The following is a 96353-nucleotide window of genomic DNA, read 5'->3' on the forward strand; positions in this document are numbered from 1 at the left end:
GAAATCAGGGTTAACTGGATTCAGCGTGACTATCGTCCTAGAGATGTGGACGGCTATGAGCTAATTTTTGCCTGTACCAATAATAAGGCTACTAATCAATTAATTGTCAGCGACTGTCATTCCGGGCAATGGGTTAATAATACAAGCCAAAAGGACGCATCAAGTTTCTATAACATGGCTACCGTTGAAGATAAAGGAATTCTCTATGGCATTTCGACCTTTGGAGAGAGCCCGAGTCGTGCCAAAAAGATCAAGGAAGACTTAACGTACTGGCTTAAGTCTAAATGAAAGAGAGGTGTTTTAGAGTGAAAAAAGCCTATATTGTTGGCACACGTAAAAGGGATGTCGCAATGCGTCTAACACAACAGACAGTGAGACTGCTAGAGCAGAGATTTCTCGAGAATGAAGGTATCAGTACAAAAGTCAATCGGTTTTATCAACAAAAAACAGCTGAGTTAATGAACGAACTCGGATTTTATGATTAGGTCATTATTGTTTACAAGAGAGCAGCCAATTGAGAAGTCCATTCAAAAGCAAATTGAGAGTCAAGGTCTTAAATGGCAACAGATTCCTCTGATTTCATTGTGTTTATCGCCGGAGATACCTAAACTATCGCTGTCCAGTAAGTATGACTGGGTATTTTTTACAAGCAGTGCCTCAGTTCGCTTTTTTTACCAAGCGTATGGTGAAGTTCCCAGTGAGTCTTCTTTGGCTGTGATTGGCTCAAAAACCTTCGAGGCCCTTAGAGAAGAAGATCGCTTGCGTGGAGAATACCCCACTGTATTTACCTCTGAGATATTTCTTGAACAGTGGTTAGCGAAGCAAAAAACAATTCAGAGAGTTCTTTTTCCTCAAAGTGACTTATCTCGTAAGCTTATTCAAGGAAAGCTAAGAGAAGCGGGACATCTTGTTGATGATTTTGTGCTGTATCACAATGGTTTTCTACAAGAGCGGCAGTGTCAGCTAAAAAAATGGATGCTGACAGAGCCTGCTGAGACGATGGTGATTTTTGCCAGCCCGTCAGCTTGGCAACATTTTTATCGGTATTATCAGCATAATCCTTTTGAAGTAGCCTTTGCCTCGATTGGACCAGTTACGACAAAGGCCATAAAAAAAGACGGGTATCAAGTTAGGTATGAAGCACCGGAGTGTACCATGGTGTCCTTAGTGAAGGAACTTTTAAAAGGTGAGCGATATTCCACAAGGGAGTTCTAACGTTATGGCAGATGGCGCGTTACGGGCAGTAAAAAGAAAGCATCTGTAGGACAAGGTTCTATGATAGTTCAAGGAGTAGGAGAGTGTGAAGATGGCAGATGACAAACAAGTCTCACTTTCACAGTTAAAATTAGTCTTAATGATTACCACAACGGTCTATTCATTTTCGAGCATGTCAAATGCCTTTTATTTAATGGGGTATGGGGCAATTCCTTGGTATGTGATTGCAGCCATTGTCTTTTTTATTCCCTATACCTTTATTGTTTCAGAGTTGTCTTCAGCTTATAAAGATCAAGGAGGTGGTATCTACAGTTGGTTAAAGTCGTCTCAATCGGAAAAATCGGCCTTTATTGCGACTTTTTTATGGTACAGTAGCTACATTCTGTGGATGACGAGTGTTTTTATGAAATTGTGGATCCCTTTTTCCATCTTTATGTTTGGGCAAGATCAGACTCAGCTGCAAACCACAGTTTTGGGATTATCGATTCGTCAGTTTATCGGGATTTTAGCGGTTTTAGCGGTGATTATCATGACTAAATTAGTTAACTTAGGTTTTCGGCAAGTGTCGCGAATGATGTTATTAGGGGGGACCTTAGTCTTATCGTTGTTTGCTATTGCACTGATTGGTAACAGTTATTTACTGATTCATAATGGGGGAGAAATGGCCCAGCCACTGAAAAAGGGGCTTGCTTTAGTTTCCTCGCCCAATCCGAATTACGGTGGGATTTTAGGAAATTTAGCTTTTTTCACTTTTGGCATCACAGCTTTTGGTGGACTTGATACAGTGGCTAGTATGGTGGATCAAGTCAAAAACGCTAAACGGCGCTTTCCAATTGCGATTTTGATTGGAACAGTCTTGATTGTTTTTAATTACTTAGTGGGGATTATGTTATGGGGGAGCAGTGTCCAATGGGAGGCTGTTTTATCGGGTGATCGGATTCATTTGGGAAATGCCATGTATGTTTTAATGGAGAACTTAGGTTACCAAGTAGCCCTAGCTTTAGGATGCAGTGGCACTAAAGCCACATTAATCGCCAACTTAGTGCTACGCTATACAGGATTTGCCCTATTTTTTACTTATTTAGGTTTATTGTCATCGATTATTTATGTGCCTCTAAAGAGTTTGTTAAGAGGGACGCCAAAGGAGTATTGGTCACCACAGATTCGCTATCAAAATCAGTCGGGAATTCACGTTAATGCCATGTGGATTCAATGCTTGTTTGTTTCTGGTTTTATTTTGTTAGTATCATTTGGTGGGAAATACGTCCATGATTTATACACGCAGCTAACCTTGATGACCAATATTTCCCGATCCATCCCTTACTTTTTAGTGGCTTATTCCTTTCCTTTTTTTAAGAAAAATAAGCAAGATGACAGTGCTTTTTGTGTCTTAAAAACCAAAAGGAGCTATTATTGGGCAACTTGGAGTGTGGGTAGCAGTATTGTTGTAAGTATCTTTTTTACGATTCTGCAACCCTGGGTTAAAAGGGACTATGCCACTGTGTTCTTTTTAATGATAGGCCCGATTTTCTTTACGATTATGGCGTGGTTATTACAAAAGTATTTGAGCAAAAAGCAACTGGCTTTTTTGAAGAGATGAGAATTTTTAAGGGATTAGAGAACAATTGACTACCACTATTTTGACCACTTGATTAATCAGAATTGGAAGTTGATTTAACGGCAATTAATGACTCAACATCAGCGGTTATCAAAATTGGTTATTAGTTATCCTGTTACTGGTGCGGAGGTCACAGGAACCTAGACGCTGGTTAGCTAAATAAGTACCGGAGACTGATTTAAATCAGCTTCCGGTACTTATTTGAGTGATTGTTACGTCATTTGTGGGTCGTATTTATCCAGCAACTTTTTGAAGAGTGGCCCTAGAATAAGATAAAAACCAGCATTGCCTATAGCATGAAGAAAATCAAAGGAGAGACCTTGAAGATAGTAAGGTAAAAAGGCCGTCATCCCATACATTTTGTAGCTGACAACACTAATAATAAAGCCGTATAAAAAGCCTGCTAGGAAACTGAAGCCTGTTTGAAGCATTAAACTTTTCTTAAAAAGAGGCCACTTAGCTAAAAAGGTCACTAAAGATATAACAAGAGCGTAGCTGAATAATTGAGCGAACGTCCAGACCCCCATGCCTAAGTATAAATTAGTAATAACTACAGAAAGTAAGCTGACAATTAGACCTTGTCGAAACCCTCGATGGACGGTCATTATTAATAAGATTGTTGTCATGGGTTGGACATTGGGGATAAATTGGAACAATAACCGTCCCACAACACAAGCCGCAACCATTAGAGATAAGTTAGCGATTTCCTTAACAGAGAAAGCAGAGGCTCCTTCAGTGTGTTTATTAGAATTTCGCATAGGTAAACACTACCTTGTCTCCATCAGTTAATTTCGTCTCTTTTGCGCCAGTATTGACCATTTCATCGTTAATAGTATATGTCCAAAAAGTATTGTCTTTTGTACTTTGCTCCACACCGTCGATTGAGGTAATCATACCACCATCTTCGACAACATCAAAATTAGCTTGGAGAGCGTCCATTAAATTGGTATCCTTAGGAACCGTAACTGTTTTCTGACTAAGTTCCTTGTCATCCTTGATTAAGGTCAAACTGATGTCGATATCAGTTTTTTTTTCTTGAGAGCTGACTGTAGAACTGGATTTTGTTGTAGGTTCTGCTCCTTTTTCTTTGGTAGAGCAACCGGCGATCATTATTAGACAAATTAACGCCATACTAATAAAAAGATTGCGTTTTAGTTTATTCATTTTTTTCCTCCTAAAGTGTCATCGGCCTAAATAAATTTGAATTATTATAGCCTATGTTATTTTATACTAATATAACTAGTTTGTGAAGCCTATGGGCATAAATTAAAAAACAACGATTCAGAACAATTTTAACCAAACATCCAATTGAACCACTTTACGTAGTGGGTGGTGCCAGTTTTTTTGAGGAATTTGCCGCTGCTTTTTCCAAGTATCTTGGGGCCACCGTTATTCGCCCAGATTACCCGCAGTTTGTGACACCATTAGGTATCGCAAAGGCTAGTAGTATCTAAGGGGTTCAAAGGGATAAGAACAACTGGCTAAGTGAAACTTTAGATCACTTAGCCAGTTGTCCTTATTTGGTTAATAAATAACTATCGTCAAGTAATGAACAGATTTCTTTGGCAGGGACTGTCCCGTCTAAAGTGATTGAGATCCAATGTTCTTTATTCATATGGTAAGCCGGAAAATAGCCAGTTTTCGCTCTAAGAATAGCCACTAAATCAGGCTGAAGTTTGATGAGAATTAAATCCATCCTTTCATCTGAATCAATGCCAAGTGTCCTTTTTGATAAGGTCATAAAAACACCGTACCATTTCCTGTTTGTTTGATGTCTTAAAACAGCTGTTGTGGGCGATGATTTAAACGGATGTTCTGGTATGCTATTGTAGTGTTCATGGGCATAAGTAAGGATAGTCGATTTAATCATAAAAGCCTGCCTTTCGAAATGTAACGTTAGGATGCTATTGAGAGCCGTCATTGTTAGCTTATTTCGTTATTACAAATTGGTACTATCATTATACCAGACTATCCGTAGCCATTGTTGCTCCAGTTGAACATTGTCGAAAAAAGATTAGGGAATGACTTGTAGGATTTCTGACATTTTTTGACGTTTTTTCTGGGGCCGTTCTGTAGCACCATATCCAAAACTAACCATATAAGAAACGCCAAATTGTTTGTCATCCATCAGTGACTGGCTTGTTAAATAATTCTCCACTTGCTGTTGATTAAAGCCTTCAATCGGACAACTGTCAATTCCTAAAAATTGAGCAGCTGTCATCATATTTGCCAATGGGATATAACTTTGTTTTGAGGACCAATCAAATAGAGTGCGGTGATTATCTAAAAGTTTAAAATCATTCGCTTGAAATTGTTGAAAAAAGGCCAGTTGTTTCTGGGCTTGCTCTAAGGGAATACCTTTGACATCTTCTATGATGTGCTTGGCATAGTCGCTTTCAGCAGTCAGTGCTTTTCTGGATAAGGCAATCACAAAATGACTTGCCCCATCGAGACTGTTTAATGCCCCCCAAGCAAAAGGTCGAAGATTTTTTTTAATTTGTTCGTTTTCGATTAGTAAAAATTTCCAGGGTTCAAAACCGAAGGAGCTAGGAGAAAGACGGGCCGCTTCCATAATGGTCATAAAGTCCTCTGAGTTTATTTTTTTAGTGGCGTCAAAGTGCTTGCAAGCATATCTGTTAATAAATACATCCATAAAATTTGTTAGTGTCATAAATACACCTTCCTTTCTTCTATCATCATAACAAATAAAAGAAAGATTGGAAGTACGGTAATACATTATATTAAATAGACCTATGGTATACTTAGTATCTAAAATATACTTAAAGAATGAGGTGATCAAATTGTCAAGTTTAGACTGCCCAGTAAAAACCACCGTTAATTTAATTAGTGGCAAATGGAAGCCGGTTATTCTATTCAGATTGTTAAATGGCAAAATGCGATTTAGCGAAATCCAACGACATCTTGAAAGCATTACCCATAAGTCTTTGGCTAATCAGCTTCAAGGTCTGGAAAAGGATGGCCTGATTACTCGTACAGTTTATCCAGTAGTGCCGCCAAAAGTAGAGTATGAACTTACAGATCTGGGGATGTCAATGAAGGCTATTTTGTTAGCGATGTATGTTTGGGGGGCTGAGTATGATAGGAGAGACCAGTCAGAGAATGATGGTGACATTAAGGGTTAAAAATTAGAAAACGGAGTGTATGAAAATGAAATTAAAGGAATATCTCACAGTTGTGGCGATGGAAGAATGTGCTGAAATTCAACAAGTCTTATCTAAAGCACTGCGATTTGGGTTTGATGATACCCATCCAAATAAACCAAGTGACAGTAATGAAGCTGAAATTTTGACCGAATATTATCAGTTGGCAGCAATGATTGAGGAGTTGCAAAAGCAAGAAATCCTTGGCACTTACTCACAAGATACAATTGATCGAATAAAAGTCGATAAAATCGATAAAGTGTACCATTACATGGAGTATTCGAAACAAAAAGGTTTGTTGGACTAATTTGAAGCGAAATACTGAAAATGCTCTACCTATCTTAGCGGGTTGACCATCCGTTTGATAGGTGGGTTTTTATGTTTAAAATCAGATTAAATGCTTAAAATAGAGTTTATTGTTAATATAGTAATAAACGCTCATTAAGTGAGGAGACTTTTAATGAAAAGACTATTGTCAAAGCAAAGTGCACGAGCTCTTGGAATAATTGAGCATTTATACGGTAAGGATTGGGTGATTAGTGAGACGATTGCCTCAGCTATAAATTGCAGTGAACGGACCTTGCGTTCAGATATTAAATACATCAACCATCTGATTTTTCCTGTGGTTATTCGAACCTCATTGAAAACTGGCTTGAAATTAGTAATTCCAGCTAGTCACTCAATTAAATATGTTTATTCACTGTTAATTCAAGATAGTCAAAATTTCATTATTTTGGAAACGCTCTTTTTCAATTCCTTTGAAAACTTAGATCGGTTGGCTGAGGCTGTTTTTCAGAGTCATGCCACCCTCTATCGTTCAATTAACTATATCAATACGATTATTATCGAAAAAGGTTTTACTATTTCAATGGCTCAGCCAATTCAGATTATTGGTGAGGAACATGCTATTTTAGCTTTCTTTAGAAGCTATTTTTTTGAGAAATATAATGACGAAATGCCTGTTAACCGACACGTTTTTGAGGACATTCTAAATAAGATAAACGCGTTCTATCAGCTTGGAAACCCACGCTTATTTTCATTTAACTTAAATGTGGTGACCTTATATGTATTAATTAGAGCGATACGTCTTAAACAATCGCCAACTAACTTATTTTCCAAAAGGCTTGCTGAAGTGCCAGCGACTGAGGCTGTGAGAAAATTAAACTGCGACCTTTCTAAGTCTGTTGGATTAACTTTTTACCATGATTTCTATTCGGATATTTGGTGCTATACTGATGGCCAACAATTTTTCTTGTCTTACGAAGCGTTTCTTGAAGGGCTTCGACAGCCAACGGTTCAGGCTGAATACGATCGATTATGGGAATTAGTCACTGCTATTGATAGTGTTTTGACGGTCCCACTAGCTAGGAAAGAACAATTTGTTTTTTCTTTGTACACAATCAACTTGAGAGAACAATTAATCAGTTCCATCATTGTCGATCAATCACAGGTCATGCTTGAAAATGTCAAAAGGCAATCGCCCTATTTATATACTAAGTTTAACCATGTCTTAAAGGGATTTGTAAAAAAATACCCTGATTTTAATCAGGAAAATCTATTTTATAACGTGATAAGTGCTTTTGAGAACTTTTGGGAATTGAGTTATTTGAATCAACCTCGTGTCAGAATCGCCTTGTATTCAAAATACAATGACTTGACCTTTAAAAATAATTTCAGACTGATTCAAAGTAGTTTGGATAAGCTTGTATCAGTTTCCTTGTTCTTTTCTTATGAGGATATGACCAGTTTAACTGATGGTTATGATCTGATTATCACTGATATTAGCGGGCTAGTAGTGGAAGGCACTGAGATTATCTGTATTCCTTATGACATCAAACTGGATGAATTGGCTAAAGTAGAAGCTTTTTGTTATGATTTTTTACAAAAATCAGCCGAATAGGTCTTTGGTTATTAATAAGGATTCATGGATTTTTTTTAATCTTCCATAAGGAAAAAGGTTGTTGATTGGATTATGACAGAATTAATGATAAACTTTAACTACCCTAGAGGAAACAGAGTGACAGAGGAGTTTTAAATGATGAGTGGCAAACTAAAAAAAATAAGTTTAAATTTAATTCATACGACTCCTTTCGTATTGAGTAACACCGTCATTCTCGTTCCGTATTTGTTGTTTATTGGATTAAGTGATGGAGAAAGCTGGCTTAAAATATTGCCATTTGTCCTTTTTTATACGTTTAGAATGACAGGGATTTTTTTAATTAGAGGTCTGAATGTTGGCTTGGATAGTTTTAGGTTGTTAATGGTTTCGTTTTTTTTAGGTGGAGCTGGCTCGCTTTTTGGTATATTGGGAAGTGCCTATTTTCCTTTGTATATATTATCTGGCATTTTAATGGGGTTAAGTGCTGCTTGGTTGCAACCTGCAAACCTCACTGTCAATTTTCATGAAAAGCAACAAGGATTTGTTAATATGAAACAGGCCAATTATTTGTTTGCTTTAGTTCTGTTAGTCTTGCTTTTTTGGGGAATGTCTTTTCCACGAGAGGTACAAATTAATGTGATGTTTAGTTTATATGCTTGTTTTTATGTGATGGCGGTGGTCACAGTAAAAGGTTATCCGGATTATCCTATAAAAAACGATCAAGACAATACCCATTTGATATCAAGGAAAGAGTTAATTGTTTTTAGTATTTTTTTTGTCTTATTATTGCTTCTCCGCAGTGGGCGGTTGTTGTTTAGTCTGAATGACTTAGATATTGCGATTGTTGGATTTTCAGTGATTTTTATCATCTCGATTATCTTATTAGGAGGGGCCCATAAGAAGTGGCGTTTACCGATTTGGTTGAATTTACTCACCTTTATAAATGGCATGATTGGGAATTTTTTATTTTTATTTGGTTCACTTTATGTTGGGGCAGTCTATGGCTTCAGTCAGGTTGCGACCCATCTTTACATGCCTTATGCCCTAGGTGTGATTTTGGCGATGTTTGGGACACAAAAAGTGACGGGGCTATTTCCAAAACAGCAAGAACTACCTGTTTTAATGGGTGGACTAAGTATAGGATTTATGCTCTTAATGATTCCTGAGATGGCCGTAGTGGCGTGGTTAGTCATTAGTTTCTTTAGAAGTGGCACAAGCTCGTGGTTAAACAATTATTATTATAAAAAAGTAAATGTCCCAGTTGATCAGCGCCTGTTAGTTAAATTTACGACTCAAAATAAAGGAAGCTTAACTCATCAATTTTTATTGATGACATTGATGTTACTCTTAGCAAAAATAATGGGAGAATCTGGTAATGTATTGCTTGAACTTACAGGTGAAAAAATGGTTACGCCCATTCAACTAGTTATTTTAGATGTGACTAAGTGGCTAAGTGCCGGTCTAATGTTACTAGCACTTGGATGTGTGTACCTCTTATGGCGAGGACGAAAAAAATGACATGACAGGAGACCTACCATGGAAAAAAAGACTCATATGAAATTTATTTTGATTCTCATCAGCATATTTTTACTATCGACCCTTTTATTAATGCTCATCGGTGAGCCACCTAAGTCCATTTTAGTTATTATTCTCAGTGGAATGGCTTTTGCTCCCTTGGAAATTTATGCCACTGTTTTCTTTTTAGAAAGCTTCTTAAAGAGACGGGAAGAGAAGGAAAATGAGTTCCGAGAAGACGCCGAGTATTTTTCGATTGCAGAAGAAGAGCAAAAGCAATTGATTTGGTTAATTAAACATAATTTAGGTGATGTTTTTAATAAAAATAGTCAAAAAAAGACTGGGGAGAATTTTTCGTATGTTTGCGCTAATGAGAACCATGTGATTGATCATAAATTGATTAATGAGTCGACGGTGGAAAAGCACTTGTTTGAAGAGTTTGAAACTGTCGGAGTGGTCATCAAAAAAGAAATTTTAGATTTTTATTCCGTATACTTGAAGTTTATTCCTTTGGATATTTTTAAAGAATTACACGGCATTTATCAAATAATCGAGATTAGTCTCTTGTTTAGCGATAATCCCTATCTTTTTCAGGAAAAAGAGACCATTGTGTTAAAATACCGCAATAATCAGTTTACCCAAGAAGATTATCAGCGATTGATTGAGTTAAGCATAAAACAATTAAAAGAAATTAATCATCACATTAGTAATATCGAGAAAATGACAATTGAACATTATAACCGGACTCTGTAAAGAAAAAATAGTGAAAAAGCCTGTTCTCAAAATATGAACAGGCTTTTTTTGTCGCTAATTTAGACGTTTTAGGGTCACATGATAAGAATAATTAGCTTCTTCAGCCATTTTTTGAAGGATTTGCAACAATAGCAAGATCCAAACAAAGGCTAGCATAAAGGCCAGAAGTTCAAAAACAGTTAAAGATAAGTAACCAACACCGAGAAATAGATAGAGGGCAGCGATTAGGGTTCCACCAATTAAATAGGAGATGATTAAAAACTCCCTGGTGACAGTTGGCAATAGCCAGCGAATGCTGATAATTAAGATAATGATTAAATAAACTAAGATACCGGCTACTTGATTATGAAAACCAACGAATGGGCCAGTTGTTGTATAGGGAAATAGACCAACAGCGCCTAAATCAAGGGCAGTAGCTGTTAATAAGAACCGTAAAATAGTTAGTCGTTTATTTTTTAAGTTGGCATGTTGCAAATCAACAAATAAATAATCAATTAAGGCTACCATTAAAAGAGCAGAGTACATCAGTGTTAAATTGAATTCCCATCGATGTTTGGCATCTGAGGTACCGAGGAAACTAAAGTTAAATTGCCACCATTGGTTATCTCTATTAGTAATCATCGCAAGCAAAACACCGCCAATAATAACAAAAATTAACAGATTGGTTAATTTAGATGGGGTGATTGACAGTGCAGAATAGATCATAAAATAATTAACAATCGCAATAAATAAAAAGAACAGTAAGGTGGCAGTAAATAGATCAAACGTGGCGCCTTTAAAGACTAGACCTAGTATTTTGAAGAATACAAGCAATGATAGAGAGAGAATGATAATAAAAGAGACCAAAATCGTTGGGAAATTCCGCCAATAGACATCCTTCGACTTGATTTGAAGCTGCTTACGTTTCCCTTGAATAAAAAAGAAACTGAAACTGAGACTGCCACTTAATAGGCCTAAAACAATCACCAAGTTGGCAATTGAAAACTTACCGACTAAAGGGATCGTGTTGTATCCCGAAAAAAACAAATAACAAAAGAAGCCGAGACTGACAATTATAGTAGGAATCAAAAACCAGCGTAAGGAGATGGTTTGATTTCCCGGTTTATTGATAGTAGGTTCAATCATAATTTTTTGATCAGCTACTTTTAAAATCACATTCGTTTCATCCTCTAATTTAAAGGTCTCTGTGATGGTTTCTGGTAATGAGACACTGTATTCGTTATCTTTCATTTTAACCCCTCCAACTAGGATAATTTTTAACTCACTCTCATTTTATATAAGATTAATTATAAATTATTTAATTGGATTAGCAAGCTAAAGGCTCTTTAGCAGGAGTATTCTATAAGGGTTACTTAAAGATTGATGGTATTGTTTGTCTGACCTATGGTATAATTTTTGGAAGTACCAAACGATGAAAGATGAAGGGAGTATTTTTATGGCGATTTATCAACACACACGACTTGCAAGTAACCAATCTCTTTATATTTCAGGGCAAACGCCAATGAAAGCTAATCAAACACCGAAAGATATTGAGACTCAACTGGATAATGTGTTAGAAAAAATAGGTTTTTTGCTTGAAGAAAATAGGTTAACGGTCAACGAATTGGTGAAACTAACCATTTACATCACGGATGTCTCGTATCTTGGCGCCGTGAGAGCCAAATTAGCGGCATTTATTGGCGAACCTAAACCAACCGCTACGTTAGTGGTAGTGGCTGGTTTGATTGATCCTGATTTTAAAGTTGAGATTGATGGGATTGCGTCATTGTAGTAAAAAAAGACTGGATTAGTGGCCGTTAGACGACCGTTAATCCCGTCTTTTTCTTTGTTTTAGGGAATTCAAAGGGTGGTTTTTGATAATGCGTTACTTTTTGCATTTTAAAAATGAAAAACAGCTATTTTTAAAACGGTTTCATATTAGGTATACTTTAATAGAAAGGAGCAGTCATATGAGAATTAAGCTAATAATGACACAATTATTATCTAGCGATTATCCTGTTTCGATTGAACGGCTGGCCCAAGCTTGCGATGTGTCTAAGCGAACGATCCAAAGTGAACTTAAGTATTTATCGGGTATTGCCACTAAACATGGGTTTATCTTAGAGACCATTAGAGGGAAAGGCTATCTATTAGGGATTACAGATGACCTTGCGCTCAATCGTTTTTTAGATCTTGATTTAGTAGGGAATACGGCTAGTCATCCGGAAGTTAGATTATTACAGATGATGTTTTTATTGCTTGACACCCCAGGCTATCTTACCTCAACTAAATTAGCGACTGAATGTCAAATCAGTCCGTCAACGGTCAGGAAAGATTTAAAAAAAATTGAAGACATCATTGGTTCCTATGAATTGGAAATTGAAAACAAACCATATTTTGGTACCTTGATAAAAGGTAAAGAGCATCAAAAGCGGAAACTGTTAATTGATTTACTTTATCAGGAACGAGAACAAATGACCAGTCAAACCGTTTATGAAGACGTGATAAAAAAAGGAACGTTTTCATTTAATTACGCGATTATCCAAAAGGAATCTTTAGCAGACAATAGATTGTTTAATGAGGACTCATTGGATCGATTAGCGTTGTATTTGGCCATTGGCAAGCATCGTCATCAAGTGAGCAATGGTGAGCTGGACGTTATTGAGGAGGCGCAACTTAAGCCTTTATGTGAAAAGATTCTCATAAGTGCCTGGCCAAGCTGTGCAAACAAAGAGGAAGAAATTCATTTATTAATGAACGAAATGCGAGATGTTGGATCTTTCGAAAAGAATCAAGAGAGCCAGGAGAAGCAAATTATTGGTCGAATTAAACGCTCATTAGCTCAAGTTGATCAAAAATTTTCTACGACTTTTAACGAGGATCAAGAGTTGGTTATGTCATTAAAAAACCATCTTTTGCCTCTAATTGAGAGAGTCATTAGTGAAAATCAACTAGAGAACCCCTTAATAGATGATGTTTACGCCCGTTATGCCGATGCGTTTAGTGTCAGCCTCTATTTTATTGAGGTGTTTAATGCCATGACGAATCATCAAATCACCGCTGATGAGGTGGCCTATCTTTCACTTTATTTTGCGGGAAGTATTGAGAAACAAAAGAACCAGAATTTGAAGCGTTACCGACGAGTTTTGATTGTGTGTACAAGTGGAGGTGGAGCGGCTTACTTATTAAAGATGAAGCTGGAAAGTATTTTCATTGGAGCGGAAATCGAAACCACATCGGTTGTTAATTTAGAACAAATAGATCAAAGGGATTACGACATTATTTTATCAACGATGATGTTTGACTTAGAACATGCAGCTATTCCTGTGATTAAATTGACTAATTTTTTGGATGATGTCGAGCAGGAGCAACTGAAGCGCTATATTAAAACAGGGACTTTTGATAAAGGCTTTACGAGTATGAATGATTTCAGTTTATTGGATCTTTTTAAACCGGATTGTTTTGAGATTGTTGAAGCAGATGATTACTTAGGCTTACTGGAAAGTCGAGCAAAACGGCTAAGTGTCCTTGGCTATGCCAATGCCGATTATCCAGCCAATGTTTTAAAGCGCGAACTCAGTATGACGACCATCTATGGGCAAGGCATTGCCGGTCCTCACGGGATTGAGATGGGCGCCATTAAAGAATGTTTGGATGTTATTATTTTGAAACAGTCTTTGATCTATCAAGATAAAAAAGTTAAGCTAATTTTTCTTATTAATCTTGATAAAGGACATCTTCATTTACATAAGCAAATCAGCCGATTAATTATGACCTTAATGTCAGATTCGACTGCTCGCAAACGAGTGGAAGCGGCCACAGACTTCGATGATTTTATAAAAAAAATAAAAAACACACTTTAGGAGAATGATATGGAGACACAGGAAAAAGATATATTTCAACTTATTGCCATTTCAGGGGACAGTCGAGGGGCGGCATTTGCGGCTTTGCGACTTGCTCGTAAAAAAAAATATGATGAAGCGACGCAAAAATTAGAAGAGGCCCGTCTGAAAGCAACGGAAGCACACAATATTCAAACAGCCCTAATTACAAAAGAAATCAATGGGGACAGTGATCCAGTAACTCTTTTAGGCGTCCATGCTCAAGATCATTTGATGACGACACTGTTGGCACGAGATTTAATTGAAGAACTAATTATGTATATGGAAGAACGAGACTAACCAAAGGAGGAAATAACATGAACATTTTATTAGTATGTGCAGGTGGTTTTTCAACCACAATGATGATGGAAGAAATGAAGAAAGTAATCAATGGGTCGAAAAAATTGGATATTGCTGATTTTCCAATGGAAGCAGTAGGTGTAGATCGACTGCCAAACGTGATTGATGATTATGACGTGATTTTAGTTGGTCCCCAGTTAAGTCATAAATTTGATTATGTCAAAGGGGAAGGGGATCAACGAAACATCCCAACGGTCTTATTAACATCGGAAATATATGGGGCAATGGATGGGGCAACAGTCGTGAAACAAGCGATTTTAGCTTACCGTAAAAATCAAGCTTAGGAGGTAACAAGATGGAAAATGGTAAAGGGTTTTTTGGTAAAATTGAAGGATTAATCGGCAAAACATTAGTTCCAATTGCCAATAAAGTTGACAATCAACCGCATTTAACGGCGGTGAAGAAAGGGATGGTTGTGCTAACGCCAGTACTACTTTTAGGGTCAATGGCAGCAATCTTTCCATCCATTCCAGAATTTATTCAAACGAGTGGCGTTCAGAATTGGTTTGAGACATACGGTTATATTTTTGATTTGATTACGAAAGCCACACTTGGTTTAGTTGGTCTCTATGCCGTAATGGGCATTAGTTATTTTCTGAGTGAGCAATATCAATTGTATACGATTGGTTCGGTTTGTCTCTCATTGATCGGTTTTCTTCTCGTCTCTTTAAATGTGGATGAAAATGGCAATATCGTTTCGACTTATTTGGATTCAAAAGGTCTTTTTACAGGGATTTTTATCGCTTTAATCTCTGTTGAAATTTATCGCTTTTTTACAAAACATAAGTTAGTGATTAAAATGCCGGAAGGGGTGCCGGATTTTGTTTCCAGCTCCTTTGAATTGATTACTCCAACGGCTGCAATTGGTGTGCTCTTTATTATTATTAGAATGATTACTGATTCTTTAACAGGAGGTGTCTTACTTCCACAAGTAATCATGAACGTTTTAGCGCCTGCAATTGGAGGCATGGATTCCCTTTGGGTGATCTATTTAGTCTTAGTCTTACGGTTAACTTTTTGGTTTTTTGGGATTCACTCTGCGGTGTTATCAACCATTATATCGCCAATTATTGTGCAATACTTATCAGAAAATATTTCAGCAAAAGCTGCTGGTGAAGTATTACCTCACGTATTAACTGGTGGTGGGATGTCAGCATACGCAAATTTCACAGGTTCTGGTGTAACGATTGGTCTGGTGATTGCGATGATTCTAAGCAAGTCCAAACGCTATAAAAAAGTTGGTGCAGTTGCTTTACTGCCATCTTTATTCGGTATAAATGAACCGGTTCTTTTCGGGGTACCGATCATCTTAAATCCAATTTTAATGATTCCGTTTATCTTTGGTGGTTCTTTAGTGGGCCTCTTGCCATTTGTTTTTATGAAGTTAGGTTTCCTCAATTATCCAATATTCGATCCTCCGTATGTTCCGGTCTTTCTTGAAGGTTTTTTAGTCGGATTTGATTGGCGTTCAATTATTGCCAATGGGTTACAAATTATTTTGTCAGTCGGCCTATACTGGCCTTTCTTTAAAGTGTTAGAGAAGCAGGAATTAATCCGTGAACAACATGTTGAAGCGTCTAAACAATCGATTATTTCAGATGAAGATGAAGGCTTATTAGGAGATTTGGATTTTTAATGATAACTAACCAAATAAATCCTAGAGTAGAAAAACTTCAACATTATTTATCAACCCAATCGATTGAGGGGCTGTTAGTAACCGATAAGCCTAATAAATTTTATTTATCAGGCTTTAATGGAACAGATGTCGCTCTTTTAATCACCAAAGACCTTTCGTGGATTATTGCTGATGGTCGTTATTTGGAAGAAATAAAAAAAGAAGTAACAGGTTTTAGTGTGATTGATAATAAGGGAGATATGATTAAGACGCTTGTCTCCCTTGTTAAAGACCAACAGTTAACTTGTTTAGCTGTTGAGGCAGATAATCTAACCCTTAAGTGGTTTTTGGAGATGCAACATGGATTAAAGGGGCAATGTGACCTCTTTCCGACACAACATATTATTGAGCAGTTACGAATGATTAAAGAGCCAGCTGAATTAGCTATTTTAAAAAAGGCAGCTGAACTAACTGATTTGGTCTATGATCATTGTTTGAAAATTACTAAACCAGGAATGACAGAAGCCATGCTTGCGGTTGAACTTGAACATTATATGAGACAGCAAGGGGCAGATGGTTGTTCATTCGAAACAATCGTTGCTTCTGGTAACCGTAGTGCGATGCCTCATGGTCATGCCAGTCATAAGTTGTTGGCTAAAGGTGAGCTAGTGACCGTCGATTTCGGCGTAAGGTATCAGGGGTATTATACTGATATGACGCGAACTTTTGCAATAGGCCAGGTTATGCCTGAATTGAAACATATCTACAAAATTGTCAATCTGGCTGGCTTAAAAGCTTTTGGGGAATTAAAGGCAGGCATGACAACAGGTGATTTGGATCAGATTTGCCGCGATTATATATATCAGGCGGGTTATGGTGATTATTATAATCATGGTACCGGTCATGGGATTGGCTTAAGTTGCCATGAATATCCCTATATTAAAACTGGCTTAACAGAGGTGTTGCAGAAAGAAATGACGTTTACGATTGAACCGGGTATTTATTTGCCCGATTATGGTGGTGTTAGAATTGAAGATGATATTTATTTGAATAGTCAAGGATATGGAGAAAGTTTGACTAAATCAACGAGAGATTGGATTGAATTGTAGTGAAAAAACAATTAATAGACCTCATGAAAGCTGATGCTATTGCCGGTAGAGAGCAGGAAGTACGAAGAGTCATTATCGATTATTTGACCCCTTTTGATATCAAGTTAGAAAGAGATGGTTATGGCAATCAATATGCTTCATTAACTAATGGCAGCCAAAAACCTAAACTAATGATCATCGCCCATATGGATGAAGTCGGATTTATGGTCAAGCATATAACCGCAGATGGGTTTATTTATACTCAACCTTTTGGCGGCTGGAATTCCCAAGTTGTTTTGGGCCAACGGGTGACGGTGACGAGTAGACAAAAGGGAAGCAAGTATCGAGGTGTTTTTGGAACGACAGCAAAGAAAGGGCAGAACCCTCAAGAACCAGTGACATTAGGAGAAATGTACGTAGACATTGGCGCCAAAAATCAGAGTGAAGTCGAAGCTTTGGGCATTCAAGTAGGTGACATGATTACGCCTTCTGGTGAGATCGAGGAGTTACCTAATAATTTGATTTTAGGCAAAGCTTTGGATGATCGGTCAGGTTGTGTAATTTTACTGGAAGTTTTAAATCGTTTATCAAAAGAAGCACATTTAAATGTGGAAGTTGTTGGAGTCTTTTCTGCTCAAGAGGAAGTCGGTACCCGAGGTAGTTTTGTTGCCGCTGCTAAAATCAACCCTTATGAAGCCTTAATTTTAGATGTGGCCACAGCCAAAGACACACCAGGAGCCGATCAATATCAAAATCGTTGCTTAGGACATGGCCCTGGCATTGTTTGGTTTGATAAGACGGCAGTCTCAGATGTCAAGCTAAGTGATAGAGTGATAGCCATTGCAAAAAAAGAGGGGATTCCCTTCCAGCACGACGTCTTTGCTGGTGGTGGAACAGATGCAGGTTCGGTACAATTAGCAGGTGGTGGCGTGCCAACTGTCGGATTAAGTCTCGGTGTTCGCTATTGTCATAGCGGCTCTTCTATCGCTAGTTTAGTTGATATGGAGGCATCAGTCAATCTAATCGTGGCTTATGTAAAATCAATTAATAGATAAGGGAGCGATTATTCCGATTTCTCCCATGATTTGGCAACAAAAAGAAGGTTCCAAGGTGAACCTTCTTTTTGTTGTGGTTTGACATGGTTCTATTTCTTGAAGACAGCATAATATAAGCCACCAACCATCACGGCGCCGCCAACAATATTTCCCAGATAGACTGGAATAAAGTTAAGGATAAACTCAGTCCACGTGGCACCATTTTCAAAAATAGCTGCGGCAATGATAAACATATTAGCGACACTATGCTGAAAACCTATGGCCACAAAGGTTGTGACAGGAAACCAAATTCCTAAGTACTTGCCAACCGTATCTTTTGTTCCGTAGCATAACCAAACCGATAGCCCAACGAACCAATTGCAACCAATTCCTGAGACAAAAGCTTGTAGAAAATTGACATTAATTTTTGCAGATGCAACTCTTAAGGTTTCATGCAAATAGTCGCCTGTGGCTGTTAAACCAACAATATGGCCAAAAAAATAGGCAACAAATAACGCACCAACACTATTAGCCAGAGTAATGATCAAGAAATTCAAGCTTAATTCTTTGGTGGAGACCTTTTTATCAAACCAAGCAGTCGCCACTACAAACATATTGCCCGTAATTAATTCGCCGCCGCCTAGTAAAATAACGATTAAACCAATTGGGAAAATAGCAGCACCAATCAGACTGGCAAAGCTACCCCATTGTTCCGCAATGGAAGAAATAACGCGAATATACGCCAAATAGCCCAAGGAAATCATGGCGCCTCCAATAAACCCTAAGATTAATTTTGCTTTTAGGGGTTTGTTGACTTTAGCAACCCCTTTTTTGATAGTGATGGCTAGTGTCTCTTCAAGTGAGTACATAAAGACGCCTCCAGATATTTTTTTGATTAGAAAGAAGGAGGTCTGTCATCCAGCCTCCTTCAAGCTGATTAGTTGAATAAGTCAGCCACTGCTTTATGGACTTTTTCTTCATCTGTTAGATAAGGAATCGTGATGTGATCCGTGCCCGCTCTCATCTCATTGTATTCAATCGATGTTTCAATGGCGTGCTCGTTTCGTGCCCAGCTTCTACGGGCGACACCGCCCATTGTATCCCAAGCAATCGCTGATTTTATAATCTCATCACACAACTCGCTACCATCTAAGACCATTCCAAAGCCACCGTTTACTGACTTGCCGATGCCAACACCGCCACCATTATGAAGGGCAATTAAGCTCATACCTCTTGCAGCATTACCAGCGAAACATTGAGTGGCCATATCAGCGGTGACATTGCTTCCGTCTTTAATATTAGAGGTTTCTCTAAATGGTGAATCCGTGCCTGAGACATCGTGGTGATCCCGACCTAACATGACGGGCCCGATTTTTCCATCACGAATCAATTCATTAAACTTCAAGGCAATGTTAATGCGACCCATAGCGTCCTGATAAAGGATACGTGCTTCGGTACCAACTACTAGCTGATTTTTTTCAGCGTCGCGAATCCAATTATAATTATCTCGGTCCTGATAACGGCGGTTTGGATCAATGGCTTCCATGGCTGCTTTGTCAGTCGCCATTAAATCTTCATGCTTGCCGCTTAGACAGACCCAACGGAACGGACCGTATCCATAATCGAAGAGCATTGGTCCCATGATATCTTCCACATAAGAAGGCCAGATAAAGCCGTCTTTATCATCGACACCATTTTTTGAGATTTCTTTGATACCTGAGTCGTAGATTGCTTTCATAAAGGAATTACCGTAGTCAAAGAAATAGGTTCCTTTGGCTGTTAATGATTTAATGACATTAAAATGACGTTCCAATGTCTTATCAACCAAAAATCTAAATTGTGCCTGATTATCTGCTAATAACTGAGTTCGCTTATCGAAGGTGATGCCGATAGGGCAGTAACCGCCTTCATGGACATTATGGCAAGAGGTTTGATCCGATAACAAATCGATGTGAACATCGTGCTGATCCATGTATTCTAGCAACTCAACAATATTACCATGGTAAGCGATCGACGTTGCTTCCTTTTTATCTAGATAGGTTTTGGCAATGGCCACAGCTTCTTCAGGCGTTTTGGCTAAATTGCTAATCCAACCTTGCTCGAGGCGGGTATCGATCCGGGACATGTCCACTTCAGCGACGATGGTTACAGAGTTGGCAATTTCACCAGCTTTTCCTTGAGCACCACTCATGCCCCCTAAGCCAGAAGTAACAAACAGTTTGCCAGCCAAGTCACCTTCATCTGGAATACCTAATTTTAAACGACCGGCGTTAAGCAAGGTGTTGAACGTACCATGGACGATGCCTTGGGGGCCAATGTACATCCAACCACCAGCTGTCATTTGACCGTAATTAGTCACGCCCATTTGTTCTGCAATTTCCCAATCCTCAATATTATCGTATTCTCCTATTAGAAGGCCGTTAGTAATGATGACACGTGGCGCATCTTTTTTTGATTGGAACAAGCCTAAAGGATGACCAGATTCCACTACTAAGGTTTGCTCATCAGTCATTTCTTCTAAATAGCGTTTGATTAGGTGGTATTGCATCCAGTTAGAGCAAACTTGGCCGGTTTCGCCGTAAGTAACCAGTTCATAAGGATAGAGCGCCACGTCAAAGTCCAGGTTATTATCAATCATGACTTGCATAGCTTTGGCTGCCACACAATTTCCTTTGTATTCATCGATGGGTTTACCTTGGATACGTTCAGTTGGGTACCAACGATAGCCGTAAATCCGTCCTCGAGTGTTTAATTCGTTTAAAAATTCTGGAATCATTTGTTCATGGTATTTTTCTGGAATATACCGCAAGGCATTTTTTAACGCCAAGGTAGCTTGAGCTTGCGATAAACGAAAGCCCCTATCAGGTGCTCGACGGATACCTTCTTGAAATTTAGGCATATCGGGTAAGACATCCTCAAGTTTAATCGTCATGGATTTACTGATTTCTACATTGTTGATCATCGTTATTTCCTCCTGTTATTTGTATTGGAAAAGTTAAGTTGAAAGTTATACCTCTATTGTAATACGAGTGAGTCAATAAAATGACTAATAATCCTTTTCGGCTTGAATAATTAAAAAAATAAATTTCTTTGCAAAATTAGACGGAAATTAGACTGTCTAGCCTTATAATGAAGTTAATAAAAAAGAAAAAGGTGATAGTATGTTTGCAGATAAAATTTTAGTTAATTTTAGTCAGATTTTTAGCCCAATTGATAAGGGAAGACCCTTGAGAGGGAAGGAGATGGCTGAGGCGGTCATTCTTGAAAATGGTTATATCGCCATTAAGGACGGAAAGATACTCGCAATCGGCAGTGGGGAGCCAGAGGATCAATTAAAAGGTGATTCAACAGTGATTATCGATTATTCTGGCAAACTGGCGTCTCCAGGATTAATTGATTGTCACACTCATTTAGTTTATGGCGGTAGTCGAGAAGGAGAGTTTGCAAAAAAATTAAACGGGGTAAGTTACTTGGATATTCTGAAGGAAGGGGGCGGAATTTTAAGTACAGTCAAGGCCACTAGAAGTGCCAGTTTTGAGACGCTATATCATAAAACGAATCGACTTTTGGATAAAATGCTGATTCATGGTGTCACAACGGTCGAAGCAAAAAGTGGTTATGGCCTGAACTGGGAAACGGAAAAGCGGCAACTAGAAGTAACTAAAACATTAACTAAAGACCATCCAATAGACTTAATTTCAACTTTTATGGCCGCTCACGCCATACCAGAACAGTATAAAAATAATCCCGATGAGTTTATTCAATTAATCATTGATGACATGTTGCCAATGGTTAAAGCAGAGAACTTAGCAGAGTTTTGTGATGTTTTTTGCGAGACGGGAGTTTTTACAGCGGATCAATCGAGAAAACTGTTGACTGCTGCCAAAGAAATGGGCTTTAAACTGAGAATCCATGCAGATGAAATTGATTCAATTGGTGGGGTTGACGTTGCTGCTGATCTACATGCCTTAAGTGCGGAGCATTTAATGGCTGCAACAGACGAGGGCATTCGCAAAATGAGTGAGGCCCATGTCATTGGAAATGTTTTGCCAGGAACTACCTTTAGTTTGATGGCAGACACCTATGCGCCTGTCAAGAAAATGCTGGAGGCTGGAATGGCCATTACGCTGTCAACGGACAGCAATCCCGGGAGTTGTCCCACAGCCAACCTACAATTTATCATGCAGTTAGGCTGTTTCAACATGAAGTTAACGCCTGTTCAGGTGTTTAATGCTGTGACGATTAATGCTGCCTATTCGGTAGCGAGAGGTCAATCAATTGGGAGTTTTGATCAAGGGAAACAAGCTGATATCGCTATTTTTGATGCACCAAATGTGGACTACCCATTGTACTTTTTTGCCACTAATTTAGTAACGGATGTCTATAAAAATGGGGAACACGTTGTGAAAAATGAGGTTCGCCACTAGTAAAAGTAAAACGAAAGCTCCATTTAAACTGTAAATGGAGCTTTTTCCCATAACTTCTCCTTTGCCCCTATATTTCGAAAGCGTTTTATCGTAAAATAGGGGGATAGACCGTTAATGATTTTCGGTCGATGTATTTGAGCTTAGGATATGGATGAAAGAAGGTGAGACCTTGAGTAAAGTTGTATACGGTCAATTATTTGGAAACCCTGAGATTTTTGTCGATGGGAAATTGATGCTGTTTTCATTTACTAAAATTAACGCCCTACTTTATTATATGCTTGTTAACAGGAAAGTTAGTCGTGACGAATTATCAGGTTTATTATGGCCGGATATGGATGAAAAAAATGCTAAAAAGAATTTACGCAATACGATCTATCAGGCCAATAAAAAATTAGGAGGAGACTATATTTGTTCGCCAAACAAATTCGTCTTGAGTTTAAACGATGAGTTAACTATTACAAGTGATGTGGAACAGTTTAAAGACAATCCCAGCGATAATTTATCCCTCTATGATGATAGTTTTTTAAAAGGCTTCTATTTAAAAGATTGCGAAGAATTCGATGCATGGACAGAGAAAATGCGAAGCTTTTTTGAGAAAAAATTTCTAAATGAGTGTTTCCGCAATGTCACTCAAGACATTGAGGAAAAACGTTTTGAAATGGTTGAAAAAAAATTACAAAAGTTAATTAGTCTGGATGAGTACGATGAGCGGCACTATCAATTGCTGATGCGTTATTATTATGAGGTAGATAGACATGAAAAAGTCATCGAAGTCTTTTATCATTTGGCAGATGTCTTAAATTCGGAACTAGGAATTGCTCCAAGCCAAGAAACTCGCGATATTTTCGAATGTTCAGTGACGATGGTTAATAAAAATTTAGTGATTAATCGGCGCTTTACCACTAAATTTTTTGGTCGCATTGAGGAAATTCAATTGTTGGAGGCAAATTTCATCAAATTTAATCACAATGAAATGTGTCAATCTGTTTTTGTGAAAGGCGATATGGGCGTCGGTAAAACTAGTTTAGTAAACCGAGTCCTAGATAACGCGCCATATTTTCATATACTGGAAACCCAATGCTACGAAGTGGAAAAGTCTTATGATTTACGAGCTTGGCGTAAAATAGTCAATCAGTTATCTCAGTTAAGTGAGCATTATGGGGTAAGGCCAATACATTGGCAGGGAACCCTTGATCGTTTTTTTCCTAATATTGAAGATCCGTCGTTGGACAGGACATTTGCAGACGACAAGCATATTGACTTAAATGCATTGTCACAATTATTAATAGAAGCCATAAGAAAAATCAGTCACTTTAAGAAACTCGTCTTGGTTTTTGAAAATATTCAATGGTTAGATGATATGAGCTTTCAACTGTTGGTCAGTGTTATGCTGCATCTGAAAAATAAAGAAGGGATCTTTATTTTTACCTCGCGGAACGACATGAATTTAAGGCTTGTGAATTTTTTAACGACAATCAATTGTTATGAGTTATTAATCAGCCTTACTCTGGAGCCTTTAACATTGGCCGAAACTCAGGAATTTTCAAGAAATGAACTTCTCAATCAAACACCTTCCCCTGATACCTTAGGGGAGTTATACCAATTAACGGAAGGGAATTTTTTCTTTTTAACTGAGTATATTAACATGATACGAAATAACGATCAGATTGATATTATGACCGTACGAATGCAAGATGCTTTGAGAAATCGATTTAGTAGTCTAACAGATGTTGAAATGAAAGTGGTTGAAGTGGTGGCTTACTTTTATGATTATGTTCCTGTGGAGCTATTGGCGGAAATTGTTAATTTACCTGCGTTTGAATTGGCACAGGCAGTTGAACATTTAGTAAAAGAAAACATTTTATTGGAACTTTTTGTTAGTGACGAAGTCATGATTTGTTTTAGTCACAATCGTTTGAGGGAATTTATTTACATGAATCAGATGGTTTCAAAGAAACTCCTTTTGCATAAGGAGATTGCTTGTTTAATGGAAAAATCTCGAATGAGCAATATTAACGATCATTTGATTTTCGCAAAAATTGCCTATCATTATGAGCAGGCAAAAGAGTGGTTAAAATCGTTGGATTTTCAGTTACGATATTTGCAAGGTTACTTTAAATTCTATCACGAATTATTTCCGATCAATGCCATTCCAAATGATAGGTTGATGACAAACCCTGATCTTTGGAAAAAAGGAACCATCAAAGAGTTTGATAAAATTCGGCAAAAATTAGAGGAATTAGCACCTGTTTATCAAGATGATCACAGGTACTTATTATTGGCAATTCGCTTTTATAATATGGAGGGGCGCTATTTCATTCGTCAGGGAAAATACGAAAAAGGTCTTGAAGACATTCATTACGTCATTCGTGTTTCAAAAGAATTAAATGACAGTCACTTTTTATTAGAAGGTTATAAACAAATGATTTATTATTGCATTCAAATTGATAATAGTCGTGAAATGCATGACTACCTTGAATTAGGACTGAATGAGGCAATACGCAGCAATAATCATGAGTCTATTGGGATATTATTACGTTTAAAGGGCTTGAACTATTTAATGACAGGTGACTTATACATGGCGGAGCGTCAATTAACCGAATCAATCAATACCTTCTCTATCACGGATACGATTAAGGATAAATACAGCATTAATATTGCAGCAGCCTATGACTATTTAGCTGAGATTAGAAGTATTGAAGAAAATTACCCAGAAGCAATTAGACTACAGCAATTAGCGATCGATCTCTGCGAAAACAAAGGGGCATATTCAAGTCTATCTGTCTTTTATATTAATATGGGTGTTATTCTTTTTGGGAATGAGCAGTACTCGGAAGCAAAAATATATTTTGACAAAGCCTATAAGATTTACGAGGAGTTTTCTTCATTGTGGAAGAGACCCCAGTTAGACGCCTATATGTCTTTAATCAACCTTTATCAAGGGAACTATCAAGCTGTTTTTGTCTATTTAATCAGCTCGAAAAAATACATGGAACGATTCGCTAATCCACGAGATATTGGGACTATTTATTTCGCTGAAGCGATGATTAAACGGCAGTTAGTTAAAGAAAACCATCAAGATAATAAGCTTTGGGAAATGCTTGATCAAGATGAATTATTTTATTTCAGAAAAGCCTTGGAGTATTTAAGCCCCAACCGAAATAAACTAGAGACAAATTTATTAAAAAGAACCTTTAAACCTGAAGAATTAATAAATGGACTTAGATGAAATAAGGAACACCTCGTTTTTTACACAAGGTGTTCCTTATTTAGTTTACAAGGGAATCAAATATTTAGTGAGCATCCTAAGAGCTACTTGGGGGTGATGCTCTGCCAATAGTCCTAAAGATGAGACGATATATGATGAATCCAAATAAAAAGCTGGTTTTAGTGGTTTTAGGTGTTGGGTGTCGGTTTGAAGAGCTGCTTTCAAAATGTTTTTTGGTTGGGAACTATTAATAATGATACCACCAGTTCCGATTAACAGATCAATTTGGCGTAAATCCTTTCCTTGCTGATAATACGTATCATGACGAGGGTGGCGTTCTCTTCTTGTAACACCGGCATGACGATCCATCCCAATTGACACGGCGATTTTAGCCATTAAGTTATCAAAGTCAGACTGGTCTGGAGTACTTGGAATAAAATCGGGATGCTGTTCCCTAAGTAAGCAGTTACGCCTTAATTCAGTCTCATCGTAGTGATGGTTGCCATAGATATTAAAGTAGTCTGGCCCCGCGGTCTCAAACAAGCTAACGGCAGAATAACGCATCCCTAAATCACCTTCGACCGTCCTTTTTAGAAATGGTTCAGGTAATCCCTCGTACAGTAGTTGCTGATCGCTAATACTTTCACATGCTGAATGAACATCAGTAGTGGCTCCACCAACGTCCACAAGAGTTATCTTTCCAAAGCCTGGGATCTTCCCACTGCCTTGAGATAAAAGCTTGACAGCATGGAGAACGGCCATTGGTGTGGGGATAATTGGCGAATTACTTAGCTTAGCAATCTGATCAAAGCCTTTCCCATAGATGATTTTTTCAAAAAAAATTCGCCTTAACCTTTCTCTAGTATCTGTGGCTTGTATTAAATTGACTTTTGGAAGCACATTTTCTGTCAAATAATAGGTTCTATTCATTAGAATACGTTTTATTTCAGGGGCTGCTAGACGGTTACCTGCCACAATAAGGGGAATATCTTTGTTTAGGTGCGTCAGCTTTTGAGCACAATCAAGAATAAAAGCAGTATTGCCTCCATCTGTGCCCCCAGTTAGAAGAATAACATCGGGATTTAATTGATTTATTTTCTGAATGTCTGCTGAAGAAAGGCTGTAGGAGAAGGTTTTTAGTATTCTTGTACCTGCTCCTAAAGCAACTTTTTTTGCAGCAGCAGTTGTTAAGCTATGGGTAAGACCGATAGCAACCATGTTAAAGCCGCCAAAAGCAGATGAGCAGATTAGGGTTTGATGATTAGGCAGCTGTTCTATCTTTAAATCTTCAGCCATTTTAGTGATTAGTTCTTGATAGCTATCGAATAAATTAGTCTTACTTTGAGTGTTTACCGTAATATGAGACATGATTAATTCACTTTCAAGATCAAGTAAAATAGCTTTCGTGTAAGTACTGCCAAAATCGATGGTTAAAACATTGTTTGTCATTGTAAATCTCCTTTCGTTAAATGAAAATTAAATGAGAAAATAATTAGTTTTTAATAAGATTTTAGAGTCTAATAATAAATAAAAGAATCTAAAAAACGTCAAATAACCGGTTAGACTTAAAAAAAATTAGGCAATGGTATCTAAACTAAAAATAGGCCCGTCCTTTAAATAGAGAAAACCATCGGATTTGTTCTGGTAATTCGTTTGTCAGTTTTTTTATGGAATCTATATGTCTAAGGGACGCTTCAAAGAGATTAAGTTCATTTGTTTTTGACGTTTTTTATTGATTGCAAAACAGATTGATGTTTATTATATACCAGGTGCGTCTAAAAAATGTCTAATTTTTATAAGAGCTAAAAAGAGGGATAGTTTTTTTAAGAAAAGTAGCGTCTAAAAACAATGAAATTGGCTTTTTAGTCGCCGTTTATCAGGGTTTGACACGAGTTTGCCTGAGTGGTAATTTGAGAGTGTAGTAGGAAAATAGAAGATTGAAACTAAAAAGAAAGTCACTGTTTGTTCGTGAATAAAGTGTTCCATGAGTTAGGTGAATTTCTTGAAAAGGAGAGAGTATGTAAGTTGAAACGTACAGTTGGTTCAAAAATAAGTGCTAAAGACATTGCCTTATTAGGATTATTAGTGGCGATTGAGGTCATTCTAACTCGATTTTTTGCAATCGAAAATTCATTTGTTAGGATTAGTTTCGCTTTTTTACCCTTAATGTTAATGGGGCATTTATTTGGACCATGGCTGGCAGGCCTTGGCGGTATCGTTGGTGATATTGTTGGCATGCTAATTTTCCCAAAAGCCATGTTTTTTCCGGGATTTACATTTAACGCTTTTCTTATTCCCTTTCTATACGGCGTGATGTTTTACCGAAAAGATATCAATTTGAAACGAATTGTGATGGCCCAATTACTTATTATGGGAATGGTTAGTCTAGTTTTAACGCCAATCTGGCTGAATATTCTATTCAAGATTCCTATCTTTGAGTTATTGCCTGTCAGACTATTGAAAGAGGGCATTCTTTTTCCAATAAATGTCTTCGTCAGTTATTGTCTGTTTAATAAGACCTCCCTTGTGACCGTGATGGAGATGGGAAAGTAAACAATGTATTTTGTAGGTATACCGGGTAAAGGTTTCGACTTTTCCCTAGTTAGATAAATGAAAGGAAGAAGTTAAATGGCAAAGTTAGTAGAATGTATTCCGAATTTTAGTGAAGGTAGAGATGAAAGCGTTATAAAGGGGTTAGTTGAGGTCGCTAAAAGTGTCAGTGGCGTTACCTTATTGGATCATTCATCAGATCCCAGTCATAATCGCAGTGTGTTCACTTTAGTCGGCGATGTTGAAGGGATTCAGGAAGTTGCCTTCAAATTAGTCAGTTATGCCACGCAACACATTGATATGACTAAACAAACAGGTGAACATCCACGGATGGGAGCAACCGACGTGGTTCCTTTTGTCCCAATTAAAGATATTACCACAGAAGAATGCGTGGAAATATCTAAAAAGGTAGCGAAACGAATTAACGATGAGTTAGATATTCCGATTTTCCTTTATGAAGAATCTGCGTCTTCACCTGATCGAGTCAACTTGGCACGTGTGAGAAAAGGACAATTTGAAGGAATGCCTGAAAAACTAATTCAAGACGAATGGGCCCCTGATTTCGGTAGCAGAAACATTCATCCAACTGCTGGCGTGACGGCCGTAGGCGCAAGAATGCCCCTAGTAGCCTTTAATGTCAACTTAGACACATCTGATATTACCATTGCCAACAAGATTGCTAAAATTGTTCGCGGTTCTGGTGGCGGGTTTAAGTATTGTAAAGGAATCGGCGTTATGTTAGAAGACCGCAATATTGCGCAAGTTTCCATGAATATGGTGAATTTTGAAGGAACCCCATTGTATCGTGCGTTTGAGACGATTCGTTTCGAAGCGAAACGTTATGGCGTTTCAATCATTGGGAGTGAGGTGATTGGTTTAACTCCTGCTAAAGCATTAATTGATACAGCTGAGTATTATTTGCAAATTGAAGATTTCGATTATGGAAAACAAGTATTAGAAAATCACTTATTGAATTAGGAAGAGGAGTGTCAAAACAATGGAATTAGTTGAGTTGAAAGTTAACGAATTTATGCATGTTTTAGGCTCTGATGAACCGGCACCCGGTGGTGGCTCTGCCTCTGCATTAGCCGCAGCTATGGGAATTTCATTAGTTAAAATGGTAGCAGAACTAACTACTGGCAAGAAAAAATACGCTGAGCATGAAACGATGATTCAAGAAGTGTTAGTTGAAGCGACTGACCTACAAGCGATCCTGTTAGATGCCATTGATAAAGATACCCAAGCATTTAATGTTGTTTCAGCGGTTTTTTCAATGCCTAAAGAAACAGATGAAGAAAAAACTGCAAGGCGAGAAGCAATGCAGTTGGCTTTAAAAGGGGCAGCTATCTCACCATATGAAATGATGGAAACAATTGTCAGAGGGCTTAAAGTAGTAAAAAAAGCCGTTGGAAAATCGAATGTTAATGCAGCCAGTGATTTAGGTGTAGCAGCGTTAAACTTGAAGTCTGGCCTACAAGGGGCTTGGTTAAATGTGTTAATTAACCTATCAGGAATTAAAGAAGAGGCGTTTGTTGACGGCTATCGCGGTAATGGTCAGGCATTGTTAGAAGAAGGATGTCTGTTAGCCGATGAGATTTATGAAGAAATAGTGACCTTAGTTTAGACAGAAAGGAAGTTAATGAGATATTATGACTTATTTATCAGATATTGAAATTGCCAATCAAGTAAAAATGAAACCGATCAAAAACGTGGCTGATAGCTTAAATTTAGAGGAAGAGGACTATCAGTTATATGGAAAATACAAAGCTAAATTAGATGCCCTAGAGTTAGAAAAAATGAAGGATCAAAAAGATGGCAAATTGATTTTAGTAACAGCAATCACACCAACACCAGCCGGTGAAGGAAAAACAACCACATCAGTTGGGTTGGCAGACGGTTTTACTAAGATTGGCAAAAAAGCGATGTTGGCTCTGAGAGAACCCTCATTAGGCCCAGTTTTTGGTGTTAAAGGTGGCGCGGCAGGTGGTGGTTATGCCCAAGTTGTGCCGATGGAAGATATTAACCTTCACTTCACTGGCGACTTCCATGCGATTGGTGCAGCCAATAATTTATTAGCTGCTTTGTTGGATAATCACATCCATCATGGTAATAGTTTGCAGATTGACAGCCGACGTATTACCTGGAAACGTGTGGTTGACATGAACGACCGACAATTACGTTATATTGTGGATGGCCTCCAAGGGAAAGTGAATGGTGTTCCCCGGGAAGATGGGTATGATATTACCGTTGCTTCGGAAATAATGGCCATCTTATGTTTGGCTAACAATATTGTTGAATTAAAGGAAAAATTACGTAAAATCATTGTTGCTTACAATTTTTCTGGCGAGCCTGTCACAGCTGGCGATTTAAAAGCTGAAGGAGCTCTTACAGCTCTGTTGAAAGAGGCCATTAATCCTAATTTGGTACAGACTTTAGAGCATACACCTGCCTTGATACACGGAGGTCCATTTGCTAATATCGCCCATGGTTGTAACAGTGTCTTAGCCACAAAAATGGCTTTAAAATATGCTGACTATACGGTAACAGAAGCTGGCTTTGGCGCAGATTTAGGGGCTGAGAAGTTTATTGATATTAAATGCCGCTTGGCTGATATTCGACCTGATGCAGTTGTCTTAGTGGCTACTATCCGAGCCTTGAAGATGCATGGAGGTGTTCCTAAAAATGAGCTTGGTGAAGAAAACATTGATGCAGTGATCAAAGGTTTGCCAAACTTGGAAAAACACTTGGCTAATATTCAGGATGTATACGGTTTGCCAGTGGTAGTTGCTATTAATAAGTTTCCAACAGATACTCAAGCTGAATTGACAGCCGTTGAGGAAGCTTGCAAAGAACGTGGGGTGGAAGTCGTCTTATCCGAAGTCTGGGAAAAAGGTGGTAATGGTGGCGTAGCCTTGGCTGAGAAAGTCGTTGAATTAGCTGACCGCGATAACACCTTTAGTTACGTTTATGATTTGGAAGACAGTATTGAAGAAAAACTGAACAAGATTGTCCGCAAAGTATATGGTGGGACAGGTGTTGAATTAACCAAAGTAGCCCGTCGTGAAATGGCTGAATTGGAGCGTTTAGGTTTTGGGAATTTACCAATCTGTATGGCCAAAACTCAATATTCATTCTCCGATGATCCAACTTTAATCGGTGCGCCCCAGGATTTCACAGTGACCATTAAAAATATGAAAGTGTCGGCTGGAGCAGGTTTTATTGTCGCTTTAACTGGTGCGATTATGACGATGCCTGGTCTGCCTAAATCACCAGCCTCTGAACGAATCGATGTGGATGAAAATGGTGTAATCTCTGGCTTATTTTAGGGGTGATAGATGAAAATAAGGACTATTAGCAAAAAGGACTATCGTGTTTCAACTTGGAGTGGGGGAGAGACTCAGGAATTGTTTCTCTTCCCAGTCCAGGGAACTTATCAAATTGGTCAGTTTGATGTTAGACTATCCAGTGCCACTGTTGAATTGGCAGAAAGTCTTTTCACAAGTCTGCCTGGCTATCAAAGAGTCATTATGTCCTTGGATAACCCTTTAAGTTTGAGTCATCAAGGGAATGATAGTAAAAGGATGGTAGATTTAATGCCTTTTATCTCCCACCATTTTTCAGGAGAGGATCAAACAACGTCAATTGGTAAGTGCAGAGATTTTAATTTGATTTATCGTGATGGTTTAGCTGGCGAATTAGTGGCTTGCTATCAAAAGGAGTCAGTCGTGATTAAGTCCGACGAGTTTGTCTTAGTTTATGCCCTTGAAGAAATTAGAGTCGAAATTTTTCAAGGACATCAGGTGACACATGCTCATTTAAAGAGAGGTAACAGTGTGGTTATTGAAGAGGTTACTGAGAATTGTTGGTTAGTGTTAACAGCCAAGAACAGAACAGAGAAACCAATAGCAGTCGTGGCAAGTATTAGCGAAAGTTAAGAGTGTTTTATTTGTAACCGATTTCAATAAAGCGAATCATTTCTGTTTTTTTGAAGGGAGAAAACTTATGGAAACAAGTGTAGATGTAACAGAACTAAACGAAATGGAAGAAAAATCGAAATTTAGTCTAAGCGGTGCCACGCTTTATGGAATAAATGCAGTCATTGGGTCTGGAATCTTTCTGTTGCCACAAACTATCTATCGGGATTTAGGTCCAGCCTCGTTATTTGCGATGGTTTTTGACGCAGTTCTCGTGTTGTTACTGGCGGTCTGTTTTGCAGAAGTAGCTTGTTATTTTAATAAAAATGGAGGCGCCTTTCAGTATTCGAAAGCAGCTTTCGGTGACTTTATCGGCTTTATTGTGGGCTTATTAGGGTGGTTTGTGACAATTATCGCATGGTCGGCTATGGCATCTGGGTTTGCCAAGCTGTTAATAGTGACATTTCCAGTTTTGACTGGTAAAAACACCTTAATAAGTATTTTACTGGTCATAGCCTTATCGATTATTAATAGTACGGGGTTAAAAACCTCAAAGATGTTTACCATTGCTATTACAGTGGCTAAACTAATTCCAATTGTGGCTTTTGTCCTGATCAGTATTTTCTTTATTAAGGGAGGCATTTCAGCTGGAAACTTTACACCATTTTTACAACTTAAAGGCGGCTTAACCCTTTCAGATGCGATGGCTTCTACTTCTTTAACTATTTTCTATGCATTTATTGGATTCGAAGCGTTACCTGTAGTTGCTGGTGAAATGAGAAATGCCAAAAAGAACGTGCCAAAGGCAATTGTTGGTTCTATCAGTATTGTCTCTATTTTATACTTTATCATCATTGCTGGAACCATCGCCATGTTAGGTGCTGGTATTTTGGAAACACAAGCACCTGTCCAAGATGCTTTTGCAATGATGATTGGACCTGCAGGTAAGTGGATTATTTCAATCGGCGCCTTGATTTCAATTCTTGGATTAAATGTTGGGGATTCGATGATGATCCCTCGTTACGGCGCTTCGATTTCAGATGAAGGTTTATTGCCAAAGGTTATTGCCAAGAAGAATGGTAAAGGGGCACCAGTCATCGCGATTATTATTTCCTGCGTATTGACAAGCTTGTTGTTATTAAGTGGTAGTTTTGAACAGCTGGCCGAACTAAGTGTTGTTTTCCGTTTCATTCAGTATATTCCAACGGCTCTAGCTGTTATTTGGATGAGGAAAAAGAATCCAGATACTGTCCCAGCCTTTAGATTGCCTTTCGGTCCATTTATTCCTATTTTAGCTATTGCTGTTAGTATCTGGATGTTATGGAGTGGCGCTAATACTGTCAGTTTATTAGCAGGTGGAGCTGGCATCGTGATTGCGGGTATCTTGTATTTTGTTCTAAATGGTAATAAAAAAGTAACGAGTTAATTAGATATTTATAGGGAGGGTTTTATTAAATGACTAAACATATTACGCTAGATGGAAAAAGTTTGACTTTATCACAAGTCATTGAAGTTGCACGTCATCAGGCATCGGTTTCGATTTCAGAGGATGCAATCGAGGCGGTTAATGCTTCGAGAAAAATAATTGATAACATTGTTGCCAGTAAAAAGGTCACTTACGGTGTCAATACGGGCTTTGGTTCATTAGTTAAAGTCAGCATTCCTCAGGAAGAAACTAGACAGTTACAAGAAAATCTAATTCGCACCCATTCAAGCGGTTTTGGGGATCCTTTAAAGGAAGATGAAGTTCGTGCAATTATGTTGATACGAATTAACTCACTTTTGAAAGGTTATTCGGGAATTCGTTTAGTAACGATTGAAACCCTCCTGAGCATGCTCAATAAAGGCGTAATACCGTTTATTCCAGAAAAGGGGTCTTTGGGCGCGTCAGGAGATTTAGCGCCACTTTCTCATATGGTTCTGCCGATGTTAGGCTTAGGTAAAGCCTATGTTGAAGGAGAACTACTGGAAGGCCGAGATGCTATGAAGCGGGCAGGTATTTCTGTGATTCATTTAGAGGCAAAAGAAGGGTTAGCATTGATTAATGGCACGACTGTGTTAACTGGGATTGGTGCTTTAGCGACTCATGATGCCATTGAGCTGCTAAAATTATCGGATATTGTAGGCGCATTGTCGCTCGAAGTTCACAATGGCATTATCAATGCCTTCGATGAGGAATTACACCTCATTCGACCACAGAGTGGCCAACTGGCAACGGCTCGCAATATCAGACGATTGTTAAAAGGTAGTAGTCTAACAACACCGGCAACGGCTGATCGCGTACAAGATCCTTATACCTTAAGATGCATGCCACAAATTCATGGAGCTAGCAAAGATACAGTTGCTTATGTGAAAGAAAAAGTAGACATTGAATTGAATTCGGTAACTGACAATCCAATCATCACGCGGAGTGGCGACGTGATTTCAGGTGGGAATTTTCATGGCGAGCCTTTAGCTCAACCATTTGATTTCTTGGGAATTGGTGCGGCAGAAATAGGCAATGTCTCCGAGCGGCGAGTGGAGCGATTAGTCAACACGAATCTAAGTGGCTTACCTTCTTTCTTAGTGAAACATCCTGGCGTCAACTCTGGTTTCATGATTACGCAGTATGCCGCTGCTTCATTAGCATCTGAAAATAAAATCTTAGCACACCCAGCCAGTGTTGATTCGATTACTTCCTGTGAGAACCAAGAAGATTTTGTTAGTATGGGAACGACAGCGGCACGGACGGCGAGAGATATCGTTAATAATTCCCGCAGGATTGTGGCAACGGAAATGATGGCAGCTTGTCAAGCCATTAATTTCGTTTTAGATCGTGGTGAATTAGGAGTGGGAACGCAAATTGCCTATGATTTCTTTAGACAGCATGTGAATTTCCTTGAACACGACAAAGATATTGAGATGTATGACGAGCTTGAAAAAGCAACAGATGTTCTGATTAAAGGCGATTTACTGCGAGCCGTTGAGCAGGAAGTTGTTTTAGATATTCAATTTTAAGTCAGATAGTTACGTAAATGTCTCTGAATAATTCATTCAGAGGCATTTGTTGGTATAACCATTTTTTGCTGTATATCGTTAGAACTTTTAGGAGGGATTTGTAATGAAATACCAAAGACCAAAAGGGACTATGGATATCTTGCCTGCTGAAGCTGTCAAATGGCAATTTCTTGAAAATACTGCCAGAAAAACATTTGGCCGTTACGATTTTCATGAGATTCGGACGCCTATTTTTGAACATTTTGATGTCATCTCGCGAGGCGTCGGGGAATCTACGGATATTGTTTCAAAGGAGATGTATGACTTTTATGATAAAGGAAAGCGTCACATCACCCTTAGGCCAGAAGGAACAGCGCCAGTTGTTCGTAGTTACGTTGAAAACAAGTTGTTTGCCGCTGAATATCAGCATCCCTTTAAGACTTATTACATCGGTCCTATGTTCAGGTATGAACGTCCTCAATCAGGCAGATTGCGACAGTTTCACCAAATTGGAGTGGAGGTTCTAGGAAGTCAACGAGCTCTCAGTGATGTAGAAACAATCGCCATGGCTTTGAATTTTTTTGACAAATTAGGGATCAAACAAACTAAGGTTGTGATTAATTCTTTAGGAAGCCGCGACAATAGACAACTTTACCGACAAGCTCTAATCGATTATCTAGGGCCTTTGGTGGGTCAGTTAAGTGAAAATTCTCAGAGACGATTACAGCAGAATCCTTTGAGAGTATTGGATAGTAAAGATCAACAAGATCAGGAAATAATTAAGCAAGCTCCCTCAATTCTTGATTATTTAGACAGTGAAAGCAAGCTTTTTTTCGAGGAAGTTCAGGGGCATTTAAGGGAATTAGGCATTACATTTGAAGTAGATCCTTTGATGGTCCGTGGTTTGGATTATTACAATCACACTGTCTTTGAAATCATGAGTGAGGCACCAGGCTTTGAGGGGGTCTTAACAACTATTTGTGCAGGCGGCCGTTATGGTGGGCTAATTCATGAATTTGGCGGTCCGAGGGAATTTGATACTAGTTTTGGTTTTGCAATGGGAATTGAGCGAGTGATGATTGCCATGGAAGCAGAGAATGATCAGCCGAAGCAACCAGAAAACCCAGATATATATATCGCTGACTTAACAGCAGAAGCTGGTATCCTTGGATTAAAAATGGCAGAGCTAATCCGTAAGAACACCTTAATTGTTAAGTGTGACTATTTAATAAGAGGTCTACGATCTCATATGAGGTTGGCCAATAAATTAAATGCAACATTGGTCATGATGATAGGCGCTGAGGAATTGGCTGGAAATAAGGTTAAAATCAGAAATATGCGAACAGGTAATGAGCAGTATTTCTCACTAGGGGATATTGAATCAGATTTTTTAAGTGCTTATTATCGAATGATTAACTTATAGAACGAGTTGATGAAATGATGGAACTATTAAGGCAACATCGAAAAGATATTCAAGATTATGGTACAAAGTTATTTATTTTAGTGATTTATGCTTTTCTATATTCCGTTGCTCTCAATATTTTTTGGCGGAATGGGAATATATATGCTGGTGGAATAACAGGGATTTCTCAAATTATCACGACAGCTCTAGAAGCCGCCACGGCGCAAAAAGTGCCGATTTCCTTGGTTTATTATGGACTGAATTTGCCACTATTTATCCTAGGTTGGTTTGTTGTTGACCGAAAGTTTGTGGTGTTCACGATTATTGGCGTCACATTTGCTTCATTTGCCATTGAAATTACTCCGATGATTGAATTGACAAAAGACCCGATTATTTGCGCTATTTTTGGTGGTGCTCTCAGCGGATATTCCTTAGGTTTTGCATTAAAACACGGCTTATCTACGGGTGGAATGGACATTGTTTTGCTGAGTTTGCGAAAGATAACAGGCAAAAGCGTCGGTAGCCTGTCCTTAATAATTAATGGACTAATCGTTCTAACTGCCGGCTTTATTTTTGGTTGGCCCCACGCTTTTTACAGTGTGTTGTCGATCTTTGTTGGAGCCAAGGCGACGGATCTTGTTTATGTGAAACATAAGAAAGTACAAGTAATGATTATCACTCAAGATCCAGAACAGGTGATTGAAAAACTACAGGAACAATTAACCCGGGGAATGACGGTCGTCTATAATGCTAAGGGCGCCTACAAACAAAAAGATCAAGCGATTCTAATTACAGTCATCACCTATCGAGAAATGGAAATTTTGAAGGAAATTATGAAAAAAATTGACCCTAAAGCCTTTGTTAGTGTGTCTCAAGACGTGGAGATTCTCAGTGACTTCGAAGAAATGGATATCATATAACTAGGTTGTTCAATTCATATAGCTAGCTCATCCGCTGATTACTAACAAAACAGTTCCCACTACTACGAGGGAACTGTTTTTTTGTGCGCCCTGAATAGGCATGCAAGAGTACACGCCTGATAGAAGAAGGTCTGAAGCAAAACTCTGCACTTCTGAATAGAAACTTGATAGGAGGTTAGGCACATGGATGAGGTTGCCAAAGAAACCAAAGTCCAATAATTGTCAAAAATATGTGGTGAATAAATCAAGAAGTGAGATGGTGTGAAAGTTGTGAGGCTATACCAGGGGAGGTCTTGTGGGAGTGATGGGAAGTCGTTGGACGGCTCATGACAATCCTAATGATGACATTAAAGTGAATGGCAAGACGTTAACAGAAGTCATAGTAGCGAGGATAAGTTGTGAAATCAACAAAAAGCGAAGGGATCAACGCTAAATGAACGTCTGAAATGGTAGCCAAACAACTGTTTTTACCGAAGTACCGTATACCGAACGGTACGTACAATGCTGTGAGAGGTCGGCTTATCAATTAAAGATTAGCCCCCTCGATTGCCTATGACGATGAAATAACAAATGTAACAAAGTCGTTACTCTTGATTAAAACGGGTTAGTTAAGAGGTGGAACGCTTGCATTAAATAACTAAATAATATAGGGTGGAGATAAGAAGTAGATTAAGTCAGTTGAATTTCTCTGATAGTAAGCCGTATAGGTCAGAGACAAACCCTTGAGGCGAAAACCAGTTGTGACTAGGAAGGATAATGTATATGACTGTAGAAGATAAAAATGAAGAGAAGCACTTGAAAACTGAAAAAGAGCTGCCAACTGAAGTGCCAGAGACACCTCTAAAATATCCTGACAAGGAAGTTCCGAGCTTTCCATCTGAAAATATTCCTGTCGAGGTACCAGATCCATCTGTAAAAGAATATCCAACAGATGTTCCCAATTCTTTACCTAGTAGCAAACCCAAGGAAGTCATCAATCCTCCATTAGAAGAACCTTTGGAGATTTCCCCTGATTTCAAGGTTGAACCTCCTTTGGAGTATCGTACGAGTGATGTCGTTGATCCGAAAAATGAACCGTAAAGAAGGAGATGAGCTAAATGAGAAGTAAGTATAAATTAGTAAATATTCTATTAGTAGCAACTGCTACCTACTTTTTGAAAAAATGGCTAATTGATGAGCAACCTCCAAAAAAAGCTAAGGCCCACTAATGAAAGTCATCAATCTACTTGTTTCACGACAAATAATTAACAAAAAGTCTGTTTCTATCGAACAGACTTTTTGTTATGAAGTGGTTATTTTAAGTGCTTCCTTTTTTTCTTTCGATCGGCTTGATGGTCTTCTTTTAAACTGCTTTTAAAGCTGATAATTAACGTAAAAAAGCAATAGAGAATCAGAGGAAGTGCAACAATTCCAATTATTCCAACAATGAGGGCATAGGGCAATAGATTATTATGGTGGCGGAATAAGACCATGATTAGCCAGAAAATGGCTGATAAAGAAGCTAAAACATTAAGCAAGAACAAGATATACAAACAAGGTAACATTTTTTTTATCGTTGATACTTGGGCACGAGTCATATGAACCTCCAAGGGGCTTTTTCCTAATAATAACATTAATCACTGAAAGTTGCTGAGGTATTTTCTTAATAACTACTATTTACTTGAGGTGCCCTTAAATAAATCATATACAGATTCATGGCTTTGACGCGACTGGAACTTATAAATATGATGAGTTTTTTGAAGCAAGGTGAGACACCTTCTTTAGACAATAATTTAAAATAATGACTAAATTCAGCCAATAAATGGGATGATTATTCATATAGTATAGAGATGAGAAAGTGGATCATCTGTTTGAGGCATACAAGCACATGATTTATCAGCTATACACGATTAGCTCCAGGCAAATTTATAACCAAGATAAAGGTCAATCCTTTGTTGTGAAACACTGTTTAAGCGATGAAATCCATGTGTTTTAATTAGAAAAGATTATAGCGACAGACACTGTTGGAGAGACTTTTAGCAAAAGAACGACAACTATAGGTACGAGAAGCCATTAGTCGCTTGAATGAGCTATATCGGTTGCCAACTATTATGACCTATTTTGACAACCGAACTTACAAAGAAATCAGTGACCTCCTTGATATTCCATTGACGACATTAAAGTATCGGCTATATCGAGAGAAAAATAATCCAATCAGACATGGAAATTTATCTAAATGAAAAGACATAATAAGAAAGTCATTCAGATATTGATGAATTATTGGCAGACTTTTCAGTAGAATTTGAAACAGATTTAGTTAATCTTAGAAATGACATAACCCTACCTTGAGAAGACCTAGTAACCGAAACACGTCAAAAAATGATTCAAGTTAATATTCTACAGCAGTTTGAGCAACAAAGTAATCAGGAAACAAAAAAGAGAAGGAAAGGTGTCGGAAAAAATGACAGAATTGACCCGTGTTTTAATTTTTTTAGTAGTAGTATTAGTATTTAGAATAGCCACTCCACTTTCTTTGAGTTTGAGCTGGTTTTTTCAGGGCGGAACTGAGCAAGGTTATGTGAGTAGTGACTTTATCAAAGTATCTGATTTTTATGTTAAAACTAATAGCAAAGGCCCTCATTATGACTTACAGGCAGAAGAAGGTGAAATTGAGTTAAAAAAATACTTAATCCAAATAGTGAAGAGATTTATGGCGTTACAAGTCCCATGGAAAGGAGGTTAGCACCAGTTATCAAGTTGTAGAAAGAGATGATACGGCTAAAATCGCGAAATTTGCTTTTGATTGGCTTTGATAGATTTATAACAAGTGATGAGACATGAGTAACAAATTAACATTATTTTAGTCGCTTTTCTTGACTAACGCACTAGTTAAGCTTGATAATCTAACTAGCACTACGTTTATGCAACCGATATGAAATGACTAAGAGGAGTGATGTTATGACCACTTTTTTAGATAAAAATGAAAAACGAGATTTAGATATATTGTATTATTTGTACTCAGAAGATAAACTGTGGTCGGCAGAAGAATTAAGCAAGGTGGCTAATTGCTCAGTAAAAAGCGTCACTAGTTCAGTTTCAAAACTTAATGAATTGATTTTAGATCATGATTTGGATTGCTGGATTCAAACGGAACGACATTTAGGTATTAGATTGTGTACTAATTCTTATGCCAGTATTTATCATCTTGAGAGTTTATACATTCAAAATACGATTACTTATCAATTGATGGATAAAGTGTTTCATGGTAAAGACTTGTCGATTACTAAGCTACAACATATTTTTTTTCTTTCACGAAGTTCAATTTATCGAAAATTGTCAATTATTGAAAATTTTATTGTGAGTAATGGTTTTGAGTTTTCTAAAACTGAATTAACTATTTCTGGTCCAGAGTCGAGTATCCGAGAATTTTTTTATCTTTTTTATATTTCGCTGGCAGATGATTTTTTCTGGCCTTTTCAGACTGTTTCTCAAGTTTATTTGGAAGACAAACTGGCAAAAATTGAAGAGTTATCAAACTTCAAATTATCTTATGCAGAAAAATTAAGGATCTTATATCGAATGGCAATTAATTCCGTTCGCTATCAACAAAAACATTATATAGTAGACTTACCCGCCATTGTTGAAGTTTCCCCTAACCTTGACTTTGAACTGAAAGCATCGGCCGAGATTTTTTTAGAAGGCATTCCAATAAAGCATCACGAATTAGAGTATAAATACCTGTCATTAGTTTATCTGACCTATGCAAATACAATTGAGGTCAACGACACCCTGGGAATTAAAGAGGCTGTTGCTTGGAATAAAGAAACCCATACAAAAGCCTATGATCTGGTTGCGGAATTATTAAGGAGAATGGAAAAACTGTACCCTCAACTGGATCTAAAAGAACGATTTTCATCTACCAACTTTATCTACAAGTTAATCTCCGTTGCCAATTATGCCTTGATGTATCCAAAACTTGATGTTGATTTGGATTTGAATGACAGATGGAATAAACGATTTCGATCTTTGACTTTTTCTTCTTTGGATCGACCAAAGTTTACCCAGGTATTATGGGAACTAATTGTTGAGATGCATAAAGAAAATCAGAAAGAATTGATCAATCCGCATCATGTTTTCTATTTTATTTATTCCGTTTTTAGTCAGACGATTGATTTACATCTGTTTGAGAATTCTCTTAAAATTAAATTAATCATGGAAGCAGGTTACTTGAGTGAAAGCGAGCTAAAAGAAAAGTTAGGTCGTTTTTTAGGAAATGATGTTAAGATAATGACCAGTGAAGTCCGCCATGATGAAACGATTCCTTATGATTTAGTTATCTCAGATTTGCCCTTTTTGACCATCGATTATGTGGCAGTAAAACAGCAGTATATTTGGGCATTTCCACCGATGACAAGAGATTGGCAGAATATTAAGATGATTGCTGAGATGTTGCAGTTGTCGTCAGAAGCGCATCCAGAAAAAGGCTGAAGATATCAGCCTTTTTTTGCGCCAATCAACATAACCTAAGGGCTACCGCCTTATTCCAAGTAGCTAATGCTGGAAAAGGAAATAGTGGTATTAAATCTCCTGTGACGGTCAGAGCTGGACGAGTATGAAAAGCATCGCCAGCTACTAATACTTTTGATCGCTCGTCATAAAAAGCCATTGAACCAGGAACGTTTATCGCTCTTAAAGAGCCAACATAATCATTTTCGTCCAGTAAGGTGTCTGCTGATTCACTCGTCTTAAGAAAGCTGTCATTGATAGGTGATTGTGGTTCATCCTCTCTCAATGACATATCTCCTGACATCAACAATCTCGCTTAGATATATAGATCAAGGCCTGAGGTAATGCTACGTTTAGTTTAGAGAGTCTACCAATATGGTCTCCATGAGGATGAATCAGGATAATTTTGGTAATTGGCTTATCAATCGATTGAGCAGCTCTCAGAATAGACTTAGTAGCAAAATCAATTCTTGTACCTATCAAGTTTAGGCTTTCATTTTCTTCAATCAAGTAACAGTTTATTGGAAATAGCCTGGCTAAAAAAGTTAGTTGATCTGTTTTTTCTATTTGTTTGATGATCATCAACACGCCTCCTAATATGATTAACAGTTAACTATTTTAATTAGTTTTGTTACCTCACTATCTTATAAAGATAGTGAGGTGCCCACTCGTTTTTTACTGATTGAAATCTTTCTAGTCGGTTCATTTATCTGAGTTTGTATGTGATTGTTTTAGTTGGTCGGGTAAAAAATAAAGTGTGGCAAAAAAAGCAGTCGCTTCTTGTGGCGGCTCGTAAAAAACTTCTGTTAAACAGAAGTTGAATGAGTTATAATCTTGAATGAGACGGCGAACCACCAGTATTACGGTACTAGTGTTTTTTTAATGAGCTAAAATCGTCGGTCTTTCAGATAGGAGATACCATCAGTTAATAAAGTATGGGGTGAATGACATGATACAAATAATTCAGGAAAGTCTAGTTAGTGTTTGGAAAAACCGTTGGATATACATCAAAAGCTTATTGTTTTTAACAGTGCTTCAAGGGGTTGTATTTTTACCTGTGTTAGGATTATTATTTAATCAGATGTTACGAGTAGCGGATCTTCAAAGTATTACGGAAACAACGGTCAAGTCTGTCTTGATGAACCCTTTGGCCATAGGTTTGCTGATAGTTTTGGTCTTTCTAGTAATCGTTGCGATTTATATTGAAATGGGCTTTTTCTTTTTACTGGCTAGGTCCTTGGCGAAAAAAGAACAAATAACGGCGAAAGGAATCATCATTCAATTGGCTAAGAGAGTTAGGCACTTTATTAGCTTTCAATTAGTTCTTTTTATCGTTTACTTGTTATTATTGCTCCCTTTAGCTTCAATAGGGCTACAGTCAATGTTAACAGATTCGTTAAGATTGCCTTATTTTATTGCAGATGAATTGTTTAAATCAAGGTCGGGGACACTCTTGTATTTTGCCCTTTTACTGATAGTTTTTTATATAAGTATGCGGTTGTTATTTACTTTGCCGCTCTTTATTTTGGATAAGAAAAAAAATGTATTAGGTGGAATGAAAGATAGTTGGTTTGTTTCCAAGAGAAATACGGGGAAAAATATATTTGTTCTGGGCAGTCTGTTAATTGGGTATCATTTTCTTTTGGGCTTAGTTGGTCTGTTTCTAGTCAGTCCAGTTTTTATCGTGGAAGCGTTTAGCCCATCTTGGGCCCCTTGGGTAGCTGGTATTATGCTAACGTTTATCCAAATCCTGTTTGTCTTAAGTTTTGGATTGCTTCAAGCAATCATGGCAGAGGCGATCATTCGTTTAGGCAGTTTGAACCAATCGGTAAGTAACCTTCCCTATAAAAGTCAGGAAAGGCCTTTCTTTTCTAAGCCCTTATCCTTATTTATTAAACTTGGCCTTGCATTAGTGATTTTAGCAACAGCTATTGGTAATTTGGTGACAATGAAAGAAGGCCTTTATGCGCCATCAACCATGGTAATTGCACATCGAGGCGAAACCTCTCAAGCGATAGAGAATACCTTAACTGCTTTAGTAGCAGCAGCCAAGATTGAGTCGGACTATGTTGAATTAGATGTAATGGAAACGAAAGATAAACAACTGATCGTTTTTCATGATGAGACACTTCGTCGTTTAGCTAATAAATCCTCTGCCATAAAAGATTTGACTTTAGCAGAAATTAAGGATGTGTCACTTGTCAGTAATGGTTTGACCGATAGAATTCCAACCTTTGCTGAATTTATTGACGTGGCCAAAGAACATCAGATAAAGTTATTAGTTGAGATAAAACTACACGGAAATGAATCTCCAGAGATGGTCCAGAATATTGTCAATCTTTTGGCTGAAAAAAACGTTACCCGTGATTATTTAGTTCAGAGTTTGGATGGAGACATTGTCAAAAAAGTAAAAGAGTTAAACCCAGAGATTAAAACAGGGTATTTAGTGGCTTTTAATGTTGGAAACATTCCTTCGATTCCAGCAGATTTTTTAGTCTTAGAAGATTTTTCTGTCAATCAGCGCTTATTGAATCAGGCGAGGGAGTTAAATAAGACTGTTTTTGTCTGGACTGTTAACAGAGAAACCCTCATGCGTCAGTATTTACGGATGGATATTGATGGCATGATTACGAATCAACCAAAAAGAGCTATTGAACTGAGACAGTCTTTTGAGGAAGAAAAAGGCTTTGGTCAAAGGGTAAGAGATTTAATTAACTAAGACTAATGTTTGCTTTCATTCTTCTACATCAGTTTAATAGGCAAAACCATTAGCCAAACTGCTAATGGTTTTTTGATGTTTCAGAATCAATCAATTTAAAGGTTAAAGTTCTCAAGAATTTTTACTTCCAAAATGTAAGTAACATCTCTTGCATTCTTATAAAAAAAGGGGTATAACTATAACAAGAGGTTGGTCAGTAAAAGTCAAACTCTTGCTTCTCATAAAAAAATTGGGGAGAACCAAAACAAGGAGGTTAAAATATCATGGCAAAAAATCATTACGAACGGACAAAAGAAAATGTTAATATTGGAACAATTGGACATGTGGATCATGGCAAGACAACATTAACTGCTGCAATAACGTCTGTTTTATCAAAAAAAGGGTTAGCCGATGCTCAGGATTATAAAAGTATCGATGCAGCTCCAGAAGAAAGAGAACGGGGCATAACAATCACTGCCTCACATGTGGAGTACGAAACAGAAAAACGACATTATTCCCACATTGATGCCCCTGGTCACGCTGATTATGTCAAAAATATGATAACCGGTGCCGCTCAAATGGACGGTGCTATCTTGGTTGTTTCAGCAACAGATGGGCCAATGCCTCAAACTCGTGAACATATTATTTTAGCTAGACAAGTCGGGGTCGACCATTTGGTCATTTTTATGAATAAAACTGATTTAGTTGATGATGAAGAATTACTGGACTTAGTCGAAATGGAAATTAGAGAATTGCTTAATGAATATAATTTTGCAGGTGAGGATATACCAGTTATTAGAGGCTCTGCTCTACAAGCATTGGAAGGCAATTCTGATGCTGAAGAGCAAATTATGGTGTTAATGCGTGTTATCGATGAGTCAATTCCATCCCCATTAAGAGAGACTCAGCAACCATTTATGATGCCAATCGAAGATGTCTTTACGATTACTGGGAGAGGGACAGTGGCAACAGGTCGTGTTGAACGCGGAATTGTCCGTTCAGGAGACGAAGTGGAAATCGTCGGACTTGTAGCAAAACCAGTTAAAACAACTGTCACCAGTGTAGAAATTTTTCATAAAGTATTGGATTACGCTGAAGCAGGTGATAATATCGGGTCTATGCTTCGTGGACTTACTTTTGAGGACGTTGAACAGGTTTCTGAATTGACCCTAACTGAAACTGAAGCATTGAAAAGCTTAATAACTGATTATCAACAAGACCATCAGCAAAAAGAACCGCTAATAGTCAGTTAACTCGAGGTCAATTGCTAATATTAGCTAAAAGGTCAGCTTTTGTAAAAGAAAGCTGACTTTTTTATGAGAATGTCATGAGTAAAAATGTTTAGTCAGCTTCGTTGGTTTAGAGAAGCGATATTATGACAGTATAATAAGGCTAACTATTGAGTAACCTCTGAAACATTTTAACAGATTGCTAGCAAAAAAGGCACGCCTCATTAAATATAAATGAGGGAGAAAAAAATAATAAAAAAAGAAGATTTATTATTACTTGGGCATTAGTGGGAAGTTTAATAAGGTGATTACGTCGGTCATTTATTATTTCAAGTCTCATTCCTATCATTTGATTTATACTGATGTTAAATATCGGCATAATAAGATGACGGCACAAAATAGCCTGTGACATGTAAGAAATCACTTATCCAAAGCCCACCACTTTATAATCATAAAGTGGTGGGCGATATTCGAATGCGTTGAAATTACGCTACTTTATGCAGTGGCAATTGAGTTCAAATTCAAATGATAAATAACATCCTACGATGTAAATAGTAGGTGACAATACGTACATTGTGAGTTTTATGTCGCAGTAAAACGTGAATCTAAACTAATTAGTTACTGTAACAGTCCTATCGTAGTCAACAGTAACGGCCATTGATGCGATCTAAATTCAAAAACTAGTGTTATTGGGCAAGGAAAATGAATTGAAATCGCTCATAATAAACTGTAAAGTAACTAACTGTTGAGATGAAATTCAGACACTTATCCGGAAAGTCGGTCTCAATAAGTAACTGCAGTTACCAGTAACGCAAATTAGAGGAGTTGAATGAACATGAAAAAGACAATTATCAAGACTATGACATTATCAGCTATCTGTTTAGTAGGAAGTTTTGCTCAAGAGACAACAACATTAGCAGCCAGCCATCCCTTATTTAAAGTAACGACTGAAAAGGAGAATATTTCAGTTTCATCCGTCCAATTGGTACCTGAAAAGTCGTTATTAGTTGGCGAAACCTACCAATATGAGGCCATGATTAGTCCGACAAACGCATCAGATCAGTCTTTAAAATGGTATTCTCAAAATGATAAAATTCTCAAAGTAGATCAGAATGGTTTAGTGACAGCTACAGGAATCGGAACAGCAGATGTCTATGCGTTTGCGAGTGATGGTGATATTCGTGGTTGGTCTGAAGTGACAGTTAACAAAGGAACTTTACCAGTTTCCAGTGTCACTCTTTCACCTAAAAGTGGTATCGTCGAAGTAGGGACACCATTTATGATTAAAGAAACAATCTTACCCACTGCAACTCGTTTTCAGTCAGTCACTTGGAGTAGTTCTGACTCGAGTGTCGCTACTGTTAAAAATGGTGTAGTATCTGGTATTAAACCAGGAAATGTAACAATCACAGCAGTTTCAGGAGATGGTAAAAAAACTGACACGAGTACATTAACAATTAAATATGGTAGTACAATCCCAGTAACCTCGATTAGTCTACCTCCAAGTAAATCATTGTTAGTTGGCGAGACCTCCCAGTACATGGCTACCGTATTACCAGCAGTCGCCACAGATAAACAAGTCATTTGGCAAAGCGCCAATGAAAAAATTGTAAAAGTTGATACTGATGGCCTCGTTACAGCCACAGGTGTCGGCACAGCTGATATTTATGCCTTATCAAAAGATGGGAAAAGTAAAGGCTGGTCAGAAGTCACTGTTAAAGAAGGCAACCTTCCAGTAACGAGTGTTAGTTTGTCTCCAGAGTCAGGAATTGTTGAAATTGGTAGTCCGTTTAAACTTAAAGAGACTGTTTTACCAGAAGCGACTAAATACAAAGTGGTTGGCTGGACGAGTTCCAATAAAGCCATCGCAACTGTATCCGGTGGCGTTGTGACTGGAATAAAACCAGGGATTGTTACTATAACTGCCACTTCTATAGATGGGAAGATTAAAGGCAGTAGCACCCTTACAGTTAAATATGGTGATAAAATTCCAATGACGTCTCTTTCGTTATCAACTAAAAGCAAAACATTATCAGTTGGTCAGTCATTTCAATATAAGTCAGTTATCACCCCTAGTTTTGCTACAGAAACTTCACTTATCTGGTTTACATCAGATGCATCAATTGCGTCAATTGATGATAAGGGGTTAGTCAAAGGAGTGAAAAAAGGGAAAACAACTGTTTTTGCCTTTTCAGTTGATGGCTCAATTAGTGATTCAGCTACTCTGACAATCAAATAGCAATAGTTAGTAGAAAATAGGATACAATAAATAATCAAACAACTCACCTTTATTACATCTAAGGTGAGTTGTTTGATTATTTCGTTCTTTGTCAAAATGAATTGATTGGCCTTAATTTTGTAAAATACAATTCGATTAAGTCGTGAGAATTCAAATAAATTGACAGTAACTAATGTCAAAAAAGTCATTAATTGTTTTAAATGATAGACGACTTGTCCTTGATTTTTGTTTGTCGCCTTAACAAAGGCTTTAATTACTGTTACAATAATAATAACAAGCAAGATAATGACGAGGCATAAAAGTGAGTGAACCCCAGGTATCAACAAAATTGTCAGTTTTAAAGAAGGGGATGATATAACCTTGCATATGCGCTAGCCAGTGAGCGGAAAGTTAGGAGAGATAAGATGCGCGATGAACAAACAATGATGGACTTAATTATCACCTTTGCAATGCAGAATGAGAGGATTCTTGGTGTTTACTTAAATGGTTCTCGAGCCAATCAGAATGCATCTCGCGATCAGTATCAGGATTACGATATTGTGTATGTCGTCAATGATGTGGCGTCCTTTGTCGAGGACAAGTCGTGGATTGCCTTTTTTGGTGAGCTAGCGATTAAGGAAGAACCAGATGAGCTAGATCGATTGGCTGGTCGAGAAGTCAACCACAGTGATTTTTATATGTTTTTGCTGTTGTTTGAAGATGGTAATCGAATTGATTTAAAAATCTGTCATCAGTCAATTGTGGAGGAAGAAATTGGGAAAGATGATTTAATCGTTAAACTATTGGATAAGGAGGATTGTTTAACAAGCATCCCCAGTGAGTCTAGTGACCAACAATTCTGGGTCCAATGGCCGACTGAAGGTCAGTTTATTTTGGCTTGTAATGATTTTTGGTGGTGTTTACAAAATGTTGGCAAGGGTATAACACGTCACGAATACACTTATGCCATTGACATGTTGGAAACAGTAGTTCGACCTTGGCTGTTTCAAGTAATTGGCTGGCAGGTTGGTATTGAGCATGACTTCCAAGTAAGCATTGGTAAAGCTGGCAAATTTCTCCCTCATTTCATCAGTTCTGAAAAATGGCAGCAGCTATTAGGAACTTATGCCAGTGCCAAGGAGCAGGAGATGTGGCAAAGTCTAGAAATCTTAATGGATTTGTTTAGTCAGGAAGCCAAGTCAGTCGCTAAGCACTTTGGTTGGACCTACAAGAGCAGTGATGAAGAGGCTATGAGAAAGTATTTATTGAAACTAAAAATGAAATAAGTTATGATAGGGTCATTCAACGAAGTCAATTCAACTAATCTGAGAGTCATAAAGGTGTATTATCCGATTGTTGGAGTGTTTTCAAGAAGGAGGAAAAAAATGACACAAAAGAGTCAAATATTAGGGCAATTAGCAAGTAATTATTTGTTTGCCGTTGTGCGAGGTAAGGATAGTCAGGATGGTTTTAAGATTTCCCAGGCCTGCTGTGAGGGTGGTATTAAAAATATTGAAGTGACTTACACCACTCCAGAAGCGGGGAAAGTAATTCGCGATTTGCGAAGCTCAGTGACTGATAGAGAAGTGGTGATTGGTGCGGGAACAGTTTTAGACGATATTACTGCCAGAGATGCTATTTTGGCTGGGGCCCAGTTTGTGGTTAGTCCTCATTTTGATTCCAAAATTGCCACAGTTTGCAATCGGTACGCGATCCCGTATTTACCAGGGTGCGGATCTGTTACTGAAATCTTACAAGCACTAGAGTTAGGTGTTGACGTGGTTAAATTATTTCCTGGAGGTTTATTAGGAGCCAGTTTTATCAAAGATGTCCATGGTCCCATTCCTCATGTTGAAATGATGCCTTCTGGGGGTGTAAGTTTAGATAATTTAGACCAGTGGCTTGCTAATGGTGCTTGGGGTGTTGGTGTTGGTAGTGCTTTGACGAAGGGTGTTGCAGCCACTGGTTATCAAAGTGTTGTAAGTGAAGCTGAAAAATTTGTAAAGCGTTTGGCAGATCTCCAAAAATAGTTGACAGCTCAATGCTAGTCGCTTATAGTTAGCTTTGTAAAGGTTTTACGAAACCGATAAACTAAATCGATTTCTAAAATAGCTTGGGAGGTAGTTGTTAATGGAAAAAAGTGTCACAATTAAAGATATTGCTAAGACTGCAGGGGTTAGTGAGACAACTATTTCTCGCTATTTAAATAAAAAATATGAATTTATGTCAGAAAAGACCCGCCGCAAAATTGAAGAAGTGGTTCGCACATTAGACTATCGCCCAAGCAATGTCGCTCGCTCATTAAAATCTCAAAAAAGTAAATTAATCGGTGCAGTTATAGCAGATATTGGCAATCAGTTTTCTTCGGAAATCATCAAAGGCTTAAGTGATACCTGTGAGGAACTGGGTTATACCTTAATGATTGCTATTTCTGATGAAACCGCAGAAAATGAGCAAAATCAAATTGAAAAGTTTGTTGACAATCAAGTTGAGGGGTTAATTATTAATACAACGGGTGATAACCAAGATTATTTAACTCAATTAAGTAAAGAGTCGATCCCAGTGGTTTTATTAGATCGTGGTGTTCCTGAAAGTCAGTTGGAGGTGATTACCAATGATAATTACACCGTGGGTTTAAGGGCAATGAATTATTTGATAGCGAGTGGTTTTCAGTCAATTGGTTTTTTTGTTAACCCTGTAACGAATACGGTGAGAGCTGAACGATTAAGAGCGTTTAAAGACGGGCTAATCAATCAAACTGTGAAAGGGGCCGTCTACGTTGTAGCACCAGATAATCAGCAGTCACTAGTAGACTCGATGATGGCGTTTAAAGAATTCCCTGAACCGAGAGTAATCTTTTCTGCTAATGGATTAACGGCCTTAGGTCTTCTGGAAGTGATGAAAGAGAATCAGTTAGAAGTTATTAAGGATTTTGGTTTATTGACTTTTGATGAGTCAGCTTGGGCAAAAGTAGTTAGTCCAGGGATTACAACTATTGATCAGTCATCGTATCATTTAGGGGTAGAGGCTTGCCGTTCATTAGTTAATGAAATCGAGGAAACAACTGAAGAGGCTCTTTTAAGGTCAGGGCGATCATTGCCAAGTAAACTAATTATTCGCGAGTCGACTTCTTATCTTCATTAGCTAAGGTGTCTTAAGCCACATATGTGTATCAATCACACTGAATTCATATTACTTTGATTAAAAGAGGAGGAGATCAAATGGCAGAAGTTATGCTAATTGGAGAGCCAATGGTCATTTTTTATGCCAATGATGAAGGGTCTTTAACTGAAGCGAGTTCTTATACCAAAGGACTGGCAGGTGCAGAAGTTAATGTGGGGATTGGGTTGACTCGTTTGGGCCACTCAGTTGCTTATATGACAAAGTTAAGTCGAGACGAATTAGGTAGTTATATATTTGAGTCATTAAAAGAGGAAAAATTAGCATCTGAGATGATCAGCTTTGATGAAACAAAGCAAGTAGGCATCATGTTTAAAAATAAAGTGAGTAGCGGCGATCCTCAAACTTTGTATTATCGTAAGGGCAGTGCTGCTTCGACCTTATCAGTAGCAGATGTCAAGCGGATTGATTTTTCTAAAGTGAAGGTGCTCCATGTTACGGGGATTCCGCCTGCATTGAGCCAAGAATGTCGAGAAGCTTGTTTTTATATGATGAAAGCTGCGAGAGAGGCTGGTTGCTTTATCACGTTTGATCCTAATTTACGACTAGCTTTGTGGGAGAGCCAAAGAGTGATGATTGAGACCTTAAATAGCTTAGCCCAATTTGCCCATTTAGTTCTACCAGGGGTCGAAGAAGGGCAATTATTAACAGGGAAAAAGTCTGTGGAAGAGATAGCAGATTTTTATCTGAACTCAGGTGCCGACGGGGTTGTCATGAAATTAGGCGGTCAGGGGGCTTTTGTGAAAGAAAAAGGAGAAAAAGGCTACACCGTATCGGGTTTTAAGGTAAAAATGATTGTTGATACAGTTGGGGCTGGTGATGGCTTTGCAGTGGGGATTATTAGTGGTTATCTTGATGGCTTAAACCTTGCAGATTCGGTTAAGCAAGCCAATGCAATCGGAGCCATTCAAATTCAAGACGCCAGTGACAATCAGGCTTTGCCGTCTCGAAAAGAACTAAGTCATTTTATGAATACTGATAAATAGAAAGTGAAACCGTGGATGACCTACTCTGCGGTTTTTTTGTTGTAATGGTTTTGTCGAGAGCTAAGATAGGGCATCCAAGTCGTTTAAATTAGTTTGCTTTTAACTGTCGTTACGACACTGTTAAAAGAGGTGAGGGCGATATATACTGAGGAGATTTGTTTTTTGTAACAAATTTTCGACTAAAAGTAGACCTCATTTTACTTTGTCTTCAAAAAATGGTAAATTCTTTAAGATAGAGTAGTTTGATTGCAATCATTCAAACTCGTAAATTGAGGTGAACTATGGAAATTTTTGAAACAGTGTTATTGATGTTAGCGATGGTTTTAGCATCGAATATTTTGAATCGATTTTTACCCAATATTGCCATTCCTTTAATTCAGGTGGCTCTTGGAATGTTATTAGCCATTCCATCTTCGCTCCATTCATTTGAATTGAGTTCGGAGCTGTTTATGTTGTTATTTTTAGCGCCTTTATTATTTAACGATGGAGCTAATGTTGATAAACGTGCTTTGTGGCAAGAACGAAAAGCAGTCTTGACCTTGTCGATTGGCTTGGTATTTGTAACGGTAGCGGTCTTAGGAAGCTTTATTCACTGGTTAATACCAAGTATGCCTTGGGCTGGGAGTTTCGCTCTGGCGGCGGCTTTAGCACCGACTGACGCGGTGGCTGTTTCAGCCCTAGCTGAGAAAGTGAAGATACCACACAAGATGCTCCATACATTGGAAGGAGAGTCTTTAATTAATGATGCGTCGGGATTAGTTTCCTTTCAATTTGCTGTAGCGGCTTTGCTGACGGGAGCCTTCTCTTTTGCTAATGCCAGCTTAAGCTTTGTGTTGATTTCTCTTGGTGGTGTCATCGTGGGAATGATTGTCAGCTTAATTGCCATGCGTTTTGTCCGTTGGTTAAGAAGCTTAGGGATTGAGAATACGGTATCTTTTATGCTCTTAGAGTTATTATTGCCATTCGGTATCTTTCTTTTAGCTGAAAAGTTGGAAGTTAATGGGATTTTAGCTGTTGTAAGTGGCGGGTTAGTTTATTCCTTTAGTTATCAAAAAGTTAACCCAGAAGTGGCTCAATTGAATATGTTATCAAAAAATACATGGTCGATTTTTACTTTTAGTTTGAATGGATTGGTTTTTGTGCTTTTGGGCTCTCAATTACCAAGTGTTATTCAAGTAGTTTGGAAAAATAATAATATTAATAATTTAACGTTGATCTTGTATGTTCTAGGAACAACAGCGATTTTATTAGGGATTCGCTTGATTTGCTTCTTATTGTTTAAAAACTTTGAAAAATCCAGCGAGTTAGCGCGAAGAGAGCGAATGGAGCAGGCGCTTTTGTATACTATTTCTGGGGTACGTGGAACCATTACCCTAGTCAGTGCGCTAAGTTTACCTGTGTTGTTAGGGGACGGTAACGTCTTCATTGAGCGTGAGTTGATGATTAGCATTGCCGGTGGAGTTATTTTAACAACCTTATTATTAGCTAATTTCGCTATGCCGTTATTTGCTGAAAAGCGTGAAATGAATCCAGAAGAAGTCGATCACGATCAGGAAATTGCTATCCTACGAGAAGTGACCTTGCAGTTAAAGGCTCAGGAAACACCTGAAAATCAGCGAGCAATAGCTAGAGTGATTAAGATGTATAATGAACGAATCATGACATTGATTAATGCTAATGAACTGGATGATAGTCAAGCAAAATTAATGGAACTAGTATTGAAATGGCAATTTAAAGATACGTTGCAACAGGTCAGCAATCGAAAAATCAGCTTACAAACGGCTTTTATGCATCTTCGTCGGATAAACCGACGTCTTTTCCGTTTAACACGGGAGCAAACCTATCGTAATAACATGTTTTATGCAAAAGTAATGCGTCAAAAATTGCGCTACCTGCAATTACGCCCCGTGAGCTTTGATGAACGGCAAGCTCAGCGAAATTACTTAGCTGAAAGTAATCGGGAATACGTGGTGGCCCATTTACAAGACTTGGAGCCCGGAGCTTTCCCTCAAGAGTTGGTTGATTTTTATTTAACCCGCTACTTACAGCGTCGCAATATCAAAGGGGTAGTGTCCACAGGAACTGTGGATGAATGGTTGGAATACGCAATTCAATTGGAACGAGATGGTATTCAACAAGCCTTTGAATTAGGCGAGATTAATCGAGCGGAATTGAAAGTCTATCGGGAAAATTTATTAGCGATTGAAAATACGGTCCAATTTATTGATTGATGAAACGTTTGAACGTTCAGATTAGCTGAACATTCAAACGTTTTTGCATTAAAAATGATTGAATTCGAAGCCTTCATCACGTATGATTAAAAACGTGAGTGAGGTCTGTTCATACGAGGTTCACATTAATCAGGTATAGTGGGTCAGGTAACAGGGATGGATTTTGAGGAAAGTTAAGGTGAATTGAGATGGAAACTAGTAAAAAAAAGCAAAAGACCACTGAAAAAAAACAACCGGGGTTAAGAGAGCTATTCAGGTTAACCAAACCGAAAAAGAGCTGGTTAATTATCGCCTTTGGAGCCAGCATTTTTTCTTCCTTGGCAGGTTTGGCAGTCCCATTATTCACTCAAAAATTGATTGATAAAAGTTTTGCAGGTATTAGTTTAGCTCAAGGAGTCGCTGTGATTGGGATGTTCATTTTGCAAGCATTTCTCAGCGCTATCACGATTTATTTATTGTCCTATATTGGGCATCAGATGGTCAAGGAAATTCGAGAAAAACTGACGACTCAAAGTATTCATTTTCCATTGAACTATTTTCAAATAGAACGACCTGGGGAACTGGTCAGTCGTACTTTAAACGACACTCTACTGGTTAAATCATTTGTTAGTGACAGCCTACCGTCTTTTGTTTCTGGTGTGGTGACGTTAATTGTGGCAATCGTCATCTTATTGTACATGGACTGGAAAATGACTTTGCTGATTTTTTTAGCAATTCCGATTGGTGCATCCATCATGATACCTGTTGGGAAAAAGATTTTTGAGATTTCTAAAAAAACTCAAGATGAGACGGCTAACTTTTCTGCTGAATTCGGTCAAGTGTTGTCATCTTCGGCACTTGTGAAGGCCTCTAATGCTGAGGCCCATGCCGTCAAAGAAATCAATGGCGGCGTAAACCGCTTGTTTACTTACGGGAAACGGGAAGCCAAGGTTCAAGCGGTGATTCAACCGATTGTCTCCCTAGTTATTATGGGGTTAATTATGGGAATTATTGCGTATGGCGGTTATCGTGTGTCAAATGGCTCCTTGTCGGCGGGGACCTTGATTGCGTTTATTATGTATCTGTTTCAGGTAATGGGTCCGATTATTTCGTTCGGTACCTTCTTTACGTCTATGCAAAAAGTAAAAGGGGCTACGGAACGAATTATGTTATTATTGAAAGAACCTATTGAAGATTTGGACAAAGGAGAACAGATTGTTGTTGATGGTGAATCTTTAACATTTTCTAATGTCAATTTTAGTTACAGTGACGAGAAAATTGTCTTGAAAAACATTAACTTCACGGCAAAAGCCAACCAAACTACAGCATTTGTGGGACCTAGCGGCAGTGGTAAAAGCACCTTGTTTACGTTGATTGAAGAATTTTATCGGCCTGAAAGTGGGCAAATATTGATTGGCGAAAGACCGATTAGCGATTATGCTTTAAGTTCTTGGCGCAATCAAATCGGCTATGTTCAGCAAGAAAGTATTTTATTGTCAGGTACGATTCGCGATAATTTAACCTATGGCTTAAATCGCCAAGTAAACGATGAAGAATTAGATCGGGTCATGGCCTTAGCTTGTGGCACAGAAATTTTGAATAAGTTGCCTAATGGCTATTTTTCAGAAGTGGGGGAGCGTGGCTCTATGTTATCCGGTGGAGAACGTCAACGAGTCGCTATTGCGCGAGCTTTTCTACGAGACCCGAAAATTCTTTTATTGGATGAAGCGACGGCTAGCTTGGATAGTCAGTCAGAAGGTGTCGTTCAGGAAGCCTTAAGTAATTTAATGAAAGGGCGGACAACCCTTGTTATTGCTCACCGGCTGTCAACAGTAGTCGATGCAGATCAGATTATTTTTGTAGAGAACGGCAACATAACAGGTAAGGGCACTCATCAAGAATTGATTGCTAACCATACCTTATATTGTGAGTTTGCGACTCATCAGTTAACGACATAAAGTGTCAGGAGGGATAGTATGAATTGACTTTGATTAGTAGGTGATGATGAACAGTTTATTGAGTTTATCAGCATTGCTTTGAGAAATAAGTATTTCGACGTATTAACAGCTGGAAAGAGGGACAGAGGATTGGTGTTATAATAACTGGATTATGAGGGGTTAAATATTCACTTTGAAAAGCTCAATCTTTCCTATATTCTAAACAAGAAGGATGGTTTATATAAATCATTCTTTTTTGTTGAAGAAATGAAATAATAGAGGGAGGGTCTGGTATTTTTCTATGACGGAGATGAGTTTTTTCTTGCCATTCTCTCATAAAAGTAAGCGCTCACTATCTATTGTGATATAATAAACAAGTGATTAATAAACAGAAAGGATGATGGAGTATGAAAGTATCAGAAGGCTACATGCCTTATCTAGGGAACAAGACTTATTATCGGACTGTTGGTGAGTGTCAGGAAGGAAAAAAACCACTAATATTGATTCATGGTGGGCCAGGGTCCGCTCATAATTATTTTGAGCTACTAGATGACTATCGGGAGGATGGTCGGATGATTGTGATGTATGATCAAATTGGCTGTGGTAATTCTGCCGTAGCCAATCGACCGGATTTATGGCATGCTAGAACGTGGGTTGATGAATTAATAGCACTTAGGAATCATTTGGAATTGGATGAGGTTCATCTGTTGGGTCAATCGTGGGGCGGAATGCTCGTGATTGCTTATTTATGTGATGACCAGCCAAAAGGGGTTTCTAGTGCTATTTTTTCGAGCACCTTACCCTCAGCACTGCTATGGAAACAGGAACAACGTCGTATGATTAAGTTCATGACTGAGCAAGAGCAAGCAATTATTCAAGAAACGGAAGTGACAGGAGCATATGATAATCCGGCCTATTTAGCGGTTAACGCCAAATACATGGCCTTACACGCAGCTGATGCCATAAGTGATGAGTCACCAGAACCTTTGCGACGTCCAAAAGGATCTGGGGCGGAAGCCTATCTAACAGCTTGGGGGCCGAACGAATACTCGCCAACTGGGACACTAAAGGATTTTAATTATGTGGATCGGTTAAGTCAAATTGAGATTCCCGTTTTATTGACTAGTGGGACAGACGATCTATCGACTCCCTTAATAAATAAAACGATGGTCGACCGCCTGCCAAAAGCTCGCTGGGAATTGTTTGCTCACAGTAGACATATGCCCTTTCTGGATGAAAAAGAACGCTATAAAAGGATCCTGCTGGATTGGTTAAATCAACATGACTAATAAATGGTCAGATTGGAGGAAGTACAGATGAACGAAACAGTTGAAAAAACAAAATTCCCAATAGGTTTTTATTTTTGTTCCATTACATTTACCTTTGAACGTGCAGCGTATTATGCTTCAAAATGGCTGATTTATGCCTTTTTGACCACAGCTCTCGTGTCCGGTGGTTTGGAAATTGGCAAAGGTGAAGCGGCTATTATGCAATCGTACTTAGTGGCATTTACTTATGCAGGACCAGTTTTATTTGGTGTGATTGCCGACCGATGGATTGGAGCCAGATATTTGATTCCCGTTGGTATGTTTTTAATGGGGGGAGGCTATTATCTGGCGTCGATTGCCACATCCAAGTCACTAATCTGGGCGATGATTATTTTAGTTTCAATCGGTACAGGGCTTTTTAAAGGCAACGTCTCAGCGATTACTGGCGAGCTTTTTAGTAATCAAAAAGAGTTGGATTCTGCTTATTCTGTCCAATATTCCTTTATCAACATAGGTTCATTTATCGGCACGACGGCAGTCGGTGTTTTAGTGGCCACAACCTTTATGAAAAATGGGATAGAAGGGTTTTCACAATGTTTCTTTTTAGCTGCTATGCTCTGTATAGTAGGTGGTATCTGGTTTATCTTTGCTTGGCGATTTTTAGGTGACGCCGGTAAAGAACCTTTTGCAAAAGGGCATGATACCGACTCGGCTCACGTGAGGTCGGAAAAACAACCTTTAACAACTATTGAGAAAAAGCGCGTCTTCGCTATTATTTTGGTGTCCTTCTTTTCGATCATTTTTTGGCTCTTTTGGTATATGTCATACTTATCTGTCTACGACTATATGGCAGAGTTCGTTAAACTGGATATCGGTAAACTTGTCGTGCCTACGTCATGGTTTGATTCCCTTAACGGATTAACTTGCATCATTTTAGGGCCTGTTCTTGCAGCTCTTTGGTTGAAATTAGCTAGACGACCTCAAGGTGACATGAGTTTATTCAAGAAAACAGGCATTGGTTTAGCACTTCTAGGCGCTTCTTTTCTAATGTTGGTTGGGGCGGAATTATCACGAGGAGTTGGGGCCAGTAGTGACCATAAAGCCAGTTTGATTTGGATTATTTTGTTTGGACTTTTATTAAGTTTAGGCGAGATGTTCTTTTCACCACTAGGAAATTCTTTTGTCAGTAAATACGCTCCGCGGAAAATCCTCAGCATCTTAATGGGAGTCTGGACCTTCGCTACCTTTATTGCTGGGTTTAGCTATGGACGTTTATATGCGATAGTCCTTCAATTTGATATGATGATTGTTTATACGATCATCCCGATTATCACTTTTATTGCAGCTATTTTGTTATTTATGTTTGATAAAAAGCTAAAAACCCTTATTATAGAAGATGACGAGTAAAGGTATGCGACAGCTAATTATCATGAATGAAGGAGGAATCATAATGACTGTACCAGAAAGACTGAAAGCCTTACGACAATCAATGTTGGAAGGGGGGATTGATTGTTACATCGTGCCAACGGCTGATTTTCATCAAAGCGAGTATGTGGGCGAACATTTTAAAGCTAGAGAGTGGCTGACTGGTTTTACAGGATCCGCAGGAACAGCTGTTGTGACTCAAGACCAAGCCGGTCTGTGGACCGATGGACGTTACTTTTTAGCAGCAGAGAACCAGCTAGCTGACAGTACGGTTGAGCTATTTAAAATGGCCGAACCGGGTGTCCCTACGATTGAACAGTTTATTGAATCGACGTTACCACAAGGTGGCACCTTGGGATTTGATGGACGTTCTGTTTCAATGGGGGAAGGGCAGCTTTATGAAGCAGTCGTTCGCAAAAAGAAGGGGTCGATTGTCTATCAGCATGATTTGATTGATCCTATTTGGCATGATCGGCCAACCCTTTCAGAGGAACCGGCTTTTATGTTGGATATCAAATACGCTGGGGAAAGTATCGAGTCAAAATTGGCCCGAATCAGAGAGAAAATGGCCGAAGTAGGAGCTAACACACACCTTATCACATCTCTGGATGACAGCTGTTGGTTATTAAATATTCGAGGCAATGACATCGATTTTTTCCCTTTGGTCTTGTGTTACTCCATGGTCACCATGGATCGGGTAGAGCTGTTTATCAATCAAGATAAATTAACTGAGAATGTCCAGAACTCTTTAAAAGCTGTTGGGATTGTCTTACGTCCATATAACGAGATCTATGAGGTTGTTAAGAGCTTGTCAGAGAGAGACGTGGTTCTGGTTGACCCAGATCGAATGAATTATAGATTGTTGCAAAGTCTTCCAGAAAGTATTTCAGTTGTTGCAAAAATGAACCCTTCAGTCCTGTTTAAAGCTATGAAAAACCCTATAGAAATTGAAAATATCAAAGTAGCTCAACTAAAAGATGGCATTGCTCACACTAAATACATGTATTGGTTAAAACAACGTGTTGGCAAAGAACAGATAACGGAAATCAGTGCGGCTGCTAAACTGGAGGAACTGCGAGTAGCCCAAGGTGATTTTATCCGTCAGAGTTTTGCACCGATTACAGCTTTTGGGGAGCACGGTGCTATAGTCCACTACAGTCCAACAGTTGACACTAATCTTGAGTTGACAGAGGGAAGTTTATTTTTAAGTGATACGGGAGCTGGTTTCCTGGAAGGATCCACTGACATAACTAGAACCATTGCTTTAGGTGATATTCCGGAATACATGAAAGAACACTTCACCTTAACCCTAAAAAGTAATTTACAATTAAGCCAGGCCATTTTTTTATATGGTACCAATGGGGTCAATTTAGATATTTTAGCTCGGGCACCTTTTTGGAATCACCAGTTAAATTATAACCACGGCACCGGTCACGGGGTTGGCTATTTACTTAACATTCACGAGGCACCTACGGGGATTCGCTGGCAGTATCGGCCAAGCGATTCCCATCCTTTTGAAGATGGCATGGTGATTACCAATGAGCCAGGAGTTTACATTGAAGGCTCTCATGGTGTTCGTCTGGAGAACGAGTTGTTGGTCCGCAAAGGAATTGAAAATGACTACGGCCAGTTTATGTATTTTGAAACCATCACTTTTGTTCCCTTTGATTTAGACGGAATCAAGCCTGAGATGCTGACAGCTGAGGAGAAAAACTGGCTGAATGACTATCACCAGCAAGTATATACCTTGATAGCACCTAGTCTTACGGTGGAAGAAAGAGACTGGTTAAAAGAGTATACGAAGGGAATTTTATAGGGGCCATAAAAACGTTTGGTCTAATTATTAGACTAAACACTAGGAGGACGTTGATGAGTCAAAACATCCAAGATTACTACCAACAGGCAACTGAAACCCCTTGGGGAAGGTTATTTTATGAACTAGTCTTTCATCAACTTTCAATTCCCCCCACGTCTAACGTATTGGATTTTGGTAGTGGCTTTGGCATTACTGCCTCGCACTACGGAAATGATACTCAATTAACGGCTATTGAACCAAATCAGGACATGCTGAAATTGCGAATGACTGGGAACTATCAGCAATTAACTGGCGGTGAAACACTACTGAAACAACTTCCTGAGGAATCTTTTGATTGGATTATCTGTCACAATGTATTGGAATACACCCATCATCAAGAAGAATTATTGTCATCGTTACTCTCTTTGCTAAAACCAGGAGGTAGGTTGTCTTTAGTTAAGCATCACCTATCGGGTGGGGTTATTCAACAAGCTGTTTTGATGGATCAACCTCAGGAGGCTTTGGCTTTCCTTTCACACACTGACCATTCAAAAGAAAGTTATTTCGGGGTTATTCATTTTTATGAAGAAAAACAATTGGCAAACTGGTGTCTGTCAAATAAAGCTAAAATAGTCGAACGTTTTGGCATCCGAAGTCTGTTTGGACTGAGCCAGAATCATGACATTAAACACAGCCCAAAATGGTATCAGGGGATGCTAGCGTTAGAAAAGGCAATTGCTCAAAAGGAACCATTCCTTGAGATGGCTTTTTATCACCACATAATAATTGAAAAACATGATAATCGTTAAGTGGTCAACTAAAAGAGCATGATAAAAAGGAGAAGAAAGAAGATGACGAGAGACTTAAAGGACCTTTCTGGAAATAGTTCTCAAGTGTTTACTGATGGCGAAAGTGTTTACCGTGATCTAAAGGCCCATAATAAAAGCGTTCATCGACTATTAAAACATTTGAAAAAAATGCTTATTTGTTCCTCATCTCCTTGAAAGAAAGGGTCAGAGAGAACGTTTATCTTTTGTAAAAGGTCAGACAATAAGTGACTATCCTGAAACGAATTCAATCGAATATCAGGTCAAAACGGTTCAATCGGCAGTGAGAATATTGGACCGTTACCGCGATGCTACCATAGACGTTGTTGTTTCTGATCAAGATGACTATTTTTTAACTTATTCTGGAGAATTTAAAAAAGTCTGTTATGTGTCACAATGATTTTGCTCCCTATAATGTCACTTTTGAAAACAACAAAGCCATTGGTATTATCGATTTTGATACAAGTTGTCCAGGGCCGAGAATTTGGGATGTTGCTTACGCTGTTTACCGTTTTGTTCCTCTCAGCCATCAGGTTTATGAGGTATCAACTAGCTGTTACCGAACTTATACTAAGTTGGATGGGGTAGTCCGCAAACGGTTATTAGGGGCGTTTCTAAGAAGTTATGGCGAATTGGAGGAGGTTGATCTTTTCCCAATTATGATTGCTCGTTTAATTTCATTGGTGACGTTGTTTGACTCTGAGTCTCAAAAAGGGAATCAGGCATTTATCAAAATGAAAGCAGAAGGGCATCAATCGTTTTATTTGAAGGAAACTGAGTTTATTAAAAAAAGCTGCCATGACTGGCATTAGAAGAATGAACAAATTACTGTTGGGGGAGATACGCATGACACCTGAAAAAATGTTATACGATGAAATTAAAAAATTGGCAGAAGATCATTATCCAACGGGATGGGCTGGTGCCGGCGGGGTTATACTTGAAGATGGCCAGATTTTAACTAGCGTCGCACCTGATGTGAAAAATGAAGGAGCAAGCCTTTGCATGGAAACTGGTGCCTATTTAGAAGCGTTTAAATTGAAGAAAAATGTCACTCATACACTTTGCCTTGCTCGGGAAAACGAAGAGGCAGAATTTGTTATCTTAACCCCTTGTGGCATTTGTCAGGAGCGTTTGCATTCTTGGGGTGGTGATGTTTTTTGTGGGATTACCAATCCTAAAAATGAGCTGAAATTTGTTAAATTAAGCCATTTGCAACCCCATCACTGGCATTGTGCATATGAAGATTGAGCTAATGGCGTGTCGTAACATTAAAATGAAAGAAGAGGGATTATTAATCGTTCCTCTTCTTTCATTTGTTTAACATTTTAATTAAGTGACTGATACCGGTTAGTTTTAGCTAACTCATAGACCTTAGCTTCACTGCCAGTCAGGTTTGGATCAAATTGAAGTGTTTGAATGTCTAGATTGTCATACAGCTTGATGGCCACCTGTCTCTCTTGTTGATGATAAAAGACGGTATATTGTGTGTATTGATAGGAGTCGTTAACTTTGATAATTCCTTTGGGAATATCGGAGGTTGCCAGTAGATGAAAACCAAAATTAAAGCCTTGATCACTGGCGATTGGTTGACTAAAATGTAACAGCATAGCCGCGCGAATAAAGCGGGAAGATGCCGTGAAATCTCCTGGTAAACCGTTTAAACCTGAGCCTTTACCAAAAGACGAGATTTCCCTGCCATTTAGCGTTAAGCTAGGCTGGTTAACTGAAGAAAGTCCTGTGAACTGTCTTAAGTGTGTTAAATGCCAATCAAATGATGGGGCATTAGTCATGACTCCTACAGCGTTTTCAAAAATGACAAAACCTAGTTTTTTTGACGGCTCAATCACAATGGTTCGCCCAGTTAAATCTTTGACTAAAAAATGTTGTGGCAATCCTTCTGATTGGAGCAGAGAAGTGTCAGGAATGGCCAGGTCATTTAACTGATTTAGGACATCCTCAATGTCACGGCACATGGACAATAGATAAAAAAAAAATTGCTCCGCATAAACTGCCTTTTTGCCAACCGCCTCAATTTCTGCTAATGATGCGTACCTATTTTCATCAAAATATTGAGTTGAGGCTGTTAATCCGTGCTCATTGATGCCGTCGAGAACCATCGAAGCCAACTGGTTATCCTGAAGTACACTTACACCCATTACAGAATAAGCAGTTTGCCAAGAAGAGGCAGCAGTCTGAATTTGGTAATGAGCTGGGAATTGGGCTAAGACGTAATCATAATCGATGGCATACTCTTGAGTACGACCTAAAAACTCCTGTTGATCAATAGTGGTGAAGCTGATACCTGTACACATAAAATAATCCTCCTTGTGAATTAAGATACATTGATTCTTTTATTATAACCTATCTTTTATAAAAATTCTGTTCCAATTTAGATGAGTTGTCTAAATTGTTGACTGACCACTAAAGTGTCTTATTAGGCACTCTGAGGTTAAAATGGGCAGCACCACATCCTAAAACTTGTGATGTGAATGTTTGTCACAATATGCAGAAATAGTTTTTGATGGAGAGAGCTTGTGTCTAGTCAGTATCGAAGCATTGGATTTACAGAGGAACCTTGATATCATGTGTGAACGAACCGCTTTTCTGAACTGTCAAGGTGGGAAGATCATCGCCTTAGGAAGTGGAAATCCAGCTGATTTGAGCACTACTAGTTGTGAGAAGATCACTTTATTCTCTGGAAAAGCTCTGGCGATTATTAAAAAAAATCACTCAGATGACATTGAGCTGCAAGATACTTTCTAACACCAAATAAAAGGGCTCTTTTATTTGGTGTTTACCAGTTGATTGTATAGTCGCTATACAGATTATACTGAAGAGGAGAGGAGTTGTTGTATAATGGAAGGTCTTTCGAATGGTGGCCAGCCTGTTATATTCCCCCAAGAATCAGATTTCTTGATAGCAGAGTTAGTCAATTTAGCTCATGACGTTTATTTGTTGAGAAAGAGTGAGCATTTAAAGCAAGTCCTAACGAATTATGTATTAGAGGATAATTCTCGATCTGAGTATTTCTTAAATTCAAAGGACAAAAATATGGTAATCCTTGTGTTCAAAGACGAATATTTATTTGCCAAAGAGGCGACGGCCAGAGTTAATTGTCTTAGGAAGAGGTTGAATAAAAGTGAGACAGAGGGGCTATTTGGTTTAATAATCGAAGTTAATTACCACTTATTAGGAAATTACGAAAAAACTGACAAATTTATCCAATTAATTAAGGATCTATTCCTTAAAATCAGTACTCTTTTAGCCAAAAGGCTGGATGAATTATTAAAGAATCAGCCTTTGATCACCCATCTGAAGTTTTTAGCAGTCCGCATTTTAAAAAAAGAAAGAGATCCGGCGGCCCATGAACCAGCAATCTACGAACATATAAAAAAGACTTACAGAAAGTCTTTTGAAAGTGCTGAAAATATTCGACTGTTTATTAGTGAAACCTACTCATTTCAGTTATCGAAGAATGAAATGAGTTATTTGGCACTCCACTTAAATAAACTGATTGAAATTATTTAATGGAAACCCTCGATCAAATTAGTTATTTTTTTTCTGCTTGAATCATCATTTTCAAGCGGAAATCATCAAAAATTTTTGAGACTAGCTCGTTTGAAATAAAATCAATGTAGATGTCCCCTGTTAATTTTAGCTGGTGGTCTTTTCCATAGTTGACTAGCCGTCGATACGTTGACTCAAAGTTAAGTGAGGTAGGGGTGTAGGCAGTTAGATAAGTTCCTTTTTCTCGGTAGCGTTTAGATTGGGGGACTTTAGCATAAAGTTTAAAAGCAGTCCGTTGATCAAAGGAAAAGGAGTCATTTTTTTCTAGCTTTATTGCGACCCCTGAAGGATAAGGGAATTCATAGCCCTGGCTGAGACAATACTTATAAAAAGCTGCGATTGATAAGGAAAAACGAAAGGTACTTGAGGCGTAAGGCGCTTCATCATAAAACAATGGGACTTCTTCCATTTCAACTAGCTCAATTAAATCTGTATTATCTGTTAGATTTAATTCGAGTGACTGAATTTGCATGTCTAACATGGTCTCCATTTTAGCGAAGTAGTCTCTTCTCTGGTGAGCCATTTCTTTTTGCTGACGTAGCATTGGTAAGATTGTTTCCGGACCTTGGGCTTCCATATAATCTTTGATTTCTTTTAAGGGAATGCGAATCTCCTTTAGAGCTATGATCATATTAATAGTGTAAAGTTGATGGTAATGATAAAAACGATAGCCATTAGATTGAATCCATTCTGGTTTGAGCAGGTCAATACTGTCATAATAAATCAGGTTTTTGCGGGAGACCCCTGATAATTTAGCGAACTCTCCGATTGATAAATAGTCAGTTTGTTTCATCGTAATCACCTCACTTAAAAGTTTATGGCTTCAGATGGCTGATGTCAAGAGCCATCACTCCTTTGTGGATGACTAAAGTCAATGTTATGGTGACATCGGAAATTTAAATAAAAAAGAGGTTGAAAAAAATCTGAAGTTAATCGATCACAGATAAGAGTATTAGAAGATGAAGTTGTTGACATCGATCAAAATTTGCAATAACGGGTCGGAAAGACTCATCCCCAATTGGCAATCAAGAAGGGAAACGCCAAGAGGTCAAAGGGATCACAAAAAACTCTGCCAGTTACCACTAATCGTGTTAGATCACCCTTTGAACGAAATGGAATCAAATATCTTAGTTAAGAGGGTAAAAAGGCATGACCATAAAGTTCATACTATGATAGACTAGCAGTGAGAGACTTAAAAGGAGCATCGGAATGAAAGAGGAGAAGATTAAACTACTGGCTCAAGTAGCCTACATGCATTTTGTTGAGGGGAAAAGCCAAAGTGAAATTGGGAAAGAGCTTGGTATTTATCGCACGACTATTAGCCGTATGGTTAAGCAAGCACGCGATGAGGGGATTGTGGAAATTAAAATCAACCACTTTGACACGATTCTTTATTCATTAGAAAGGCATCTTAAAGAGGTTTATGGATTGAAATACATTAAGATTGTCGCTAATAATGAAAGCGATACAGAAGAAATGAAAGATGAGGCCTTAACTACTGAAGCGGCTCAGTTTTTGAAATCGAAGATTGAACCTAAAAATATCATAGGTCTCGCTTGGGGTTCCACTCTTGGAAAAACAATTGCCAAGATGGATACTCGCAAAAATAGCCAAGCCATTTTTGTCCCAATAGTTGGTGGACCCAGTCATATTAATTCCCATTACCATGTGAATACCCTTGTTTATGAATTGGCACGGAAATTTGAAGGAACTAGCTTATTTGTTAATGCCACTGTTGTTCAAGAGAGCAAAGAACTGCAAGAAGGGATTAGTCGGTCCCATTATTTTTCAGATTTACATGATTATTGGCAGCGATTGGATGTTGCAATCGTAGGCATTGGTGGTTCTTTGTACGCCAAAGAAAGTCAATGGCGCGATTTATTAGGACCGGCTGATTACGAAGATTTAAAGCTCAGAGAAGCTGTTGGGGATTGTTGTTGTCGTTTTTTTGATGGGGAAGGGAAAGTCCTAAAAGGTCACTTATATGATCGAACAATTGGCATGAATTTGGATCAGTTGAAAAAAGTTCCAATCGGAATCGGAATTGCTCGATCCAAGAAAAAAGCACGTGGGATTCTCGCTATGTTGAAAAAGGGCTTTATTAATACCTTGGTCACAGATGAAGAAACAGCATTGGAAGTTTTGAAATTGGCGAAAGACCCTTTTTACAGTAAGTACTTCAACCTAAATAATGATTAATGTCAAAAAAGGCGACAAGATCTAAAATCTTGTCGCCTTTTTTATATATTTGCACAATTGTGCATCCAGAGAGAATATCATCTGGATTAGTCACTGATGATGGGATTCGAGGAGGAAGGCCTAACTGGTCGATTGTTTTAACAAAAGTAATTGCTAGAATAAAGCTATGTAACAAATCATATGAAGGAAGGGTCTCTGACTCTTCGGAAAAGAGGTTAATCATGGAATTTATGTTAGATACAGCAAATTTAGCAGCAATTGAACAATTTATGGCGGTTGTGCCTGTAGCAGGTGTGACTTCAAATCCGTCTATTATCAAGAGTGAGGGGAAAATTGATTTTTTTGAGCACATGAAGCAAATTCGGAAACTAATCGGGATGGAGTGCTCTCTTCATGCCCAAGTAGTGTCCCAAACCTATGAGGGGATGTTAGCAGACGCTCATGCTATTTTATCTCAAATTGATGATCAGGTTTATATTAAAGTGCCCGTTAGTGCAGTGGGGTTACAAGTGATTAAAGCGTTGAAAAAACAAGGTGTAAATGTAACGGCTACCGCAATTTATACCAAATTTCAAGGGTATCTGGCGATTGCTGCTAAAGCGGACTATATTGCCCCATATTTCAATCGAATGGAGAACTTAAACAGTGATGCAGCTGAAGCCATTGAAGAAATGAGCCGGGAAATTAGGCGGAGTAATAGTCAGACTAAAATACTTGCTGCAAGCTTTAAGAATGTCAAACAGGTCAATACAGCCCTTGAGTGTGGAGCTCATTCGGCAACAATGGGAGTTAATATTATCAGTCAAGCTTTTGCAGATCCATCTATTCAAAAGGCAGTGGATGATTTTACAAGTGATTGGCAAGCAGTATACGGTGAGACAACGATTTCAACATTAAACTAAGTATAAGTAGAGAGAATATGGAAAAATATTTTCGAATCTATTAACTCATGTTCAAGGCAAAGGAGCCTTAAAAACGCAAGCTGTGACGATAACTAGATTGTGCGCCTTTCATTACTTTAATAAAAAGAAGATCAATAGGTAGTTTTTTCAGTAAAAAGATGATGAATAGTAGGAATAAATAACCACTAAGAATTATTGCGCTTATCAGTTTGATTATGGTTAAAATCACGTTCTTCTTTCCAATCTTGATAGACTTATTTGATATTATTCTATCAATTCAATGTAAATCTAGGGTAAGGCAATATATAACTACAGAAAAAAACTGCTTCAGATTGTTGAATTAACTGTAAAAAGGTACAATTAATCTGAAAGTAGGTGATTTTTTGAAAAAATATATGATCGTTCCAGTTACACCAGATTATAAATTGTCAAAAGCAGAACTGACTGACCACAGAGAAGCGATTTTTCATTACGCTTCCTTAGGATATCGATTTGTTGCGGCTATTCCAACTGAAAGTTTCGGTGGTAATTTGTCGTTAAAAATGGATCTGATTTTTGAAAAAGATGAAAGATTAAGTGACGATGAGTAAATTGTTTGCTTAGTCTTAGAAGAAGTGATATTCAATGAGTTACGTTACCGTTTAATGTCTATTCTAACAGCCCCTTTACAGTTTAATAAAAGAAATCAATACGAGAAGGTATGGTTTGCATATTTTTCCAAACTGTTATAGGGTGAAATTAAGGCTAAGGAATTTGTTGTTATATAATTGTAGTTATTCTAATGCTGATTGATTTCTGACTCTTGAAAGGATGATTGAAAATGCCAAAAGAAGAAAGACTAGAACAATTAAAACAGGACAAAGAACTAAAGCAAATTTTGACTGGTGAAATTAACGAGTACACTTCTCAAGAGGAGAGGGTTGATTTAAATCACTCACAAAATGAGAGCTATCAAGAAAATAAAAAAGAGTCTCAGAAAAATTCCAAGTCCCCATTAGTAGACCCAGAAGAGCAAGAGCCAGCAATGCCTTTGGTAAACTCTGAGGAAGGTCAACCGTTAACTCCTTTGACTGAACCTCATCAATTTCATGAAGAAAAAAAGAGTTAAAAAGAAAAGCTTAATCACTACGATTAAGCTTTTTTATTTTCAAAGCCAATTGATTCTATTTTTTTAAGAATGGGCCTACTTATCTCAGTTGAATAAGATTGTTATTTATTTCATTTGAAGTTGACAGCGTTTACATTCGAATGTACAATAACTCTATCTTTATTGTGAAAACAGTTTTATCGTTGAACATTAATTTTAAATCATGGAGGAGATTGAGTATGGAGAGAATAGAGTCACACATTAAGCGGTGGTTGTTGCCTGTTGCGACTAGCCTCAATAATATTAAAGCCTTTTCGGCTATTCGTGATGCCTTTTTACAAATTTTACCCTTTACCTTAGTTGGATCATTTGCTGTCTGTATCAATAATGTATTTGTATCACCAAAGGGGATTATTGGCCATTTTTTAGTTAAGTTGATTCCTAATGTCGCGGTGGTAGAATCATTATTTGAATCTATTTTAGTGGGAACTATTACAATAATGTCCCTTTTGGTAGTCTTTTTAGTAGGTCGTAACCTGACAAAAGAATATGGTTGTGATGAGTTAAAAGGCGGTTTGACATCGGTGGTTGTGTTTTTCATTTTATATCCACCAATCCTTAGTATTAAAGAAGGAGCCGCCTTTACCACAACTTATTTTGGTGCTCAAGGTTTATTTGTAGCGATTGTTGTTGGTTTAGTAGTTGGATGGTCCTTTAGCCGATTGTCGAAATTTGAAAAGCTAAAAATTAACATGATAGATCAAGTACCACCAGAAGTATTGAACTCTTTTAAGGTGATGATTCCAGTAACGTTTATTTTAGTAGCCGCGGCCACACTAAATTTTTTGTTAACCCTAATCGTACCTGAAGGTCTTAATGGGCTAATCTATGAATTCATACAGGCACCTTTCAGCCGCTTGGGAGCCTCTCCAGTCTCTTTACTACTTGTTGCATTTACTGCTCAACTATTGTGGGCCCTTGGGATTCATGGGACATCTGCAGTATCACCAATCTCTGGAGTGCTGTATGCAGAAGCTAATATGGTTAATATGAATTATGCTTTGGCTAATGGGACAACAGTTGGTAGCCCTTATCCTTATACATGGCTGTCGATTTGGGAACATTATGGATCAGTAGGAGGAAGTGGCAATACCTTGGGGTTGCTGCTAGCTATTTTAATAGTTGCTTCTCGACACTGGTGGCAACGTGAAGACTTTTCACAGGTGGCAAAGCTGTCTTTATTTCCAGGCATCTTCGGCATTAATGAACCCTTACTCTTTGGTTTACCTGTAGTCTTAAATCCGATTTTAATTGTGCCTTTTATTTTAGCACCGCTGGTTAATATGTCCGTCGGGATCTTATCCATTTACCTTAGACTTGTGCCACCAGCCGTTTTAGATGCAGGGTGGACAACCCCTCAACCGATTAAGCAATTTGTGGCGTCAGGTGGCGCATGGCAGGCAATACTTGCACAAATTATTTGTCTGGCTATTTCCACTTTGATATACTTACCTTTTGTGTTGGCTTCAAATAATGCAAATGGTAATGAGCAATCAAGAACAAGATTTGAGAATAGCTAACTACGATTTTTAAGGAGATATTAGTGACTCCAATCATTCGAAGGTAAGTTTGCAACAACTGTTTTCACTTTCGCCCTGTTAACAAAAGTCCCACTACAATAAAATCCTTTACTATTCTTCTAAAAATCCTTCTGAATGATTATCTCCAAAAGGAGGGATTCAGTTTTTGACTTTGATCATTTTACTCAAATAGATTAATTCGCCATTTCTTTTTCTTTTGATAGGTCTTTTGTTTCTTCTTATATTTACCCTTCATTATTAATATAAAAAAAGAGAGGGATTCTTACAGGGGTGAAACATCTTAAACTTAATTTTTAGAAATAAATTACGACGTATACTTTTTTGCTGATAATTGTCGGAATAAACTCTTCCTCCCAAAAAAAATTTTGCTTGGAAAGGAGGAAAAAGGTCTCTCCATGATATCCTATCTGTCCATTAGAAGACCTTTTTTCGCCTTGAGTAAGTCGTTCAAAGCATAGAATAATGGTTTCTAAGAGGTAATCATTTTTGTAGACTTTTGAAATCTACTAATAAACGCAGTTGACTAGTCTAAGGCAGAATACGATTGTTTTTTTATCCCATAATAAAATTAAAATAATGATAATTCAATCAATACACCTTTACAAAAAGAACGTACGTTCGTATAATAGTGATAAGAAGTGGAGGTGAGCAAGGTAATGGCTCAATATTTTAATTATGATATCGAACCTGTTAATGAGACCCTATGCATTGATATGAAGTCTTTTATGCATCGGTTGAGTGTGTAGAGCGTGAACTTGACCCCTTAACAACAATGCTCGTAGTCATGAGTAATGCAGAACAGGTCGGAGGTTTAGTTTTGGCTGCTTCTCCTATGGCGAAAAAAGCACTGGGAATTAGTAATGTCTCGCGTCAATATGAATTACCAGATCATCCAGATTTATATATTGTTCCTCCGAGAATGAATCTCTACATTGAACGTAATATGCAAATCAATAATATTTTTCGCGAATATGTTTCTGACGACGATTTATACATTTATTCGATTGATGAGACTTTTGTTAGAATACAGGCTTCAAAGCGTCTTTTTAGAAAAACGGCCTATGAATTTGCCACGATGTTTAAAGAACGAATTTTAAAGGAGACTGGTTTACATTGCACGATTGGAATTGGATCCAATATGTTACTAAGCAAACTTGCTTTGGATAACGAAGCGAAATACAATACAGATATGATTGCTAACTGGCAATACAAAGATGTTCCTCAAACCGTTTGGAAAATTAAGCAATTGACAGATTTTTGGGGAATCAACACAAAAACAGAAGCGAAACTTTGGAAAATAGGAGTTCAAACCATTGAGGAGTTGGCACACTTTGATTATTTTTCCATGAAAGAGCGAATGGGGGTCATTGGGCAACAATTGATTGCCCACGCTTGGGGAATTGATCGTACGAGACTGGCAGAAAATTACGTGCCCCAAGCGAAAAGTATCGGCAATAGTCAAGTCCTGATGAAAGACTATGTCTACCCTCATGAAATTGAAATTGTCTTAAGAGAAATAATTGAGCAGGTAGCTAGTCGATTGCGTCGCAAACATTATCAAACAACTTGTATCAGTATTTCAATGGGATATTCTCATAACGAGCCGTCTGCTGGTTTTTCGCGGCAACTGACAATTCCTCCAACTAATAATTCCCGTATTCTTTATGAATATGCTCTGGGCCTTTTTAAAAAGCACTATAATGGATGTGCTGTGAGAAATATAGCAGTCAATTTTTCTAAATTAATTGGCGATGGTTTTATTCAGTTGGATTTATTTGATGATCCTGAAGAACAAATAAATAACACTAATCTAGGGTATTTATTGGACGAGATTCGCAATAAGTATGGCTTTGAAGCGATTGTTCATGCAAGTAGTTTAATGGAAGGAGGCACGGCTATTAGACGCAGCAATCTGGTTGGTGGTCATGCTGGCGGGAATGACGGCTTATGATAGAACTCAATCGATATTATCATGATCGCGGTTTAAAAAAATACAGTGGGTTTTACTTGTCCGAGCATTCTTCTGAAATTGAGAGTAGTAAAAAGGTCAGAAGGGCAGTCAATTTAGCTAAGCCACAAATGACCTCTTTAGCCATCCAACAAGTACTTAATCAAGGGATTTTAAAATCCTCACAGGTTTCGATTCAAATTGAAGCTGTTAACGAAGAGGGCTATTACTATGATGATGTCGTTGGTAGAATTGTCGGTTACGATGAATTAGGTATTTATATCAGCAACGAAAAAGTTGGCTACGATGAAATTCGCCACGTGAAAGAGTATCAATTACCAAAATGGAGTGATTTAAGCAAGCTTCAATAAATTCAAATAGAGAGGACGGCCGATTATCTAAAAGGGCTTCCTCTCTATTTGAATTTATTCTATTAAACAATTTTCGCTCTCTAGACATTCCTGAATAAACTGGTAGAGCTGCTGAATGGATGTCATTGTCTTGATGTTTTTATCTTTTAATTCACAAATTTCCATCAGAAGAAAGGCCCCGAACTTATGGATGAGGATCTGGTGACTTAATTCTATTATAAAGGCTTCATTTTGATAGTCTCCAAAGTAGTTATACATCAATTGAGGGTGACAGCCAAAAAGGCCAAAGACCATGTAGGGCCATTCATACGCAACGGGGGCCAAGTGGCTGTCTGCAAAGTCAACTACATATAACTGTTGGTGACTATTAAGAATTAAATTAGCTACTTTAAAGTCACCGTGAACATAAACAGGGTTCTCAAAAGAGAGGCTCTTTAAGAGTTGTCTCCGCTCTTCTTGAAATGAGTCGCTAAAATACTGCCAGCGGTGATTTGCCAAACAATCTTCCATTGTGACTATTGGGATACCAACTGTTCTTAAAGGTTGGTTTAGACTAGTGGTTAGCTTTTTGATAAGTGGTATATAAGTTATCCTTTGCTCCAGTGGTATATCAAAGAGATCTACCCCTTCAACTTGTTCCATGATAATGTAATTAAATTGATAGGCATCTTGAATAACACCTGAGGCAACTAGTTTAGGTGAAAGGATGACGGAATTAGCCTGTGCTAAAGCCGTTTTTTCTATTTCGAAAGCGTTAGTATTTTGAAAGCCAGCTTCTGTTGGTCCGAATAGTTTAATAACTAAGTCATCTACGCGAAAAACTGCATTTGATCCAGGTCTCAGATTTTGAAGGGAAAAAAAAGGCAGTTGATGTCTCTTAAATAGTTCTCTGACTAAGGGCTCAAAGGCTTCTGTATTCTGATAAATAGCTTCCCATGAGTCTATGCCATCAATGATTTTAGTGAAATACACGTATCTGTTTCCTCCTAAAGCGTAATTTTCTTTATATTATATCATGTTTTAGCTGCTATTCTGATAATGATTTGAGAATAACTTGCCATGGAGTACACTTCATGGTTTATACTTAAGGTAGACCCACTTTATGTTGTGTTTAACCATAATCGTTGAAATCGGGTCGATACAAGGAGGAATAAGGTGAACAGTAAAGAAGTCTCTGAGCTATTCGGCATTTCGAAAGATACTATTCGTTATTATGAACGAGTTGGTGTGATTCCGCCGATTAGCCGTGATCACAATGGTTATCGGGTATTCAAAACCAAGGATTTAAATTGGATTTTTTTAGTTAAAAGCCTTCGCAACGCGGGGTTATCTATTGACTCTTTGATTGAATTTGCTGCCTTATCTCAGATGGAGGGGGATGTCAGAAGCCACCAGAAGCAAATTTTGAAAAATCAACTGGAAGAGGTTGAAGCTAAGTTAGCTCAGATGAATAAAGTGCGTGAACTGTTAGTTTATAAAATTGAAACGTATGACGAACATATTGCTCAATTTCAGTCTGGTGAGTTGACAGATAATAAGGTTGAAGAATTATGGAAAAAGATATTTATAGAAAAAAAATAAAGGTTTCCCTTGCTATGGAGTTAACTCTATAGTTTATAGTAAGGGCAGTCATAAGAAATGGAGGCAATAGACATGCAAACAATTAAAATGAATAATGAAATTGAAATTCCTATCCTAGGGTTTGGCACTTTTCAGATAACTGACCCTCAAGAAGCCGAAGAAGCTGTTTACCAAGCAATTAAGGCCGGTTATCGTCACATTGATACAGCGCAATCTTACCTGAATGAAGAAGCTGTTGGGAAAGGGATTAAGAAATCCCAGATTCCTCGTAAAGACCTTTTTTTAACTACTAAGATTTGGGTAGAAAATGTGTCTTATGAGGGCGTAAAAAGATCTTTTGAAGAGTCATTAGAGCGGTTAGGTGTTGATTATGTCGACATGTTGCTTATCCACCAACCTTATAATGACGTTTATGGCGCTTGGAGAGGGATGGAAGAGCTTCAAAGAGAAGGTAAAGCCCGTTCCATCGGAATTTCCAATTTTGCTGTTGATCGAGCCGTAGATTTAGCTGAATTTAACCAAACAACCCCGCAAATTAATCAAATTGAGATTAATCCCTTTAATCAACAAGTTGAAAATATTAAAGCACTGAAAGAGGAAGGCATTGTTCCAGAAGCATGGGCGCCTTTTGCAGAAGGAAAAAATAATATTTTTAAGAATGAGGTGTTATTGGCAATTGGGAAAAAATATCAAAAATCAGTTGCCCAAATCATTAGTCGCTGGTTGATTGAACAAGAGGTGGTGGTTCTTGCCAAATCCGTCAAACCAGAGAGAATGGCAGAAAATTTAGCTGTTTTCGATTTTTCGTTAACGGCTGAAGACAAAGAAGCCATTGCAGGCTTAAATGAAGGTGAAAGTCAATTTTTCTCTCACGCTGATCCAGCTATGATTAAGTGGATGGCCAGTCGTAAGATTGACCTATAAACGACTATACAATAATCAAACACGTCCTTACCTATATATTAGGAAAGGACGTGTTTTTGTGACATTATGGAACCATTCGTAATAATTATTTCCCTAGTCATCCAATCGAACATAAAGAGACTGGCCAGGCACCAACTGGGTAATTGTTTTTTGATTGATACGCAAATAATTATTGACGTGATAGGCAACCGATTGAATAGTCTCATTTTCTCCAACCTAAACCACCCATCTAGTGTCGTTTAGGTTGAAGGAATTATGGCGCAGCCAATTGGCATATTAGAACGTTTGAACTGCCAACAATGATAAGCAACATCTCTATTAAACTTATTTTCGGTGAACAACCGACTGAATTTTGTGGTATGTGTCGCTAAGTATCAGGGCGCAAAAACCTCTTTTTATAAGATTCATGCACCATCACCTAAGCTTTCATCGCAAATGTCGTAATATAAGAAGTCTGATTACGGATGGTCATTTTTCGAATGAATAATTGATTGTTATGGGTTATAGAGCCAAAGTAGACAATATCCGTTTGACCATCATCAAAAAAGAAAAACTGTTGTACTAACTCAATTTTTGAGACCTAACACTTAAGGTCTTCTCCATTTGTAATCAGAGGAAAGGTTTTTAGTGTGTCTGGAAGAATCTTAATTACTTTAATTCTATCGATAGTTCCAACATAATTTGCCAAAGCTTCAAATAAGGGAAGTGTGAACCAGTATCTGATACAACGTTAATTGAGAGGAAGAGGAAAGGGGGGGAGGATGAATCACTGGCTTATTACAAGAGATTTACATCGGAAAGACAGACTAGCTAAAAGGAGAATTGTTAGTTAATCAGAATCATAGTGAATCAATGACATTACGAAGCAAACCAAAGAGGTAAGTAAGGATAAAATAATATAAATCATGCCGTTTTTTTGACACATGGTAAAGGCATAGATGAGGAAAGAAATACCCACGACGAAGAAAAAAACTCTGACAAAATCTATTTTTTTCATAAACTCAGCTCCTGCTGTTAAGTTAGTTTAATTATAACATGATTTATTATTTTGTTTTATTGAAATTTAAGACACAAATTACACTTTTATCTCTTGTTTTCACTGTTATCATTTGTAAAAAATGTTTATAAGCGTTATAGTGAGTATAAATTAAGTTTTAGTTAACAAATAAATGGAAACGCTAACTAAAAATTGCGATTAAGGTCACATTGCGATTAATTTGTTTTTTTTCCGATGAAGCGACACTATTCTAATATTTATTTACTACTTCTGATTGTATACTTAAGTCATGAAGTTGAGACTCACCATCATGCAAGTTTAAAGGGGGGTGAAATTATTGGAACATGAGACAAATGATAAACAAGCAGAGGCATTACTACAAATTGCATCGACAGTTGATAAATTGGAAGACACTCTTGAAAAAATAAAAGAGACTGACAATAAGATGTTGATCTGGTATGAGCAAAAAAAGCCGTCCATGAAATAAAAAAAATCTTGAGTGAGACAATTACTTACAATGACTACGATGAATCTGAATACTTACTTTTTATGAGTGAGTACAATGGCTTTATGAAAACAGGTAGTTATGATCAATTTAGATTGTAATAATATTTTAATTGAGAACAGGTAAAATAAAACAAAAAGAGGAGCTATCATTATGACAAATTATGAAAAAAAAGAAGAAAAAGCATTAGAAAAGATCGTAGATACGATTGTTAAATTAAATGAGACCTTAACCAAACTTGATGAAACTGACAGTAAAGTAAAGAGCTTTATTGAACAAGAAAAAGCTGTTCATGAAATCAAGAAAATAGTTCGTGAAGCTAAAAAAGTCGATAAATTAGAAGAAAAAGAAGTTAAGGGAGATGTCAAAACCCTTGAAAGCATTGAAAAAGAATTTGGTAAATTAGACGAAAGTCTTGCTAAGATGGATGCTTCCGATAATAAAGTAAAAGAATTTATCGAACAAGAAAAAGCACTACATGAAGTAAAAAAATTAGCTCATAATACCAAAAAACTATAACACATTTTTATACAGAATAGACGCATACTATAAGGCCAGCCATCTAAGTCGCTAGAATGTTAAGGGGTGTTGTATAACCACCTGACATTCTGGAAGTTAGATGGCTGTTTTCATATGTTACCAAGGGTAGTAACAAGTAAAATTCTACGAATTTTGCTAGACTTGTTTTTGTGACTAAGACTATAAGGAGTGTGTTGAATAATGAAGCGAAAAGGGTTTTTGGTTATGTTATTTATAGCCTCTTTTTTAAGTGGCTGCCAGACTCAGAATAGAACATCTGTTAAGGAGGTATTGGACAGAGGGACAAATATTGAACCAACACTCTATACGTTGGAAGAACAACGAGACGTCTTAAAAAAATATTCTGAATTTTATTCTTACACCTATTTAGAAAAGGAAGTAGAAAAAGAGTGGGGGACTTATGTTGTACCTGGGCTGATATCGACTGAAACACTGGCATTAGATAAAATCGGGAAAGGCAGTATTAGTAAGACCATGGACCCTCAAGGGGTAACCGTTACAGAAAAATATGTGTTAATCAGTGCTTACAGCCATGATAAAAAAAATAATTCTGTGATTTACGTTTTGGATAAATTTAGTCATAAGTACATAAAAACCGTTGTATTACGTGGGAAACCCCATGTAGGTGGCATTACGTATGATACAAAAGCACAAAATATTTGGGTTTGTTCCATTACGCCAGAGGGGAAGGCAGAAATTGTCTCTATTAGCTTGGAAGACTTAGAAAATTATCAGTTGAGTCCAGATTATGAGCCTGTTTCTTATAATCAAGCAATCACCTTAAAAGAAATCAAACGTGCCTCCTATATTACTTATGCGGAGAACGCCTTATTTGTTGGCTATTTTTCTGATAAACATGAAGGTATCATCGAAAAATTTTTAATGGATGAGACTGGTAAGTTTATTGAAGAAGTCAATCACCGATCAGTTCTAACGACTCAAAAAGCCACAGCTACACCAGATGATATTAATAAAGTGACTCATGGAATTCAAGGAATTACCTTTTATAAAGAATATATGTTGTTATCCCAATCCTATGGACCAAAAAGCTCAAAAATATTTATTTACGAAGATATAGGTGGCGAAGAAATTTTACTTGACAAAGATGCTCTAAAAGTAATTGAAGTTCCAGCATATCTCGAGCAGATTACAGCGGATCAAGGACAGCTTTATAGTATTTTCGAATCTGGAACGAAACGTTATCGAGACGAGGAGGGGATTACTAAAGTAGACCGAGTGCTAAAATTAGATTTGGAGCGTCTCATTAATGTAAAGATGGAATAAAAGAATGGAGTGAATCGAATGACAGAAATACCTAATTTCAGAGACATAGGTAGCAAAAAAATAGGGGATACGGACAAATTAAAAAAACATGTCCTCTTTAGAAGCGGTAGTCTTAGTAAGCTATCTGAAAAAGATCAATTATTTTTAACGGATGACTGCCAATTAAAAACAATAGTTGATTTTCGCAGCGATCAGGAAAAAAACGCAGAGCCTGATGTGGTGCTAACGGGTGTTAACTATGTTCCGATAAACATTTTAGAAAGTGTAACAGAGAATGCTAGTTTAGAAAGCATGATGACAACGACAAGTTCGGCTCAAGAGATGATGGAATCCGTTTATGAAAATTTGGTGACCGCAAAATCGGCTAAAAAAGGCTACCAACTTTTTTTAGAGTTATTACTTGAGGGTCAGGGGCAACCGCTTCTTTTTCACTGTTCAGCCGGTAAAGATCGAACTGGCTTTGCAGCGGCTTTATTATTAACACTTCTTGGAGCATCTAAAACGGATATTTATGCTGACTATTTGCTAACGAATCAACAACGGAGTGCAGTGAATCAGCAAATGATTGACCAAATTAAAGCTACCTACCACTTGTCAGAGACTCAGCTTAAGCAACTAAACTTGATGTTGCAAGTAGATCAGGCTTATCTAGATAAAGCATTCGAAACAATCGATCAGGAATTTGGTAATTTTGATCATTACGTTACCGAAGGATTGAATTTCTCTCATGAAAAAATCACTGATTTACGAAATTTTTACCTCATTTCCGATTAGTGAATAACAGTCTGACACGACTAATAAAGCACTGACAGATGTTTCATTCCTAGGGAAAACATCTGTCAGTGCCCTATTGGTATTAGTCTCTTAGTGAACCAGAGCAAAGTAAATCACATAAAACCAACTTAAAATACCATGAAAGATCGCCCAGGGAATACTGTGCCAGGCCGTATAAGATAAAATCATGGCTAAGGCACAACCAAAACTAATCCCCGTTGAAGCGGCTGTTTTTGAATTTGATTTATTCATCTCGAGTTCCTCCTTCGTATTAAGCTTATTATACAACTATCACGTTAAGGTGCAAAGAAATAACGATTTATTTGATAGTTACTAAACAAAAAAGAGGGATTGGCTTAACTAATTATTAGTCGGTAATTTTTTTGTTAAAATATAATCTGTTTGTTCATCATCTCCCATAAAGAAAGAATGAGAACCCGTTTGAACAAATCCCATTTTGGTGTAAAAAATTTTTGCAGGTCCATTGTGTTCCCAAACACCTAACCAGATAGCCGTTTTCTTTTTTTCTTTTGCCAGTTGAATGGCTTTGGTGATTAAAGATTGGCCTAAGCCACGACGTTTAAATGCTAATCGCACATAGATCCGTTCTACTTCAAGGAAACCCACTGGCATTTCCTCTGTTTGAGCCTCTCCGGTATTAACCTTGAGGTAACCAGCAAGTTGCCGATGATCATATATAAAATAAAATTCTGAATCGTCTCTCGAAAGTTCCGCAGACAATTTTTTTTGATTATAAGCCTCATCTAAGTAAATAGCCATATTTTCAACGGTATTATAGGCGTCAAACGTCTCTTTATATGTTTCGATACTGAGTTTTTGTAGTGGAATTAAATCAGTTAACGTGCAGCGTGTGATGGTAATGGTCATGTCTCTTGCTCCTAACGTGATGTTTAATAGTTTCTCTTGTTTCCCTTTTTTACTGAGTACCAGTCAGATTCAATATTGGTTTGAACTCTCTGCAACATTGATAATAATTGAGTCACTTCGTCGGTTGCAAAACCGCTTAAGGCCACCGATTCCGAATAAAGATGTTCCTTAATGATGAATTGGCATACTTGTTTTCCTTTATCAGTGGGAAATAGTTCTTTATTTTTTTTATTATCCAGAGGTTGGACTTTTTTTATAAATCCATTTTTTTCTAACTTTTTTATGGCGCGAGCAGCTGTTGATGAATCAACTTTCAAGTTGTCAGCTAGTTTATCTTGAATAATACCAGGATTTTCACAAATGCGTACTAAATACAAGTATTGCCCTTTGGTTAAACTATATTCCTTAAACTCAATATTACTAATGGCATCCAAGGTTCTGGCAATGGTTCCGATCTCTCGTAAAACGTCTATTTGAGTCACCACCTTTATCTTTAATTTTATATTACTGTATTTTTATTGCAAGTGCAACAAAAATAAATTGCCTTTCTTTCATAAACATCGTCTTATTTGTTAGCATTCTGTCAATCGTGTTATAATAAAGAAAAAGGGAGGCGGTCACAATGGAAAAGAGATATAAACATATTCTTGTTGCAGTTGACGGCTCAGAACAGTCTGAAAAAGCGTTTGTAGAAGCTCTGAATATCGCAAAAGAACATCAGGCTCACCTCTTTGTTGCTTGTATTATCAATGACGTGGAAATAGCATACAGTGTTTACGATTTCCCTTACAGTTACCACGAAATCATTGAAAAGCAAAAAGAAGAGGTTGAAAAAGAAATCTTGAAAAAGATTTATGACGCTCGAGAATTTGGCGTTGATGATATTACCCCGATTGTAGAACTAGGAAGTGTTAAGGAATATTTGACGAAGACGATTCCAGATGATCATAAAATAGACTTGATTATCGTGGGAGCTACTGGAAAAGGGGCTCTTACCCGGGTCTTGGTGGGGTCAACTGCTGCTTATGTTGTTAATCACGCCCCTTGTACTGTTGTAGTTGTCAAATAGTTAAAGAAAAACGTGTTGCCTCATGGGTAACACGTTTTTCTTTATTTCCTTTTAGGCTGTGACAATTATAAAATAGGAGTACACTATGGATCAATAAAAGTTATTTTGACTTTTAAAGGCGTTGGCTAACATTGATAAAAGATGCTAAAAAGTACATGGAACAAGAACTATCTGAAGAAACCTTTCTAAAGTGATATCAGGAGACCAACTCAAAAAATTTATCAGACCCCTGCGTGACCATCGAAAATATGATCTTTTGTTTTGGTAAAGAAGGCAATCAGTTAAAGCTTTTGTTTATTAAGCGAAAAGCACATCCTTTTATCGATAGTTTAGCCTTAGTTGGGGGCTTCATAGATGGAGCAGAATCGTCTGATAAGGCGTCTGTTCGTGAAACGACAGAAGAGACAGGTATTCAGTTAAGGCTCGATTATATTGAACAATTACAAACGATTAAGATAGCTAACAGAGACCCACCTCAACGAGTGATTGCCATCGCCTAAATGGTTTTTCTTCCAGTGGAGCTCAATTTTTAGGATTATACACCTGGATTAAAAATAGCCACGTTGACACAAAAGAAGGATCGGTAGACATTACTGAGATATTAACTTTTAAATAGTGGACGCAACCATCGGTTGTTTTAATATTATCCAAAGTGCATCAGCCAATATACTGACTCAATTGTCAAGTCAAGCGCCCAGTGACAATTGCTATTTACGAATAATTTAAAAATTATCGGAACTATCTTGATGGCGAAATGTTTTAGAGAACAGTGGTTAAATTTGGTATTGGTGAATTTTTTCAACATTTATTTTGTGGATACAGTTGGGAAACATACTGATGATTGACATGAATATTGCGTTACTAATTAACAGTATTTAAGGGGATCTGGAATGGACCTTATCGTTGAAGAAAAGAGCAGCTATTTAATCATTATTGGGAGTTTACGACCAGTAAAACTAATAAAAAAGAAGTGAAGCTGAAAAATTGTCAGGTTATTTAATCATCTATAAACCTTTACATTTGTGCAATATTTCCGAATCATTCGTTATTAAATTAACAAAAAAAGAATATTAGTTGTGGATGATGCCAATATTTAGTACAATTTAAGTATACTAACCTAGTAAATAGTTAAACAGGAGGTCAAATTGTTATGAGCAGTAAGTACATGAATTACGTAGGAGACATTATTAACGACGTGGAATATCATGGTATGGGCGATCCAGAGGGATTTTTGGAGATTCATATGGAGAAACCGTTACCATTCAGGCTGTATTGTAAAATGGCCGACGAAAATTGGGAAGAAGTTAGCGAAGAAGAACGATTAGAATTGATTCGTCAACTAAAAGAAAAAAAATCAATGCATTCCAGAAGTGATTACCGATACTATACCATTGACTTCCATTTGGCAAGTTTAGGTGGCTTGTAATTGGAAACGCTTAAAAATCGGTTGTGAATATCCGTACTATTCGTAAGAAGAGCAATAAAAACACCTCCTTTTTACTGTCTGGCAGGTTGGTGTTTTTATTGCTTCTTAACGATTGGTAAACGAGTAAAAAAGGAACTTTATGATACGATAGGTCGATTTCAGTAAGAAAAAGGATAGACATGAGAAATTTTCTAATTGGTGAGTCAGCAAGCGAAATAATCAAACATGTTAAGTTGTCTAACGATGATTTGTTACTGGATTGATGTATTTAATACAAAAAATAATCAAAGCAATACTACCGGCTTTAATCGTCATTACGGTGATATTTGACAGGGTTAACTGATGACAGTAAAAAAGAAGTTAAAGCGCAAGGTTTAGCAATCGTCGTAACTATTTATTTTGGTGGTCCTACGGGATGTGCGATGATTGGCAGGCAGTCATGGTTCAGGTTCCTACAGCCGCTCTAATAGGCATTATGGTTACCGTCGATGTTGAAACTTTTAATTGGGCAAGCTTTAAAAATGTGCCTAAAGTTCCTCTTATGGAGACGGTCATTATGGTTACTATGATAATCATTGTCGTTTATACTCACAGTCTGGCAATAGGTATTCTAGGTGGTGTCTTAATGAGTCTGATTAATTTTATGTCCAAAATAAACAAACTAGACATATCTTATTCAGAGGGACGAGTTGCAGTTGATGATCAGTTATTTTTTGTATCGGCAGATTCATTGTGGAACTGTTTTGAAACAACCTGTTTTTATTCAAATACCGTCATTGATTTATCGAGAACACATATAAGAAATTAAGTAGTCGATTAAAGTAAATGAGTCCCTGCGTAAAATCACAGGGACTCTTATTTATTTACTACTATCTGAGGTTTTTGTCGCAGCTGAAGTTTCGGTTGATAGCTTCTCACTGATGGCTTTAGCTTCACTAACAATAGTGCCAGAATCAACTAAGTCGGTTACGTTTTTAGTTAATAAATCCTGGTAATCACTCAAGACTGAAGTTGCATAATCACTATCAATGATTGTTGTGGTTAGAGAATCCAGTTTAGTTTGATAAAGTGTTTTAAAAGTATCGTTAGCAAGAAAACGGGTCACTAATATATTATCTTTATCTCCCATACCACCAGTTGGTCGGCCAATTTTTTCGCCACTACTATTTTGAAGTTGCTCATCTTCTGGCATTTCTGGTCGACTTCCATCCATCTCAGGAGGAGTCATCCCTTCAGGGGGCGTTTGTCTTTGACCACTCTCTGTTCCTTTGGCCATGCCCATGCCGCCAAAGGCTAGGTTATGATCCCAAGCGACAACTGTCATTTTTTTAGTCTCAGAGTCGTAGTAGAGATAGGAATTATTCCCAGGGCCGTCGATATCATCTGTGTTACTAATTATTTCCTGACTGGCTAAATATGTGGCAAATGCCTCAGTCTCCAGATAGTCTCCTAATTTAGAGGCAAACTCTTCGTCAGTTGAGTTATTGATAAAATCTAAGAAACCGATTAAGGGCGTCAAATCATCATCACCGTATTTTTGCTCAAAAACATCTGTATAGTCAGTTGGATCTGTTCCCCGATAGGAATAATCACCGTTACCGTCGGCTTTATACAAGAGACCACTCGTCGACTCAAAATGTTCCTCGGTCCATAAATCATCATCCGGTACATCTATCACTAATCGTAATGTTTGTTCTGAGTTATTAACCGCGAACTTAGTAAAGGCGGCTTTTTCGGCTTCAACACCTGCCTCATTTAAGACAGCTAGGGCAACAGCCTCATTTAATGATGTTTTGGTATTATTCGCTCGAACAACAAAGTAAGATCGACCTTTATATGCGATATCCTTTTCATATTTATCCAACCGAATGACCCAAGGAAGTGTTTCGGGTGAATCTGAATCTAATGAACTTGGTTCTCCAGTAGGGACCTCTTTAGCATTTGCTGTAGTCGTTTTCGTTTCCTCGGAGATATCCGTTTTTTCAGCTGCTTTTGAGTTCGTTTTTGAGGTGGCATTATTCAGTCCGCGTAAAGTGGAATTACCTTTTAGCTTTATCCCTACATTCTTAAACGTTGTACCATCAATCGTGACGGTGGCTTTAATCCAAGTTTTATTGCCAGAATTTGTATACTCGGTCAGCATAGCTTGATAATCCGTTTCATCAAAATCAACACTGATATCGTGAATTGAATCGGTTGTAAAAAAATCTGTTCCTGAGGTATTAGTCGTTTGACTGGTGGATGTTGACATCTGAGAAGGAGTCGTGCAACCCGTCAAGGCCAGTGATGCAGCTAAAACAGCTGTTGCGAATGTTAATCCTTTAGTTAGTTTATTCATTTATTTGCTCCTTTTCGTAATAGTGAGTTTTAACTCTCTCTAAAGGTTACCAACAGAAGCTTAAATCAAGCTTAAGTAAAGGTTAAACGCTGAGTTACCATTGGTAGCGATGATAAAGTGATAATGAAATAACAAACTTTAGCTCCTCTTTAGTTCAACCAAAGTGAGATTATTATTCTTGATGAAGCCACCTCGGCAATGGATATGATGACAGAGAATCAAGTCAGGGCGACGATCTTAAACGAGTTCGGCAATCGAACCATCCTCACAATTGCTCATGGCTTTAATTCAATTAAAGATTATAACCGTACATTAATATTTCGAAAGGGGAAGCTAATTGCAGATGGTAAATTTGATACATTGATAACTAGTTGCACTTACTTAAAGATGTTAGTAGAGTCAGGTATGTTCATAGAATGATCGTCTAAAAAAACATCCACTATTGGATGTTTTTTTACGTAGAAAGGATTAACACTTTTGTAAAATGAAGAAATTTTCATTGTATTTTGATTGAAGTTCTCATAAAAGATGGTATCGTTAAACTAAAGGAGTTGACGAAAATGAGCGTGATTAATATTCTTCTCGTAGAAGATGAAGATAGTTTAGCGAACTTTGTTTCCGAAGAATTAAGTTTTGAAGGTTATCAAGTCATCCATGCTAGAGATGGGGCAGAAGCCTTGGATTTATATAAAAAAAATCAATCAGAGTTAACATTGATTATATTGGACTGGATGTTACCAGTCTACGATGGGATTACCGTAGCAAGACGAATTAGAAAAACAAGTCAAATCCCCATTATAATGATGACGGCTCGGAATCAAGTTACTGATAAAATAACAGGTCTAGACACTGGGGCGGATGACTATATCACTAAACCTTTTGATATCGAAGAGTTATTGGCGCGGATTCGTGTTATTTTACGGCGAGCAGAACAGTTGGCTCTATTGACACAACAACCGGTAATTTATCAATATAAGGATTTAACCTTAGATACAACTAAACATTTGGTTGAACGGTTTGGTGAACCCATTCCCTTAACTCAAAAGGAATTTGAATTAATCTTGGAGCTAATTAGACGGCCCGAAGAAGTATTAACCCGTGATGATTTACTAAATGCTGTCTGGGGTTATGATTATTTTGGACAAACAAACACTGTCGACGTTTATATCCGTTCTCTGCGCAACAAGGTGGATTATTTACCTGAAAACAGGCTGATCCAAACGGTTCGAGGTGTTGGTTATGTACTGAGGTCGGCCCATGATTAAGCCAAAAGAGAAAATAAAAAAAGGACAAACTATGCAGTATCAATTAACTGTAAGATTTATTAGTTTATTAGTGGTCGCTGTCGTAGTTTTAAGTACCGCCATTACGACGATGACGATTGTATCTATTTATGAATCAACGAAGGATCAAACCAAATTACTGTTAACGTCTCTCAGAAAGAGTGAGGCAACGTCTGAAAAAGAATGGCAGAAGCTTTTAAATACTCACATTCCTAATGATAACTCCCCTAATTTTATCCGTGTGGTCTTAGAATCTGGGGAGATTGTCTACTCCGAAGAAGCCCAAGAGCTTTACAATGAGTTTCCCGCATTTAAACAATTGATTGTAACTAAACGTATTGTTTGGGATCAGCTAGAGCCGTATTACTACAAAACCATAGTGGTGGACAGAGCGACCATTAGTGTGTTAGTTGAATTGGAAGATAATTTTGAAATTATTGGTCAAATCGTCTCATTTACGATTATATTGACTCTCATTGTAATTATTCTCGGAGGGGTTCTTACTTATCGTTTTGCTGAAAAAATTAGTCGTTCTTTAAATCGAATGAACAGAGAAATTATGGCGTTGTCAAAAAATGACAGTCATCAAGCATGGTTGACAGAACCCTTGCGACCGATAGAGGTAGCCAATATTTCCAAATCATTTAATCAATTAATTTCAGCGCAGCGAACCTCTGTTAAGCGGGAAAAACAATTTGTGACAGATGCCTCCCATGAATTGAGAACTCCCTTGACAGCAATACGAGGACACGTTAATTTGATAAAACGAAGAGGCCAGGAACATCCAGAAGTTATACCAAAATCCATTGACTATCTGGATAAAGAATCAAAACGAATGGAAGTTCTCGTGGAACAACTCCTGACTGTTGGCAGACAAGAAAGAGGATCGAAGTTGATTGATTTATCTAAATTGGTGGATGAAACCATTGTAGAATTTCAACTAGTGCACCCACGACGACTTGTATCAAAGGTGGAGCAGGGCATTACGCTTATAGGAATACAAGAACAGTTTTATCAAATCATTCGTAATTTAGTAGAAAATGCCTTGAAGTATAGTGAAGAAGGAGAGGAAGTGACGGTGACTTTAATGAGTGATAAGACTACTATTACTCTGATTGTAGTTGATACCGGCATTGGTATTTCTAACAAAGATAAATCCCTTGTTTTCGATCGATTTTATCGAGCTGACCAATCACGATCAAGTTTAATAAAAGGGTCAGGTATTGGGTTATCGATTGTCCACACTTTGGTCGAGCAATACGAAGGTGCGATTACAATTTCAGATAATCAGCCAAAAGGGTCAATTTTTAAAGTGACACTGCCCTTGACTTAAATGAAAAAGTCTTCATTTTTTCTTCATTCGATATTGGTTATCTTACGTTTAATTGTTGATATTATGATATTAAGCAATCAGACATAAGAAAGGAGTGAATCAATTTATGAGGAAAAAAGAGTTAATTTTGGCAATACTTGCCTTGCTTTTTCTGGGCGTATTGTTTATCAAACCTGTCAAATCTACTCAACTGACTTCTATGAAATCCGTTGTTAACCAAATTGGTGGTCCCACAATAGAGATACACGCAATTAAATTAACAAGACAAGGCAATGACTATCGATATGAGGTCAGCGGTATACAAAATCAGAAGAGTTATCACTGGCTAATAAATGGTGAGACCGGAACAGTAATAAAAGAACCTATTCAAAATATGTCTACTAAAAATCAAAAGCTTCAATTAGATAAAGATATATTATTTCAGAACTTATCGGTCATTGCTGAAGTAGCTGTTGGCAAGGGCGTAGCTACGGCTTGGGAACTTTCTGGCCAAAGTCAAAATCTTTGGCGAATTAGCGTTGAAAACGGACAAGAGGACTACGTTGTCACAATTGACAACAATACACTGGCAATTGAATCAGTGAATCTAATTTAAGGAATGGAGTATTTATTATGAAAACAAAATTAATGATGTTAAGTATCGTCACACTAGGATTATTTTTAGGTGGATGTACAAGTAATAGCAACAGCTTACCTAAAGAAAGTTCAGCCGTTTCTAATTCGACTAGCAATAGCAATACATCCACGAGTAATGCCAAAAAGGCCGTTCCGGCTATAAAATTAACTGTGACAGAGGTTATCTCGGCTTATGAGAAAGCTTATCCTAATACTTCAATCACTTCTATCGATTTGGACACATCCTTTGGTGCTTATTATTTCGAAGTCCAAGGCGTAGATGATAATAAAGAGTATGAGTTAAAGATTAATGCTGAAACAGGTGAAGAAACGAAAGAGCGAGAAGAAAATTTGGATATTGACGAGAAGAATGGTGTCAAAAAAGCTGAAGATTCACTAGAACTAAACGATATTATTACCTTAGAAGATGCTACAGCCTTTGCTTCAGAGGCACTAGGGGTGAACCCAGAGACTGCCACTGACTGGTCTTTAGACAGGGAAATGACAGTCACTTACTGGGAAGTGACATTTGAATCTGGTCGTTCAGAATCTAGTGTTAAGCTTGATGCAAAAACAGGTGATGTTTTAGAAAAAGAGTTAGAAGAATAAAAAAAAAGGAGTTACAGCGAATTGAAGCTGTAACTCTTTTTTTTGTTCCTTAATATTTTTTGTGTAGCGTTTACATGTCAATCTAAATAAGCTACAATGAAAAAGAATTACTCCCTAATTTGTCCGTCTACTGCTGATTATTATACACTCAACTGTTAATTTGAAATGGAGGATTAAGTATGAACCAGGATGTCTTAGTTGAAGTTAAAGATTTTAAAAAGTATTTCACCATTAACAAGTATATGAAACTCAGATCTCTAGACAGTTTAAATTTTAAAATAAAGAAAGGCCAAACCTTTAGCCTTGTAGGAGAAACTGGTTGCGGTAAGTCGACTTGTGGTAGAACCTTAGTTAATGCTCTGCCGCCAAGTGAAGGAGCTGTTTTTTATGATGGCAAGGATATATCCCATATGGATGAGTATGAAAAGCAGTGCTTAAGAAAGAAAGTTAAGATTATTTTTCAGAATCCATGCGCAGCCCTTAATCCTCAACTTACAGTGCACAAGCTTATTGCTGAACAAGTTGACACTCATTTTCCAGCTCGCTCCTATCAGGCCCAACAAAATCGCATTAGCTTTATTTTAGAGCAAATAGATCTTGACAGTCACTATCGTAATGAGTTAATTTATGAATTACCGGATAACCAGCTGTACTTGGTTGCAATTGCTCTTGCATTGGCAGCTAGTCCAGAACTAATTGTTTGTGATGAACCAATATCTGCTTCAAATGACCAGTTCCAAACCAAGATAATCAGTTTGCTAAAGGAGCTACAAAACGATTTAGGCTTAACCTATTTATTTATTTCTAGTAGACTTTCAATGGTCAAGCATGTTTCTGATCAGATTGGTATCATGCACTTGGGCACCTTGGTAGAATTAACCAATAATCAATTACTAAGTAGCAAAAAAATGCATCCTTATACCAAAAGTTTAATGTCAGAAAGTACTGTGAACGCTAATAATAAAAGAGCAGTTAAGGGAGAAACAGTCCGGCTATCAAAGGGTTGTAGCTATGTATCTCAATGCTTACATGCAGGTCTTATTTGCCAGAAAAAGTTACCTGAAATGATTGAAATAGAGGCTAATCATTTTGTGGCATGTCATTTATATGATTGAGATAATTGAAAAGATGATGAACTTATACAACGATAAAAACAGAAGAGGGGGACATCGGACCACCTACTTCTGTTTTTATTTAGTTACCTAATTTACTTAATAACAATTGACGAAACATTTCTGTTTCATCGTAAGTCATAACAAAAGCAAAATCCCCTAAACTATAATTGACAACATAGTCATTATCTCTCAATCTAACAAATAACGTAGAACGGACTTTTTCCCCCAAAGCATCGTCCATGGCAGTCGCACCATAAAAAACCCAATGAGTAGCATTTGCTTCATTTTCTTGAGGGACAGTTAAATCTTTTTTCATCAATGAGACCAATTTCTCTGCTAAATCATCATTTAAGGGCTCCTCTATATAACCATACCAAATTGTGCGAGAATAGTCGTCATCTTTTCCATATGTCTCATCAAATAATTGTTTTAATTCAGTCATCGCAGATACCTCCATTTCGAATAGGTGAACTCCTTCATTATACCCATTAGTTAACATTATGTGTTAGTAATAAGCCGAGCCTCTTACCTCAATGACTACATTATTCGGCTAAATAAAGGTAAGGAAGCGCTGATTCCAGATTGCTTCATGATGATTAATGATTTGTTCAGCCGTCAGTTCTTGACTATCTAGCGTTGTCGTACTGCCACGAATCATTGAAAGTGTGTAACCTAAACTATGAGCAACTCTAATAGTCGTATCAACACAGTATTCAGTTTGCGCTCCGCAAAATTCAATTTCCTTGACAGCTAATTCTGTTAGTAAATTTGATAAAGAAGTCCGATAGAATGAATTAGCGTGTGTCTTTTCGATGTAATAATCAGATCCTCGGTTATCCAATTGTTTCATTAATTTCCAGGGATCTGTTGCAGGTACAAGTTCTTGATCCTTATGCTGAATAAAGATAATTGGAAGATTTTTTTTACGGTAATCAGTTATTCGCTCATTTGCAATACGAAGAACCTTATCAAGCTGATACAAGGGAGCAGTTTCCGTATGCAAGCCTCTTTGCAAGTCAATAATAATTAAACAATTTGCCATTTTTTCACTCCTTTTCCTAAATTATAGTCGGTTTAATCCACTTAGTAAAGATTATATAGGATATATCTCTAGCCAAGCTTTATAGTAATCCACTGAGTCTTCTTCGTCATTTGAAGCGGTCGCTAAATACGGGGCAATAATTTGTTCCACACGTAAACCCATTTTCAAGAGAGCTGCTTCATGTTGGTGATAGTTGTGCTTATCCAAATCATCTGAATTGGTTTCAAGTAAACAAGTAACGTAAGCTTTACTGGCGTTCTTGTCATTTCGCCAAAGTTCTTCATTTCCATTTTCGTAATCTAAGGGAACAGCTAATCCCATTTGAAATTTAGGCAGGGCAGGGTCTTTTTTATATAAGACAAAGTTAGTAGGTCCTGCTAATTGAACTTGAATGTCTTGAGGATTATACAAGTCAAAGGCGACAATCTTATTTAAGGTAAGGGGTTCCTGGCGGTAACGATTATCTTTTAAGCTAAAAAGATTTTCCAACTGCTGTTTACGCCCAGCTATCCCTGTTAGCTTACCTTGGAGTTCTGTTAATTCTTGCTGAACTTGCGTTTCTGTAGATTCTAGAATACTGTAGATAGCTTCCGGACTTAGGCGATTAAATCGTTTCATCTTATGAATTGGTACGTTCAAGTTCCGATAAAAGACGACATCAAGCAGTTCTATTGTGGTCTGAATATCAAATTCCCGGTATTCATTCTCATCATTTCGTTTGGTTTTAAAAATTTCCTTTTCTTCCCAGTAGCGGATAGTTGAAGCGGGTATGTTAAAAAGTTTGGCTATTTCCCCGATAGAATAACGTTGTTCTTCTGACATTTTTTACCTCCTGCTTTTGTGGCTATTTAATTATTTGTCCGTCACAGACATTATCTTATTTTCACCTCTCAATAAGTATAGCGTTATTTCTATTGACCTTCAAGTTACTTGAAGGTATAGAATGGATTTCGCAGCATCATTTTAGCAGTGTGTAAGTTGAAAAAACTTGCAAGAAGAGGAGAAGTACTATGAAAAGTATGACCGGCTTTTTTAGCCGAAACAAAAAATTAAGTATCTTGACGGCCATTTGTTTAGCCGTTCAAATAATTGGAACATTAGCCGTTCCTTTTTTAATTGGAGAATTGATTGATCATGGCATTGCTTCTGGGAATCAATCGTTGATAATTAAAATAGGGGTTCAAATGTTAGTGGTTGCTTTAATCGGCGGAGGAGCAGCGGTTTATGGTAGTTTTCTATCAGCTAAACTAGCTGCTAAGTACGGATACGAAGTGCGCCAAGAGTTTTATTCGAAAGTTCAACAGTTGTCGATTCAAGATGTGGAATCTTTTGGCGTCCCAAGCTTACTAACACGAATGACTAATGATGTTACAAATGTACAACGCGCTTTGGGAATGTTTCTGCAATTGATATTCCCGGCACCTATTATCTGTGTGTTCGCCGTGATTATGACATATATTAATTCGCCAAAATTGGCTCTAATTCCTTTGATATCAATCGTTTTATACTTGAGCGTCGCCGCTTTTCTATTGAGAAAAGGGTTACCGTTATCGGCAACTATCCAACAGCGATTGGATCGAATCATGGTAAAACTAAGAGAATTTTTTAATGGCATCAACATGATCCGTGCCTTTGATAATCAGGATGAGGAAGAAGCAAAAACCAATCAACGATTTACTGATTATGCTGACAGTATGATTGCTGTCAATAAAATTTTTGCATATTTAACACCAGTCGCCTATTTAATCATGGGATTAGTTTTTGCTTTGATCATTTGGTTTGGTGGTTTACTAGTGGGAGCGGGGGAACTACAAATTGGGGTAGTTACTGCTGTTGTCGAATACTCAATGTTAACTTTAGCCTATTTAATTATGGCTGCAATGGTGATTGTGACTTTACCTCGTTCTTACGCATCATTAACACGAATTGAGGAAGTCTTGAACAGACTACCTGAAATTAGCGATCGGCAACAAGCAACAGTTAAATCTGTTACAACTATGGAAAATTTTGCTAGTTTTCATTCGGTTAAATTTGCTTATAATGGGGCAGAGCCTGTTTTAGAAGATATTACTTTTAATATCGCTAGAGGGCGAACAACGGCCATTGTTGGCGGAACTGGCTCAGGTAAAAGTACTATTGCTAAAGTATTACTTAATTTAACGACCATCAATAGTGGAAAAATTATGATTGATGGCATTTCCTTAACTAATTTATCCCAAAACGACTTGCGGAATAAGATTAGTTATGTTCCCCAAAAAGCTTTTTTATTTAGTGGGACAATTGAGCAGAATCTAAAAATGGGGAAAGCAGATGCTAGCCAAGAAGAACTTGAACGTGCAGTGGAGATAGCACAAGCAAAAGCCTTTATTGCCAGTCAGGACGGGGGCTACCAAGCTTTTGTTGCTCAAGGGGGAACCAATTTTTCTGGTGGGCAGAAGCAACGCTTAAGCATTGCTCGGGCGCTAGTAAAACCAGCGGCTTTATATGTGTTTGACGATAGCTTTTCTGCATTGGACTACCAAACCGATGCTAATCTTCGCCAAGCGTTGCGCAACCAAATGCCACATGCCACATTCTTAATTGTTGCGCAACGTTTGAGTACGATTAAAGAGGCTGATCATATTATTGTACTTGATGAAGGGCGAATCGTTGGTCAAGGTCGTCATTTAGAGTTATTAAAAACCAATCAAATTTACCAAGAGTTTGCCTTATCTCAGGGGATTGATTTAAAAGGAGGGCAATTAAATGGAAACACTAACTAATCAAACAAGTATTAATCGCTTTTTAAGTTTTATTAAACCAGAGCGGCTTTACTTTTATTTGTTAGCATGTTGTAGTCTTGTTAGTAACGGGCTCATAACTGCCATGCCTTTTGTTATGGGGATTGCCATTGATAAGCTATTGAGTGCCATTAAGAGTAGTGAGGGGCCACTATCTGTTGAACTAATAGCAGAAGTAATCGGCACCCCCGTTCTAATTATTCTGTTCTTGGCAACTGTCAGTGCGGCCATTTCCTATGTACAAGAACAGATGATGGCAAGTTTAAGCGAGAAAATCACGTTGCGTTTACGAAAAGAAATAACTAAAAAATTTAAAGTCTTGCCAATGTCGTTTTTTGACACCCATCAAGTAGGTGATATTTTAAGTAGAACAACAAACGATATTAACCGAATTGCAGAAGTTTTGTTAACAGGAATTAATCAACTGTTTTCATCAATTGTCACGATTATTTTAGGAATTGCCATGTTACTTTACATTGACTCACAATTAACTGGAATTATCCTGATCTTAATTATTGGGTCTTCTGCAGTCACGACTTGGGTGGCCATTAAAAATAAGAAACTGGCTGATAAAAACCAGGGAGAATTAGGTGTGCTGAATAATCAAACGGAAGAATTTTTCTCAGGTAATTTAGAAATTAAAACATTTAATAAACAAAAAGATACAGCTAACACAATTGAAATAACTAATCTGCGCCATGCAAAAGCATTTCAAGATTCTCAGTTCTTCGATTATGCGATTTATCCAGCCATTCGTTTTTTAAATCAACTGGCATTTATCGTTAGTGCAATCGTAGGAGCGGGGATGGTACTGCAAGGCTCTATGACTATTGGTATCATTCAAGCTTATCTGCAGTATGTCAATCAAATTTCTGAACCAATTACTAACTTTTCCTATGTCATCAATGCTATTCAAGGGGCTATGGCTTCCTTAGATCGTGTGCTGGTCATTTTAGATCAACAGGAGGAGATGGCCGAAAACAACAATCTTTTGTCAATTAATAATTCTGAAGGAGAAATTGTTTTTGATCAAGTTAAATTTGGTTACACTCCTGATAAAATATTGATGAAAGAGGTAAGTTTTATTGCTAGACCTCGGAAAATGATTGCAATTGTCGGACCAACAGGGGCAGGTAAAACCACATTAGTCAACTTATTAATGAGGTTTTACGAGATTAATGATGGCAAAATAACTTTTGATGGGAAAGATATTACCTCTTTGTCACGAAAAGAATTGCGCTCCATGTTTGGCATGGTGCTACAAAATACTTGGCTATTTGAAGGCTCCGTTGCTGATAACATCGCTTATGGTAAAAAAGATGCCACTCGCCAAGAGGTAGTTGAAGCATCTAAAGTGGCTCAATGCGACCACTTTATTCGAACCTTACCTGATGGCTATGACACGATTATTTCTAGTGAGGGCGGAGCCCTTTCTCAGGGGCAGCAACAGTTATTGACTATTGCACGAGTTATACTGGCCAATCCGCCAGTCGTCATTTTAGATGAAGCCACTTCAAGTGTCGATACGCGTACAGAAGCAGAGATCCAACAGGCAATGAGTGTGGTCACGCAAGGGCGAACAAGTTTTGTTATTGCTCACCGCCTATCAACGATTGAAAAAGCTGATTTAATTTTAGTAATGGAAGCAGGGACGATTGTTGAGCAAGGGAATCACAATGAATTATTGGCTGAGGATGGTCTTTATGCTAAGTTACATCAAAGCCAGTTTAAGGAATAGAAGGTAAAAAAAGAGGCCCTTTGAAAAAAGAAGCTGCTGAAAAACGAAGATATTCCTATCGTTTTCTTCTTTAGAGATAAAATA

Annotated in this window: 93 protein-coding genes and 2 pseudogenes (1 of these 95 only partly in view); 73 read left to right on the forward strand and 22 right to left on the reverse strand. The window is 37.7% G+C overall.

Annotation, left to right across the window (positions count from 1 at the left end):
* The 3 genes from RWN13_RS08320 to yjeM form a co-directional block, all read left to right on the forward strand.
* Nucleotides 1–288 carry the 3' portion of a bifunctional precorrin-2 dehydrogenase/sirohydrochlorin ferrochelatase gene (locus RWN13_RS08320; RefSeq protein WP_314062103.1) on the forward strand. Its footprint begins 144 nt before the window's first position, so the window shows 288 of its 432 coding nt (coding positions 145–432); the start codon falls outside the window, past its left edge; the stop codon is at nucleotides 286–288.
* 189 nt (nucleotides 289–477) lie between these two features.
* Nucleotides 478–1215 (forward strand): uroporphyrinogen-III synthase, encoded by a 738-nt coding sequence (locus tag RWN13_RS08325; protein WP_314062104.1) that lies wholly within the window; start codon nucleotides 478–480, stop codon nucleotides 1213–1215.
* Between the two features lie 91 nt (nucleotides 1216–1306).
* A complete protein-coding gene (gene yjeM, locus RWN13_RS08330) occupies nucleotides 1307–2815 on the forward strand; it encodes a glutamate/gamma-aminobutyrate family transporter YjeM (protein WP_314062106.1) in 1509 nt (502 codons plus the stop codon).
* Nucleotides 2816–3045: 230 nt separating this feature from the next.
* On the opposite strand, the gene RWN13_RS08335 is transcribed toward yjeM, so the two are convergent.
* The 4 genes from RWN13_RS08335 to RWN13_RS08350 form a co-directional block, all read right to left on the reverse strand.
* Complete coding sequence (locus tag RWN13_RS08335; RefSeq protein WP_314062108.1) at nucleotides 3046–3591, reverse strand: ECF transporter S component; 546 nt, start codon at nucleotides 3589–3591, stop codon at nucleotides 3046–3048.
* Nucleotides 3578–3997: a DUF4430 domain-containing protein gene (locus RWN13_RS08340; RefSeq protein ID WP_314062109.1), complete on the reverse strand. Its 420-nt coding sequence runs from the start codon at nucleotides 3995–3997 to the stop codon at nucleotides 3578–3580. Before RWN13_RS08340 ends, RWN13_RS08335 begins: the two co-directional genes overlap by 14 nt.
* 352 nt (nucleotides 3998–4349) lie before the next feature.
* Nucleotides 4350–4703 (reverse strand): MmcQ/YjbR family DNA-binding protein, encoded by a 354-nt coding sequence (locus RWN13_RS08345; protein ID WP_314062111.1) that lies wholly within the window; start codon nucleotides 4701–4703, stop codon nucleotides 4350–4352.
* Between the two features lie 144 nt (nucleotides 4704–4847).
* On the reverse strand, nucleotides 4848–5504 hold the full coding sequence (locus RWN13_RS08350; protein WP_314062113.1) for an NAD(P)H-dependent oxidoreductase: 657 nt from the start codon (nucleotides 5502–5504) through the stop codon (nucleotides 4848–4850).
* A 130-nt stretch (nucleotides 5505–5634) separates the two neighbouring features.
* Between RWN13_RS08350 and RWN13_RS08355 the strand changes: the two genes are divergently transcribed.
* From RWN13_RS08355 to RWN13_RS08375, 5 genes are all read left to right on the forward strand, one after another.
* Complete coding sequence (locus tag RWN13_RS08355) at nucleotides 5635–5976, forward strand: helix-turn-helix domain-containing protein (RefSeq protein WP_314062115.1); 342 nt, start codon at nucleotides 5635–5637, stop codon at nucleotides 5974–5976.
* A gap of 25 nt (nucleotides 5977–6001) precedes the next feature.
* Entirely contained in the window at nucleotides 6002–6301 is a 300-nt protein-coding gene (locus RWN13_RS08360) for a hypothetical protein (RefSeq protein WP_314062117.1), read from the forward strand.
* Between the two features lie 153 nt (nucleotides 6302–6454).
* Nucleotides 6455–7894 (forward strand): helix-turn-helix domain-containing protein, encoded by a 1440-nt coding sequence (locus tag RWN13_RS08365; protein ID WP_314062119.1) that lies wholly within the window; start codon nucleotides 6455–6457, stop codon nucleotides 7892–7894.
* 135 nt (nucleotides 7895–8029) lie between these two features.
* Entirely contained in the window at nucleotides 8030–9391 is a 1362-nt protein-coding gene (locus tag RWN13_RS08370) for a hypothetical protein (RefSeq protein WP_314062121.1), read from the forward strand.
* Nucleotides 9392–9409: 18 nt separating this feature from the next.
* Entirely contained in the window at nucleotides 9410–10141 is a 732-nt protein-coding gene (locus tag RWN13_RS08375; RefSeq protein ID WP_314062122.1) for a hypothetical protein, read from the forward strand.
* Between the two features lie 54 nt (nucleotides 10142–10195).
* Here the strand turns inward: RWN13_RS08375 and RWN13_RS08380 are convergent, their stop codons facing one another.
* Nucleotides 10196–11371, reverse strand: coding sequence for a DUF998 domain-containing protein (locus RWN13_RS08380; protein WP_314062124.1), 1176 nt, complete (start codon nucleotides 11369–11371; stop codon nucleotides 10196–10198).
* 181 nt (nucleotides 11372–11552) lie between these two features.
* Here RWN13_RS08380 and RWN13_RS08385 point away from each other — a divergent pair, with 181 nt between their 5' ends.
* From RWN13_RS08385 to RWN13_RS08415, 7 genes are all read left to right on the forward strand, one after another.
* Entirely contained in the window at nucleotides 11553–11912 is a 360-nt protein-coding gene (locus tag RWN13_RS08385; RefSeq protein ID WP_314062126.1) for a RidA family protein, read from the forward strand.
* 178 nt (nucleotides 11913–12090) lie between these two features.
* Entirely contained in the window at nucleotides 12091–13983 is a 1893-nt protein-coding gene (locus tag RWN13_RS08390) for an HTH domain-containing protein (RefSeq protein ID WP_314062128.1), read from the forward strand.
* Between the two features lie 9 nt (nucleotides 13984–13992).
* Nucleotides 13993–14301 carry a PTS lactose/cellobiose transporter subunit IIA gene (locus RWN13_RS08395; protein WP_314062130.1) on the forward strand — a complete coding sequence of 103 codons (309 nt, stop codon included), beginning with the start codon at nucleotides 13993–13995 and terminating at the stop codon, nucleotides 14299–14301.
* Nucleotides 14302–14318: 17 nt separating this feature from the next.
* Nucleotides 14319–14645 carry a PTS sugar transporter subunit IIB gene (locus RWN13_RS08400; protein WP_314062132.1) on the forward strand — a complete coding sequence of 109 codons (327 nt, stop codon included), beginning with the start codon at nucleotides 14319–14321 and terminating at the stop codon, nucleotides 14643–14645.
* Between the two features lie 11 nt (nucleotides 14646–14656).
* The gene (locus RWN13_RS08405) at nucleotides 14657–15997 is read left to right on the forward strand and encodes a PTS transporter subunit EIIC (protein ID WP_314062134.1); all 1341 of its coding nucleotides are present in this window, start codon (nucleotides 14657–14659) and stop codon (nucleotides 15995–15997) included.
* A complete protein-coding gene (locus RWN13_RS08410) occupies nucleotides 15997–17085 on the forward strand; it encodes a Xaa-Pro peptidase family protein (protein ID WP_314062136.1) in 1089 nt (362 codons plus the stop codon). The genes RWN13_RS08405 and RWN13_RS08410 overlap by 1 nt, the downstream gene beginning before the upstream one ends.
* A complete protein-coding gene (locus tag RWN13_RS08415) occupies nucleotides 17085–18119 on the forward strand; it encodes a M42 family metallopeptidase (RefSeq protein ID WP_314062138.1) in 1035 nt (344 codons plus the stop codon). Before RWN13_RS08410 ends, RWN13_RS08415 begins: the two co-directional genes overlap by 1 nt.
* Nucleotides 18120–18208: 89 nt before the next feature.
* Here RWN13_RS08415 and RWN13_RS08420 read toward each other — a convergent pair whose 3' ends face one another.
* Both RWN13_RS08420 and RWN13_RS08425 read right to left on the reverse strand, forming a co-directional pair.
* Nucleotides 18209–18967, reverse strand: a complete 759-nt coding sequence (locus RWN13_RS08420; protein WP_314062140.1) for a formate/nitrite transporter family protein — start codon at nucleotides 18965–18967, stop codon at nucleotides 18209–18211.
* A gap of 68 nt (nucleotides 18968–19035) precedes the next feature.
* A complete protein-coding gene (locus tag RWN13_RS08425) occupies nucleotides 19036–21060 on the reverse strand; it encodes a urocanate hydratase (RefSeq protein WP_314062142.1) in 2025 nt (674 codons plus the stop codon).
* Between the two features lie 199 nt (nucleotides 21061–21259).
* On the opposite strand from RWN13_RS08425, the gene hutI reads away from it, so the two are divergent.
* Both hutI and RWN13_RS08435 read left to right on the forward strand, forming a co-directional pair.
* Entirely contained in the window at nucleotides 21260–22525 is a 1266-nt protein-coding gene (gene hutI / locus RWN13_RS08430; protein WP_314062144.1) for an imidazolonepropionase, read from the forward strand.
* A gap of 169 nt (nucleotides 22526–22694) precedes the next feature.
* Complete coding sequence (locus RWN13_RS08435) at nucleotides 22695–25754, forward strand: AAA family ATPase (RefSeq protein ID WP_314062145.1); 3060 nt, start codon at nucleotides 22695–22697, stop codon at nucleotides 25752–25754.
* 45 nt (nucleotides 25755–25799) lie between these two features.
* On the opposite strand, the gene glmL is transcribed toward RWN13_RS08435, so the two are convergent.
* Nucleotides 25800–27182 (reverse strand): methylaspartate mutase accessory protein GlmL, encoded by a 1383-nt coding sequence (gene glmL / locus RWN13_RS08440; protein ID WP_314062147.1) that lies wholly within the window; start codon nucleotides 27180–27182, stop codon nucleotides 25800–25802.
* Between the two features lie 576 nt (nucleotides 27183–27758).
* On the opposite strand from glmL, the gene RWN13_RS08445 reads away from it, so the two are divergent.
* From RWN13_RS08445 to RWN13_RS08495, 11 genes are all read left to right on the forward strand, one after another.
* On the forward strand, nucleotides 27759–28286 hold the full coding sequence (locus tag RWN13_RS08445) for a folate family ECF transporter S component (protein WP_314062149.1): 528 nt from the start codon (nucleotides 27759–27761) through the stop codon (nucleotides 28284–28286).
* Nucleotides 28287–28361: 75 nt separating this feature from the next.
* Nucleotides 28362–29261: a glutamate formimidoyltransferase gene (ftcD, locus tag RWN13_RS08450; protein ID WP_314062151.1), complete on the forward strand. Its 900-nt coding sequence runs from the start codon at nucleotides 28362–28364 to the stop codon at nucleotides 29259–29261.
* A gap of 19 nt (nucleotides 29262–29280) precedes the next feature.
* On the forward strand, nucleotides 29281–29907 hold the full coding sequence (locus RWN13_RS08455) for a cyclodeaminase/cyclohydrolase family protein (RefSeq protein WP_314062153.1): 627 nt from the start codon (nucleotides 29281–29283) through the stop codon (nucleotides 29905–29907).
* Between the two features lie 25 nt (nucleotides 29908–29932).
* Entirely contained in the window at nucleotides 29933–31609 is a 1677-nt protein-coding gene (locus RWN13_RS08460; protein WP_314062155.1) for a formate--tetrahydrofolate ligase, read from the forward strand.
* A 9-nt stretch (nucleotides 31610–31618) separates the two neighbouring features.
* The gene (locus RWN13_RS08465) at nucleotides 31619–32218 is read left to right on the forward strand and encodes a HutD family protein (protein ID WP_314062158.1); all 600 of its coding nucleotides are present in this window, start codon (nucleotides 31619–31621) and stop codon (nucleotides 32216–32218) included.
* Between the two features lie 67 nt (nucleotides 32219–32285).
* On the forward strand, nucleotides 32286–33623 hold the full coding sequence (locus RWN13_RS08470) for an APC family permease (RefSeq protein WP_314062160.1): 1338 nt from the start codon (nucleotides 32286–32288) through the stop codon (nucleotides 33621–33623).
* A gap of 29 nt (nucleotides 33624–33652) precedes the next feature.
* Nucleotides 33653–35194 (forward strand): histidine ammonia-lyase, encoded by a 1542-nt coding sequence (hutH, locus tag RWN13_RS08475; RefSeq protein WP_314062162.1) that lies wholly within the window; start codon nucleotides 33653–33655, stop codon nucleotides 35192–35194.
* A 103-nt stretch (nucleotides 35195–35297) separates the two neighbouring features.
* Complete coding sequence (gene hisS / locus RWN13_RS08480) at nucleotides 35298–36596, forward strand: histidine--tRNA ligase (protein WP_314062164.1); 1299 nt, start codon at nucleotides 35298–35300, stop codon at nucleotides 36594–36596.
* A 17-nt stretch (nucleotides 36597–36613) separates the two neighbouring features.
* Nucleotides 36614–37495 (forward strand): YitT family protein, encoded by an 882-nt coding sequence (locus RWN13_RS08485; protein ID WP_314062290.1) that lies wholly within the window; start codon nucleotides 36614–36616, stop codon nucleotides 37493–37495.
* Nucleotides 37496–37790: 295 nt separating this feature from the next.
* Complete coding sequence (locus RWN13_RS08490; RefSeq protein ID WP_314062166.1) at nucleotides 37791–37928, forward strand: hypothetical protein; 138 nt, start codon at nucleotides 37791–37793, stop codon at nucleotides 37926–37928.
* Nucleotides 37929–38257: 329 nt separating this feature from the next.
* On the forward strand, nucleotides 38258–38575 hold the full coding sequence (locus RWN13_RS08495) for a hypothetical protein (RefSeq protein WP_314062168.1): 318 nt from the start codon (nucleotides 38258–38260) through the stop codon (nucleotides 38573–38575).
* Between the two features lie 212 nt (nucleotides 38576–38787).
* Here the strand turns inward: RWN13_RS08495 and RWN13_RS08500 are convergent, their stop codons facing one another.
* Nucleotides 38788–39072, reverse strand: a complete 285-nt coding sequence (locus RWN13_RS08500; protein WP_314062170.1) for a hypothetical protein — start codon at nucleotides 39070–39072, stop codon at nucleotides 38788–38790.
* 474 nt (nucleotides 39073–39546) lie between these two features.
* Here RWN13_RS08500 and RWN13_RS23630 point away from each other — a divergent pair, with 474 nt between their 5' ends.
* The 3 genes from RWN13_RS23630 (at nucleotide 39547) to RWN13_RS08510 (ending at nucleotide 41962) form a co-directional block, all read left to right on the forward strand.
* Nucleotides 39547–39714: a sigma factor-like helix-turn-helix DNA-binding protein gene (locus RWN13_RS23630; protein WP_399553645.1), complete on the forward strand. Its 168-nt coding sequence runs from the start codon at nucleotides 39547–39549 to the stop codon at nucleotides 39712–39714.
* A gap of 221 nt (nucleotides 39715–39935) precedes the next feature.
* Entirely contained in the window at nucleotides 39936–40217 is a 282-nt protein-coding gene (locus tag RWN13_RS08505; RefSeq protein ID WP_314062172.1) for a hypothetical protein, read from the forward strand.
* Nucleotides 40218–40432: 215 nt separating this feature from the next.
* Complete coding sequence (locus RWN13_RS08510; protein WP_314062174.1) at nucleotides 40433–41962, forward strand: helix-turn-helix domain-containing protein; 1530 nt, start codon at nucleotides 40433–40435, stop codon at nucleotides 41960–41962.
* A 25-nt stretch (nucleotides 41963–41987) separates the two neighbouring features.
* Here the strand turns inward: RWN13_RS08510 and RWN13_RS08515 are convergent, their stop codons facing one another.
* Both RWN13_RS08515 and RWN13_RS08520 read right to left on the reverse strand, forming a co-directional pair.
* Nucleotides 41988–42266, reverse strand: a complete 279-nt coding sequence (locus RWN13_RS08515) for a hypothetical protein (protein ID WP_314062176.1) — start codon at nucleotides 42264–42266, stop codon at nucleotides 41988–41990.
* A gap of 17 nt (nucleotides 42267–42283) precedes the next feature.
* Nucleotides 42284–42562: an MBL fold metallo-hydrolase gene (locus RWN13_RS08520; RefSeq protein ID WP_314062178.1), complete on the reverse strand. Its 279-nt coding sequence runs from the start codon at nucleotides 42560–42562 to the stop codon at nucleotides 42284–42286.
* A 367-nt stretch (nucleotides 42563–42929) separates the two neighbouring features.
* Between RWN13_RS08520 and RWN13_RS08525 the strand changes: the two genes are divergently transcribed.
* The 15 genes and pseudogenes from RWN13_RS08525 (at nucleotide 42930) to RWN13_RS08595 (ending at nucleotide 63001) form a co-directional block, all read left to right on the forward strand.
* Nucleotides 42930–44699: a glycerophosphodiester phosphodiesterase gene (locus RWN13_RS08525; protein WP_314062181.1), complete on the forward strand. Its 1770-nt coding sequence runs from the start codon at nucleotides 42930–42932 to the stop codon at nucleotides 44697–44699.
* 263 nt (nucleotides 44700–44962) lie between these two features.
* Nucleotides 44963–45832: pseudogene (locus RWN13_RS08530) on the forward strand (elongation factor Tu); the annotation flags it as partial.
* A 910-nt stretch (nucleotides 45833–46742) separates the two neighbouring features.
* A complete protein-coding gene (locus tag RWN13_RS08535; RefSeq protein ID WP_314062183.1) occupies nucleotides 46743–48146 on the forward strand; it encodes an Ig-like domain-containing protein in 1404 nt (467 codons plus the stop codon).
* A 404-nt stretch (nucleotides 48147–48550) separates the two neighbouring features.
* A complete protein-coding gene (locus RWN13_RS08540) occupies nucleotides 48551–49411 on the forward strand; it encodes an aminoglycoside 6-adenylyltransferase (protein WP_314062185.1) in 861 nt (286 codons plus the stop codon).
* Nucleotides 49412–49528: 117 nt separating this feature from the next.
* The gene (locus RWN13_RS08545; protein ID WP_314062293.1) at nucleotides 49529–50155 is read left to right on the forward strand and encodes a bifunctional 2-keto-4-hydroxyglutarate aldolase/2-keto-3-deoxy-6-phosphogluconate aldolase; all 627 of its coding nucleotides are present in this window, start codon (nucleotides 49529–49531) and stop codon (nucleotides 50153–50155) included.
* A gap of 100 nt (nucleotides 50156–50255) precedes the next feature.
* Complete coding sequence (locus tag RWN13_RS08550) at nucleotides 50256–51269, forward strand: LacI family DNA-binding transcriptional regulator (RefSeq protein ID WP_314062186.1); 1014 nt, start codon at nucleotides 50256–50258, stop codon at nucleotides 51267–51269.
* A gap of 77 nt (nucleotides 51270–51346) precedes the next feature.
* Entirely contained in the window at nucleotides 51347–52291 is a 945-nt protein-coding gene (locus RWN13_RS08555; RefSeq protein WP_314062188.1) for a sugar kinase, read from the forward strand.
* A 281-nt stretch (nucleotides 52292–52572) separates the two neighbouring features.
* On the forward strand, nucleotides 52573–54522 hold the full coding sequence (locus RWN13_RS08560; RefSeq protein ID WP_314062190.1) for a Na+/H+ antiporter: 1950 nt from the start codon (nucleotides 52573–52575) through the stop codon (nucleotides 54520–54522).
* Nucleotides 54523–54710: 188 nt separating this feature from the next.
* Complete coding sequence (locus RWN13_RS08565; RefSeq protein ID WP_314062192.1) at nucleotides 54711–56459, forward strand: ABC transporter ATP-binding protein; 1749 nt, start codon at nucleotides 54711–54713, stop codon at nucleotides 56457–56459.
* 386 nt (nucleotides 56460–56845) lie between these two features.
* Nucleotides 56846–57727, forward strand: a complete 882-nt coding sequence (gene pepI, locus RWN13_RS08570) for a proline iminopeptidase (RefSeq protein WP_314062194.1) — start codon at nucleotides 56846–56848, stop codon at nucleotides 57725–57727.
* 27 nt (nucleotides 57728–57754) lie between these two features.
* On the forward strand, nucleotides 57755–59113 hold the full coding sequence (locus RWN13_RS08575; protein WP_314062196.1) for a peptide MFS transporter: 1359 nt from the start codon (nucleotides 57755–57757) through the stop codon (nucleotides 59111–59113).
* 43 nt (nucleotides 59114–59156) lie between these two features.
* Complete coding sequence (locus tag RWN13_RS08580; protein ID WP_314062197.1) at nucleotides 59157–60947, forward strand: aminopeptidase P family protein; 1791 nt, start codon at nucleotides 59157–59159, stop codon at nucleotides 60945–60947.
* Nucleotides 60948–61000: 53 nt separating this feature from the next.
* Nucleotides 61001–61735, forward strand: a complete 735-nt coding sequence (locus RWN13_RS08585; protein ID WP_314062198.1) for a class I SAM-dependent methyltransferase — start codon at nucleotides 61001–61003, stop codon at nucleotides 61733–61735.
* A 404-nt stretch (nucleotides 61736–62139) separates the two neighbouring features.
* A complete protein-coding gene (locus RWN13_RS08590; protein ID WP_314062200.1) occupies nucleotides 62140–62565 on the forward strand; it encodes a phosphotransferase in 426 nt (141 codons plus the stop codon).
* A gap of 34 nt (nucleotides 62566–62599) precedes the next feature.
* Nucleotides 62600–63001, forward strand: coding sequence for a cytidine deaminase (locus RWN13_RS08595; protein WP_314062201.1), 402 nt, complete (start codon nucleotides 62600–62602; stop codon nucleotides 62999–63001).
* Between the two features lie 77 nt (nucleotides 63002–63078).
* Here the strand turns inward: RWN13_RS08595 and RWN13_RS08600 are convergent, their stop codons facing one another.
* Nucleotides 63079–64065: a linear amide C-N hydrolase gene (locus RWN13_RS08600; protein WP_314062204.1), complete on the reverse strand. Its 987-nt coding sequence runs from the start codon at nucleotides 64063–64065 to the stop codon at nucleotides 63079–63081.
* Nucleotides 64066–64246: 181 nt separating this feature from the next.
* On the opposite strand from RWN13_RS08600, the gene RWN13_RS08605 reads away from it, so the two are divergent.
* A complete protein-coding gene (locus tag RWN13_RS08605; protein WP_314062206.1) occupies nucleotides 64247–64516 on the forward strand; it encodes a hypothetical protein in 270 nt (89 codons plus the stop codon).
* 93 nt (nucleotides 64517–64609) lie between these two features.
* Complete coding sequence (locus RWN13_RS08610) at nucleotides 64610–65281, forward strand: PRD domain-containing protein (protein ID WP_314062208.1); 672 nt, start codon at nucleotides 64610–64612, stop codon at nucleotides 65279–65281.
* Nucleotides 65282–65303: 22 nt separating this feature from the next.
* On the opposite strand, the gene RWN13_RS08615 is transcribed toward RWN13_RS08610, so the two are convergent.
* The gene (locus tag RWN13_RS08615) at nucleotides 65304–66113 is read right to left on the reverse strand and encodes a MerR family transcriptional regulator (protein WP_314062210.1); all 810 of its coding nucleotides are present in this window, start codon (nucleotides 66111–66113) and stop codon (nucleotides 65304–65306) included.
* Nucleotides 66114–66529: 416 nt separating this feature from the next.
* Between RWN13_RS08615 and RWN13_RS08620 the strand changes: the two genes are divergently transcribed.
* The 7 genes and pseudogenes from RWN13_RS08620 to RWN13_RS08650 all read left to right on the forward strand — a co-directional run bounded on the left by RWN13_RS08620 (nucleotide 66530) and on the right by RWN13_RS08650 (nucleotide 73428).
* Nucleotides 66530–67519 carry a sugar-binding transcriptional regulator gene (locus RWN13_RS08620; RefSeq protein WP_314062212.1) on the forward strand — a complete coding sequence of 330 codons (990 nt, stop codon included), beginning with the start codon at nucleotides 66530–66532 and terminating at the stop codon, nucleotides 67517–67519.
* A gap of 221 nt (nucleotides 67520–67740) precedes the next feature.
* Entirely contained in the window at nucleotides 67741–68421 is a 681-nt protein-coding gene (locus RWN13_RS08625; protein WP_314062215.1) for a fructose-6-phosphate aldolase, read from the forward strand.
* A gap of 383 nt (nucleotides 68422–68804) precedes the next feature.
* The gene (locus RWN13_RS08630; protein WP_314062217.1) at nucleotides 68805–69011 is read left to right on the forward strand and encodes a DUF4177 domain-containing protein; all 207 of its coding nucleotides are present in this window, start codon (nucleotides 68805–68807) and stop codon (nucleotides 69009–69011) included.
* A 230-nt stretch (nucleotides 69012–69241) separates the two neighbouring features.
* On the forward strand, nucleotides 69242–69529 hold the full coding sequence (locus RWN13_RS08635; protein ID WP_314062219.1) for a hypothetical protein: 288 nt from the start codon (nucleotides 69242–69244) through the stop codon (nucleotides 69527–69529).
* A gap of 218 nt (nucleotides 69530–69747) precedes the next feature.
* Nucleotides 69748–71088: a PTS transporter subunit EIIC gene (locus RWN13_RS08640; protein WP_314062220.1), complete on the forward strand. Its 1341-nt coding sequence runs from the start codon at nucleotides 69748–69750 to the stop codon at nucleotides 71086–71088.
* A 677-nt stretch (nucleotides 71089–71765) separates the two neighbouring features.
* Nucleotides 71766–73060: pseudogene (locus tag RWN13_RS08645) on the forward strand (Y-family DNA polymerase).
* Complete coding sequence (locus RWN13_RS08650; RefSeq protein ID WP_314062222.1) at nucleotides 73057–73428, forward strand: hypothetical protein; 372 nt, start codon at nucleotides 73057–73059, stop codon at nucleotides 73426–73428. The pseudogene RWN13_RS08645 and the gene RWN13_RS08650 overlap by 4 nt, the downstream one beginning before the upstream one ends.
* A gap of 54 nt (nucleotides 73429–73482) precedes the next feature.
* Here the strand turns inward: RWN13_RS08650 and RWN13_RS08655 are convergent, their stop codons facing one another.
* Nucleotides 73483–74400, reverse strand: coding sequence for an aminoglycoside phosphotransferase family protein (locus RWN13_RS08655; RefSeq protein WP_314062223.1), 918 nt, complete (start codon nucleotides 74398–74400; stop codon nucleotides 73483–73485).
* Between the two features lie 183 nt (nucleotides 74401–74583).
* Between RWN13_RS08655 and RWN13_RS08660 the strand changes: the two genes are divergently transcribed.
* Together RWN13_RS08660 and RWN13_RS08665 are read left to right on the forward strand one after the other, a co-directional pair.
* A complete protein-coding gene (locus RWN13_RS08660) occupies nucleotides 74584–75009 on the forward strand; it encodes a MerR family transcriptional regulator (RefSeq protein ID WP_314062225.1) in 426 nt (141 codons plus the stop codon).
* Nucleotides 75010–75081: 72 nt separating this feature from the next.
* The gene (locus RWN13_RS08665; protein ID WP_314062227.1) at nucleotides 75082–75933 is read left to right on the forward strand and encodes an aldo/keto reductase; all 852 of its coding nucleotides are present in this window, start codon (nucleotides 75082–75084) and stop codon (nucleotides 75931–75933) included.
* Nucleotides 75934–76762: 829 nt separating this feature from the next.
* Here RWN13_RS08665 and RWN13_RS08670 read toward each other — a convergent pair.
* A complete protein-coding gene (locus RWN13_RS08670) occupies nucleotides 76763–76930 on the reverse strand; it encodes a hypothetical protein (protein ID WP_314062230.1) in 168 nt (55 codons plus the stop codon).
* 337 nt (nucleotides 76931–77267) lie between these two features.
* Here RWN13_RS08670 and RWN13_RS08675 point away from each other — a divergent pair, with 337 nt between their 5' ends.
* The 4 genes from RWN13_RS08675 to RWN13_RS08690 all read left to right on the forward strand — a co-directional run bounded on the left by RWN13_RS08675 (nucleotide 77268) and on the right by RWN13_RS08690 (nucleotide 80033).
* Entirely contained in the window at nucleotides 77268–77417 is a 150-nt protein-coding gene (locus tag RWN13_RS08675) for a hypothetical protein (protein WP_314062233.1), read from the forward strand.
* A gap of 171 nt (nucleotides 77418–77588) precedes the next feature.
* Nucleotides 77589–77954, forward strand: coding sequence for a hypothetical protein (locus RWN13_RS08680; protein WP_314062236.1), 366 nt, complete (start codon nucleotides 77589–77591; stop codon nucleotides 77952–77954).
* A 201-nt stretch (nucleotides 77955–78155) separates the two neighbouring features.
* Entirely contained in the window at nucleotides 78156–79259 is a 1104-nt protein-coding gene (locus RWN13_RS08685) for a hypothetical protein (protein WP_314062239.1), read from the forward strand.
* A gap of 18 nt (nucleotides 79260–79277) precedes the next feature.
* Nucleotides 79278–80033 carry a tyrosine-protein phosphatase gene (locus RWN13_RS08690; RefSeq protein ID WP_314062242.1) on the forward strand — a complete coding sequence of 252 codons (756 nt, stop codon included), beginning with the start codon at nucleotides 79278–79280 and terminating at the stop codon, nucleotides 80031–80033.
* A 90-nt stretch (nucleotides 80034–80123) separates the two neighbouring features.
* On the opposite strand, the gene RWN13_RS08695 is transcribed toward RWN13_RS08690, so the two are convergent.
* The 3 genes from RWN13_RS08695 to RWN13_RS08705 form a co-directional block, all read right to left on the reverse strand.
* Nucleotides 80124–80285 (reverse strand): hypothetical protein, encoded by a 162-nt coding sequence (locus RWN13_RS08695; RefSeq protein WP_314062244.1) that lies wholly within the window; start codon nucleotides 80283–80285, stop codon nucleotides 80124–80126.
* 108 nt (nucleotides 80286–80393) lie between these two features.
* On the reverse strand, nucleotides 80394–80921 hold the full coding sequence (locus RWN13_RS08700) for an N-acetyltransferase (RefSeq protein WP_314062247.1): 528 nt from the start codon (nucleotides 80919–80921) through the stop codon (nucleotides 80394–80396).
* A 23-nt stretch (nucleotides 80922–80944) separates the two neighbouring features.
* Nucleotides 80945–81394 carry a MarR family transcriptional regulator gene (locus tag RWN13_RS08705; RefSeq protein ID WP_314062295.1) on the reverse strand — a complete coding sequence of 150 codons (450 nt, stop codon included), beginning with the start codon at nucleotides 81392–81394 and terminating at the stop codon, nucleotides 80945–80947.
* A gap of 149 nt (nucleotides 81395–81543) precedes the next feature.
* Between RWN13_RS08705 and RWN13_RS08710 the strand changes: the two genes are divergently transcribed.
* From RWN13_RS08710 to RWN13_RS08725, 4 genes are all read left to right on the forward strand, one after another.
* Nucleotides 81544–81990 carry a universal stress protein gene (locus RWN13_RS08710; RefSeq protein ID WP_314062249.1) on the forward strand — a complete coding sequence of 149 codons (447 nt, stop codon included), beginning with the start codon at nucleotides 81544–81546 and terminating at the stop codon, nucleotides 81988–81990.
* A 233-nt stretch (nucleotides 81991–82223) separates the two neighbouring features.
* Complete coding sequence (locus tag RWN13_RS08715) at nucleotides 82224–82490, forward strand: NUDIX domain-containing protein (RefSeq protein ID WP_314062252.1); 267 nt, start codon at nucleotides 82224–82226, stop codon at nucleotides 82488–82490.
* A gap of 650 nt (nucleotides 82491–83140) precedes the next feature.
* Nucleotides 83141–83416 (forward strand): hypothetical protein, encoded by a 276-nt coding sequence (locus RWN13_RS08720; protein WP_314062254.1) that lies wholly within the window; start codon nucleotides 83141–83143, stop codon nucleotides 83414–83416.
* A 415-nt stretch (nucleotides 83417–83831) separates the two neighbouring features.
* Nucleotides 83832–84224, forward strand: coding sequence for a hypothetical protein (locus RWN13_RS08725; protein WP_314062256.1), 393 nt, complete (start codon nucleotides 83832–83834; stop codon nucleotides 84222–84224).
* A 51-nt stretch (nucleotides 84225–84275) separates the two neighbouring features.
* Here the strand turns inward: RWN13_RS08725 and RWN13_RS08730 are convergent, their stop codons facing one another.
* On the reverse strand, nucleotides 84276–85754 hold the full coding sequence (locus RWN13_RS08730; protein ID WP_314062258.1) for a CotH kinase family protein: 1479 nt from the start codon (nucleotides 85752–85754) through the stop codon (nucleotides 84276–84278).
* Nucleotides 85755–85952: 198 nt separating this feature from the next.
* On the opposite strand from RWN13_RS08730, the gene RWN13_RS08735 reads away from it, so the two are divergent.
* The 6 genes from RWN13_RS08735 to RWN13_RS08760 all read left to right on the forward strand — a co-directional run bounded on the left by RWN13_RS08735 (nucleotide 85953) and on the right by RWN13_RS08760 (nucleotide 90709).
* Nucleotides 85953–86174 carry a hypothetical protein gene (locus RWN13_RS08735; protein ID WP_314062261.1) on the forward strand — a complete coding sequence of 74 codons (222 nt, stop codon included), beginning with the start codon at nucleotides 85953–85955 and terminating at the stop codon, nucleotides 86172–86174.
* A gap of 140 nt (nucleotides 86175–86314) precedes the next feature.
* Nucleotides 86315–87019, forward strand: a complete 705-nt coding sequence (locus RWN13_RS08740; RefSeq protein WP_314062263.1) for a response regulator transcription factor — start codon at nucleotides 86315–86317, stop codon at nucleotides 87017–87019.
* Nucleotides 87012–88370 (forward strand): HAMP domain-containing sensor histidine kinase, encoded by a 1359-nt coding sequence (locus RWN13_RS08745; protein WP_314062266.1) that lies wholly within the window; start codon nucleotides 87012–87014, stop codon nucleotides 88368–88370. Before RWN13_RS08740 ends, RWN13_RS08745 begins: the two co-directional genes overlap by 8 nt.
* Before the next feature lie 106 nt (nucleotides 88371–88476).
* On the forward strand, nucleotides 88477–88965 hold the full coding sequence (locus RWN13_RS08750; protein WP_314062269.1) for a PepSY domain-containing protein: 489 nt from the start codon (nucleotides 88477–88479) through the stop codon (nucleotides 88963–88965).
* Between the two features lie 17 nt (nucleotides 88966–88982).
* Nucleotides 88983–89594, forward strand: coding sequence for a PepSY domain-containing protein (locus RWN13_RS08755; protein ID WP_314062272.1), 612 nt, complete (start codon nucleotides 88983–88985; stop codon nucleotides 89592–89594).
* A gap of 179 nt (nucleotides 89595–89773) precedes the next feature.
* Entirely contained in the window at nucleotides 89774–90709 is a 936-nt protein-coding gene (locus tag RWN13_RS08760) for an oligopeptide/dipeptide ABC transporter ATP-binding protein (RefSeq protein ID WP_314062274.1), read from the forward strand.
* A 79-nt stretch (nucleotides 90710–90788) separates the two neighbouring features.
* On the opposite strand, the gene RWN13_RS08765 is transcribed toward RWN13_RS08760, so the two are convergent.
* The 3 genes from RWN13_RS08765 to RWN13_RS08775 all read right to left on the reverse strand — a co-directional run bounded on the left by RWN13_RS08765 (nucleotide 90789) and on the right by RWN13_RS08775 (nucleotide 92573).
* Complete coding sequence (locus RWN13_RS08765; RefSeq protein WP_314062277.1) at nucleotides 90789–91151, reverse strand: hypothetical protein; 363 nt, start codon at nucleotides 91149–91151, stop codon at nucleotides 90789–90791.
* A 108-nt stretch (nucleotides 91152–91259) separates the two neighbouring features.
* Nucleotides 91260–91751, reverse strand: a complete 492-nt coding sequence (locus tag RWN13_RS08770) for a cysteine hydrolase family protein (RefSeq protein ID WP_314062279.1) — start codon at nucleotides 91749–91751, stop codon at nucleotides 91260–91262.
* Between the two features lie 51 nt (nucleotides 91752–91802).
* Nucleotides 91803–92573 (reverse strand): MerR family DNA-binding transcriptional regulator, encoded by a 771-nt coding sequence (locus RWN13_RS08775; protein ID WP_314062282.1) that lies wholly within the window; start codon nucleotides 92571–92573, stop codon nucleotides 91803–91805.
* A gap of 188 nt (nucleotides 92574–92761) precedes the next feature.
* Between RWN13_RS08775 and RWN13_RS08780 the strand changes: the two genes are divergently transcribed.
* Both RWN13_RS08780 and RWN13_RS08785 read left to right on the forward strand, forming a co-directional pair.
* A complete protein-coding gene (locus RWN13_RS08780; RefSeq protein WP_314062285.1) occupies nucleotides 92762–94513 on the forward strand; it encodes an ABC transporter ATP-binding protein in 1752 nt (583 codons plus the stop codon).
* The gene (locus RWN13_RS08785) at nucleotides 94497–96269 is read left to right on the forward strand and encodes an ABC transporter ATP-binding protein (RefSeq protein ID WP_314062288.1); all 1773 of its coding nucleotides are present in this window, start codon (nucleotides 94497–94499) and stop codon (nucleotides 96267–96269) included. The genes RWN13_RS08780 and RWN13_RS08785 overlap by 17 nt, the downstream gene beginning before the upstream one ends.
* The last annotated feature ends 84 nt before the right edge of the window (nucleotides 96270–96353 follow it).

Source organism: uncultured Vagococcus sp. (assembly GCF_963518325.1).
Taxonomy (GTDB): Bacteria; Bacillota; Bacilli; order Lactobacillales; family Vagococcaceae; genus Vagococcus_D.

Excerpts from the sequence above, each read along its gene's own strand:
- RWN13_RS08350 (WP_314062113.1), bottom strand. The coding sequence starts at position 5,504 with ATGACACTAACAAATTTTATGGATGTATTTATTAACAGATATGCTTGC.
- RWN13_RS08375 (WP_314062122.1), top strand. The coding sequence starts at position 9,410 with ATGGAAAAAAAGACTCATATGAAATTTATTTTGATTCTCATCAGCATA.
- RWN13_RS08735 (WP_314062261.1), top strand. The coding sequence starts at position 85,953 with ATGGATATGATGACAGAGAATCAAGTCAGGGCGACGATCTTAAACGAG.
- RWN13_RS08780 (WP_314062285.1), top strand. The coding sequence starts at position 92,762 with ATGAAAAGTATGACCGGCTTTTTTAGCCGAAACAAAAAATTAAGTATC.
- RWN13_RS08560 (WP_314062190.1), top strand. The coding sequence starts at position 52,573 with ATGGAAATTTTTGAAACAGTGTTATTGATGTTAGCGATGGTTTTAGCA.
- RWN13_RS08740 (WP_314062263.1), top strand. The coding sequence starts at position 86,315 with ATGAGCGTGATTAATATTCTTCTCGTAGAAGATGAAGATAGTTTAGCG.
- RWN13_RS08370 (WP_314062121.1), top strand. The coding sequence starts at position 8,030 with ATGATGAGTGGCAAACTAAAAAAAATAAGTTTAAATTTAATTCATACG.
- RWN13_RS08505 (WP_314062172.1), top strand. The coding sequence starts at position 39,936 with ATGACAGAATTGACCCGTGTTTTAATTTTTTTAGTAGTAGTATTAGTA.
- RWN13_RS08610 (WP_314062208.1), top strand. The coding sequence starts at position 64,610 with ATGGAAGGTCTTTCGAATGGTGGCCAGCCTGTTATATTCCCCCAAGAA.
- hutH (WP_314062162.1), top strand. The coding sequence starts at position 33,653 with ATGACTAAACATATTACGCTAGATGGAAAAAGTTTGACTTTATCACAA.
- RWN13_RS08495 (WP_314062168.1), top strand. The coding sequence starts at position 38,258 with ATGACTGTAGAAGATAAAAATGAAGAGAAGCACTTGAAAACTGAAAAA.
- RWN13_RS08425 (WP_314062142.1), bottom strand. The coding sequence starts at position 21,060 with ATGATCAACAATGTAGAAATCAGTAAATCCATGACGATTAAACTTGAG.
- RWN13_RS08755 (WP_314062272.1), top strand. The coding sequence starts at position 88,983 with ATGAAAACAAAATTAATGATGTTAAGTATCGTCACACTAGGATTATTT.
- RWN13_RS08410 (WP_314062136.1), top strand. The coding sequence starts at position 15,997 with ATGATAACTAACCAAATAAATCCTAGAGTAGAAAAACTTCAACATTAT.
- RWN13_RS08405 (WP_314062134.1), top strand. The coding sequence starts at position 14,657 with ATGGAAAATGGTAAAGGGTTTTTTGGTAAAATTGAAGGATTAATCGGC.
- RWN13_RS08510 (WP_314062174.1), top strand. The coding sequence starts at position 40,433 with ATGACCACTTTTTTAGATAAAAATGAAAAACGAGATTTAGATATATTG.
- RWN13_RS08550 (WP_314062186.1), top strand. The coding sequence starts at position 50,256 with ATGGAAAAAAGTGTCACAATTAAAGATATTGCTAAGACTGCAGGGGTT.
- RWN13_RS08360 (WP_314062117.1), top strand. The coding sequence starts at position 6,002 with ATGAAATTAAAGGAATATCTCACAGTTGTGGCGATGGAAGAATGTGCT.
- RWN13_RS08580 (WP_314062197.1), top strand. The coding sequence starts at position 59,157 with ATGACTGTACCAGAAAGACTGAAAGCCTTACGACAATCAATGTTGGAA.
- RWN13_RS08325 (WP_314062104.1), top strand. The coding sequence starts at position 478 with ATGATTAGGTCATTATTGTTTACAAGAGAGCAGCCAATTGAGAAGTCC.
- RWN13_RS08775 (WP_314062282.1), bottom strand. The coding sequence starts at position 92,573 with ATGTCAGAAGAACAACGTTATTCTATCGGGGAAATAGCCAAACTTTTT.
- RWN13_RS08465 (WP_314062158.1), top strand. The coding sequence starts at position 31,619 with ATGAAAATAAGGACTATTAGCAAAAAGGACTATCGTGTTTCAACTTGG.
- ftcD (WP_314062151.1), top strand. The coding sequence starts at position 28,362 with ATGGCAAAGTTAGTAGAATGTATTCCGAATTTTAGTGAAGGTAGAGAT.
- RWN13_RS08725 (WP_314062256.1), top strand. The coding sequence starts at position 83,832 with ATGTGCGATGATTGGCAGGCAGTCATGGTTCAGGTTCCTACAGCCGCT.
- RWN13_RS08700 (WP_314062247.1), bottom strand. The coding sequence starts at position 80,921 with ATGACCATTACCATCACACGCTGCACGTTAACTGATTTAATTCCACTA.
- RWN13_RS08470 (WP_314062160.1), top strand. The coding sequence starts at position 32,286 with ATGGAAACAAGTGTAGATGTAACAGAACTAAACGAAATGGAAGAAAAA.
- RWN13_RS08760 (WP_314062274.1), top strand. The coding sequence starts at position 89,774 with ATGAACCAGGATGTCTTAGTTGAAGTTAAAGATTTTAAAAAGTATTTC.
- RWN13_RS08680 (WP_314062236.1), top strand. The coding sequence starts at position 77,589 with ATGACAAATTATGAAAAAAAAGAAGAAAAAGCATTAGAAAAGATCGTA.
- RWN13_RS08555 (WP_314062188.1), top strand. The coding sequence starts at position 51,347 with ATGGCAGAAGTTATGCTAATTGGAGAGCCAATGGTCATTTTTTATGCC.
- glmL (WP_314062147.1), bottom strand. The coding sequence starts at position 27,182 with ATGACAAACAATGTTTTAACCATCGATTTTGGCAGTACTTACACGAAA.
- RWN13_RS08395 (WP_314062130.1), top strand. The coding sequence starts at position 13,993 with ATGGAGACACAGGAAAAAGATATATTTCAACTTATTGCCATTTCAGGG.
- RWN13_RS08335 (WP_314062108.1), bottom strand. The coding sequence starts at position 3,591 with ATGCGAAATTCTAATAAACACACTGAAGGAGCCTCTGCTTTCTCTGTT.
- RWN13_RS08765 (WP_314062277.1), bottom strand. The coding sequence starts at position 91,151 with ATGACTGAATTAAAACAATTATTTGATGAGACATATGGAAAAGATGAC.
- RWN13_RS08650 (WP_314062222.1), top strand. The coding sequence starts at position 73,057 with ATGATAGAACTCAATCGATATTATCATGATCGCGGTTTAAAAAAATAC.
- RWN13_RS08540 (WP_314062185.1), top strand. The coding sequence starts at position 48,551 with ATGCGCGATGAACAAACAATGATGGACTTAATTATCACCTTTGCAATG.
- RWN13_RS08500 (WP_314062170.1), bottom strand. The coding sequence starts at position 39,072 with ATGACTCGTGCCCAAGTATCAACGATAAAAAAAATGTTACCTTGTTTG.
- RWN13_RS08525 (WP_314062181.1), top strand. The coding sequence starts at position 42,930 with ATGATACAAATAATTCAGGAAAGTCTAGTTAGTGTTTGGAAAAACCGT.
- hisS (WP_314062164.1), top strand. The coding sequence starts at position 35,298 with ATGAAATACCAAAGACCAAAAGGGACTATGGATATCTTGCCTGCTGAA.
- RWN13_RS08400 (WP_314062132.1), top strand. The coding sequence starts at position 14,319 with ATGAACATTTTATTAGTATGTGCAGGTGGTTTTTCAACCACAATGATG.
- RWN13_RS08635 (WP_314062219.1), top strand. The coding sequence starts at position 69,242 with ATGCCAAAAGAAGAAAGACTAGAACAATTAAAACAGGACAAAGAACTA.
- RWN13_RS08585 (WP_314062198.1), top strand. The coding sequence starts at position 61,001 with ATGAGTCAAAACATCCAAGATTACTACCAACAGGCAACTGAAACCCCT.
- RWN13_RS08390 (WP_314062128.1), top strand. The coding sequence starts at position 12,091 with ATGAGAATTAAGCTAATAATGACACAATTATTATCTAGCGATTATCCT.
- RWN13_RS08785 (WP_314062288.1), top strand. The coding sequence starts at position 94,497 with ATGGAAACACTAACTAATCAAACAAGTATTAATCGCTTTTTAAGTTTT.
- RWN13_RS08720 (WP_314062254.1), top strand. The coding sequence starts at position 83,141 with ATGAGCAGTAAGTACATGAATTACGTAGGAGACATTATTAACGACGTG.
- hutI (WP_314062144.1), top strand. The coding sequence starts at position 21,260 with ATGTTTGCAGATAAAATTTTAGTTAATTTTAGTCAGATTTTTAGCCCA.
- RWN13_RS08385 (WP_314062126.1), top strand. The coding sequence starts at position 11,553 with ATGAAAGATGAAGGGAGTATTTTTATGGCGATTTATCAACACACACGA.
- RWN13_RS08535 (WP_314062183.1), top strand. The coding sequence starts at position 46,743 with ATGAAAAAGACAATTATCAAGACTATGACATTATCAGCTATCTGTTTA.
- RWN13_RS08665 (WP_314062227.1), top strand. The coding sequence starts at position 75,082 with ATGCAAACAATTAAAATGAATAATGAAATTGAAATTCCTATCCTAGGG.
- pepI (WP_314062194.1), top strand. The coding sequence starts at position 56,846 with ATGAAAGTATCAGAAGGCTACATGCCTTATCTAGGGAACAAGACTTAT.
- RWN13_RS08340 (WP_314062109.1), bottom strand. The coding sequence starts at position 3,997 with ATGAATAAACTAAAACGCAATCTTTTTATTAGTATGGCGTTAATTTGT.
- RWN13_RS08625 (WP_314062215.1), top strand. The coding sequence starts at position 67,741 with ATGGAATTTATGTTAGATACAGCAAATTTAGCAGCAATTGAACAATTT.
- RWN13_RS08380 (WP_314062124.1), bottom strand. The coding sequence starts at position 11,371 with ATGAAAGATAACGAATACAGTGTCTCATTACCAGAAACCATCACAGAG.
- RWN13_RS08690 (WP_314062242.1), top strand. The coding sequence starts at position 79,278 with ATGACAGAAATACCTAATTTCAGAGACATAGGTAGCAAAAAAATAGGG.
- RWN13_RS08590 (WP_314062200.1), top strand. The coding sequence starts at position 62,140 with ATGTGTCACAATGATTTTGCTCCCTATAATGTCACTTTTGAAAACAAC.
- RWN13_RS08695 (WP_314062244.1), bottom strand. The coding sequence starts at position 80,285 with ATGAATAAATCAAATTCAAAAACAGCCGCTTCAACGGGGATTAGTTTT.
- RWN13_RS08745 (WP_314062266.1), top strand. The coding sequence starts at position 87,012 with ATGATTAAGCCAAAAGAGAAAATAAAAAAAGGACAAACTATGCAGTAT.
- RWN13_RS08345 (WP_314062111.1), bottom strand. The coding sequence starts at position 4,703 with ATGATTAAATCGACTATCCTTACTTATGCCCATGAACACTACAATAGC.
- RWN13_RS08685 (WP_314062239.1), top strand. The coding sequence starts at position 78,156 with ATGAAGCGAAAAGGGTTTTTGGTTATGTTATTTATAGCCTCTTTTTTA.
- RWN13_RS08710 (WP_314062249.1), top strand. The coding sequence starts at position 81,544 with ATGGAAAAGAGATATAAACATATTCTTGTTGCAGTTGACGGCTCAGAA.
- RWN13_RS08565 (WP_314062192.1), top strand. The coding sequence starts at position 54,711 with ATGGAAACTAGTAAAAAAAAGCAAAAGACCACTGAAAAAAAACAACCG.
- RWN13_RS08455 (WP_314062153.1), top strand. The coding sequence starts at position 29,281 with ATGGAATTAGTTGAGTTGAAAGTTAACGAATTTATGCATGTTTTAGGC.
- RWN13_RS08485 (WP_314062290.1), top strand. The coding sequence starts at position 36,614 with ATGGAACTATTAAGGCAACATCGAAAAGATATTCAAGATTATGGTACA.
- RWN13_RS08730 (WP_314062258.1), bottom strand. The coding sequence starts at position 85,754 with ATGAATAAACTAACTAAAGGATTAACATTCGCAACAGCTGTTTTAGCT.
- RWN13_RS08460 (WP_314062155.1), top strand. The coding sequence starts at position 29,933 with ATGACTTATTTATCAGATATTGAAATTGCCAATCAAGTAAAAATGAAA.
- yjeM (WP_314062106.1), top strand. The coding sequence starts at position 1,307 with ATGGCAGATGACAAACAAGTCTCACTTTCACAGTTAAAATTAGTCTTA.
- RWN13_RS08420 (WP_314062140.1), bottom strand. The coding sequence starts at position 18,967 with ATGTACTCACTTGAAGAGACACTAGCCATCACTATCAAAAAAGGGGTT.
- RWN13_RS08750 (WP_314062269.1), top strand. The coding sequence starts at position 88,477 with ATGAGGAAAAAAGAGTTAATTTTGGCAATACTTGCCTTGCTTTTTCTG.
- RWN13_RS08770 (WP_314062279.1), bottom strand. The coding sequence starts at position 91,751 with ATGGCAAATTGTTTAATTATTATTGACTTGCAAAGAGGCTTGCATACG.
- RWN13_RS08615 (WP_314062210.1), bottom strand. The coding sequence starts at position 66,113 with ATGAAACAAACTGACTATTTATCAATCGGAGAGTTCGCTAAATTATCA.
- RWN13_RS08575 (WP_314062196.1), top strand. The coding sequence starts at position 57,755 with ATGAACGAAACAGTTGAAAAAACAAAATTCCCAATAGGTTTTTATTTT.
- RWN13_RS08600 (WP_314062204.1), bottom strand. The coding sequence starts at position 64,065 with ATGTGTACAGGTATCAGCTTCACCACTATTGATCAACAGGAGTTTTTA.
- RWN13_RS08365 (WP_314062119.1), top strand. The coding sequence starts at position 6,455 with ATGAAAAGACTATTGTCAAAGCAAAGTGCACGAGCTCTTGGAATAATT.
- RWN13_RS08620 (WP_314062212.1), top strand. The coding sequence starts at position 66,530 with ATGAAAGAGGAGAAGATTAAACTACTGGCTCAAGTAGCCTACATGCAT.
- RWN13_RS08595 (WP_314062201.1), top strand. The coding sequence starts at position 62,600 with ATGACACCTGAAAAAATGTTATACGATGAAATTAAAAAATTGGCAGAA.
- RWN13_RS08640 (WP_314062220.1), top strand. The coding sequence starts at position 69,748 with ATGGAGAGAATAGAGTCACACATTAAGCGGTGGTTGTTGCCTGTTGCG.
- RWN13_RS08670 (WP_314062230.1), bottom strand. The coding sequence starts at position 76,930 with ATGAAAAAAATAGATTTTGTCAGAGTTTTTTTCTTCGTCGTGGGTATT.
- RWN13_RS08520 (WP_314062178.1), bottom strand. The coding sequence starts at position 42,562 with ATGATCATCAAACAAATAGAAAAAACAGATCAACTAACTTTTTTAGCC.